The sequence below is a fragment of the Chitinophaga sp. LS1 genome (assembly GCF_034274695.1).
In the GTDB taxonomy this organism is placed as follows: Bacteria; Bacteroidota; Bacteroidia; order Chitinophagales; family Chitinophagaceae; genus Chitinophaga.
On record NZ_CP128362.1, the window covers coordinates 5,560,370 to 5,675,712 of the forward strand.

At 44.2% G+C, this 115,343-nt stretch carries 99 protein-coding genes and 1 pseudogene (2 of these 100 running past the window's edge); 38 read left to right on the forward strand and 62 right to left on the reverse strand.

Annotated elements, in window-relative coordinates:
• A protein-coding gene (locus QQL36_RS22990; protein ID WP_321566898.1) for a DJ-1/PfpI family protein crosses the window boundary here: on the forward strand, positions 1-295 show its 3' end. It extends 539 nt beyond the left edge of the window; 295 of the gene's 834 nt are visible here — the last part of the coding sequence; its start codon lies beyond the left edge, outside the window; the stop codon is at positions 293-295.
• Between the two features lie 210 nt (positions 296-505).
• Here the strand turns inward: QQL36_RS22990 and QQL36_RS22995 are convergent, their stop codons facing one another.
• Positions 506-1,342, reverse strand: a complete 837-nt coding sequence (locus QQL36_RS22995) for an AraC family transcriptional regulator (protein ID WP_083726815.1) — start codon at positions 1,340-1,342, stop codon at positions 506-508.
• Between the two features lie 90 nt (positions 1,343-1,432).
• On the opposite strand from QQL36_RS22995, the gene QQL36_RS23000 reads away from it, so the two are divergent.
• Positions 1,433-2,347, forward strand: coding sequence for an AEC family transporter (locus tag QQL36_RS23000; RefSeq protein WP_083726817.1), 915 nt, complete (start codon positions 1,433-1,435; stop codon positions 2,345-2,347).
• A 312-nt stretch (positions 2,348-2,659) separates the two neighbouring features.
• On the opposite strand, the gene QQL36_RS23005 is transcribed toward QQL36_RS23000, so the two are convergent.
• From QQL36_RS23005 to QQL36_RS23015, 3 genes are all read right to left on the reverse strand, one after another.
• A complete protein-coding gene (locus QQL36_RS23005; protein ID WP_179091247.1) occupies positions 2,660-2,812 on the reverse strand; it encodes a hypothetical protein in 153 nt (50 codons plus the stop codon).
• A 42-nt stretch (positions 2,813-2,854) separates the two neighbouring features.
• Positions 2,855-3,307, reverse strand: a complete 453-nt coding sequence (locus tag QQL36_RS23010; protein ID WP_083726821.1) for a hypothetical protein — start codon at positions 3,305-3,307, stop codon at positions 2,855-2,857.
• Positions 3,308-3,577: 270 nt separating this feature from the next.
• Positions 3,578-4,345 (reverse strand): helix-turn-helix domain-containing protein, encoded by a 768-nt coding sequence (locus QQL36_RS23015; RefSeq protein WP_321566899.1) that lies wholly within the window; start codon positions 4,343-4,345, stop codon positions 3,578-3,580.
• A 357-nt stretch (positions 4,346-4,702) separates the two neighbouring features.
• On the opposite strand from QQL36_RS23015, the gene QQL36_RS23020 reads away from it, so the two are divergent.
• Positions 4,703-11,854 (forward strand): gliding motility-associated C-terminal domain-containing protein, encoded by a 7,152-nt coding sequence (locus QQL36_RS23020; protein WP_321566900.1) that lies wholly within the window; start codon positions 4,703-4,705, stop codon positions 11,852-11,854.
• A gap of 444 nt (positions 11,855-12,298) precedes the next feature.
• Here the strand turns inward: QQL36_RS23020 and QQL36_RS23025 are convergent.
• Together QQL36_RS23025 and QQL36_RS23030 are read right to left on the reverse strand one after the other, a co-directional pair.
• Positions 12,299-12,697, reverse strand: a pseudogene (locus tag QQL36_RS23025) (transposase); the annotation flags it as partial.
• 11 nt (positions 12,698-12,708) lie between these two features.
• On the reverse strand, positions 12,709-13,473 hold the full coding sequence (locus tag QQL36_RS23030; protein WP_321566635.1) for an IS110 family transposase: 765 nt from the start codon (positions 13,471-13,473) through the stop codon (positions 12,709-12,711).
• 154 nt (positions 13,474-13,627) lie between these two features.
• Here QQL36_RS23030 and QQL36_RS23035 point away from each other — a divergent pair, with 154 nt between their 5' ends.
• Complete coding sequence (locus QQL36_RS23035) at positions 13,628-14,251, forward strand: hypothetical protein (protein ID WP_083730596.1); 624 nt, start codon at positions 13,628-13,630, stop codon at positions 14,249-14,251.
• A gap of 105 nt (positions 14,252-14,356) precedes the next feature.
• Here the strand turns inward: QQL36_RS23035 and QQL36_RS23040 are convergent, their stop codons facing one another.
• The 7 genes from QQL36_RS23040 to QQL36_RS23070 all read right to left on the reverse strand — a co-directional run bounded on the left by QQL36_RS23040 (position 14,357) and on the right by QQL36_RS23070 (position 20,362).
• On the reverse strand, positions 14,357-15,073 hold the full coding sequence (locus QQL36_RS23040; RefSeq protein ID WP_083730595.1) for an AAA family ATPase: 717 nt from the start codon (positions 15,071-15,073) through the stop codon (positions 14,357-14,359).
• Entirely contained in the window at positions 15,070-15,783 is a 714-nt protein-coding gene (locus QQL36_RS23045) for a YggS family pyridoxal phosphate-dependent enzyme (protein WP_083730594.1), read from the reverse strand. Before QQL36_RS23045 ends, QQL36_RS23040 begins: the two co-directional genes overlap by 4 nt.
• Positions 15,784-15,941: 158 nt before the next feature.
• Positions 15,942-16,763 (reverse strand): pyridoxal kinase, encoded by an 822-nt coding sequence (locus QQL36_RS23050; protein ID WP_321566901.1) that lies wholly within the window; start codon positions 16,761-16,763, stop codon positions 15,942-15,944.
• Between the two features lie 146 nt (positions 16,764-16,909).
• Entirely contained in the window at positions 16,910-17,470 is a 561-nt protein-coding gene (locus QQL36_RS23055) for a thioredoxin family protein (protein ID WP_321566902.1), read from the reverse strand.
• Between the two features lie 316 nt (positions 17,471-17,786).
• Positions 17,787-18,140 (reverse strand): DUF6515 family protein, encoded by a 354-nt coding sequence (locus QQL36_RS23060; protein WP_083723119.1) that lies wholly within the window; start codon positions 18,138-18,140, stop codon positions 17,787-17,789.
• A 36-nt stretch (positions 18,141-18,176) separates the two neighbouring features.
• Positions 18,177-19,022: a transposase gene (locus QQL36_RS23065; RefSeq protein WP_220388919.1), complete on the reverse strand. Its 846-nt coding sequence runs from the start codon at positions 19,020-19,022 to the stop codon at positions 18,177-18,179.
• 884 nt (positions 19,023-19,906) lie between these two features.
• On the reverse strand, positions 19,907-20,362 hold the full coding sequence (locus QQL36_RS23070) for a hypothetical protein (RefSeq protein WP_321566903.1): 456 nt from the start codon (positions 20,360-20,362) through the stop codon (positions 19,907-19,909).
• A 140-nt stretch (positions 20,363-20,502) separates the two neighbouring features.
• Here QQL36_RS23070 and QQL36_RS23075 point away from each other — a divergent pair, with 140 nt between their 5' ends.
• From QQL36_RS23075 to QQL36_RS23085, 3 genes are all read left to right on the forward strand, one after another.
• A complete protein-coding gene (locus QQL36_RS23075) occupies positions 20,503-21,690 on the forward strand; it encodes an MFS transporter (RefSeq protein ID WP_321566904.1) in 1,188 nt (395 codons plus the stop codon).
• Positions 21,691-21,949: 259 nt separating this feature from the next.
• Positions 21,950-22,732, forward strand: a complete 783-nt coding sequence (locus QQL36_RS23080) for a transposase (protein WP_321570544.1) — start codon at positions 21,950-21,952, stop codon at positions 22,730-22,732.
• Between the two features lie 148 nt (positions 22,733-22,880).
• The gene (locus QQL36_RS23085; protein WP_083723123.1) at positions 22,881-23,744 is read left to right on the forward strand and encodes a DMT family transporter; all 864 of its coding nucleotides are present in this window, start codon (positions 22,881-22,883) and stop codon (positions 23,742-23,744) included.
• 52 nt (positions 23,745-23,796) lie between these two features.
• Here QQL36_RS23085 and QQL36_RS23090 read toward each other — a convergent pair whose 3' ends face one another.
• From QQL36_RS23090 to QQL36_RS23130, 9 genes are all read right to left on the reverse strand, one after another.
• Entirely contained in the window at positions 23,797-25,002 is a 1,206-nt protein-coding gene (locus tag QQL36_RS23090) for an ABC transporter permease (protein ID WP_321566905.1), read from the reverse strand.
• Between the two features lie 293 nt (positions 25,003-25,295).
• Complete coding sequence (locus QQL36_RS23095) at positions 25,296-26,042, reverse strand: ABC transporter ATP-binding protein (protein WP_321566906.1); 747 nt, start codon at positions 26,040-26,042, stop codon at positions 25,296-25,298.
• Positions 26,039-27,121, reverse strand: coding sequence for an efflux RND transporter periplasmic adaptor subunit (locus QQL36_RS23100; protein WP_321566907.1), 1,083 nt, complete (start codon positions 27,119-27,121; stop codon positions 26,039-26,041). Before QQL36_RS23100 ends, QQL36_RS23095 begins: the two co-directional genes overlap by 4 nt.
• Positions 27,122-27,230: 109 nt before the next feature.
• A complete protein-coding gene (locus tag QQL36_RS23105; protein ID WP_321566908.1) occupies positions 27,231-28,472 on the reverse strand; it encodes a TolC family protein in 1,242 nt (413 codons plus the stop codon).
• 93 nt (positions 28,473-28,565) lie between these two features.
• Positions 28,566-29,294, reverse strand: coding sequence for a LytTR family DNA-binding domain-containing protein (locus tag QQL36_RS23110; RefSeq protein WP_321566909.1), 729 nt, complete (start codon positions 29,292-29,294; stop codon positions 28,566-28,568).
• Positions 29,291-30,310 carry a sensor histidine kinase gene (locus QQL36_RS23115; RefSeq protein ID WP_321566910.1) on the reverse strand — a complete coding sequence of 340 codons (1,020 nt, stop codon included), beginning with the start codon at positions 30,308-30,310 and terminating at the stop codon, positions 29,291-29,293. The genes QQL36_RS23110 and QQL36_RS23115 overlap by 4 nt, the downstream gene beginning before the upstream one ends.
• 194 nt (positions 30,311-30,504) lie before the next feature.
• Positions 30,505-31,128, reverse strand: coding sequence for a hypothetical protein (locus QQL36_RS23120; protein WP_321566911.1), 624 nt, complete (start codon positions 31,126-31,128; stop codon positions 30,505-30,507).
• Positions 31,129-31,186: 58 nt separating this feature from the next.
• Entirely contained in the window at positions 31,187-32,059 is an 873-nt protein-coding gene (gene ygiD / locus QQL36_RS23125) for a 4,5-DOPA dioxygenase extradiol (protein WP_321566912.1), read from the reverse strand.
• A 311-nt stretch (positions 32,060-32,370) separates the two neighbouring features.
• Positions 32,371-32,952 carry a Crp/Fnr family transcriptional regulator gene (locus QQL36_RS23130; RefSeq protein WP_321566913.1) on the reverse strand — a complete coding sequence of 194 codons (582 nt, stop codon included), beginning with the start codon at positions 32,950-32,952 and terminating at the stop codon, positions 32,371-32,373.
• 41 nt (positions 32,953-32,993) lie between these two features.
• Between QQL36_RS23130 and QQL36_RS23135 the strand changes: the two genes are divergently transcribed.
• A complete protein-coding gene (locus tag QQL36_RS23135) occupies positions 32,994-34,388 on the forward strand; it encodes a sialate O-acetylesterase (RefSeq protein ID WP_321566914.1) in 1,395 nt (464 codons plus the stop codon).
• Between the two features lie 33 nt (positions 34,389-34,421).
• On the opposite strand, the gene QQL36_RS23140 is transcribed toward QQL36_RS23135, so the two are convergent.
• The gene (locus QQL36_RS23140; protein ID WP_321566915.1) at positions 34,422-35,498 is read right to left on the reverse strand and encodes a metallophosphoesterase family protein; all 1,077 of its coding nucleotides are present in this window, start codon (positions 35,496-35,498) and stop codon (positions 34,422-34,424) included.
• Between the two features lie 78 nt (positions 35,499-35,576).
• On the opposite strand from QQL36_RS23140, the gene QQL36_RS23145 reads away from it, so the two are divergent.
• Genes QQL36_RS23145 through QQL36_RS23160 form a run of 4 tightly spaced genes read left to right on the forward strand, consistent with a single transcriptional unit; the run spans position 35,577 to position 37,564 of the window.
• Entirely contained in the window at positions 35,577-36,119 is a 543-nt protein-coding gene (locus QQL36_RS23145; RefSeq protein WP_321566916.1) for an isochorismatase family cysteine hydrolase, read from the forward strand.
• On the forward strand, positions 36,119-36,514 hold the full coding sequence (locus tag QQL36_RS23150; protein ID WP_083723134.1) for a hypothetical protein: 396 nt from the start codon (positions 36,119-36,121) through the stop codon (positions 36,512-36,514). Before QQL36_RS23145 ends, QQL36_RS23150 begins: the two co-directional genes overlap by 1 nt.
• The gene (locus QQL36_RS23155) at positions 36,511-37,083 is read left to right on the forward strand and encodes a hypothetical protein (protein WP_083723135.1); all 573 of its coding nucleotides are present in this window, start codon (positions 36,511-36,513) and stop codon (positions 37,081-37,083) included. The genes QQL36_RS23150 and QQL36_RS23155 overlap by 4 nt, the downstream gene beginning before the upstream one ends.
• Before the next feature lies 1 nt (position 37,084).
• On the forward strand, positions 37,085-37,564 hold the full coding sequence (locus tag QQL36_RS23160) for a hypothetical protein (protein ID WP_321566917.1): 480 nt from the start codon (positions 37,085-37,087) through the stop codon (positions 37,562-37,564).
• A gap of 133 nt (positions 37,565-37,697) precedes the next feature.
• Here QQL36_RS23160 and QQL36_RS23165 read toward each other — a convergent pair whose 3' ends face one another.
• The 7 genes from QQL36_RS23165 to QQL36_RS23195 are packed head-to-tail and all read right to left on the reverse strand — an operon-like array spanning position 37,698 to position 44,285.
• Complete coding sequence (locus QQL36_RS23165) at positions 37,698-38,816, reverse strand: ABC transporter permease (RefSeq protein WP_321566918.1); 1,119 nt, start codon at positions 38,814-38,816, stop codon at positions 37,698-37,700.
• Positions 38,813-39,904, reverse strand: a complete 1,092-nt coding sequence (locus QQL36_RS23170; protein WP_321566919.1) for an ABC transporter permease — start codon at positions 39,902-39,904, stop codon at positions 38,813-38,815. Before QQL36_RS23170 ends, QQL36_RS23165 begins: the two co-directional genes overlap by 4 nt.
• Before the next feature lies 1 nt (position 39,905).
• Entirely contained in the window at positions 39,906-40,634 is a 729-nt protein-coding gene (locus tag QQL36_RS23175) for an ABC transporter ATP-binding protein (RefSeq protein WP_083723139.1), read from the reverse strand.
• Positions 40,618-41,520 carry an ABC transporter ATP-binding protein gene (locus QQL36_RS23180; protein ID WP_321566920.1) on the reverse strand — a complete coding sequence of 301 codons (903 nt, stop codon included), beginning with the start codon at positions 41,518-41,520 and terminating at the stop codon, positions 40,618-40,620. Before QQL36_RS23180 ends, QQL36_RS23175 begins: the two co-directional genes overlap by 17 nt.
• A 3-nt stretch (positions 41,521-41,523) precedes the next feature.
• The gene (locus QQL36_RS23185) at positions 41,524-42,405 is read right to left on the reverse strand and encodes an HlyD family secretion protein (RefSeq protein WP_321566921.1); all 882 of its coding nucleotides are present in this window, start codon (positions 42,403-42,405) and stop codon (positions 41,524-41,526) included.
• Entirely contained in the window at positions 42,402-43,637 is a 1,236-nt protein-coding gene (locus QQL36_RS23190) for a TolC family protein (RefSeq protein WP_321566922.1), read from the reverse strand. Before QQL36_RS23190 ends, QQL36_RS23185 begins: the two co-directional genes overlap by 4 nt.
• A gap of 54 nt (positions 43,638-43,691) precedes the next feature.
• The gene (locus QQL36_RS23195; RefSeq protein WP_083723143.1) at positions 43,692-44,285 is read right to left on the reverse strand and encodes a TetR/AcrR family transcriptional regulator; all 594 of its coding nucleotides are present in this window, start codon (positions 44,283-44,285) and stop codon (positions 43,692-43,694) included.
• Between the two features lie 178 nt (positions 44,286-44,463).
• On the opposite strand from QQL36_RS23195, the gene QQL36_RS23200 reads away from it, so the two are divergent.
• From QQL36_RS23200 to QQL36_RS23230, 7 genes are all read left to right on the forward strand, one after another.
• Complete coding sequence (locus tag QQL36_RS23200; RefSeq protein ID WP_083723144.1) at positions 44,464-44,868, forward strand: cupin domain-containing protein; 405 nt, start codon at positions 44,464-44,466, stop codon at positions 44,866-44,868.
• A gap of 185 nt (positions 44,869-45,053) precedes the next feature.
• On the forward strand, positions 45,054-46,043 hold the full coding sequence (locus QQL36_RS23205) for a sensor histidine kinase (protein ID WP_179091124.1): 990 nt from the start codon (positions 45,054-45,056) through the stop codon (positions 46,041-46,043).
• Positions 46,024-46,776, forward strand: a complete 753-nt coding sequence (locus QQL36_RS23210) for a LytR/AlgR family response regulator transcription factor (RefSeq protein WP_083723146.1) — start codon at positions 46,024-46,026, stop codon at positions 46,774-46,776. The genes QQL36_RS23205 and QQL36_RS23210 overlap by 20 nt, the downstream gene beginning before the upstream one ends.
• Before the next feature lie 108 nt (positions 46,777-46,884).
• The gene (locus QQL36_RS23215) at positions 46,885-48,225 is read left to right on the forward strand and encodes a TolC family protein (protein ID WP_321566923.1); all 1,341 of its coding nucleotides are present in this window, start codon (positions 46,885-46,887) and stop codon (positions 48,223-48,225) included.
• Between the two features lie 8 nt (positions 48,226-48,233).
• On the forward strand, positions 48,234-49,292 hold the full coding sequence (locus tag QQL36_RS23220; RefSeq protein WP_321566924.1) for an efflux RND transporter periplasmic adaptor subunit: 1,059 nt from the start codon (positions 48,234-48,236) through the stop codon (positions 49,290-49,292).
• Positions 49,293-49,304: 12 nt separating this feature from the next.
• Positions 49,305-52,421 carry an efflux RND transporter permease subunit gene (locus tag QQL36_RS23225; RefSeq protein WP_321566925.1) on the forward strand — a complete coding sequence of 1,039 codons (3,117 nt, stop codon included), beginning with the start codon at positions 49,305-49,307 and terminating at the stop codon, positions 52,419-52,421.
• Positions 52,408-53,562, forward strand: coding sequence for a hypothetical protein (locus QQL36_RS23230; protein WP_321566926.1), 1,155 nt, complete (start codon positions 52,408-52,410; stop codon positions 53,560-53,562). The genes QQL36_RS23225 and QQL36_RS23230 overlap by 14 nt, the downstream gene beginning before the upstream one ends.
• Before the next feature lie 90 nt (positions 53,563-53,652).
• Here QQL36_RS23230 and QQL36_RS23235 read toward each other — a convergent pair whose 3' ends face one another.
• Complete coding sequence (locus tag QQL36_RS23235) at positions 53,653-54,144, reverse strand: hypothetical protein (RefSeq protein ID WP_321566927.1); 492 nt, start codon at positions 54,142-54,144, stop codon at positions 53,653-53,655.
• 39 nt (positions 54,145-54,183) lie between these two features.
• Here QQL36_RS23235 and bioA point away from each other — a divergent pair, with 39 nt between their 5' ends.
• Positions 54,184-55,446 carry an adenosylmethionine--8-amino-7-oxononanoate transaminase gene (gene bioA / locus QQL36_RS23240; protein ID WP_321566928.1) on the forward strand — a complete coding sequence of 421 codons (1,263 nt, stop codon included), beginning with the start codon at positions 54,184-54,186 and terminating at the stop codon, positions 55,444-55,446.
• A gap of 43 nt (positions 55,447-55,489) precedes the next feature.
• Here bioA and QQL36_RS23245 read toward each other — a convergent pair whose 3' ends face one another.
• Positions 55,490-56,029, reverse strand: coding sequence for a porin family protein (locus QQL36_RS23245; protein WP_321566929.1), 540 nt, complete (start codon positions 56,027-56,029; stop codon positions 55,490-55,492).
• Between the two features lie 171 nt (positions 56,030-56,200).
• On the opposite strand from QQL36_RS23245, the gene QQL36_RS23250 reads away from it, so the two are divergent.
• Genes QQL36_RS23250 through QQL36_RS23260 form a run of 3 tightly spaced genes read left to right on the forward strand, consistent with a single transcriptional unit; the run spans position 56,201 to position 58,186 of the window.
• On the forward strand, positions 56,201-57,259 hold the full coding sequence (locus tag QQL36_RS23250) for a sensor histidine kinase (protein WP_321566930.1): 1,059 nt from the start codon (positions 56,201-56,203) through the stop codon (positions 57,257-57,259).
• Positions 57,234-57,983 (forward strand): LytTR family DNA-binding domain-containing protein, encoded by a 750-nt coding sequence (locus tag QQL36_RS23255; RefSeq protein WP_321566931.1) that lies wholly within the window; start codon positions 57,234-57,236, stop codon positions 57,981-57,983. Before QQL36_RS23250 ends, QQL36_RS23255 begins: the two co-directional genes overlap by 26 nt.
• Before the next feature lie 38 nt (positions 57,984-58,021).
• Positions 58,022-58,186 (forward strand): hypothetical protein, encoded by a 165-nt coding sequence (locus QQL36_RS23260; RefSeq protein WP_179091125.1) that lies wholly within the window; start codon positions 58,022-58,024, stop codon positions 58,184-58,186.
• Here the strand turns inward: QQL36_RS23260 and QQL36_RS23265 are convergent, their stop codons facing one another.
• Positions 58,187-58,552: a helix-turn-helix domain-containing protein gene (locus QQL36_RS23265; protein ID WP_321566932.1), complete on the reverse strand. Its 366-nt coding sequence runs from the start codon at positions 58,550-58,552 to the stop codon at positions 58,187-58,189. It abuts the gene before it with no gap.
• Positions 58,553-58,692: 140 nt separating this feature from the next.
• On the opposite strand from QQL36_RS23265, the gene QQL36_RS23270 reads away from it, so the two are divergent.
• From QQL36_RS23270 to QQL36_RS23280, 3 genes are all read left to right on the forward strand, one after another.
• Complete coding sequence (locus QQL36_RS23270; protein ID WP_321566933.1) at positions 58,693-59,553, forward strand: SDR family oxidoreductase; 861 nt, start codon at positions 58,693-58,695, stop codon at positions 59,551-59,553.
• Between the two features lie 209 nt (positions 59,554-59,762).
• Positions 59,763-62,900 (forward strand): SusC/RagA family TonB-linked outer membrane protein, encoded by a 3,138-nt coding sequence (locus QQL36_RS23275; RefSeq protein ID WP_083723156.1) that lies wholly within the window; start codon positions 59,763-59,765, stop codon positions 62,898-62,900.
• 194 nt (positions 62,901-63,094) lie between these two features.
• Entirely contained in the window at positions 63,095-64,645 is a 1,551-nt protein-coding gene (locus QQL36_RS23280; RefSeq protein ID WP_321566934.1) for a RagB/SusD family nutrient uptake outer membrane protein, read from the forward strand.
• A gap of 203 nt (positions 64,646-64,848) precedes the next feature.
• Here QQL36_RS23280 and QQL36_RS23285 read toward each other — a convergent pair whose 3' ends face one another.
• The gene (locus QQL36_RS23285; RefSeq protein WP_083723158.1) at positions 64,849-65,895 is read right to left on the reverse strand and encodes a glycoside hydrolase family 43 protein; all 1,047 of its coding nucleotides are present in this window, start codon (positions 65,893-65,895) and stop codon (positions 64,849-64,851) included.
• An 83-nt stretch (positions 65,896-65,978) separates the two neighbouring features.
• A complete protein-coding gene (locus tag QQL36_RS23290) occupies positions 65,979-68,555 on the reverse strand; it encodes a glycosyl hydrolase 115 family protein (RefSeq protein WP_321566935.1) in 2,577 nt (858 codons plus the stop codon).
• A 242-nt stretch (positions 68,556-68,797) separates the two neighbouring features.
• On the opposite strand from QQL36_RS23290, the gene QQL36_RS23295 reads away from it, so the two are divergent.
• Both QQL36_RS23295 and QQL36_RS23300 read left to right on the forward strand, forming a co-directional pair.
• Positions 68,798-69,910: a DUF3500 domain-containing protein gene (locus QQL36_RS23295; RefSeq protein WP_321566936.1), complete on the forward strand. Its 1,113-nt coding sequence runs from the start codon at positions 68,798-68,800 to the stop codon at positions 69,908-69,910.
• 111 nt (positions 69,911-70,021) lie between these two features.
• Positions 70,022-71,224: a HupE/UreJ family protein gene (locus tag QQL36_RS23300; protein ID WP_321566937.1), complete on the forward strand. Its 1,203-nt coding sequence runs from the start codon at positions 70,022-70,024 to the stop codon at positions 71,222-71,224.
• An 81-nt stretch (positions 71,225-71,305) separates the two neighbouring features.
• On the opposite strand, the gene QQL36_RS23305 is transcribed toward QQL36_RS23300, so the two are convergent.
• Together QQL36_RS23305 and QQL36_RS23310 are read right to left on the reverse strand one after the other, a co-directional pair.
• Entirely contained in the window at positions 71,306-72,172 is an 867-nt protein-coding gene (locus QQL36_RS23305; RefSeq protein ID WP_321566938.1) for a helix-turn-helix domain-containing protein, read from the reverse strand.
• Between the two features lie 187 nt (positions 72,173-72,359).
• Positions 72,360-73,709, reverse strand: coding sequence for a TlpA disulfide reductase family protein (locus QQL36_RS23310; RefSeq protein WP_321566939.1), 1,350 nt, complete (start codon positions 73,707-73,709; stop codon positions 72,360-72,362).
• Positions 73,710-73,820: 111 nt separating this feature from the next.
• Between QQL36_RS23310 and QQL36_RS23315 the strand changes: the two genes are divergently transcribed.
• A complete protein-coding gene (locus QQL36_RS23315) occupies positions 73,821-74,948 on the forward strand; it encodes a tetratricopeptide repeat protein (protein ID WP_083723164.1) in 1,128 nt (375 codons plus the stop codon).
• Between the two features lie 59 nt (positions 74,949-75,007).
• Here QQL36_RS23315 and QQL36_RS23320 read toward each other — a convergent pair whose 3' ends face one another.
• The 6 genes from QQL36_RS23320 to QQL36_RS23345 all read right to left on the reverse strand — a co-directional run bounded on the left by QQL36_RS23320 (position 75,008) and on the right by QQL36_RS23345 (position 83,708).
• On the reverse strand, positions 75,008-76,453 hold the full coding sequence (locus QQL36_RS23320) for a redoxin domain-containing protein (RefSeq protein ID WP_321566940.1): 1,446 nt from the start codon (positions 76,451-76,453) through the stop codon (positions 75,008-75,010).
• A 23-nt stretch (positions 76,454-76,476) separates the two neighbouring features.
• Positions 76,477-77,832 carry a RagB/SusD family nutrient uptake outer membrane protein gene (locus QQL36_RS23325; protein ID WP_321566941.1) on the reverse strand — a complete coding sequence of 452 codons (1,356 nt, stop codon included), beginning with the start codon at positions 77,830-77,832 and terminating at the stop codon, positions 76,477-76,479.
• Between the two features lie 15 nt (positions 77,833-77,847).
• Positions 77,848-81,147, reverse strand: a complete 3,300-nt coding sequence (locus QQL36_RS23330; RefSeq protein ID WP_179091127.1) for a SusC/RagA family TonB-linked outer membrane protein — start codon at positions 81,145-81,147, stop codon at positions 77,848-77,850.
• A 219-nt stretch (positions 81,148-81,366) separates the two neighbouring features.
• A complete protein-coding gene (locus QQL36_RS23335) occupies positions 81,367-82,317 on the reverse strand; it encodes a FecR family protein (protein ID WP_083723168.1) in 951 nt (316 codons plus the stop codon).
• Positions 82,318-82,392: 75 nt separating this feature from the next.
• On the reverse strand, positions 82,393-82,941 hold the full coding sequence (locus QQL36_RS23340) for an RNA polymerase sigma-70 factor (RefSeq protein WP_220388758.1): 549 nt from the start codon (positions 82,939-82,941) through the stop codon (positions 82,393-82,395).
• Positions 82,942-83,144: 203 nt separating this feature from the next.
• The gene (locus QQL36_RS23345; RefSeq protein ID WP_083723170.1) at positions 83,145-83,708 is read right to left on the reverse strand and encodes a lipocalin family protein; all 564 of its coding nucleotides are present in this window, start codon (positions 83,706-83,708) and stop codon (positions 83,145-83,147) included.
• Positions 83,709-83,975: 267 nt separating this feature from the next.
• Between QQL36_RS23345 and QQL36_RS23350 the strand changes: the two genes are divergently transcribed.
• Entirely contained in the window at positions 83,976-85,547 is a 1,572-nt protein-coding gene (locus QQL36_RS23350) for an IS5 family transposase (protein WP_321566779.1), read from the forward strand.
• Between the two features lie 76 nt (positions 85,548-85,623).
• On the opposite strand, the gene QQL36_RS23355 is transcribed toward QQL36_RS23350, so the two are convergent.
• The 3 genes from QQL36_RS23355 to QQL36_RS23365 all read right to left on the reverse strand — a co-directional run bounded on the left by QQL36_RS23355 (position 85,624) and on the right by QQL36_RS23365 (position 91,296).
• The gene (locus tag QQL36_RS23355; RefSeq protein WP_083723171.1) at positions 85,624-87,150 is read right to left on the reverse strand and encodes a RagB/SusD family nutrient uptake outer membrane protein; all 1,527 of its coding nucleotides are present in this window, start codon (positions 87,148-87,150) and stop codon (positions 85,624-85,626) included.
• Positions 87,151-87,173: 23 nt separating this feature from the next.
• Positions 87,174-90,248 (reverse strand): TonB-dependent receptor, encoded by a 3,075-nt coding sequence (locus QQL36_RS23360; protein WP_321566942.1) that lies wholly within the window; start codon positions 90,246-90,248, stop codon positions 87,174-87,176.
• Positions 90,249-90,657: 409 nt separating this feature from the next.
• A complete protein-coding gene (locus QQL36_RS23365) occupies positions 90,658-91,296 on the reverse strand; it encodes a LuxR C-terminal-related transcriptional regulator (RefSeq protein ID WP_321566943.1) in 639 nt (212 codons plus the stop codon).
• Positions 91,297-91,499: 203 nt separating this feature from the next.
• On the opposite strand from QQL36_RS23365, the gene QQL36_RS23370 reads away from it, so the two are divergent.
• Positions 91,500-91,913 (forward strand): EamA family transporter, encoded by a 414-nt coding sequence (locus tag QQL36_RS23370; protein ID WP_083723175.1) that lies wholly within the window; start codon positions 91,500-91,502, stop codon positions 91,911-91,913.
• Here the strand turns inward: QQL36_RS23370 and QQL36_RS23375 are convergent.
• From QQL36_RS23375 to QQL36_RS23385, 3 genes are all read right to left on the reverse strand, one after another.
• Entirely contained in the window at positions 91,882-93,150 is a 1,269-nt protein-coding gene (locus tag QQL36_RS23375) for a sensor histidine kinase (protein WP_083723176.1), read from the reverse strand. The genes QQL36_RS23370 and QQL36_RS23375 overlap by 32 nt on opposite strands.
• A complete protein-coding gene (locus QQL36_RS23380; RefSeq protein ID WP_321566944.1) occupies positions 93,147-93,977 on the reverse strand; it encodes a response regulator transcription factor in 831 nt (276 codons plus the stop codon). Before QQL36_RS23380 ends, QQL36_RS23375 begins: the two co-directional genes overlap by 4 nt.
• Positions 93,978-94,104: 127 nt before the next feature.
• Positions 94,105-94,524, reverse strand: a complete 420-nt coding sequence (locus QQL36_RS23385) for a hypothetical protein (RefSeq protein ID WP_321566945.1) — start codon at positions 94,522-94,524, stop codon at positions 94,105-94,107.
• Between the two features lie 321 nt (positions 94,525-94,845).
• Between QQL36_RS23385 and QQL36_RS23390 the strand changes: the two genes are divergently transcribed.
• The 3 genes from QQL36_RS23390 to QQL36_RS23400 all read left to right on the forward strand — a co-directional run bounded on the left by QQL36_RS23390 (position 94,846) and on the right by QQL36_RS23400 (position 98,130).
• On the forward strand, positions 94,846-96,648 hold the full coding sequence (locus QQL36_RS23390) for a glycoside hydrolase family 2 protein (protein ID WP_321566946.1): 1,803 nt from the start codon (positions 94,846-94,848) through the stop codon (positions 96,646-96,648).
• 56 nt (positions 96,649-96,704) lie between these two features.
• Complete coding sequence (locus QQL36_RS23395) at positions 96,705-96,953, forward strand: hypothetical protein (RefSeq protein ID WP_321566947.1); 249 nt, start codon at positions 96,705-96,707, stop codon at positions 96,951-96,953.
• A gap of 244 nt (positions 96,954-97,197) precedes the next feature.
• Complete coding sequence (locus QQL36_RS23400; protein ID WP_321566948.1) at positions 97,198-98,130, forward strand: VOC family protein; 933 nt, start codon at positions 97,198-97,200, stop codon at positions 98,128-98,130.
• Here the strand turns inward: QQL36_RS23400 and QQL36_RS23405 are convergent.
• The 3 genes from QQL36_RS23405 to QQL36_RS23415 form a co-directional block, all read right to left on the reverse strand.
• Positions 98,116-99,717 (reverse strand): sigma 54-interacting transcriptional regulator, encoded by a 1,602-nt coding sequence (locus QQL36_RS23405; RefSeq protein WP_321566949.1) that lies wholly within the window; start codon positions 99,715-99,717, stop codon positions 98,116-98,118. The genes QQL36_RS23400 and QQL36_RS23405 overlap by 15 nt on opposite strands.
• A gap of 47 nt (positions 99,718-99,764) precedes the next feature.
• Entirely contained in the window at positions 99,765-100,655 is an 891-nt protein-coding gene (locus tag QQL36_RS23410; protein WP_321566950.1) for a helix-turn-helix transcriptional regulator, read from the reverse strand.
• Between the two features lie 270 nt (positions 100,656-100,925).
• Positions 100,926-101,639, reverse strand: coding sequence for an SDR family oxidoreductase (locus QQL36_RS23415; RefSeq protein WP_321566951.1), 714 nt, complete (start codon positions 101,637-101,639; stop codon positions 100,926-100,928).
• A 314-nt stretch (positions 101,640-101,953) separates the two neighbouring features.
• On the opposite strand from QQL36_RS23415, the gene QQL36_RS23420 reads away from it, so the two are divergent.
• Positions 101,954-102,772, forward strand: coding sequence for an SDR family oxidoreductase (locus QQL36_RS23420; protein WP_321566952.1), 819 nt, complete (start codon positions 101,954-101,956; stop codon positions 102,770-102,772).
• Positions 102,773-102,781: 9 nt separating this feature from the next.
• On the forward strand, positions 102,782-103,672 hold the full coding sequence (locus QQL36_RS23425) for an AraC family transcriptional regulator (RefSeq protein WP_321566953.1): 891 nt from the start codon (positions 102,782-102,784) through the stop codon (positions 103,670-103,672).
• Here the strand turns inward: QQL36_RS23425 and QQL36_RS23430 are convergent.
• The 9 genes from QQL36_RS23430 to QQL36_RS23470 form a co-directional block, all read right to left on the reverse strand.
• A complete protein-coding gene (locus QQL36_RS23430; protein ID WP_321566954.1) occupies positions 103,669-104,460 on the reverse strand; it encodes a hypothetical protein in 792 nt (263 codons plus the stop codon). The two genes, QQL36_RS23425 and QQL36_RS23430, sit on opposite strands and share 4 nt — an antisense overlap.
• Positions 104,457-105,155 carry an ABC transporter ATP-binding protein gene (locus tag QQL36_RS23435; RefSeq protein WP_083723187.1) on the reverse strand — a complete coding sequence of 233 codons (699 nt, stop codon included), beginning with the start codon at positions 105,153-105,155 and terminating at the stop codon, positions 104,457-104,459. Before QQL36_RS23435 ends, QQL36_RS23430 begins: the two co-directional genes overlap by 4 nt.
• 149 nt (positions 105,156-105,304) lie before the next feature.
• Complete coding sequence (locus tag QQL36_RS23440) at positions 105,305-106,549, reverse strand: ABC transporter permease (protein WP_321566955.1); 1,245 nt, start codon at positions 106,547-106,549, stop codon at positions 105,305-105,307.
• A 1-nt stretch (position 106,550) separates the two neighbouring features.
• The gene (locus QQL36_RS23445; RefSeq protein ID WP_321566956.1) at positions 106,551-107,651 is read right to left on the reverse strand and encodes an efflux RND transporter periplasmic adaptor subunit; all 1,101 of its coding nucleotides are present in this window, start codon (positions 107,649-107,651) and stop codon (positions 106,551-106,553) included.
• Positions 107,652-107,762: 111 nt separating this feature from the next.
• A complete protein-coding gene (locus QQL36_RS23450; RefSeq protein WP_321566957.1) occupies positions 107,763-109,064 on the reverse strand; it encodes a TolC family protein in 1,302 nt (433 codons plus the stop codon).
• A 10-nt stretch (positions 109,065-109,074) separates the two neighbouring features.
• Entirely contained in the window at positions 109,075-109,395 is a 321-nt protein-coding gene (locus QQL36_RS23455) for a DUF2147 domain-containing protein (protein ID WP_321566958.1), read from the reverse strand.
• 213 nt (positions 109,396-109,608) lie between these two features.
• The gene (locus tag QQL36_RS23460; RefSeq protein WP_321566959.1) at positions 109,609-110,364 is read right to left on the reverse strand and encodes a LytTR family DNA-binding domain-containing protein; all 756 of its coding nucleotides are present in this window, start codon (positions 110,362-110,364) and stop codon (positions 109,609-109,611) included.
• Positions 110,361-111,281 (reverse strand): sensor histidine kinase, encoded by a 921-nt coding sequence (locus QQL36_RS23465; RefSeq protein ID WP_321566960.1) that lies wholly within the window; start codon positions 111,279-111,281, stop codon positions 110,361-110,363. Before QQL36_RS23465 ends, QQL36_RS23460 begins: the two co-directional genes overlap by 4 nt.
• 332 nt (positions 111,282-111,613) lie before the next feature.
• Positions 111,614-111,835 carry an ArsR/SmtB family transcription factor gene (locus QQL36_RS23470; RefSeq protein ID WP_083723194.1) on the reverse strand — a complete coding sequence of 74 codons (222 nt, stop codon included), beginning with the start codon at positions 111,833-111,835 and terminating at the stop codon, positions 111,614-111,616.
• 66 nt (positions 111,836-111,901) lie between these two features.
• On the opposite strand from QQL36_RS23470, the gene QQL36_RS23475 reads away from it, so the two are divergent.
• Positions 111,902-113,074, forward strand: coding sequence for a macrolide family glycosyltransferase (locus QQL36_RS23475; RefSeq protein WP_321566961.1), 1,173 nt, complete (start codon positions 111,902-111,904; stop codon positions 113,072-113,074).
• 138 nt (positions 113,075-113,212) lie between these two features.
• On the opposite strand, the gene QQL36_RS23480 is transcribed toward QQL36_RS23475, so the two are convergent.
• The gene (locus QQL36_RS23480; protein ID WP_321566962.1) at positions 113,213-114,082 is read right to left on the reverse strand and encodes a phosphatase PAP2 family protein; all 870 of its coding nucleotides are present in this window, start codon (positions 114,080-114,082) and stop codon (positions 113,213-113,215) included.
• 106 nt (positions 114,083-114,188) lie between these two features.
• Here QQL36_RS23480 and adhE point away from each other — a divergent pair, with 106 nt between their 5' ends.
• Positions 114,189-115,343 carry the 5' end (the start) of a bifunctional acetaldehyde-CoA/alcohol dehydrogenase gene (gene adhE, locus QQL36_RS23485; protein ID WP_083723196.1) on the forward strand. It continues 1,476 nt past the right edge of the window, so 1,155 of the gene's 2,631 nt are visible here — the first part of the coding sequence; it begins with the start codon at positions 114,189-114,191; the stop codon falls past the right edge of the window.

The window sequence follows — 115,343 nt, forward strand, 5'->3', positions numbered from 1 at the left end:
CGCTGGTGTGACTTCCGGCATAGATGGCGCCCTGCGCCTGGTAGAACGCTATAGCGGAGACCGCATTGCGGCCATGGTGTCAAGGGGCATGCAGTATACCCCGCATAGGGAAGAAGCCTGGCCACAGGCGCCTACAGGTATGAACCTGAAAGGGGATGCGGATGTAATATGCGGGATGATAGCAATTGATAAAAATGTATATGCTGAGTACAAGGGGAAAAGGTATTATTTCTGCTCTGAAACCTGTAAAAAGGCCTTTCTGAAGAACCCTGGGAAGTATGTACCGGGGCCGTAGTCGCTATAGTATAGATTCGTTATTATACCGACACTTTAAGGTCACCAAAAGGGCACCTCATTATCCCTGGGATAATGAGGTGCCCTTTTGGTGACCTTAAAGTACCCTTTTGGCATTAAGGCTACAACGAAGCCAGAGCGTCAAAAGACGTTCAGCCACTACTGTATTTCATAGAAAGTATTCATTTCAGATGCAGTTGAGGGATCCGCATTAAGATGAATGGTCCTTTTTATAGGTGCGAAAGGTGGTGGTAGTTCTTTTCTTGAAATAATTGGAGAGGTGACTTTCGTCGGTAAAGCCAAATTCGTCGGCTATTTGCCGGAGGGTAAGCCCGGCAACTACGCGGCCTTCAATGAGTTTTATCCGGTAGTTGTCAATGTATTCTCTGAAAGAGATGCCATAGTTGTTTTTAAAGTATTTGCCGAAGTAGTTTTGAGAGATGTTGAAGGTTTGGGACAGGTGTTTTACCTGGATCTTTTCAGGTTCATAGATGTGTTGGTGAATGAAGGATATCAAAGCCTGCTTATCATTGTCCCAGGTATAGGGTGTATTCAGGTCTCCCCATTGTTGCTGGAATAGGGCGAAGAGCGAGAGGACCTGGTAGAAGATGAAAGGGGAGGAGAGGACTTCTTTGCTGTCTTTGGAGTCGATGAGGGTTTTGATGGTTCTGAGTAAATTAATTTGGGAAAGGTTATCCATGTTTAAACGCATTTCCTTAAATGCCTTGTTCCGCATCATCATTTCAGGCTGGAATTTTAGCAGTGCATTTGGCATGAGAGAACGTCTTTCACTAAAATAACTATCTGTGAATTTTATGACCCCAAAATGCGTTTTTCGCTTTATTTCCAGGTAATGGGTGTCCTCAGGAGAGATGAGGAACCAGTCATTGGCCCGGTAATCCACGACGTTGTTATTCAGGTGGTGCCTGCCACTGCCAGTGAAGATGTATACAATCTCATAATAGTTCTGAGAATGAGAAGGTTGGTGAAATTGTTCCTTGACAAACTCCTCAATCACTAAAGCGTCGAACTGCCGAAGTTTCTTCATAGCTTAAAATTACAAATTATTGGCGCTTTTTTGCAAGTTAATCCAGTGTAGGGTTTACCAATTTTGCAGGATAACTTTTGTTAAAGTAGAATGGATAATTTTATATTAATCGCTGTCTGCATGCTGGCAGGCATGTTGATGCAAAGGGCTAAATTATTACCTGCAGATGCCCATAAAGGAATCAATACCTGGTTACTGTACCTCGCATTGCCCGCAGTCTCGCTGAAATATATTCCTACCATACAGTGGTCGCTGTCCATGTTGTTTCCATTGGCATCGACGGTGATTGTGTGGGCGGGGAGTCATTTATTTACATCGTTATATTCAAAACATAAGCGATATGGGCAGCGGTCCAGGAGTACGCTGGAGCTGGCCAGTGGGTATAGTAATACGTCTTTTATAGGGTTTCCGCTGATCATCGCTTATTTTGGAGAACAGTACCTGAGTATAGCTATTATCTGCGACCAGGTATTGTTTATACTATTGTCTACAGCTGGGATTATTACGGCTATAAAGGGGGATCGTAAGTCAGGAACAGCGATAGAGGCCAAAATGATCCTGAAGAAACTGTTTACATTTCCACCTTTTATAGGTTGTATTACGGCGCTGACATTACCGCATTTTGTGAACCTGGCGCCGATAGAACCATTGTTTGGAAAACTGGCGGGTACGGTGGCGCCGCTGGCATTGTTCTCTATTGGGATGCAGTTGCGGTTTAATGGTTGGGAAAAACAGCGGGGACAGTTGTCAATGGTGTTATTGTATAAGTTGCTGATAGCACCGTTGCTGGTACTGGCAGCGGCCGTTATTACAGGGGTATGGGGTAATGTGGCGAAGATCAGCATTTTTGAAGCGAGTATGCCTACGTTTATTACGGCCAGTGTGGTAGCGGAGCAGTTTAACCTGAATTTCCGGCTGATCAACCTGATTATTGGTATAGGTATCCTATTGAGTCTGATGTCGACGTTTATGTGGGCGAATATCCTGCAGTATGTATACGGTTGATTTTTAATCGAATTCTAATCTGCTGGTAGGGAGGATTGCGCTAACTTGGACGCATGTTTTCTACCAGCAGATATTTATATCTTTCCTTGCAGACCTTCCCGAAAGGTTTTACTACAGTTATACCCCTGAAATCATTTCAATTTATTGATCACTTATCAGTAGTAGCCCGTGCTGCTATAGATTGATAGTAGAAACACATGGGTCCTTAGTCATAAGGAGTCTAATTGAGTTTATAGGTTTTTAAAGAAAAAACTTAGTTCGCAAAGAAATGGCCTGGCAGTCCTGCCAGGCCTTATAAACAGGTTGAGATCCTTATTCATTATCAACATAATATTTTTCATAATCGGTGATACCCAGCGACGCAAAAAAGTTCTTACTGGTTTCCCTCAGCTTTTTGTCAAATGCTTCCGGATCTGCTTCCATTTCAATAGCATGGCGCAAGCGTATCTGCCTTAACTTTGCCATAAATGGGCTGTTTTTTTCTGTCATGTACTTATATTTCATAATCTATGGATTTAAAATGTCACGGGGTGTCTTTATTTGAATAGACCTGTACCCCATTTCTTTGTTTATTTTATTAAAGAGTTCAATCTTTCCGGTGTTGACCATGTGCCTGAAATTCCAGCTGGCTAAAACATCGGCTCCCTGTAAAGTGGCTGTAGCAACATGAAGCGCATCTCCTTTACTTTTAATCGTTAAAGCCCCTGCTGCGATATACATTTCTGCCAGCATTTTTGCTTTAGGAGAATGCCTTGTAGATATCATGAACTTATAAGGAACCTGCCCGGGTTGCATCATTACTTCTTCCCTTGCTTCCTTTAGCTCTTCGATCACAAGATCAGAAATCATCATTTTTAATCTCCCCCTCTTGAATATGTTCAATAATTTAATACTGAACTCAGAGAATTCTTTGTCGAACATACCTCCAAATACCGAGGTATCTACATATACGACTTCCATTCAAAAATATTTAATTTTTGTTGAGATTTAAAACCCAAAAACTTCGGGAATTGCTTTAAAAAGAAGGGGATTATCTATATGCGGTTAACACGATCAAAAAGGATTTCGTATATCCTTCTACGATCATAAGAATATTAATTTACGAAAAAATACCTGAAAAAAATCTTCCTCCAATCACTCTCCCAAAATTTCTCTCATTTGCTTTCGGAGGAAGCAAAAAGCAGCCATACAAGCACCTTTCCCGGTGTATCTACCCAAAACAAAGAAATCTTATTTCCTCATTGCTCCCGGTGTCTCTCCCATATGCTTTTTAAAGAAAGCCGTAAAATGATTAGCATATTCAAAACCAAGACTATATGCAATATCTCCCACCGGCCAATCAGAATATCGCAACAACGCCACGCTCTCACTTACCATCCGCTCCGCTATCATCTGCCCGGTGGTTTTGCCCGTCGTTTGCTGTATCACAGCATTCAAATGATTTACATGCACCCCTAATTCCGCCGCAAAATCTGCGGGTTTTCTCAACTTTAAAGGCATACCAGGGTCCACCACCGGATATTGTTTTTCAAGCAGATTTATAAACCGGGATTTTAGTCTGTCAGTAGCATTTTGTACTTGCAATAAACTCGTCTCATGCATGAGTAATCCAATCAGTTTACACGCACTGTCAAATCTATGCATATCATCTGAATGATAAGCCTGTACTAATTGATCGAAGTAAAAACGAATTCTCTTTAATGCCTGATCTTCAGGATAAAATATTTGAGTAGTTGTTGGAAACAATCGCCTGGTATGATCATCCATCAACTCCTTTGTAAAGATGCACCAATACCCGTTCCGCTGTCTCCCTGCCGGCACAAAACTACAAGCCGCCAAAGGAGGTAAAAATATCAACGCAGGTTGTTGAACCTTTTTACCACCATTTTCCAGCTGCAACACCCCCTTTTGTAAGATCAGCCATATCCTATAAAAATCCCGGCGCACAGGCGCTTCATTATTCACTTGATAATGAACTGCTTTGAAAGAAGTAGCCATAAACCATTTTTACAAAACTACTAAAATCAAAGAATGTCAAACAGCCAAAACTATTTTCACATCATTAAACTAACATTAGAAAAATACGCCACCCTAATTATGTATAGATGAGGCAGTTACTGGCTTTTAGCTTATGGATGCTTAAAATATAACATATAAAAATTATTAAATACAATGATTTCCTGTTAAATTTGAACGATTATCCAGCATTCCCTGCCTATGATTAAAAAATACACCTTTCCTTGTTTTCTAAGGAACAAGGACTTTTTCATCTTCCCGGATTGTATCATCCCGGACTCCTTATCCCAGAATAAATGATGCGGCTGGCATTGTTGTGTTTCACTTAATTAATTGAAGATGAAAAGGTTTTTGTTTTTATTTGTTTGTCTGTGTGTGTTCTCTGAGATTGTCAGCGCACAAACTATTTACATGAATATTCCTGATACTGTCTGCATGTCTACCAACAATGGGACATCCGATCAGGCTAAGTTTACGAGTATCACTGCTTACCTTGCGACCGGACAAACCGGTAGTACCGTCTGGACCATCCAAACACCCGGCGGCACCGATGTGGACTATTCGATCCTGTACTCGTCGAGCACGTCTGCGATCAAGGCAAATCAACTCACATCGAACGCGCTCACGCTCCAGTTTCTCAACGCAGGTACCTATATCTTTACGGCAAATATGACGTACAGCAATGGTACCGTGTACACAAAAAGAGATACATTGGTTGCTATAGATTGTACCATGTCCACCTGTAATGGTGGCAACGCTACTATGCCAGGTTTCTCTGAAGACTTTGGCACACTGGCCAGTAATGCCAGTAAGAAAGAATATTCTCCATCCACTGCGATTACGTATAACTACGATGGTTCTTCTACAATCGGTATGGCTACAAACGGTTACGCTATTTCCAACACTACGCATTGGGCGGCTGACTGGATCACCACATCCGATCATACGGGTAGTAACAGAGGTGGTATGCTGGTAGCCAATGCCGATGCTGACACACGTACCTTCTTCACCAAGGAAGTGAGTGGTCTTTGCAGAGGTGCTGTATACAATTTCAGTGCATGGCTTATCAACGTAGATAGTTCCATTACCCTTACTAAGAACTGTCCGGATTATAAATATGCCGGTGTCACCTTCCAGATCCTGAATGCGGTCAATACCAACCAGGTATTAGGAGAGTTTAAAACCTATGCCGTATCTATGAACCTGGCTGGCAGACAATGGCAGCGATATGGTGGTACGTTTACTGTACCTACCAGTGTGACCGATGTAATTGTACGTATTAAGAATAGCTATCCCGGTGGTTGTGGCAATAACATCGCCATCGACGATATTGAATTTACCTATTGTAGCCCTGTCATCACCGCATCCATCGAAGGTAATTCCGAGAGCCTGAGAGAAGTATTGTGTGAAGGCGCACCTACTATTCTGACTTCTTCTTATACCCCTGCAACTTATTTTTCAAATGCCGAGTACCAATGGGAAATGTCTGACGATGGTGGTGTCACCTGGTTCGACGTACCATACGGTACCGCTACCAATGATACTCTTGTCATCGCTGAGGGCGAACTCACCGGCACTAAAGATGTTGCCGCTGATTACTACTTCCGTGTACGCATCTTCGAAAATGGTTCTTCTTCCGAAACCTGTGCCGCGCCATCTTCATCTGTGAAACTCACCATCCTGCCTATGCCACAACTGACGCTCACCAAGAGCCAGGTATGTGCCGGTGCTACTGTAGACCTGCAGGCATCAGGTGGCTTTGATGAATTTAAATGGAGCGATACGACTTATGTAGGTCCGACCCGTTCTATTACATTGTTACGAGATACTTCTATCACCGTATATGGTTATGTATATTATGGCGTAGATGGTGGTAAGACCTGTGTGGACTCAAACAGTGCGTCTATCAAAGTGGATGATGAACCAATCGTGGAGATCGGAGCTTCTGCCACTACATTGTGTGTGGGTAGCAGGGTCACATTATCTGTGAATGAGATCCTGGGTACTACCGCAGATTCTATCTTCTGGTACAAAGGTGTACCAGGTACCGGTCAGTTGCTCTCCGACTTTACAGGTCAGACTTCTATGGTCTACAATACAGAGACCATAGCAGATAGCGTGTTCTATGTAAGGGTCGTCCAAAGTAGTTGTGAGGTCACGTCGGCGCCGTTCTACCTGCACCTCACGGAGATCCCTGTACCTGATCCCGGTACAAGTCAATTTGCTTGTGTATCCAACAATTCAACGGGTACCTTCACTATGAACCGCACGCAGTTAACAGGTACTACCGGCGCCTGGCAGATCATCGGTATCGAAGGCCCTGGAATTTCAGGGGCAACCGGCGATATCAATTTTGATGATTACGTGAGCATGAATAAAAAGAACCCGAAAGCGACTGTGACACTGACCAATGTTGGTACCACCGTATACCTGCAATGGAAGGTGACAGCCAGCAACAATGCTGCATGTATCGGTTATGCCTATGATACCCTTACCTGGATGTCAGAAGGAACACGTGCTTATGTAGATAGCGCCATGACACAGTGTGGTACTGCCAATGTGTTTACCATGGCTGCCAATGAGCCGAATGTAGACCTCACGGATGAATTCGAAGAAACGGGCACCTGGACCTTATTGTCCGGTACAGCTACCATTGCAGATACGAATGCCTATAATACGACGGTGACAGTACCCGCAGGTAATTATCAGGACGTGGTATTACAATGGAGCATTTCGAACAAGGCAGCATGTGGTATTACCTATGATACAGTCACCTTACATTATAAAGATATACCAACAGCGACCGTGAGTCCTGTTACTACCTGTGCATCTACAGGTACATTTGATCTGAACCCTTCGGCGATCACCGGTGGTCCGACCTATTATGCAATCACCAGTACGATGAGTGGGTTTACAGCAGTACCGACTACGGCGATCACTGCATGGCCCGTTGCGGTAAGCATCCCGACAACGACGCCGGCAGGTACATATACTTTCCAGCTGACCATCAGCAATGATAGTCTGGGTTGTACAAACACCATTCCTTTCACTGTAAATGTTCAATCTGGTTCTGTAGATCCTACAGGCGTAACCGTAGGTGCTCCAATCATCTGTGAAAGCGGTACCACTACGCTGACAGTAGAAGGCGGTAGTCTGGCGAAGAATGCAGATGGTACAGACGCAGCCAGTTGGGTATGGTATGCAGGCGGTTGTGGTACAGGTACGGCAATAGGTACCGGCAGTACCATCACAGTACCGGTTACAGCAACTACTACTTATTATGTAAGAGCAGAAGGTACAGCTACCTGTGCAGGTTCTAACTGCGCAAGCGGTATCGTCACCGTATATGACAAACCAGCTGATGCCGATGCTGGTGCAGATGCAAGTCACTGTAGTGACTCTGTGTTTGTGATGAGTGCAAATGCACCATCCATCGCAACCGCAACGGGTGCGTGGACAGTCGCCAGCGGTACTGCAAGAATTGCGGATACCACCAGCAACACAACTACGGTATATATTAAACCGGGTAATACCGCCACCCTGACATGGACCATTACCAATGGTGCATGTGTTACTTCAGATAATGTAACCATTGCCAACTACGCATTGCCGGGTACTACTAATAAAGGTGTAGACACCATCAGTCAATGTAATAATACATCGTTCGTCATGTCAGCAACAGGTACCGGTAACTGGAGTTTCCTGCCGGGAACTGCGGCTACAGTGAGCGATGCCACCAGTCCAACCGCGACTATCACACTGCCTGCAGGTGATACGGCGACTGTAATCTGGAATGCTACGAATGGCTTGTGTACAAGCGCTGACAGCACCTTCCTGCGCAACTATGCTATTCCTGAAGATGCCAATGCCGGCGCTGCCCAGACCCATTGTAACGATTCGCTCTTCCACATGGCAGCTGCGACATCTGCTTACCAGGGTACCTGGTCTGTGCTCAGTGGTACGGCTACCATTGCCGCTGCTGACCTGCACAACCCAACTGCCAATGTTATTGTATTAGTAAATACAACCGCTACCTTACAGTGGGTCCTGACCAATGGCTCCTGTACGGGTAATCCTGCAACTGTTACCTTAAGCAATATCGGTGGCGTATTGGGTAATGCCATCTCTGCCAACCAGGTGCTGTGTGCATCAGAAACACCGGCTACCCTGACTGGTACTACCACCGTAAGCGGTGGCGATGGTACCTACGCTTACCAGTGGCAGATGAGTACTACGAATGCAACCACCGGTTTCTACAATGTGACTACCGGTACCGGCGGCACTACGGCTGCTTATACACCAGTGGCACTCACTGCTGATACCATCTGGTTCAGAAGAATCGTGACCTCCGGTTGTAGCGGTAGTTCTATCAGTAATGTCGTGAAACTGCAACGTATCAGTACACCACCGGTAGTGGTATCAGTGCCGGCTTCTACCAATGCCAGCTGTATGCCGGGCAATGACTACACCACGCTCTTTGGCACACCGGTGTTCAGTCATGCACCATATACAAATGAAACACTGACCGTTACCTACACAGATAATACGACTACACCAGATGTCTGTACCACAATCATTATGCGCACCTGGACAGCGGTAGATCGTTGTGGGCTGACTGCTACCGCACAGCAAACCATTATAGTGAAGGATACTACCGGACCGGTGTTCACAACGACCGCTCCTGCAAATGTGACGGTAAGCTGTGATAACATTCCGGCAATAGTTTCCCTGACTGCAAATGATCTCTGCTCCGGTACATTTACAGTAGCGCCAATCGAGCAAAGGGTAGACATGCCTGGTCAGTGTACCAATAATTATTACCTGATCCGTAAATGGGTAGCGGTAGATAATTGTGGTAATCCAAGCGATACCCTGAAACAAACTATCACCGTGAAGGATACCACCGGACCTGTGTTCGATGGTACTGCTCCGGCGAATATTACGGTGGATTGTGACAAGCTGCCTGCTGCAGCAACCATGACCGCTACAGACAATTGTACAGCAGGGACCATTACGGTAACGCCTGTAGATACCAGGCAGAATATTTCTGGTAGCTCCTGTACCAATACTTACCAGATCACCCGTACATGGACGGCGATAGACGCCTGTGGTAATATCTCCGCCCTGAAACAGATCATCACAGTTGTAGATACAACGAAACCTGTCTTCTCTGTAATGCTGAGAGATACCACTGTGAATTGTGACCAGGTACCTGCTGTTGCATCCGTAACAGCAACTGATAATTGTACGGCAAATGTGACGGTATCCGTGAACCAGACCAAAGTATTCCTGAGCACTACCTGCGCCAGCAATTACAGCCTGACACGTACCTGGACAGCGACAGATGGTTGTGGTAACACGGCCACTATGAAACAGGTGATCACTGTACAGGATACCACCAGACCCGTATTCACCGTAGCGCCTCCGGGTGATACAACGGTGAACTGTGATGCTGTACCAGCTACACCATCCAATGTGGTGGCTACTGATAATTGTAGTACCGTGAAGATCAGCTATTCTCAATCCAAAGCAACCATCAGCGGTGCCTGCGCAAACAACTACCAGCTGATCAGAACATGGGTTGCGAAAGATGAATGTGGTAATACTAATACATGGAAACAAACTATCACGGTACAGGATACCACCAGACCCGTGATTGGTACAGCTCCTGCTGATGCCATCGTATCCTGTGGCGGTACCATCCCTGCAGAAGCTACCTTGTATGCAAGTGATAATTGCGATGCCAACTTCCCTAAGCGCGCTACCATGACCACAGATCCTTATACAGTGGATGTATGTAATGGTTATACCATCACAAGAAGATGGAATGTGACAGATGCATGTGGTAATGCAGCGATCGAAAAAGTGCAGGTGATCACCATCACCGCATGTCCGAAACCACAGCTGGATACGACCATGCCTGTGAACTGTTCTGACAATTCGAAATTTGCACTGCTGCTGTTGAATAAGGTCAATAAACCTAAATTCACGCTGCAAAGTGTAACGCCGGCCAGCGCTGTTACTGCGCCGCTCACACAAACCAGCAATGTGTTTGACCTGAATGGTGCTACAAAAGCTACGTTTGTGGTAACAGACGGCGTAACGGGGTGTGTATCTGATCCGGTGACGTACAACCTGCGGTATGTAGAAAAGCCAACAGTGAACCTGGGTAATGATACTGCGATCTGTACAGGTAATACGATTACCCTGGATGCAGGTGTAGACAATGCCAGCAACGGATATGGTATCGTATGGAGTACAGGGGTAACAACACAACAGATCACGGTGGCTGCAGGTGGTACTTACTATGCAACAGTGACCAACAGTGGTTGTGCGGCAACAGATTCTATTAAAGTAACTATCAATAATCCACCTACCGTAGCGATCCGCGATACCACTATCTGTGAAGGCAGCCCCGTAAAACTGAATGCTTATATACAGGGCGCTACCTACGCATGGAGCACCGGTGATACCGGCCCTTCTATCACAGTCAATACGACTGGTACTTATAATGTAGACGTATTCCTGAATGGCTGTACCGTGACAGATGATGCAACTGTAAATGTAGCCACGCCGCCAGCTATAACATTGACTTCAGATACTGCGGTATGTGCTGGTCAGAGCGTAACATTGGAAGTAGAACCGGATGGAGGTACAGCGGTATGGTCAGATGGATCACTCACAAATACCATCAGCGTATCGAGACCTGGTGATTATTGGGTGACTGTAACGAAGAATAGTTGTGTGGTGACAGATACAGTGAGCGTGACCAACAAGGGAGATGTAGGACTGGATCTGGGCGTAGATAAGGATATTTGTTCAGGAGGTTCTGTAATACTGAATGCAACAAATGAAAATGTAATTTCTTATCTATGGAATGATGGTACGACCGATCCGATCAAGGAAGTAAACACACCTGGTAAATATATCGTGACGGTGCTGGACAAATACTGTAACCTGACATCTTCTGATAGTATCAATGTAACGGTAGCGGGTATAGGTACCTTCACACTGGGTAATGATACGACCATTTGTGAAGGTCAGGTACTGACCCTGAAAGTAAGCACGGGTACAGGTAATAGTATTAAGTGGCAGGATGGTGCGACTACTTCCAGGTATGTAGTAACAAAGACTGGTTATTATACTGCGACTATTTATAATGAATGTGGTTCAATGACGGAAGGTATTACAGTCAATTATAAGGCTTGTAATGAGCAAACAGTGATGGTGAATGCATTCACACCAAATGGAGATGGTAATAATGATTACTTCAGACCGGGCGTGAGCGGTACGATGATCGATTATGATCTGAGTGTGTTCAACCGCTGGGGTGTGCTGATCTATAGCTCCAAAGAAGCAGGTACCGGATGGGATGGACGATTTAAAGGAATGCTGGTGGAGGAAGGTACTTATTTATGGATAGTGAATTATAGAAAAGCAAGTGGTGGAGAGAAGTTGACACTGAAAGGAAATGTGACAGTCATTAAATAAAAAAGGAAGAGGGTGTAAATAAATGCACTGAGCATTATCTACCTCTATTAGGTATTCGAATAAGAAAAGGGGGCGTCTCAAAACTTCGGGACGGCCCCTTTTTCTTTGAAATGGTTTTCATTCCCGTTGGTGAATTGCCTCTTTCATGAATGTTTTATTCGGTTACCTGAATTCTCGTACATGCAATTCTCATGGCCTTCCAGTTACTTAGGATACATCCTCTTTTCTTTGAAAATAGTTCGTCCAGGCCATAATTTGATATGACTCTATAGGATTAAAATTTTCTTTTCGTGCTTATAGCAACAATCGTTTGTACTTAGAGTCTTAAATCAGTTTTTTCTACAGGCTGAAAAAGCACCAATAAAAGGTCGATTTTTGTAACTTAGTAATCTTATTGAGATGGGGGTAATGCCTCAAGCTCGCGCAGGCGTCTGAGATAATTATTTATCTGCGCCTGCTTTCTTTTTTTAGCCACTCCTGATTATCAGGTTCCATATATGGCACTCTATTTTTGAGTATAAAATAAGCGGCAATTAGGATTTTGTGTGAAATTGCAATAAGTGCTCGTTTTTTGCCTCTTCGTATACTCAAAGTATAATATTTTCTTTTCAGATAAGTATCTTTCGTATGTGCTGCAGCCCATGCTGCTTCCACGAGTGCGGTTTTAAGGGATCTGTTGCCATGATTGATTCTTTCACTTTTCTTTTTTCCGGCACTTTCATTATTACCAGGACATAAACCACACCAACTAGCCAAATGATGCTGATTAGGGAACGCATGCATATCTGTACCTATTTCGGCTAAGATGGCGGTAGCTGTTTGTTTTTGTACTCCGGGAATAGTCTGAAGTAATTTTACTTCTTCCTCCCATTTTTTAAGTACTGATCTATACGGTTATCCACCTGACCAAGTAGGTCATTTAGCTGTAAAATAACAGTTTTAGACAGGCTGAGCATAAAACGGTGATGCTCATTAAGATGGCCTTCTAATGCAAGAATAAGCTCTTGTTTTTTGATTTTGAGCCTACCTTTTGCCAAATTGGCCAATATCATAGGATCCTGTTCTCCTTCAATAATGGCAGTGATCATTGACCAGCCACTTACACCGAATACATCACTGACTACAGTGCTCAATTTGATATTGGCTGTCTCTAAAATGTTCTGTAACCGGTTATATTCACTGGACCGCTGTCCTATTACTTTACGTTTGTATCGGTACAATTCCCGTAATTCGCGAGTGTATTGCGGTGGAATAAAACTTCCCTTTAGTAGCCCGCTTAGCAATAATTTTGCAATCCAGGCACTGTCATTGCGATCGGTCTTATGCCCCGGCACATATTTAATATGCCGGGCATTGACCAGAATAAGTTCAAAGTGAGGTTCCAGTATATTAAAAACAGGCTTCCAGTAAACCCCCGTGCTCTCCATTGCGACATGTGTAATGCCGGATTCTTCAAGCCAAGCTACCAGGTCCCTAAGTGAACTTGTGAAAGTGCTAAAAGTGCGGGTTTGTTCTTCCAACCCATTTCCTCTGATGGTGGCTACTACATTCTCCTGGTGAACATCGAGGCCACAGCCGCGACTCACAACCTGTTCAAAACTGATATGTGATTGTTCCATGGTAGTACTTTTGTCGAAGGTACCACCATTTTCATAGTCGTTTGTGAACCCGGTTCATGAGGGTTTTTTCTGAAAATGGTTTTCATTCCCCGTTGGTGAATTCCCTCTTTCATGAAGGTTTTAATTCGGAATAATAATTGATGTGGTGATAGGTATGAAAACGAACCTCATTTTAGCCTTGTTAATACTGGCAGCATGCAATTCAAAACCTGGTGCTGTTTCCGAAAAAGATTCCACCATAGCAGCCCCTGCTGCGCCAACTCCTGTAGCAGTGCCCGTACCTTCTACTGATCCGGTTGCACCCAATGAAGCTTACCTCATCGTACCGGGCAAAGCAATAGGGAATACCCATATTAATGATAATATGGACTCAGTAATCAAATTGCTGGGAAAACCTGATGATGGGGATGCGGCTATGCAGAAATCAGTCGTCATTTATTACAAAGGTGCATATGCAACTTCAATATTGTCTGCCCGCAATCCGGATGGAGACAATCCGATTGCCAAAGTAAAACAGATCAGGGTGACATCGCCTGCATTTAAAACGGAAGATGGTTTGCATGTTGGATCTTCGATAGATGAATTAAATGCAATGTACCAGTTGAGGAAAACGACTACTTATACAGGAGCCGGTGGTGAATGCACAGTATGGGATGCTGGTCATGGCATTGCTTTTGAAACAGATCCTGCCAAAAACTGTATTGCTGTGATTGTGTATTCTCCGGAAGGACCCTATCAGGGAGCAGCACTGAATATCCGGCCTAATCGCAAACCCTGAATGATGATATCAGCGATTTGTAAATAAATCGCTTTTTCAGATTGTGGATCCAGTTGTATTTCTAATTTCCAGGGACGTAGCATTGTGGTTTTAACTCTGCGATGATCATTGATTTTCGTGTGCTTCCAGCTCTGCGATGATGCGTTTCTTCATGGAGGTATGAATGTAGTCTTTTACCTCTGCATAAGAGATGCCGTATCTGCGTTCCAGGTCCTGCAGGTGAGCGGGAAATGGCGCCAGCATTTTATCATAGTAACCATCCAGGTCTTCGTCGGAAGGTAATTCATATTTGATCTTTAACTGAAACCTGCGCAGGATGGCGGGATCAATCATTTCGTAGTGATTGGTGGCACAGATCAGCAGACTCTCTGCAGGCAGGTAGTCGATTTCCTGGATGAGGGAGTTCACGAGCCGGCGCATTTCGCCTACGTCGTTGTCTTCATTATTGTCACGGGTTTTACCCATCAGGTCAAACTCATCGAGGAAGAGCACAGACTTTTGTCTGGCAGAAAGATCGAATAATGACTTTAGATTTTTTGAAGTTTCGCCGATACGGGACGATACGAGGTTACTCAGGTTTACGATGGTGATCTTTTTTTTCAGGGCAGTGGCGATCGCTTTGGCAGTCGTGGTTTTGCCGCAGCCGGACTGGCCGTGTAAGAGGATCTTATTGTCGATCTGTAAGCCGTATTTCTTCAGCTCATCGAGGTATTTGTATTCTTTGATCACCTGGGCTAGGGCCACTTTATTTTCAGGTGTAAAGAAGATCTCATCAAAATCAACATTTACCGTTTCCTGTATAGTAAGGTCGTATACGCTCATGATATAATTTCGTTTTCATTCCAGATTTCCTTGCCTAAAAAGCGATTGCCGAAAATGGAGGTACCTACACGTACGATGTTGGATCCTTCGGCAATGGCGGTTTCCAGGTCTTGTGACATGCCCATGGAAAGTTGCAGGTGATTCATACCCATGCGTTCCTTAATTGTTTTTAATAACCTTAAAGGAGGGCGCATTTTTTCAACTTCCACATCCAGCAGACCGATTGTCATTAAGCCTTTGATATGTAGCGTATCCAATTTTTGGATGGCTTTGATGAAGGCATCGACATCTTCAGGTGGCACCCCGAATTTGCTTTCTTCATAAGAGGTATTGACCTGTATGAAGACGTCGAGGCGCCGGCCTTCGCTTTGCAGGCGTTTGTCCAGTTCCTGTGCGATGGATACCCGGTCCAGCGATTGGATGCAACTTACATATTTTAGAACATCTTTGATCTTATTGGTTTGCAAATGTCCGATAAAATGGCGTTCGATGCGCAGGTCTTTCAGGGCTTCGTGCTTGTCGCGGAACTCCTGGACTTTGTTTTCGCCGATCAGGGTTTCGCCGGCTTCGATGGCGATGCGTATTTTTTCCGGGGGGACTGTTTTGGTAGCGAGGAGTAGGCGTACTTCTTTTTCATCACGGCCTGCGGTTTGGCAGGCGTTCCTGATCCGTTGGTGAACGGTTTGAATGTTATTTTTTATTTCCTGCATAGGCTGCAATGAGTTTATTGCAAAAGGTGAAAAACTTGTTGTTCATTTCAGAGAAGTCAGCGTCCGGTTTTTGGGTCTCGTCTTCCTTGCGTTGGCCCAAAGGAGGTATGCACCAGGCGCTAGGCCTCGTGGATGATAAAGTGTATGTGCATAGTCTGTTATTTTAGCAGGTCCAGGTGCTTCATGAGGGCAGCTGCACTCAGTTCTTTTTCATTGACAGACTGAACATAAATGAGTGTGCGATAGATGAAGTCCATGGCAATGCGGATAGCTTGATCGATGCTTTTTCCGAGCGTGAGCTGGGAGGTAATGATGGCGGTGAACAGGTCGCCGGTGCCGGTGGTCTCAAGGGCGATTTTAGGACCGTTGAAGCGGATTGTTTCTCCTTTCTGGATTAATATCACTTCCATGACCTCAGGCGGCGTATCGGTCAGATTTGCACTAGTGAGAACGATTGTTTTATCCCTGAGGATGTCGTGTTGCTGGATGGCGGTTTTTAGTTCGTCGATAGTTTTGAATGGATGTTGAAGAATAAATTCCAGTTCCCAGTGATTGGGAGTGAGGATATGAGCGAGTGGTAATAGTTTATTGACGGAGTAGGTCGCGATTTCTTCTTCGAAATAGAGACCGCCACAGTGGAAGTCGCCGAAGACAGGGTCGTAGACGAATTTCAGGTGTGGGTATTGTAGGGCCGTATTGGCGATGATGTCGATATTTTCGGGGAGGTTACAGAAGCCGCTGATGAGGTAATCTGCGTCAGCAGGGATGCTGATGGCGCCGATGCCTTTTACCAGGTCGGATAGTAAGGCAGGGGAGATAGCTTCGCCAAAGATCACCGGGTGGCCGGTGTGGGCGGATAAGAAAACGGTAGGCAGTAAGGTCAGGTCGATGCCATGGAGCTGGATGGCGAACCCTGCAATGTTATTGCCTACGTAGCCGCTGGCTACCTGGCTTTGGATACTGATAATGTTTTTTGGCATACGCAAATGTAAGGAGATACTGGATTAGGCAGGTAGGCCAAAAGTGATAAAAGTGGGTAGTCCAGGGGTGGTTTTAAGAGGTTGGTATTTTAAAAGATTAACATTTTTAAAGAGCGAATGCTTTAGAATGTTAAAACTTTAATTGGTCATAGCTTTAAAAGTTCCGTCATCTCCTTTTGCAGATCCTGCCCTTTATTCGCATTATACCACTTTTGAATTTCCATCTTAACCGTGTCAAAGTCTGCCTTTTCCGCTGTCAGGCGTGTATACATTTCCTGGCAATCTTTTGGTCTGGGTCCCCAGGTGGCAAGATCATATCCATCCGCATTGCGGATGATAAGTTTTGGAATAGACTTTCCGTTATTCGTAAGGTATTGATTTATTCTGAAAGGCTCGCTGTCTCTTAACTCATAAGTGATTTTAATGAGCGGGTTTAGATGACTTGCCATTTCAAGGAAGGGTACGCTATGTGCTGCATCGCCACACCATGGTTCAGTAATGATGATCCAGTGTTGGTATTCGTTTATATTTTGAATAGCAGTTTTGAATGCATAGGTGAGTTTGCCGGTTTTCAACCACCGGTTCATTCTGGTCCAGTTTAGTTTTGTGTAATCCAGATAGTGAGGATTGTCGTATGGTGCTGGTTGCTCCTCGTCTTTTTTATTGAGTATCGTCTCAAATTGATCACAATAATCTTTGAATGTCATGTTACAAATATAGTAATTAATTCATGCGCCTATAGGCGGTGGGGTATAGCCTACATGTGTTTTGAATAAGCGGGGGAAGTGTTGTGGGTTATTTAAACTTCGGCTCATAGGCGATCCGGGTGATAGATTAGCAGTGATGACTGTGCATATGCAGGTAGAAGGAGAAAGGCATTCGAAGGTGTTTTGGGATTTGTGGGGAAATAAGGTTGGGAAAAGATAATGCTGGTTAAATAAGGTTGTGGAATAATGCTGGGTAATAATAAAATAACCGGCCCCTTTTCAGAGGGCCGGTTATTTTTTACCAAGGTATCGAGTTTTACCAAGGTCTCTCGGTCACAACGTAAGAGTGAGGTCTTACTTCTCTGTAGTACACATTTCCTCTGTGATAATACCTAACGCCTCTGTGTACACGCGTTTTATAACCTCTTGGTATAAAATCTACTGCCATGCCTGCAGGCGGTGCAGCTAATCTTTGATATCCTCCATTTACGGGGCGGTAATACCTGCCACTTGTATAATGATAATTAACTCCCTGATAAGCCACTACTCTTGGATGTCCGGGCACGTTCTTTACCACCACTGCTTTTTCTCTATGACGGTGTTGAGCAGATACCTGCATGGTAACACCGGTAAAAAGAATCATCAGGATTAAAACAATTTTCGCTTTCATAACCTTACTTTTTTGGTGAGTAACTATTGAAGTTGTTTAGTCTTTTAATTTTTTACAAAAGAGGACTAAGATTGCGATCCATTGTAATGCTCTCCAGTTAGCCGCTTTTGTTTCAAATCTAATTATTAATGCTTTGAAGCTATCCATCCAGGCATTTGCTTGTTCGATCTTGTAGCGTCTTTTATATAATTGATCATCAAAGTATTGATATGACTCACTGGTTTGCTTGCTATTACGGGAATTGGTAGCGATATTAGCTTCCAATTCCTTTTCCATACAGTATTCTCTGAATTCTCCTCCATCAAATCCTGCATCTGCATTTAAGAACAATCCTTTCGTATTTATTGTAGCCTCTTCGAGGGTGGTTAGCATTTCTTCAAAAGTTGAAACAATATTATAAAGATCATTGTGATTGCCGGATTGTGGCTCGCTTACACTAAGTATCTGGCCTTGATTGTCACTCAAAAACAAACTATTACTCGTTTTGCATGATTTTCGACCCTGATAGCCTACTGCATAGCCTCCTCGCTTCGATGGTGTATGACTTCCATCTAATTGAATCGAAGACAAATCAAGGATTTGGCGATTTTCCTTTAAAAGATTTATCCAGATAAGTTTCCACGATCCATCGCTGCTCCATTTATTAAAGTAGTAATACACGCCTTGCCACGTAATTTCACCATTGGGGAAATATTCTTTAATACTTAATTCTCGCCACTGACAGCCCGTTTTTAACCGTTTTAATATCAAGCTTACTACTTTCACCAAATCCACTTTTGACTTATATCCTCGCTTTCCTATACTTAAATGCGGCAATATCCATTTTCTTATTATACCTTCGCTTATGATTCCCAGGGTAGTATCTTTTGGTTCGCAAAACAAAGATCAACTATTCCTGGGTTTCGTGTTTGTATAAAGACAATTCAATAAAGACTAAACAACTTCATTGTTATAAGGCCAGTATCGTGCCAGATGGTTTAAAATACATAGTTAAATAGTGTTAATGCATCCTGGATATCCCCGGATTAGTAGATATTCAAATAATGACACATTAGTAGTATTGATATATGATTGGTGGGTGCTACATTTAAAGATCGATCCTGCTGAGAAAGACATTTGTTTGTTCGTAACATGATGTTACAATTGAGAAGATTAATACTCTTGTTAGCATGAATGTATGCTATTGTTGTTGTATTTGTAGGGGTTATCTATTTTTTGGATTCGTATTAATGGGTACATTAATATACAAGGGTATTTCACTGGGAGCTGCAAGAGGTGGCTCCTAAGTGATTACCTGCTGATTTATTTCTAATGAAAAGATTCTTAAAATGGATGCTGGTCTTCCTCTGTTTTCTACTTCTCATAATACTGTTATGCAACAGTAATTTCCCTGTTTAAAGGGACGTACATCTGGAATGTCATTATATGGCCTATGCTTGTGATGTGGCGCAGTATCATGTGGTCCATTCTAAACTAGCTAAAATGAAAGGAAGAGAGATATTTTTGCAATTTAATAATTATGAAGAGAGTGTGAGTTTTCATAGAAGTTTAGAGCAATGTACGATTTGTTATAAAATCATGGTAGATGGGGATTTGAAATTTAATTTGTTGAAGTGGAATCATATACTGAATGTAAAAAATTACATGGTTAAATGGGATAGGTAATGATCCGTTAATAATATTTTTCTTAGGTGATTGTTTAACCATTCAGAAGGTATACAAATGATTGTAGAACAATAATCTATTTTGAAAGAAGGGACGAAAGCCTAAGCCTTCCGTCCCTTCTTCTTTTGTTCAAATTTCTCAATATATTCACTCAACAACACATTCACCTTTCCACCCTTCAAATAAGCCTGTGCAATCTCCAACTCCACCGCATTCGATATCTTCCCTTTCTTCAAAATACTCTCAATTGGATTAACCCTCACCACCTCTTCAGACATCCCATTTTTCTCCACCTGCTCCCAAAAATACTCGACATATTTCCCCGTACCTTCCTGAAACATATTCAGAATATTCCGTTTCGTGATTTTTAAACTCTTTTCATTTCTGAATTCAGCAGCAGGTTGTAAGATATCCTCTTTCATTTCCCGGTTGAATTTTAGTGTCTGGCTAATGTTCTGGGGAGTCCAGCCTTCAGGAGGAAACTTTTCAATAGCATCTATGATAAAGTCAAAAATCGGTGCCAGCTTTTTTGCTTCTGTATCGTAGTTGAAAGACATTAGATTGATTTTTTCAAAGGAATAGTTAGTAAACGAATTCGTATAATCACGCAATATACCTATAAATAAAATATATACCCTCAAGACAAAAAAACTACTAATTTTGTACCCTGATCGTCTTTTATTGCGTCGCCAACCATATGAAAAAGAGTTTATTGCCCTTACTGCTGGGCGGTTTAGGAATAGGAACAACTGAATTTGTAATGATGGGGCTTTTGCAGGATATTGCCAGTGACCTGCACATCACAATCCCTGAAGCTGGCCACCTCATTTCAGCCTATGCATTAGGCGTTGTTGTAGGAGCACCCTTGCTGGTCATGCTAAGTGTAAAGCACCCTCCCAAGAAGATTTTACTTACATTAATGCTGATTTTCACTGTGTTCAATGCTTTGTCTGCATTCTCACCCAGCCCTGTCACACTACTCATGGCAAGGTTTTTTGCGGGCTTACCACATGGGGCTTTCTTTGGTGTAGGTTCAGTAGTAGCCAGCAGACTGGCAGATAAAGGCAAGCAGGCCCAGGCGATTGCGGTGATGTTCTCCGGACTGACGATTGCCAACCTGGTGATGGTGCCGATAGGGACATGGATAGGCCACCACCTGCTGTGGAGGTATACATTTGGACTGGTAGCAGTAATTGGTTTGATCACGCTGGTAGCTATCAAATTGTGGTTACCTGCCTTGCCGGCAAATGAAAACGCCGATCCCAAAAAGGAAATGGAAATAGTGAAGAACCCACAGGCATGGCTGGTGATTGCGATCACTGCTGTAGGCACCGGCGGTATGTTTGCCTGGATCAGTTATATTTCTCCGTTAATGACGGAAGTATCCCGTTTCTCACCTGATAGTGTATCCTGGATTATGGTATTGGCTGGTTTTGGGATGATCGTAGGGAACCTGATCGGCGGTAAACTGGCCGATCGTTTTCAGCCGGTATATACCTGTGCCGGTCTCTTGTTGTGTATGGCCGTGAACTTGCTGGCGATCCATTACTTTTCAGGGTACCAGTTCATATCATTATTCCTGACTTTCATGACGGGGGCATTGTCTATGATGATTGCTGCACCGATACAGATATTGATGATCAATACATCTGGCGACTCAGAGATGTTGGGGGCTGCACTGATACAGGCGGCCTTTAATATTGGGAATTCCCTGGGCGCGTTCCTGGGTGGATTGCCGATTGTGATGGGATATGGATTTACTTATCCGGTGGTAGTAGGCGCTTGTATGGCAGTGATAGGAGTCGGTTTTGCGATCCGGTTGATAAAGATGCAAAACCCGCCCGTGAGGATGGATGCCAGTGGAACAACAGGGATAGCTGTATAAACAGTTCAGGCTATTTTAAGCTGTTTAGGTTGTAAAAGCTATATAAGTCATTCAGGCTATTTAAGCTGTTTAGGCTCTTTAGGCAGTTCAAGCTGTTTACTGTTTTATTGACAACTATTTTGTTTTTAATCTTTTATAATTGAAGTTGTTTACACTTTTTGAAGGAAAAAAGGAAGTCCCAGGAATTAAGGATTTTTGTTTTAGCAAATAAAAACGAATAATTCTGGGACTCATAGACGAAGATAAGGTACGAGATTGGATTTTACCACATTTAAGCAAAGGCAAAAGAGGCTTTAAGGCCAGGATAGATTTAGTAAAAGTGGTTCAGTTGATTTTAAAGCGAATGAAAACAGGCTGCCAGTGGCGAGAGTTGAGTATTTGCGAATATTTTGATAAAGGGGCGACCTCGTGGCAAAATATTCACAGGTATTTTTTAAAATGGAGTAAAGACGGTTCATTCAAGAGGGCTTGGATCAATCTTTTATCTTGTAATAAGAAACTGCTGGATCTGTCAAGCGCCCAGTTAGATGGTAGCCATACACCAGTCAAACGTGGTGGCCAGGCGGTAGGTTATCAAGGCAGAAAAGCTTCAAAGACCAGTAATAGTTTGTTCTTATGTGACAACAGAGGTCAGATGCTGACGGTATCAACAGCGCAAAGTGGAGAGCATAATGACTTATACGATATAGTGAAGCTCTTTAAAGAAATGATCGGGGTTCTGGAACAATCCGATATCAATTGCAATGGAATATTTGTAAATGCCGATCCTGGATTTGACAGCGAAGATTTAAAACAAGTATGCATTGACTACGAGATTGAATTAAATGTAAAACCCAACTTGCGAAATCAAAAGAAGCAAAGTGATGAATACCGATATTTTGATGATCAACTTTACAAAAGACGAACAAAAATTGAACATGCCAATGCCTGGATGGATGCTTTTAAAGCATTGCTTGTCAGATATGAAAAAATTGTTGAAACATGGATGGCATTGCAATGGCTGGCTCTTATAACCCTTTTTTGTAGAAAATTAAAAGTATAAACAACTTCATTATTTTTATCTGAATAAATCAAGCATATGCATTACGTAAGTTATCTGCCACCTCCTGTATTATAGTGTATTCCAATAGGTATTTACATTATTAATATAATAGCTGCTCTACAGAGCAAGCTAAACAGATAACTTATTCATGAAAAAATCATATGTTGTATTACACCTGGCTGTAATACTCGCTGGCTTTACCGGTGTGTTCGGTAAGCTCATCTCTCTCAACGAAGGATTGCTTGTATGGTATAGACTATTTTTCTCCTTCATCTGGTTATTTTTTATACTCAGACTGTTTAAAATTGACAACCGTCTTGCGCACAGGGAAAAGTTTAACCTCGCCAAAGTCGGGTTATTGATTACGTTACACTGGGTGCTCTTTTATGCCAGTATCAAATATTCCAATATTTCCATTGGGGTGGTTTGCTTTTGTCTGACCAGTTTCTTTACCGCGATCTTTTCTCCTTTAATAAATAAAAAGAGGTTTGCCGTGTCGGAGCTCTTAATGAGCATGCTGACATTATTAGGTATCGGACTGATCTTCCATTTTGACCGATCGTATCATGCGGGAATTATCTTAGGGGTGATCTCATCAGCGTTTGGGGCATTGTATACGGTGTACAATGAGCGGTTGGTACACCATTATGATAGCAAGGTGATAAATTATTACCAGATGTTAGGAGGCACGATTGGACTAGGTCTGTTATTGCCGCTGTACCTGCATTTTTATCCTGCGGTTAGTTTAATACCGGGTATGAAGGATACGATATATCTGTTGCTGTTATCGCTGTTCTGTACCGTTGGGTTGTATGTAATGTTTGCGGAGGTATTGAAAAAGATTCCTGCATTTACAGTCAACCTGAGTTTTAACCTGGAGCCGGTTTACGCAATTATTATGGCCTTTTTGTTTTTTGGAGAAGGGAAGGATGTGAATTTTTCTTTTTATGTAGGGCTGATATTAGTAATGGCGTCGGTGGTGTTGCAAAGTATTATTTCGGTGAGGAAATAGATGTCAGAGAATAAATGAAGACGGTGTATCTAACTTGGATACACCCTCTTCTTTATTCATACCGGAGTGCTTCGATAGGATCTAAGCGGGATGCCTTTTGAGCAGGGTAGTAGCCAAAGAAGATGCCTATGAAAGAACAGACCGTAAAGGATAATAAAATGGATGTCTGACTGACAACGGGTGGCCAGCCTAATATATGGACCACTAATAAAGATAGCCCTTCTCCTATTAATATACCGATAATGCCACCTGCGAGACTGATGAGTACCGCCTCCATTAAAAACTGCTGAAGGATGTCAATCCCTCTGGCACCGATGCTCATGCGCAGGCCTATCTCACGGGTGCGCTCGGTGACGGAGACGTACATGATGTTCATAATGCCGATACCGCCTATGAGTAGTGAGATGCCTGCGATAGCTGTCAGTAAAATAGTTAATAACCCGGTGACATTGCCGACAGTTTGAATCAGTTCTGCCTGTGTTTTGATCACGAAGTCATTCTCTGCATTTCTGCCAAGACGGTGTGCGGAGCGGAGAATATTCGATAACTCGGCAGAAGCAGGAAAGGAAAGGGCTTCTGATTTAGCGGAGGCGAAGATGCTCCCGAAATAATTCGTAGCAGTGATCCTTTTTTGTACGGTGGTATAGGGCGCAATGATCATATCATCCTGATCCTGGCCGAAGGTGTTCTGACCTTTTTTAGCAATGATGCCAATCACTTTAAATGGTATTTTATTAAAGCGGATAGTTTTGCCGATGGGGTTCGTGCCTTTGGGGAAGATGTTGTCTACGACCGTCTGACCAAGGAGACACACCTTTGCATAGGTACGCACATCCCTTTCTGAAAAAGGAATACCATCCCTGATATGCATATTTTTGATAGCAAGGAATTGTTCATTCACACCCTCTACAGTTGTGGGCCAGTTGAGAGAGCCATTGATGGCCTGGCCGCGGGACTGTACATCGGGAGAGATACCGGTGATGAGGGTGGCTTCCTGTTGGATGGTTTCGATGTCTTTGATGGTAAGGTTAGCGATGTTAGCGCCCTGCAGACGGGCACCGCCGGCATCGGAGCTGTTGGGAAGTATGATGATAAGATGAGAGCCAAGAGAGGAGAGGGAATGGTGAATGTTAATCTTGGAAGCTTCGCCGAGTGCACCGATGGTGATCACAGCTGCTACGCCGATGATGACGCCGAGCATGGTGAGGAGGGAACGGAGCTTATTGCGCTGCAATGCTTTGAGAGCGAGTTTGAGCATGATGGGAGGATTTAATAGTTTTCGGTTACAGGGTAAAACATATGAGAACTAGAAATGGTAATAGTTTTCAGTTACGGGTAAAACGTATAAGAACTAGAAATGCTAATCATCTTCGGTTACAGGAAAAACGAATGATATCCTGAAATGCTAATAATTTTCAGTTTCAGTTAAAACGTAAAAGCACTTTGAAATGCTGATAGTTTTAAATTACTGGAAAAACGAATGAGTACTTTGAAATGCTGATAGCCTTCCGTCACAGGAAAAATGCGATTGAGGATTTTACCTGAAAGCTCCTAATAGTCTTCGCTTACCGGCAATGCCGCCAACACTTTCCTTGCATTTTGTACCAATAAATTTGCCGTATCCTTCATTACTTTCCCATCTTTTAAAACAATCGTCCTGCTACTAAACCCTGCTATATCCGGCTCATGTGTCACAAATACAATTGTCTTCTTCTGCACCTGATTCAATTCCTGCATCAATGACATGATCTCATAAGAAGTCCTTGAATCCAGGTTCCCCGTCGCTTCATCCGCCAATATCATTACTGGTTCATTCACCAATGCCCTTGCTATTGCTACCCGCTGCTGTTGCCCGCCGGATAGTTCACTGGGCATATGATGTAGCCGGTTGCCTAGTTTTACCGCCTCCAATGCCGCAATTGCCCGTTCTTTTCTTTCCGTAGGCGTGATCTTTTTATTATAAAACAAAGGCAGCTCTACATTCTCCAATGCAGATGTACGTGGCAGCAGGTTATACGCCTGAAAGACAAACCCTATCTTTTCATTTCTGAGTCTGGCCAGTTCATTGCGATTGAGGGAAGCAATATTTACTTCATCCAGCAAATAATCACCTGAACTGGGTTTGTCAAGGCACCCCAATGTATTCAATAACGTTGTTTTGCCAGAACCGCTACTCCCCATGATGGTCAAGAATTCTCCTTCCTGTACGGTAAATGACACGCCTTTCAACGCTCTCACTATTTCTGTGCCCATTTGAAATTCACGTTTTATCTCCTGTAGGTTTAATATTGTTCTCATTTTGTAATAATTGAATCTTTCGGACTGATACCTGCTATCACCTCTACATGTGTATTATCATCCAGCCCCGTCTGAACCATCGTTTCGATCAGTGAATCACCTCGCTTGATCCATACGTAGCGGGACTTGTCTTTATGTACCCGTGGTCTTAATTTGTATTGGGTAGTCGTCAGTGAATCGGGATAATAGTTGAGAGCTTTTGAGCTTATTAATAAAGCACGCGGTACTTCTTTTGTATAAATAGTAATATTTGCTGTCATCCCCGGTTTCAATTTCAACTCATCATTAGGCGCATAAATGATAGTCGTATAAGTCACCACATTCGAACTCACCTTTGGCTGTAACCTCACATCCGAAATGGTTCCTTTAAATACATCATCAACATAAGCATCCACTGTAAACGACACCCGTTCTCCCTTTTGAATATCGCCGATGTCTGCCTCGTCTACATCTGCCTGCACCTGCATTTGCTTAATGTCCTTTGCCAATACAAACAAAGTAGGTGTTGTAAATGAGGAGGCTACAGTCTGACCAATGCTCACATTTCGGCTAAGCACCACGCCGTCAATAGGTGCCAGAATATCTCCATAAGAAAGGTTCTTTTGCGCTGACCGTAATGTGGCTTCTGCATTGGCAACTCCCGCCACTGCTGCATTGTAGTTGTTTAATGCGATGTCGTAATCTGCCTTACTGATAGAACCGGTGTTGTACAGGATCTCCTGTCTATGGAAATTACTTTTATTATAAGCCAGTGTACTCTGCTGTGTGGCCAACGCTGCCATATTCTGATCTACTGTAGCCTGTAGTAATGATTTATCCAGTTGCGCGAGCAACTGACCTTTGTGTACTACAGAGTTAAAATCTGCATTGATCATGCTGATAATACCCGATACCTGTGTGCCTACAGATACTGTATCCAGAGGTGCGATGGTGCCGGTAGCGGTAACTGACTGGGCGATCCTGCCATAAGTTGCCAGCTCTACCGGGAGCACGATACGGGCAGGTTTATGGGTGATGAGCAATGCCGTACAGGCAATTGCTGCAATAAGGATAGATGCTATTGTAAGGTTCTTTTTCATTGTTGATTATAATAGAATTCGTAAATTTTGATTGCCAATGCAGCGTTGTGTTTCCATTGTTGATTATAAAAGAATTCATAAATTTTTATCGTCAGTGTAGCGTTGTATTTCATTGTTGATTATAATAGAATTCGTAAATTTTTATCGTCAGTGCTGCATTGTATTTCGCCTGTATAAACTGTTGCAGGGCCTGTACATACAATTCCTTTTGCTGCAGGTATTCTACCATATTAGATACGCCTAATGCCAGTTCCTGATTAGCAATATTATACACCTCTTCATTGTATTTAAAAGCCTGTTCTGCTGCTGTAAACTGGCTTTGTGCATTGATCGCATTCAGGTAGTATTTTTCAATATTAGCGGCCAGTGTTGTCTTTGTATCATTCAGATTGATCTGTGCCTGACCAATGTTGATCTTTGCATTTTCTATATTGGTCTTGTTTTGTCTTTTAGAAAAGATGGGAACTGATAATGAAATGCCTGCCTGCTTATAAAAACCATTTCCTAACCCGGAAATATCATTGAAATAACTACTCCCAATCGTGCCGCTCACACTCAGTGTAGGATAATAACCCGCCTTTGCTTTAGCAAGCCCCAACTGCGCCACCTGTATTTGTAACTGGTTTTCTTTTACTTCCGGACGGTTATTTAAAGCATACTCCTGTACCGCTGCCAGTGAAGGAACTTCACTTTTTGAAATGATCGTATCTGGTGTAGCAATTTCAAACTGAACTTCTGTGGGTAATTGTAATAATTGTTTTAGTGACAGCAGATCCTGTTTGATGGTATTTTCCGCAGAGATCAGGCTATATTCATCATTGGCTAACTGCGATCTGAGTTGGGTGACATTTTTTCGCGCCACGCTTCCCACAGCAAGCTTTTGCTCTCCCTGTTCCAGTTGTGCTTTTGAGGTATTTACTACATTTTGCTGGTATACTGCGGTTTCCTTATCCAATAATATAGTGAGGTAGTATTGAATAATATTTAGCGTGATATCATTCTCAGTAGCCATTACATTTTGATTCGCTGCTTCGAGGGAAAGTTGTTTCTGCCGTATGTCTTTTTGCAGGTAGCCACCTTCATAAAGGGTGAGTGCCGTATTCAAAGTATATGATCCAATATTGAGGTGCTTCTGGAAATACTGTGTAGCGGAGCCGGACAAACTGGGTAATTGGGCCGATTTGGACAGGTAATAATTCTGCTGTGCTGTTTGCTGATTGTACCGCTGGGTATTGACCTGTATATTGTTCTTTTTGGCAAATGCAATACAGGTAGCCAGATCCCATCTGACCTGTGCTGTTGTAGGTAGCCCAACAAGTAAACAAAATATAAGGATAGCATTTCTGATCATGCCCCAAAGAAAGTAAGGAGCAATGGTCTAAAAAAGCAGGTTCGATACGACAAGGTCGGGAACCGATAGGAAGGGATTAAAAATAGATAGGGGTTATACCCACTTACTCAGAAAATCCTGGAATACGACCTTATATTGTTCTGTAATGGGGATGGTCAGTTGATGGATCTGCACCGAAGTTTTGGTAGTAGCCCGCACTTTATCAAGGTTAATGATATATGACCGGTGAAGGCGCAGGAACCGGGCAGGAGGGAGCTTGTCTTCCAGTGCTTTGAGACTGGTCAGGGTCATGAGTTGTTTGTCTTCATTATCAAGGTAAACTTTTACATAGTCTTTTAATCCTTCAATGTAAAGGATGTCATCCAGTAGTACTTTTACCAGCTGGTATTCCACTTTGAAATAGATATGCTGTTTTTCACTTACAACGACAGGGGCAGCTAATCCCATTCCAAAATACTCCAATGCTTTTGTCACCGCTCTTGAAAAATCGGTATAACTAAATGGCTTTACGAGATAATCCAGTGCGGCTACTTTGTAACTCTCCAATGCATATTTGTCAAAGGCCGTTGTAAAGATCACGCGGGTATTCCGCCGCTGCTCTGATTGTGCAATGATCTTTGCCATGTCCATACCACTAAGGTCTGCCATGCGGATGTCGAGGAAGATCAATTGAATGTCTGGTTGTGAATGCAATACTTTCATAGCTTCCACTGCGCTGTTGCATTTGGCCGCTAGTTGCAATGAAGGTGTCATGGCAATATATTGCGTAATTATATCCAATGCTATTGGTTCATCATCTACCGCGATGCAGTTGAGTATCATGCGATGGCCAGTTTTAAGAGTATGCTGAATTCTTTGTTCGCTTTATTATCGTCTACGACCAGGGTATGCCGACCTGGATATAGCAGGTTGAGGCGGCGACGTGTATTGGTTAGTCCGATACCGTTGCTTTCTTCCAGTTCGCCCCCTCCGGAACCGAACGAGGAATTGCGGACTTCTATTTCTATTAGATTGTCGTTATGGGCGACGCTCATATAGATAAAGCTGGGGTATATACTACTGATCCCATGCTTATAAGCATTTTCTATAAAAGGGAGAATGATCATCGGCGCTATGGGCACGTCCTCAATAAAAGCGGGTTTTTCAAAGATAATCTGTACATCAGGTGGTACCCGCAATCGCATCAGCTTATTATAACTTTCTACAAATTCCAGCTCTTTTTCCAGTGTTGTATTTTCACTATGGTACAAGACATACCGCATCATATGAGAAAGCGTATAGATAGAATCTTTCGCTTTCGCTGTATCCTGGTCTGTTAGTCCGTAAATAGTGTGTAAGACATTAAAGAAGAAGTGCGGGTTAATCTGTGTTTTCAGAAAGGCAAGCTCGCTACTGATCTTTTGGAGCTGGTCCTGCTGGATCTTTTGGGTAATGACGATGATCACGCCAATGCCGCAGACCAAAATTGTCATCAACACGGCCCCCATATCGCCTGTAGGAGAGGTATTGCCGGCGTTGCTGGCGGGAAGGTTCTTTTCTACGACTTCTGTAAAGCGGATGGCATTATCGAACCGGTTATTTAATATAGATGCCCCAAAGAGTACGGCCAATAGTACCAAAGCAAACAAGGCGCCTTTATTCCGGTATAATAATTTCGGTAGCAAGACCTTAATTACCAGAAAATAGGCGCCTGTCCAATAGAGGAACAAAGAGAGCTGTTTGAACCAGACCTCGATGGGAAATGTATGTGAAAGGGTATAAAAAGGCAGGAAGGTGAAGACTACCAACCCTAGCAGCACCATGAAATGGGCGGAGAGGAATATTTTCTGAATGGTCACTTTGAGCGTTCTATCTCTCTAAGTGACAAAAAAAAATCCAGAAATGCAAATAGTCGTTCAAATACCGGGAAACCTGCAGATCCATCCGGGCGGCATTCACTTTCGATAACGCCAGTTATGGAGGCTTATAATTCCCTGTCGACTTATTGCTGTACTGCCAGCCATTTATTCGAATCCTATAATTCCCTGCCAACTTATTGCTGCGCTGCCAGCCACTTATTCAAATCCTCCAACACCTGCTGATTGATCTGGTGCCCCATTCCATACTCATGATAGCTCAGTTGCACATGCATCCCTTCCAAAAACTCCTTGGCCTCTCTTGCATAATGGATCCCCAACGTACCATCGGCCGTACCATGCGATACAAACACCTGCAATTCAGGTGCCTGTTTCACCAAAACGGGCTTTACTTCTTCCAGTATCCTGCTACTTAAAATAATAATCCCCTTTACCAGCTTAGGATCACTCAACCCTACCGTATAACTCATAATACCCCCCTGGCTAAAACCACCTAAATACACTTCATCCAAATGGTACTTTGCCTTCATCTCTCCCACAAACTGCCTGATCAGCTCCCTGCTTTCCTTTTCCTGCTGTATATTATACACTGGCTTACCTGTAGAGAAGTCTACATTATACCATGCATATCTGCCACCACCCATTGCAAAATGTCCTTGCGGACAAATCACATAATAATCCTTTGGTAAATAATCGACCAGACTAAACAGGTCCTTATCATTACTCCCCACACCATGCATGAGAATTAACGCTTTCTTTTTTTCTGTCTTTACTGTTGGCTCATGAATCAAATATTCCATGCTGTTCACTTGTTTTAAAAATGGCAAAAGGGCAATCAGATAGTAATACAAAGGCATATTAACCGAATTTCACGGAAGTCATGGTCAGCGAACCACCTACCGCTTTATCGTTAAAGAATGAGATATTATCCTTATTAGATTGCAGTCCCAGTGTATACATCAATGGGAGATAGTGATCCGGTGTCGGAATTGCCAGCAAAGCGCCTTTACCCAGTTGTGTATAGTTGATCAGCGGCTTGTGTTCACGGCTGCTGATGAGGTGTTTGAACTGGTTATTGATATCCAGTGCCCAGTCATACCCATATTCCTTGTCATCAAGGCGATCCCATGCCACCATTCTCAGGTTGTGCACCAGGTTGCCGCTGCCGATGATCAGTACGCCTTTCCTGCGCAGGGCATACAGTTCTTTCGCCAGGTCGTAATGATATTGCGGACCTTTGGAATAGTCTATACTCAATTGCAGCACCGGGATGTTTGCCTCTGGATACATATGTCTTACCACCGTCCAGGTACCGTGATCCAGCCCCCAGTCGTGATCGAGGGAAGCGTGAATCAGGGACGCCGTTTCTCTGGCGAGGTCCGGACTACCGGGAGCCGGATATTGCACGGCGAAGAGTTCCTTCGGAAACCCGCCAAAATCGTGGATGGTTTTAGGATGCTCCATGGCAGTGATCTTCGTACCCTGGGTATACCAGTGGGCGGAGATCACCAATACGGCTTTGGGAGTTGGAATTTCCTTGCCCATCTGTGTCCATCTTCTGCTAAATTCAGTGTCTTCAATACCGTTCATAGGAGAACCATGTCCGATGAATAAAACGGGCATCAGATGGTCGTCTTCCTGTAATGAATCAGTAAAGTTCCTGAATGCTGATAGCGTTGTCATACCAAATACTCCTGTTAATATCGATTTAATGAATTGATTGCGTTTCATGTTATACAAAAGTACCACATGAAGGAGGTTGGTCCCAATGATTTGGATCAAGAAATTACTTATGCTGGGAAATCGAACTTTTTATGCAGAAAGTGAATAGCCATTAGGGGTGCTAAAAATTACTTATGCTGGGAAATACGGCTTTTGATACAGCAGGTGAATGGCCATCAGGGATGCTAAAAATTACTTATGCTGGGAAATACGGCTTTTTATGCAGAAGGTGAATGTCCATCAGGGATGCTAAAAATTACTTTTGCTAGGAAATACGGCTTTTTATGAAGAAGATGAATGGCCATCAGGGATGCTAAAAATCATTTATGCTGGGAAATACGGCTTTTGATGCGACTGAGGGTTTCGGGGGTCAATCCCAGATAAGAAGCGATCATATGTTGTGGCACCCGTTGTACAATATTGGGGTATACATTTACAAAGGCCTTGTACTGCTCATCCGGCGAAAGACTGATCATATCCCGGGTTCTTTTTTGCAGGGCGATGTATGCCTCTGTCATGAGTATACGGTTATACGTCTCATACTTCGGCATTTTCAGTAGCAGTTCTTCGTGGGCAGGGCGGCTGATAAGGCATAACTCACAATCTTCCAGCGCCTCAATGTTTTGGGTAGCAGGTTCTTCCCTGAGAAAACTACATAGATCTCCCAGTGACCATCCTTCCAGCGCAAAAGCCGTAATATGCTCATGACCTTCCAGATCCGTCACATAAGTCCTGAGTGTACCTTTTTCGACCAGGGCAATATAGCGGCAAATGTCTCCTTCCTGTAGGAAAAACTGGCGTTTCCGCAGGGTTTTAAGGGTTAGATGTGCTACTATTTCTGCTTCTTCCTGCGGGGTGAGGGCCACTTTTTCATTGACTTTGCTGAGAAATACTTCGTACATGATCGCAAATTATATAAATTCCCTGTCTAAATGAATTTACAATGTTTAGGTCTTTAATAATTCCACTGGTGTTTGTAGCCTGTTTTTCAAATGCCTATGCTACCTTAAAACCCGTTAGCCTGTTCACTGATCATATGGTGCTGCAAAAAGGAGTCGCTGTTCCTGTATGGGGTACGGCAGATGAAGGGGCACTGGTTACGGTGCAGTTCAATGGTCAGTCCGTTTCTGCAAAGACGTTACAAGGCAAATGGATGGTGAGTTTGCAGCCATTGCCTTATGTTTCATCAGGTCAGGAAATGACGATTTACAGTGGCATTGATACTGTTCACATCCAGGATGTGCTGGTCGGCGAAGTATGGTTGTGCAGCGGCCAGTCAAATATGGAACGCCAGCTGGGTCCACGCCCGCCACAGCAGCCGATCTATAACTGGGAGCAGGAGCGGGATGCCGCTAATTATCCCCTGATCAGGGAGTATTATGTACCCCTGAAGTATTCGAAAGAAACGATCCCGGATGTCAATAATCACTGGACGGTATGTAGTCCGCAGACGGTGAGTGACTTCACGGCTGTAGGATATTTCTTTGCAAAGAATCTCTATGCAAAAATGCAGGTGCCGGTAGGGATTATTTTCTCTGCCTTTGGCGGTACCCCGGCAGAAGACTGGACCAGTGTGGCCGCGCTGGAAGCCAATCCGAAACTGAAAGAGATGATTGGAAATTATGCAAAGACCATCGCCAGTGCCGGTTGGAAACCACAGGGACAATGCATGGGAGGTTTGTTTAATGGTATGATCTACCCATTGCTGCCTTATGCCATCAAGGGAGTGGCCTGGTACCAGGGGGAGTCAAATAGTGACCGTGCGGAGCAATACTTGGAAATATTAACGACCCTGATCAGGAATTGGAGGATGGAATTTAAACAGCCCGAATTACCTTTTTTAATTGTCCAGATTGCCCCGCACAAGGGTATGAGGCCTGAGATCAGAGAAGCGCAGTTTTTGGTGGTTAAAAATGTCAGGAAAACAGCTTTGATAGTGACCACTGACTGCGGAGACTCCGCCGATATTCATCCCCCTCATAAACAACCTGTAGGAGAACGGCTGGCCATTGCCGCAGGTGGCGTGGTATATGGTGTAAAAGGGGAGTATAGCGGACCTGTGTTTGAGAAATTCAGTCAGGGGAAAGATGAGATAACGGTTAGTTTTTCTCATGCAGGAAAAGGATTGGTGGCAAAGGGAGGAAAGCTGACGGGTTTTGAGATCAGCAATGGAGAGGGCTATTATCCTGCGGAGGCGGTTATTCATGGGAATAAGATAACCTTGTCAAGCGAGCATGTGCTGCATCCTACATGGGTGCGGTATGGATGGAGTAATGTACCGGTGGTAAATTTGTACAATCAGGAGGGGTTACCGGCTTCGCCTTTTAGAAATAAATAGCCTTTCAGCAATAAAAGCTTTGGCCCGTATGGGTCAAAGCTTTATTTCAAACTGATCTTCCATTGTAACAACTCCATCATCCGCAACTGAATAATAATCTCCTTTCATTACCAGCTGCACCCCTGTCTTCTCTATACTAAACCGTAGAAATCCATGCAGCTGATCGCAATAATTTTCCAGGGTAACACCTTCAAAAAGATCCAGCTTATTCGTAAATCTTGTATCAGACAATTCTGCTATCGGATGTAATTCATCATACCCGCCACCACCGGCTACTACAAAGCAAACAGAACGTCCACTATTATATTTTTTCACCAATCGCTGGTAATTATGTACGTGCCCGCTAAACACTATGTCCGGCCGCACACCTGTCTCTTCAAAGATCCCTTCCAGCAAAGTGATCATGGGAATACTGGATCCGTGATTAATATCTGCAGAATAAGGTGCATGGTGAATACAAAGAATAAGGGCTTTGCCCGGCCGCTCTGCATCTGCACTACGTAGTTCGGCTTTCAGCCACTCCTGTTGTTCAGGCGTAACAATACCGAATTTTGGCACATTGCTATGCATGCCGATGATGTTCGCCAAAGGCGTTTTGAGTGTCCAGTAGACATTTGGCTGTATCATGCTTTTCCGCGCTATATCATTGCTGAATGGTACGGTGTTCGGTGCCGTATCACAAAACACTTTCACAAAAGGCTCCAGGCTATGATAAGGTGGCGCCGCCGGATTCACATCACTGTCATGGTTACCTGCTATAGCAAATATCGGTGCCGGATAGTTTTGAAACGGACCAAAGAATTGCCTGTAGTATTGACTGGCTTCACCATGGTTATATACCACATCGCCCAGGTGAAATAAAAATTGTGGAGGATTGTCCTGTTCAAATTGCGCCTGCATGGCTGTAATCACTTTCCGTTGAAAATCAGTGCTTCTGATACTACCTGTATCACCTGCAAGGTGAAAAGTCATCTTCTGTGTATTGATGTCCGGAATCACCTGCGCTATATCAAGTTGGTAAGGGAAAGGCCCTGTTGGGGCAGGCAAAGGCTGAAATTTATACGAATCGTCTGGCTGATCTCTCTTCTGAACCGGTGTGCTATATTTCATGTCACAAAGATAAATAATAATCTACCGGGTAGGTTTAAGGAAATATTATAAATTTAGGTTCGAAAAATCTAAGACATAATGAACGCCCTGTTAGTAATGGACGTGCAAAATGCTGTCATTCGCCAGTTACCCGATTATAACAATGTCATCACTAATGTCAGTAAAGCGATCAGCATCGCGCGCAGTAAAAATATTCCGGTCATCTATGTCGTAGTAGGTTTTCGTCCTGGTATGCCTGAGATCAGTATGAATAATAAAGTATTTGGCGCCAGCAAAACCCGTTCCGGCGGCGCTGGCGGTGGCCAGAGCGAAGCGATGGCGATAGATGCTGCTATTGCGCCTTTGGAAAATGAAATTATTGTTATCAAACGCCGGATCAGCGCTTTTACAGGAAGTGACCTGGAAGTGGTATTGAGAGCGCAGGGGATACAGCACCTGATCCTTACAGGGGTGGCTAGCAGTAGTGTCGTATTATCTACCCTGCGCGAAGCGGCGGATAAGGATTATCGTATCACAGTGCTGGCTGATTGTTGTACTGACCGGGATCCTGCATTGCATGATGTATTGGTTGAAAAAGTATTCCCCTTTCAGGCGGAAGTGATCACTATAAATGAATTCTGATGGCGATATTTCTCGAAGGCAAATCCAAATGTCCGATCTGTGGCAAGGTGATTATTGCTGCAGAGGCATATTTGTTCCCTCCATTTGTGAGCAACAGGAAGGAACCACTGGATTTTTTTAATGATAAAGTATTTCACAAAAGTTGTCTGCTAACCCACCCATTGGCAGAAAAGGCGATTCAATTTACCAAAGTGCCTATGCCCTTTGTTTGTAAGTTAACAGAGGAGCCTATTTGGCCAGGGGAGGAGATCTTTGGATTTGGATTAGTAACCTCCGATGAAAACTCTCCCGCGTATGCATTGAATTTCACTTACATCAAAAAAGAAGCATTTGATAAATGGGAGCAGCGGGATGCTGTACTGGCAGAATTAAAAAGATTTGAAATAAACCTATGAGACTAAGTCGTTTTTATCCTTTATTAATTTTGCTGACAGCCTGCCATTCACAAGGGCCGCAGGTGAAAGAAGATGTAGTAAAAGATACGGTCAATTCCGATTCCGTAACAATGCCCCGGGTCAATCATGATTTTGAGGCTGACAACAGGGTATTTGATAATTTCAGAGATAGTGTGGCAGAACAGATGGAACTGACCAATAGGCAGCGATCCTTTTATCTGAAGGATGATACCACCGGACCTTACAAACCGCTGGTAGGGCATGAGCTGCGGCGATTGGGAAACATGTATTTAATGATCATTAACTTTGAATATGGGTCGTATAAATTGTATACATTAGACAGCGCTTCTTATACCCTGTTAGATCATTCTATTATTGGTTATAATTCTGATGCAGACGGAGGTTATGGTGGTAGCAGCTGTGATTATGAATTCGTCAATGATTCCACCATCGAGATTGTTGAAAAAGATTTTGCTCCGGAGGGAAGTAAGCAACCGGAACAGTTAGTCCGTACTACATTTACCATTTCAAGCACAGGAAAAATCACTGAGACACATAATAACCAATAACATGAAACCTCGTCAATTTTACCCTTTATTATTACTGTTAGCTGCCTGTAAACCATTTGGACCTCACGACACCGGTGCCGCCTTCCGGGATAGTGTCGTTGCAAAGTTACCCTTATCCAATAGCCAGGTACATCATTACCTGAAAGAAGATACAACCGCTCCGGATATGAATTTCACCGGGTTGGAAGTACGTAAATCAGGAAAGTATTGTGCAATGTTTGTTCATCATCAAATTGGTACATACAAAATGTATATTGTTGATACCACTACCAGTACGCTCACCGATAGTCAGATCATTTGCGATAACAGGGGCAGTAATAGGGATAGTAACTATTCCAGAGGCAATTACCAGGTGGTAAATGACACGACCATCCAGGTAGTTCAGTATTATTATGGTGCAGAAAATAAAAAGACGGAAGTACATAAAGCATTCACCATTTCAGACAAAGGAAAAATTACGGTGACAAGTGATAATGGTTAATGGTGGAAATTCGTCACTGCATTTGTAAAGAATGAAAGAAATTTTGCTATATAACGGGGCTGTTATATCTTAATGGCCCCCAACCTTATCACAGATTCTACCTTTATCACAGATCCACGCTTTTCTGATCCTTTTAATTAGTCTTTCTATAATTCAATACCGCCCACGTATTCAATACAAAAGCAAAGATCAATATCACACCCAGTTTAGGCAGCACATCGCGGATACCACTGCCTTTCAATACGATCATACGCATCACTTCTATCAGGTAACTCACCGGGTTGAACTTTGTCACCACCTGTGCCCAGTCTGGCATACTATCAATAGAAGTGAACAAACCACCCATCAAAATAAAGATCATTACAAAGAAGAACATAATGAACATCGCCTGCTGTTGCGTGTCACAATACGTTGATACCAGCAGGCCAAAACCTAATACTGCCAACAGGTATACCCAGATAAAACCATAGAGTAAAAAGATATTTCCCAATGGTACTATTCCATATGCTACCCTTGCTACAATCAAACCCAGTGTGAATACGACATTGCCCAATACCCAGAATGGAATCAGCTTTCCCAGTATAAAATGATGTTTCTTAATAGGTGTTACATTGATCTGCTCTATGGTACCTACTTCTTTTTCCTTTACAATATTCAATGCCGTGAGGAAACCACCGATCATTGTGACCAGTATAGCCAGTATTCCAGGTACCATAAATAAATGATAATCCAGGTGTGGGTTGAACCAGTTAGACGAAACGATTTCCACCATGGGCTGTGATTGAAAACGCGCAGGTTCTACCAGCTGTAGCCGGATGTCATTATTTTCATCCCTGATCACACTATTCAGGTATACGCCGCCCAGACTGGCTTTGGTGCCATTGATGGCGTTGACCGCTACAAACAACTGCTCACGGTTCTCCCTGACCAGATTTTTCTCAAAGTTATGCGGTATCTCCAGCAACAGATCTGCTTTATCTTCTTCAATCAAATGTAGGGCTTCTTTATAAGAAAATACATACCCCGTTAATTTGAAATATCCTGAAGCGGTGATCTTGCTGATCAGTTTCTGCGAATATGAAGAATGGTCATTGTCAATGATCGCCAGGTTAATATTCTTTACCTCATAATTCGCGGCCAGAGGCAGGATAAACAACTGCATCACCGGCATCACCAGCACCATCACAAGGATAGAACGGTTACGAAAGATCTGCCTGAATTCTTTTTGTAATAAAAACCGGATCGTTCTCATGATAACCTGATTTTGAAACTTTTAAAGCTCACGAATAATAAAACCACTGTAATACCTGCCAGTATCAGTGTTTCTTTCCACACGGCAGAGAATCCCAGCCCCTTGATCATAATCGCCTTCACAATATTATAATACCACTTAGAAGGCACGATATTGCTAATCAACTGCAAGGGGAGTGGCATGTTCTCTACGGGGAACATAAACCCGCTAAAGAGGATCGTAGGCAGCATCATACCCATCAGTGAGATCAGCATCGCTACCTGCTGCGAACTTGTTTTTACTGAGATGAAGATCCCCAGCGTCAGACAGGTAATTATAAATAAGGTGCTTTCTGCAAACAATAATGGTATACTGCCATTGATGGGTAATTTTAGCACAAAGGTGCTGAGGAGTAAAATGGTGGTTACGTTGATCAATGACAGCAGGAGGTACGGAATGGCCTTGGATATAATCACCATCAGCGGACTAAAAGGTGATACCAGCAGTACTTCCATCGTACCTGTTTCCTTCTCGCGCACAATCGACACTGCCGTCATCATCACACATACCAGCATCAGTACGAGCGACATGACCCCCGGTACAAAGTTCGGCGCACCTTTCAATTGCGGGTTATACAAATACCTGATCTGAGGACTTATCTGGAAAGGCTCCTGTGCCGCCATATAATCCTGTATGATCGACGTAATATAACTGGTCAGCGTTGTGGCTGTATTCGGGTCAGCCCCATCAGCAATGATCTGGATCTGCGCATGGTGTGTATGCAACAGGTCATTATTAAATCCCTGTGGGAAGATCACAGCCAGTCTGATATCGCCCTTTTTGAAAGCAGCATCAATACCCGAACGATCCATCACCGCATAGGCAATATCGAAATAACGGCTGGCTTCAATTTTACTGATCAGTTGTTGCGAAGCCACATCCTGTGCCTGATCATAGATCACAATCTTCGCATTCCGGACTTCATTCGTCAGGGCAAAGCCAAAGATCAGGATCTGCACGATCGGCAAGCCAAAGAGGATCAGAAGGGTCTTCCTGTCTCTCAGTACATGTGCAAATTCTTTCCTGATAAAAGTATACAACTGTTTCATATCATTCGCTACGTTTTGCACTGCGGGCCAGTGCGTAAAAGACTTCATCCATGCTGGAAGCATGGTATGTATTCTTCAGATTATGGGGTGTGTCCAACGCTTTAATACGACCATCCACCATAATAGAAATACGGTTACAATATTCTGCTTCGTCCATGTAGTGGGTGGTCACGAATACTGTTACGCCGCTGTCTGCCGCATCATAGATCAGGTTCCAGAATTGTCTGCGGGTAATAGGATCTACGCCGCCAGTTGGTTCATCCAGGAATACGATCTTCGGTTCGTGCAATACAGCTATAGAAAATGAGAGTTTTTGTTTCCAGCCGAGTGGGAGGGAACCCACTAGTTTCTTCGCTTCTTTTTCAAGGCCTAAGTCATGGATCAGTTGCTGACTCTTGGTTTTAAGTTGTTGATTGCTCAAACCATAAATACCACCAAAGAACCGGATATTCTCTGTTACCGTCAGGTCTTCATATAAGGAGAACTTCTGGCTCATGTACCCGATGTTCTTTTTGATCTGTTCCGTTTGTTTATAGACATCAAAACCCGCGATGGTCGCACTGCCAGAACTCGGTGTGGACAGTCCGCAGAGCATGCGCATAGCAGTTGTTTTGCCTGCACCATTGGCGCCCAGGAATCCGAAGATCTCGCCTTTGGCTACTTCAAAAGTGATTTCATTTGTTGCAATGAAATCGCCGAAGCGCTTGGTTAGTTTATCTGTTTTGATCATCTTTCAATAGTTTAATAAAACAGTCTTCAATAGTCACGGGTGTAGGTTTTATCTCTATTCCTGTCAAATCCTGTGAAGTTAGCTCCTGTTGCAGATCGCCTTCAAAAATTACATGCGCATATTCTCCAAATGCATAGCTGTCTTTAACAAGCGAAGATGCCTGCAGGGCTTTGAGCAACCGGTGCATCTGGTCCGCTTTCACTGCATACAATTTGTCTGCAAATGCATGCACGATGTCTGATGGTGTATCAATAGACAATATTTTTCCATCCTGTATCAATGCAATTCTATCACATAGATCTGCTTCATCCATATAAGGTGTAGACACAATGATGGTGATCTCCTGTTTTTTCAATTGCCGCAACATCTCCCAGAATTCTTTTCTGGATACGGGATCGACACCCGTTGTCGGCTCATCTAAAAACAGCACCGATGGCCGGTGGATGAGCGCACAACACAATGCCAGCTTTTGTTTCATTCCACCGGAGAGTTTCCCTGCCCGCCTTTTTTTGAAAGGCTCGATCTGTACATAGATGTCTTTTATCAAATCATAATTCTCGGCTATGGTGGTATTAAACACCGTTGCAAAGAAATTCAGGTTCTCTTCCACGGTCAGGTCCTGGTACAGCGAAAACTTCCCGGGCATATATCCCGCCCGTTTGCGGATCGCTTTATAATCGCGGACCACATCAAAACCATCTACGGTAGCACTTCCTCCATCTGGTAGTAACAAGGTGGTTAAAACCCGGAAGATACTCGTCTTGCCCGCGCCATCAGGGCCGATCAGGCCAAATAGCTCCCCTTTCTTTACAGCAAAGGATACATCATCCACGGCTGTTTTATCCTGGTACACCTTACGCAGTTTGTTGACGATTATAGCATCCATAAGTTATAATTTAATCTCTCCGTACATCCCTATTTTCAGAAATCCGTCATTATGTACGCGCACTTTGAGGGCATATACGAGGTTGGCTCTTTCATCTTTTGTCTGAATCGTCTTAGGGGTGAACTCTGCTTTATTACTGATCCATTCGATGGTGCCTGTTTGATCCTTCATGTTATCAACCAATACTTTCACCTGTTGACCAGGTTTTACAAGAGACAGCTGATCCCCCGTCAGGTAGGCTCTTAAAATGATGGTATTCAAAGCAGCGATCTTGTACACGGCCTTGCCGGGACTCGTTACTTCGCCTGCTTCTGCATACTTGGTAAGGACAGTGCCATCAATAGGATTTGTTAGTCTGCATTTATCCAGTTGATCATCGATTTGTTGGATCTGTGCCTGTAAAGGGGCTGCCTGATCTTTTAGGTTGGTAGTCGTAATACCGAGAGAAGACTGTGTCGCGGCGATTTGTTTTTTCACAATAGCTACCTGTGAAACTGCATCATCCAGTTGTTTGCGGGTCGCAGCATCTGCTTTGAGTAAATTCTCCGTACGATCTCTTTCTCTTTCTGCCTGTCTCAGTTGTTCCTGCAAAGCGGCAGTTTGTGCAGAGATATCCGGACGGCCGCTCAGTACTGCACTGATCTGTGCCTGTAATTGTTTCTTTTTCAGTATGAGTTGAATGCTGTCGATATAACCCACTACCTGACCGGCTTTCAGCACTTGTCCTTCTTCAACATCCAGTGATTTGATATTGCCGGAAGCCTCTGCAGATACAATCGTTTCCACTGCTTCGAAAGTTCCGGATGCGTCGTATGCTGCTTCTTTTTTATTACAAGCTGAGAGGGTAGCAGCGACGAGTATGAGTATGATTAGATGCTTTTTCATAGATTACCTGTAGTAGTTTGTTGATTATATTGTGAGAGCAGCCATTGCATTTCGTGGAGGGACTTATTTTGTCTGGCCAGATTTTCATCATTTACTTCTTTCAGAAAGTCATTGCCGGTGATCACGCCATTCTCCAATTGGGCGATAGCCGCAGTTTTGACCTGTGAACGCAATTTGATAATTGCATCGTCAGACGTCATTAATTGCTGGTATTTGTTCACTGCCGCAGATTCCTGTTGTACAGTCATAGCTGTGTTAAACAAGAAGGTTTCTTTTTGTACCGCTATTTCCTGCTGGTTTACGACGATCTGCGCTCTCTTTTTCTTCAGGGTGTAAAAGGCTGAAGGAGACCAGCTGAAGCGAATACCTCCGAGATAGTAAGCCCGAAAACTATTGTCCAGCATATTCAATCCTGGTCGGCCATATCCCCCCTGAATATAGAAACCAACCTTGGGCCGGGTACCTACCGTCAATAGCTGATCCTGTAGCAGTAAAGATCTCTGTTGCGCATCAAAGGATAATAATTCCGGACGATGAATGCTATCGTTGAGCGATAAAGAAGCTGGTTTCTCCAACGAGGTGACCGGAGCACCAATAAATAAAGAGAGCATGTTAGCATAAGCCTCGCGGCTACTGGCAATTTCAATATTATGTTGCTGGGTAGCCAGTATTTCTGCATTGATCAGATCTGCATTACTCCGAAAAGCCGTCCCATTATCCAGCGCGGCCTGTGTTTTCTTCAACCCCAGTTGCAGGTCTGCCAGCATCAGGTCATTTTGTTTCAACTGTTCATCCGCCAGCAGAATCCCAAAATACAGCTGGTTAATTCTGTCTTTGAGCGCATACAGATCTGCCTGCAACTGCTGCCTTGACACGACCTCATTGCTCTTTTGCAGCTCCTGCTGTTTCGCAATTTCACCTCCATCATAAATCACCTGGTCCAGTTGCGCCGTGGCCTTATATTGGTCCTTGTTCAAGGCTGGTATGTTCACCCCCGGTATGCTGATCGGTATCTGCGTCACGGCAGATTGGTAAGTGGCCTGTGCATTCAGGGAAAACTGCGGTAGGTATCCCTTTTTCAGGTTGTCAATCGTGTACGCCGCCGATTTGCTGATCAGGTCATATCTTTTCGTCAGCGGATAATGCTGTTCCGCCAGCCGGTGGCATTCCGGCAAGGTGAGTTGCCCCCTGGCAGACAACGAAAATAATAGTAGCAGGACGTAGTATTTCATATTTAAACATATTGTTTAATCAAATGATTAATGCGTAGGCAAAAAAAATGCAGCTTATTCAAGCATACATTTCAGCCAGATGGGAATCAGCTTCTTACGTTCTTCCATTAGCTGATTATACTGTTCATCGGTTAATGCTGCGGTTCCCTGCAGTATGGGCCGGGCGGCAAATGGAAAGATCAGCATCCCCAAAAACGACATCAGGAAATGTATCGGATTGATATCTTTCTTTTTCTCCTGTAACTGCTGCATAAAGTGGGACCCGATCACATAGGCATCTACATTCAGCGTTTCCCGCAGCCAGACAGGGTTTTGCCTCAATTCACTCAGCACAAATAAAGGCAGGTCCGGATTCAGAAAAAGCATATCTATATAACTTGTGGCGATATAAGCAATCTTCTCATCCAGCGATTTACTTTTATCATTCAGCGTCGGCGCCAGTATGCCAAACAGCTTTTTCAGGTTTTCGGCCATCACAATTGAAAACAACTTCTCCTTACTACGGAAGTAATAATTCAACAGGGCCAGGTTCATTCCAGCCTCTTCTGCAATGTCACGGGTCTTGGTAGCGGCATACCCTTTTCTGGTGAAAATCGTCCTGGCGGCGGCTTTAATCTTTTCTTCCGTTGAAATGCTCTTCTCTTCCATGATTGTACAAAGGTAAAGTTAAAATATTGATTTAAACAAATGATTAAAGTTTTATAGGGGGAGGAATTTTACAAAATAGAGCAGATTATTTGATTTTCTTAAGCTTCTATTTGAATATCGTTAATGCCTCCCAAAAACACGCCATAACTTTGTGGCAAGAAAACTTGTTAGAATAGTCATGGAAATAATCAGAACCGGCACTCAGCCATCAGGAAAAGGCCCCGCCGAGTACTTCACTGGGTCTGTTAGAATTGATCCTTTAAATAATCCTCCCGATCCGGCCCGCGTAGCCATGGCCCTGGTCACTTTTGAACCCGGCGCCCGTACTGCCTGGCATACTCACCCCTTAGGGCAGACCCTGATCGTCACCGCTGGCAGTGGTTGGGTACAAAAGGAAGGCGGTCCCAGGGAGGAAATTCACCCTGGCGATGTCGTGTGGTTTACCCCCGGTGAAAAACACTGGCACGGCGCTACTGCCACCACTGGCATGAGCCACATCGCCATACAGGAAAAACTAAATGGTTCCCCCGTAGATTGGATGGAACAGGTAACGGAAGAACAGTATAACAAAACGCATGAGTAATTGCAGTTGGCCAACCGTCATAATACCTGCCGATCGCCTTCGGCAGGGTTTTTCCATTTCATATCTCCTCCTTGTTCATTTCAAGTCCCATTATGCGCATTTTAACCCCTTAATTTCCCTGTAATTTTAATTTGTATGTACATTTGCAGATGTCACACTCATACCAGTTAAAATGGTGTTTCATCATGATTTTCATCCTCGGCGGCGGAACAGTCCTGATGAGATTAAAGGATTTTAACTTCCACAATATCCGGACGTTCCTGGAGTACTTTTCCATGATTACCATTACTACATTCGCCTGCTGGATGGTACACGGGTTTCTCAGGTTACACGAGCCCAAAGGAGTCAGCAAACAACTCCGTCCCATTGTCCGGATAGCCGCCGCCATGCTGGTGGCATTTTGTCTCAATTACCTTTCAGTAATTATAATTCCGAGCAGGTTTTTATTTCAGGACATGGTATTTCATCATACGTATGCCGATTTTTTACGCATCATCATCGGTGCATTTTTTATCAGTATGTTTTGTCACATCGTATGGAGCTCGCTGGCTGTCAACATCGTGCTGCAAAAAACACAACTTGAAAATGAGCATCTTAAGCAGGCTCACCTCCGTGCACAGCTGCTCTCCTTACAACAACAGATCAGCCCTCATTTCCTGTTCAATTCTCTCAGTACGCTCAAGCACATCGCTCATGATAAAGACACCAAGGACTTTGTGGTGCAGCTATCCCACGTATATCGTTACCTGCTGAACATCAATGAACACCAGATCACGAAGCTCGTTGATGAACTGAACTTTATCGACTCTTATTTATACATTCTCTATCAGCGTTTCGAAGGTGATCTGAAAGTACAGATCAATATTCCTGAGCAGTATCACAATTACCTGATACCACCTTTAGCCATTCAGCTCTTAATAGAAAATGCCATTAAGCACAATGCGCTCTCCCCGGAAACACCTTTGCTGATAGAGATCTTTATTGAAAATGAAACAGTCACAGTCAAAAATATCCGCCAGCCCAAAAAGTACCCCGTAGAGAGTACCAAATTAGGTTTGCAGAATATCAACGAACGCTTCCTGTTATTGTTCGATAAACAAATTACCATCGACAACACCGACGAAAGTTTTACTGTACATCTACCAGTCATTAGCCATGAACGTTATTATCATTGAAGACGAGCGTAAAACAGCCAGAGAATTACAAGACATCCTCACCAATATCGACAGCGAAATCCGCGTTCTGCAGGTATTGCCCTCTGTAGTGGCTGCCATCCGTTGGTTCAGGGAAAACCCTGCACCTGACCTGATATTTTCAGATATCCAGTTGGGCGATGGCCTCTGTTTTGAAATCTATCGCGAAGTATCGGTGAATGCGCCAATCATTTTCTGTACCGCCTTTGACCAGTATGCCATTCAGGCTTTTGAATCCAATAGTATCGACTATCTGCTAAAACCACTGGAAGAAGCCCAGGTAGAAAGGAGTCTGAAGAAATTTCATCGTATCAAAGACCATTACAATACCTACCAGCAAAGTCTGACGAAGGCCATGACCCAAATGGAAAATGCCTACCGCCATACCATCCTCGTACATTACAGGGAGAAAATGGTGCCCGTCAAGGTAACCGATCTTGCCTATATACATGCCGCCAATGGTGTGGTAACCCTCCATACCCGCAACGATCAGGATTACACGATCCAGTACACCATCGACCAACTGGAGAACATGCTGAACCGCAATGACTTCTTCAGGGCCAACCGCCAATTTATATTACACAGGGAAAGTATCACGGATATTGAACATTACTTCAACCGGAGATTGATAATCAAGACGAACTGTAAAACCCCGGAAAAGATTATCGTAAGCCGCCTTAAGGCACAGGACTTTTTACGCTGGATAGAGCAGTGACACTTCATTTCCATTTTTGCTCACTTCATTTCCCTATTTGCGCTTTTCATTCATATTTAAATAAATGGCGCAAATGTAGTCTGTAGTTTTGTCTCATTGCATAGTTATATGATGAAGAAAAAACTACTTATTGCAGGATTATTGCTAATCAATGGTGCCTCTTATGCCCAGAACAACTGGACACTCAAGAGCTGCATTGAATACGGTTTGAAAAACCACCGTAGCAATGTTGTGTATGCCAATGATAAAAAAGCTGCAGATGCCAAAGCCCGCGAAGCACTGGCCGCTTACCTGCCCAGTGTTAGTATCTCAGGCTCTATCGACGACAACCTGAAAGTACAGGAAACCGTGATTCCTGCCGGTATATTCGGCGACCACGATATTCGTGTTGCATTTACCAAGAAATTCAATACTAACCCTGTAGCACAACTGGATCAAACCATTTTCGATCAGTCTTTGCTCACCGGTCTCAAGGCGAATAAATATAACAGGGAATCTGCCGACCTGAATGTGCAGCAGAATAACGAGACCATCATATACAATATCAGCAGTGCTTTTGCACAGATCTTCGTGTACAGGGAACAGCTATCTCTCCTGCATACGAATCTGGACAACTACCACGAACAGATGGACATCACCAGTCAGCAGGTAAACAAAGGCACCGTATTGCAGAAAGAACTGGACAAAGTAACCGTTGACTACAACAATACCGTGTCTAAAATACACGTTGCAGAAAGTAACCTTACTTTATCTTACAATCAGCTCAAATATGAAATGGGATTTCCGCTCACTGATACGATCACTGTAGACAGTGTGGAAGCTGCTAAAGCCTTTAATAACCTGGCTATCGCCGCGCCAGATGCGAATACCTTTTCAGCTGCGAACCGCCTGGATTTCCGTATTTCACAGGTCAATGAGAAAATGCTGGCCATAGATGAGCAGCGCCTCCGCAATGGTATCTATCCACGACTCACCGCATATGCCCGTTATGGTGCAGTTGGTTATGGCGATAACCTGAATGAGTCTTTCAAATCACTGGCTACTTATTCCGCCATAGGTATCAAACTCAGTATTCCCATTCTCGATTTCTATAAGCGTAATGCGCAATCGTCACAGGCAAAATACAAACACCTGAATGCAATCGAACAATTAAAAATAGACGAAGGTAAATACGCAATGGAATACCAGAATGCCCGCACCAAAGTAATACAGGAGCAGGGCAATATGGACAATAACCGGCGCAATATAGAACTGGCGCAATCTGTGTTCACCACTACCAATCTGCAATACCAGAAAGGTACCACGGACATGACCGATTGGCTCAATGCCCAGAACTCACTGAAAGAAGCGCAGAACAATTACCTGAGCTCCGTATATAATTTCTTCCTCGCCCGTATCGATCTCGAAAAAGCGGGTGGATCACTCAAGACCTTTTACCTGGCTCTATAAATAGCAATATGAAAACGAAGTACATCGTAAGTTTAGTCGTTATCCTGATCATCGGATTGATCGTTTACAAACTGGCTGTCAATAAGAAAAAGCTGAACGAAAAAAATAGGCAGGCACCTGTGACCCAGGTACAGATACCGGTAAAGGTAGCCGTTGCAAAGGAACAGTTGCTCGAAATCAACATTGTAAAGACTGGTAACATTGCACCGTTCAAAGAAGCAAAGGTCGTAGCCATGAGCGGCGGTACCCTTACACAGGTGCGCTTTGAACTGGGAGACCAGGTAAAACAGGAACAGGTACTCGCTATTACGGATACACGACAGGCACAGCTGGAACTACAAAAAGCAGAAACAGATGCTGCTAAGCTCCGTAATGACCTCGATACCTACACCGAACTTCTGAAAGGAAAAGCCGCCACACAGGAGAAGGTAAATGAAATAAAAAATAACTACCAGACTGCTCTGAACCAGGTAGACCAGGCCCGGAAGAAACTCGCGGATGCCGCCATCAAAGCACCTACCAGTGGGATCATCAGCGCTAAACCGGTAGAACAGGGGGTATTTGTAAATGCAGGTACGGAGATCGCCACTATCGTAAACCTGAACAAAGCAAAAGTACAGGTGAACCTGACAGAAGCAGAAGTCTACAAAGTAACAAACGGGCAGAAAGTAAAGATCACCGCTGATGTGTATCCCGGTAAGGAATTCTCCGGTACCATCAGTTTTATCAGCCCACAGGCCGATCAGACACACAACTACCTGGTAGAGATCATGACGGACAATGCCACACAGTCCATCCTCCGCTCCGGTACATTCGTATACGCCGATTTCTCGAGGAAGACACAGGAACAATTCCTGGTGATCCCGAGAGAAGCCCTGACAGAGAGCGTGAAGAACGCTTCTGTATATGTAGTGAAGAATAATGTAGTACATCAGCAGATCATCCAGACCGGTACTGAAATGGGAGGTTTGATGCAGGTGATCAGTGGTTTGCAGGCAGGTGACTCCGTCGTTACTTCCGGTCAGATCAACCTGAAAGATGGTACTCCAGTCAGTGTGTCAAAATAAAAAAGCACCCTCATGTCAATAGCAGAAATTGCCGTAAAACGGCCTCTATTAATACTTGTAATATTTACGGTGCTGATACTTTTCGGACTGGAATGTTATCATAGCCTGAATTATAACCTGCTGCCCAAGATGGAAGTGCCTACTGTAACAGTGAGCACAGTCTATGCAGGGGCCTCCGCTTCTGAAGTGGAAACATCCGTGACAAAGAAACTGGAAGATGCCTTTGCTTCTGTAGAAGGTCTGGATAAGATCACCTCCAAATCACAGGAAGGTGTATCACAGGTAGTCATTACCTTCAAGAGTGGTACCAACATCGACAGAGCAGAAGCAGATATCCAGCGTAAAGCAGATCAGGCACAGAATGACCTGCCAAAGGATATCGATAAACCTTTGGTAAATAAAGTAAACCTGGAAGAAGCGCCGGTGGTGAAGGCCGGTGTTACTTCTACACTCGCTCCCCGTGCATTGTATGACCTGGTCGATAAGCAACTGCGCCCCATCTTACAAAACGTATCCGGTGTAGGACAGGTAAACATCATCGGTGGTGATGAACGTGAGATACAGGTAAACGTAGATCAGGGTAAACTCAATGCCTACGGTATCACCATCACGCAGGTGACAGATGCTGTGAACAATGCGAACCAGTCATTCCCTGCAGGTAGTATCGAGACACTGAACCAGCAGGTGACCATCCAGTATGATGCGAACGTTACTTCAGTGTCACAGATCAGTGAGCTGATCGTGGTACAACGTCCGGGTGGCGGCAGCGTATTTTTAAAAGATGTAGCTGAAGTTGTGGATGCTACTGCCAAAGCGACGGCTATCAACCATATCAATGGACTTCCTTCTATTGGTATTCAGATCGTGAAGCAATCAGATGCAAATGCCGTGAATGTAAGCCGTGATGTAAAGAAAGCATTTGCCAATCTTGAACAACAGTATAAAGACAGCAAAGTAAAATTCACGATATCCTCAGACCAGTCTACCTACACCCTTCGCTCTGCGGATGCTGTAATGGAAGACTTAGTGCTGGCGGTAATCATCGTAGGAGTTGTGATGCTGGCTTTCCTGCATAGCTTCCGTAGTTCTATGTTTGTGATGGTGGCATTGCCATCTTCTATGATTCCTACATTTATCGCCATGTATCTGCTGGGCTTCTCGCTGAACCTGATGACGCTGATGGCGCTCTCGCTGGTGGTGGGGATTCTGGTGGATGACTCCATTGTGGTGCTGGAAAACATTTATCGACACCTGGAAGCAGGAACGGATCGGAAACAGGCTGCCCTTGATGGTCGTAATGAAATTGGCTTTACAGCCATGGCGATCACACTGGTGGATGTGGTGGTGTTCCTGCCACTGGCTATGGCCGGTGGGATCATCGGTATGATCTTAAGAGAGTTTTCATTAGTAGTGGTGATATCTACCTTAATGAGCCTGTTCGTATCCTTCACGGTAACGCCTATGTTAGCCAGCCGTTTCGGCAGATTGGAACATCTTACTAAAGATACCTGGTGGGGTAGACTCAACCTGGGATTCGAACATATTATTGATGTGATCAAAGAAAACTATGGTAAATTATTGAAGGTAAGTCTGCATAAAAAACGATACCTGTTATCCGGTGTGATCATTCTGATTATAGGTTCTATTATGCTGGTTGTCAAAGGATTTGTAGGCGCTGCTTTCATCCCTTCAGGAGACCAGGGGGAGCTGATGATCAACCTGGAATTGGCTCCGGATGCGTCTATTTACCAGACAAATATGCTGACACAACAAGTGGAGAAACACATCCTTGCCAGACCGGAAGTAGACAAGGTCTTTTCCAGTATCGGCTTCCTGACAGGTGGTGTGGCCGGTACAGGTAATAACAGTAATAAGGCGGAGCTGACCGTGACGCTTGTAGATGCAAAGAAACGAGACATGACAGCGGAGGAATTCGGTATCATGATGCAGCGTGAGTTGACCGCCAGCGTCCCTGGTGTGAAAGTAACGGCATCACCGACTTCTATCACGGGCAATGCCAGCACAGCACCCATCCAGATTGCCGTGAAAGGTGTGAACCTGAAAGACGTGCGTGGTGTGGCGGAGCAATACATGAAGATTACAGCGGGTGTGCCGGGTACACAGTTCGTACAGCTCTCAGTAAAAGACCCGAAGCCACAGATAGAAGTGAAATTGGATAGAGAGAAAATGACCTTGTTAGGGCTCAATGCCAGCCAGGTAGGGGGGGCTTTGCAGAATGCATTCAGTGGAAACGATAAGAGTAAATTCAAGCAATCAGGCAATGAATACGACATTCTTGTAAGCCTGGATCGTTTTAACAGATCAGATATCAATAATGTAAGAAATCTTTCATTTACGAATAATGATGGGCAAACATTTGTGATGAGTCAGTTCGCCGAAATAAAAGAAGGAATAGGTGAAAGTGTGCTGGAACGCAGCGACCGGCTCAACTCTATCACGGTGAATGCAAACGTGGCAGGCAGGCCGACAGGTACAGTGGCGACAGAGATCAAAGAAAAAGTAGCCAGCGTAAAACTACCCGAAGGCGTGTCCATTGAATACCTCGGTGACGTAAAGAACCAGGGCGATGCTTTTGGAAGTCTGGGACTGGCATTGATCACAGCGATCCTGTTGGTATACCTGATCATGGTGGCGCTGTATGAAAGTGTGATCTATCCATTCGTAGTATTGTTCTCTATTCCGGTGGCATTGGTCGGTGCACTGCTGGCACTGGCACTGAGTATGGAGACGCTGAATATCTTCTCTATTATTGGTGTGATCATGTTGTTAGGTCTCGTGTCAAAGAATGCGATCCTGATCGTGGACTTTACCAATCATTTGAAAGAGAAGGGTGCTAAGGTAGAAGATGCACTGGTAGAAGCAGGAGAGGAGCGTTTACGTCCGATCCTGATGACGACTCTGGCGATGATCTTTGGTATGTTGCCGATTGCGTTGGCCACGGGAGCGGGTTCTGAGGTCAAGAACGGGATGGCGTGGGTGATCATTGGTGGTTTGACGAGTTCTATGATCCTGACGTTGTTTGTAGTACCGGCGATGTACCTGATCATTGATAAACTTAAAATACGTTTACAAAAGAAAAAGCAACCCGCGTACCATGAAGCTCATTAGTAGTACATTGTTCTGTGCACTGGCGTTCCTGATAGCAGCAAGTGCACAGGATTCACTGGCACGCACTGAAAAAGTGGAGGACTCACCTGCGCGCACTGTAAGAGCACAGGATCCACCTCCACGCTTTGCAAGGGCGCAGGACTCACTCACGCGCTTTACAAGTGCTCAGGATTCACTTGCACCCACTGCAAGCGCACACGACTCATCCGCACGCTTTGCAATAGTGCAGGATTCGCTGGCGAAGGTCCAATTGAAAAAGGCCTATATCGTAGATCTCCTGCTTAAAAGTCCTGGCATGCGCCCTGCAATGATCTCTACGACGTTCATCAGCAGGGGGCAACTGGAAGGGAACTTAAAAGGGAAGAACATATTGAGCAGCGATTTTGGACAGCAACGTACAGAAGCACTGCTAAATCTCCCGGTTAAGAATTGGGGGAAGAGTGGCATGGTGACGGCAACTATCCTCTATGCGCGTACGAATTATCAGCTTTCTGATATAAAGGGCCTGGATATTACGGAATCTTCATTATCCAAAAATACTGTAGGCCTGACCACCACCTATCGCAGAGTAGATTCCCTGTTTGGCCGTATGTTTGTCTCATCGGCCAGTGTGGTCCTTTTAACAGGTGATGGTGGCGGTATTAATAAGTATGCGGTGATGGGAAATGGAATGATCTTACTGAAAAAATCAGCGCAGACCACATTGATGGTAGGTATACAGGTGATCATTGATCCTACCAACATCACACCGGTCATTCCATTGCTTGTTTATCAAAAGCAGTTGCCGAATGGGGTTGATCTGAATTTCACGATCCCACAGCAATTGACCTTACGGAAGACCCTGAGCAAAAATTGCTGGGCGAGCTTCGGAACGATCTTATCCTCCTCTGTATCCTTCTTCAACTATAGCTCACCTAATATACCGCGAAATGCGAATTTCAGCACGCTGGATCTGAAGACAGGGCCGGGGGTAGAATACAAACTGGGTAAGTTATTGCTGGCAGGAGTGAGTGCAGGGTTATGGACGCCGGTGATGTACAGACAGTATGGACGGTGGGAGAAGTCGAATCGTTATTTCTTTGATGGCAAAGTGGATACGACACCTTATATTAATTTGAATTTATCATTAATACCTTTTTGATAGTTACAAAATGTGTAACGAAGTTGTAGGTTTAAGCAATGAGCCCGGTATTCATACCGGGCTCTGTTTTTTTATTTGTGTGTGATAGAATTATTCCTTTACAAAATCACTATTCTTATCTCCATACATCCACTCATAGGCACCATCTGCATGCTCTAAGTCTGTAATAGGGCAGAAACATGCACTGGCATAGATATTATCCGGCTCATCAGCTGCACCTGTTTCGTTGAGGTACGCATCATACAAATGGCAATTACCAGAAGCAGCCAGCAAACCAGGTAGCGCACCGCCCGCACTTACACCTGTAGAAATGATATAATCCGCATCGCCAGGTAATACCCCTTTATTATGACGAATGTACCGGACTGCTACCTTCAGGTCAACAATCGCAGCAGGGGCCTTACCATAGTAAGTGCCATCGTTGTTTCTTTCAACATGGTTTAATCCTTTTGTGATATAAATCCAGGATGAATCAATCGAACTACCGGACTGGTTGCGAACAAAAGGAAGAACAACGCGGTAAAGCATTAAATTTGCGCGACATTCCGGAATGACTGGCTTTGATGCCCGGATACATTTCATGCATATTCCGGATACTTTTAAAACATTAAATTTGTGCCCATGAAATTATGGTATCCCTACAGGCAGATGAAGGATCTTGGGCAGGTGCCCGTAATGGTGGCCGGACAAGGCACGGAGATGATACTGGATGATGGACGCAGATTGACAGATGGAATTTCTTCGTGGTGGGCGGTGATCCATGGGTATAATCATCCAGACATTAATAATGCATTGATAGAACAGATCAATAGTTTTTCGCATGTCATGCTGGGTGGGTTGTCGCATCCGCCTGCATTGGCATTGGCAGATAAGTTGGTGGAGATTGCACCTCCTGGATTGAATCATGTGTTTTATTCTGATAGCGGTTCTGTTGGGGTGGAAGTGGCCTTGAAAATGGCATTGCAGTATTGGAGAAATACGGGCCATATAGGAAAACATAAAATCATCTCACTGAAGAATGGCTACCATGGCGATACATTTAAGGCCATGGAAGTGGGGGATGATTCTGATTTCTCTAATGCATTTGTGGATGTATTGCATAGGGGATATTTTTTAGATACACCTGCAGGTGGGTTTGATGCAGATGCTGCAACTATTCAAAAAGAAGCTTCGAAGCTGGAAGATCTGTTGAAAATACATGCGCCTGAAATTGCCTGCTTTATACTCGAACCTATTGTACAATGTGCCGGTGGGTTTAGAATTTACTCTCCTTTATATTTGAAAGCGGCGAGAGCGTTATGCGATAAATATAATATACTCTTAGTGCTGGATGAAGTAGCTACCGGTTTTGGCCGCACAGGCAAACTATTCGCAGCAGATCATGCTGGTATTACCCCTGATATTATGATCGTTGGAAAAGCATTGACAGCAGGGTATATGGGGCATGCAGCTACACTGGCCACTACCCGTGTTTTTAATAGTTTTTTAGGTGAGTCTTATGATAAGGCACTGATGCATGGGCCTACATTTATGGGGAACCCGCTGGCGACTACCGTTGCTTTAAAAAGCATAGAGATTATAGAAAAGAACCATTATTTAGAACGTATTGCAGCGATAAATGCAGTTATACGAAATGAATTTGATAAGATTGAATCTCCTGCAATTGCAGATAAAAGAATAGTAGGAGCCATTGGTGCGATTGAACTAAAAGAAGACAGCATGATGGCTGGCTTTCGCGACTATGCTATGGCAAATGGGGCATGGCTGAGACCTATTGGTAAAGTCATGTATGTGATGCCTGCTTATATTATTACTGATGATGAATTGCGGAAACTGATCCGGATCATGCGCGACTGGATCAGTCATGTTTATGCAAACGGCTAAGAGATGATAAGTGGAGGTCACTAAGACCTCCACCTTTCAAACATTAAAAAATGTAGAATACGCTACCCTGCGCCACTCCGCTTCTGAAATCACCCACGTTACCAGCGGAAGAAACACCCGCTACATACCTTACCCCAAACCCTAATCCCATTTTACTCTGATACCCTACGCCAGCCGCCGCTCCATAATCCAATTGCTTTGAAAAATTCTCAACATCCTCATGCATACGCATACCGGCTTGCGCACCTGCCTCTACATACAATCCCAGTGGTGTACGATACTTTAATAATACAGGCACTGCGAGGTAATATACCTTCTGGTCTACATCCTGAATCTTAGCTCCCTGTGAAGAGAACAAAAATTCTTCCTGTATAGAAAATTTTGGGGTTAACCTGAAATTGACAATTCCTCCTGCATGAAAACCGATTAATGGATCAGTTGTAAAATTTGCATTCATATAATCGCTGTAGTTGACCCCCGCTTTGACCCCGAAACTCAATCTGCTAAATACCCCTTGTGCGAATGATTGTCCAAATGAATGTGATGATGCTAAGACGAACGAAATGGCGAGTAGTTTTTTCATTATTTTTGATTTTTAGCAAAGTTGTCGCTTATACCAGGGGAGCAATAGTACATTCGCTACGAACCGGACAAATTACAACATTAGCCGCCGCCTGTCACTTCGTACCTCGTTTTGTCCGTTTCGCTTGCTGGGAATGTTCGGTGTTACTCCTCATTATAGTACCTTTATTATATGGCAAACCATCTGTTAAGAAATAAGCTGTTCCGGTATACCTTGCTGATTTCTTTATGCATCACTGCATTTGTTTACATCTTTGTATTCATATTCAGTGCGCGGCAACATGTATTGATCTACCCCTTGTTTGTGGGATGCCGGTTCCTGTTTCAGGGTATAGTCAATATCTATCTGTATGAATGGACCTTTCATGGAACGTCTATCGCGAATAGTAGGCAAAAGAACCTACTGCGGTACTTAATTGGATATCTCATTTGTTTTATCTTCTTTTTTTGCACCGCACCTTTGGAACAGATCGTTTCACCATTACCGCCGTTGCCGGATCACCATTGGTCAATAATTGATAATATCCCGTCTACATTGTGGCAGGCCGCTATGAACCATGGTCTGGTAATCATCTTTCAGAACCTGCTCATTCTGGAATATGAACGGGCTAATACAGCGTTGGAAAATTCAAAACTAAAAACAGCGAACCTCGAGTCTGCAAATTTGTTATTAAAGCAACAGATCCATCCGCATTTCCTTTTCAATGCATTGAGTATGATGAAAAGTTTGTACCGGGAAGATGTAGAAGCTGGAGAAGCGTACCTTTCTCATCTCGTGAATTTCATGCGGGCATCACTGGCCGATCACCAACAAAAAATAGCGCGATTGTCTGACGAGATTAAATTGTGCAATGATTACATCGAAATGCAGCGGATCCGTTTTGAAGATGCATTGGTCATTACCATTGATATTCCTGAACAAGTGTTGCAGAATGGATATGTACCTTCTTTTTCTTTGCAATCTTTGATAGAAAATGCTATCAAACATAATGAAGTAACCGAGGCATCTCCATTGATAATCAGGGTTTACCTGGAAGAGGGGCGGATCATTACACAAAACAATTTACAATTGCGAAGACTGATAGATGGATCTAATGGCAAGGGACTCATTAACCTGATTGAAAGATATCGGATCTTTTCGGCAGATGAAGTGATCATCCACCAGGATAATAATAACTTTACAGTTAGTATAAAAGTATTGTACAATGAAGCTGGTAATAATAGAAGATGAGAAGGTAACAGCGAGAGATCTTGCAAGGACGATCACACAAGCCTTTCCTGAAGCGGAAATTGTAGATATCATCGGAACCGTGCGCGAGGGAGTGGAGTACTTTGCTGATGTGCCTCAGGTAGATTTGATATTCTCTGATATTCAATTAGGTGACGGCCTGAGTTTTGAAATCTTCTCGAAGGTAGAGATCGACATTCCTGTCATCTTTTGTACAGCCTTTGATGAATATGCATTGGATGCGTTTCGTGCAAATGGAATTGATTACATCCTCAAACCTTTTGATAAACAGGCGGTAGCTGCTGCTATCAATAAGTATATCTCTTTTACGGGTAAACGAACTTCTTACAAAGCATTGGAAGAAATCTTTGTAACCCGTAAATCGGCAGAACCAGGATCGGTATTGGTCTATCAAAAGGATAAGATCTTTCCTGTAGCGATAGATACCATTGCATTCTTTTACCTGAAAAATGGAATTGTCTATCTGACAACTTTTGACAAGAAAACGTATCCTTTAAGTAAGAACATGGAGGAGTTGTCTAAACTAACAGAGCCTTTATTCTATCGTGCCAACAGGCAATACCTTATTCATAAAAAATCGGTGCTGGATGCATCAAGTTATTTATCAAGGAAGTTGTCAGTGACATTGTCGATACCTGTGCCCGAAACAATTACGATAAGCCGGGAAAAGGTCTCGCAGTTTTTAGAATGGCTGACACAGGCATAAAGTTTTATGAACGTCGCTTTTTTTTCTATTTTTACAAAATGAGATCCTTTATCACCACCTTCATTTTTTGCATCATCGTCGGTATCATTTACAGATGGATCGCCGATCCTCCGCTTACCTGGGCTAAGATCCCTCCTGTCATCACCGTGGCACTCGTTCTCTCATTAGTCTTCACCCTGGCTTTCAGACCAAGGAAGAAATAACTACTTTTCAAACAGCTGTTTCCTGTAATTGATCCCCCATTTCGCCATGGCTTCAATTACAATTTTCAGACTCTTCCCTTGTTCTGTCAGCTCATACTCCACCGTGATCGGCATTGTATCCAGCACTGTTCTGCTGATCAGGTGGTTCATTTCCAGATCTTTCAACTCTTTCGACAATACCTTCGGCGCTATTCCTGACAACTGTCGTTTCAAATCCATAAACCGCTTTTTCCCCCCATAATACAACGCTCCGATAATCTCCGTCTTCCATTTTCCACTTAACAACTCCTGCGTATCCCTAATCCCAACGATCATCATCTGACATTCCGGTGTCAGCGTAGGCGTCGCAACCTGTGAAAGATCCATTTTCAATCTTTATTATTTTCAGACAAAAATAGGAACATTACCAATCAGTTACAAATAAGTAACCAGTTACCATAAAGTAATGGGTTACAATTTGTAATTGACTTCTGCTAATTTTGATAAATAAATTTAAAAACTGGAATATGATTCTAATAACCGGAGCAGCTGGAAATCTTGGATCGGCTATCATCGATAGCATGTTAAAGAGAGTACCTGCCAATCAAATCGCCGCATTTGTAAGAAGCGAACAGAAAGCTGAACAGCTGAAAAAACTCGGTCTCAATATCCGTATTGGGGATTATAATGATATCGCTTCCCTGGATAATGCGATGAAAGGGATTGATAAAGTACTCCTCATTTCCGGCTTGTCCCTTGAACGACTGAAAGAGCATACCAATGTTGTAGACGCTGCAAAAAAAGCAGGTGTAAAACAAATTGTTTACACAGGTGTAACCATGAAAGATGCAGCTGCCAGTCCGCTGAAAGTACTGATGGAATCTCACTTCCAGACGGAAGATTATATCAGGGCAAGTGGTATTACTTATACATTCCTGCGTAATACCCTGTATGCAGAGGTGATTCCTTTCTACATCGGTGACCAGGCGTTGAATACGGGTATTCACTACCCGGCAGGAGCTGGTAAAGTACCTTATGTATACCGGCCAGACCTGGCAGATGCTGCGGCTGTGGTGATTACAAACAAAGGTCATGAGAACAGGACATATCAACTCACTGGCGATCAGTTGTATTCATTTACAGATGTTGCAGCCATGCTGTCAGAAGTGTCTGGTAAACACATTGGTTATACCGATGTGGATCCGGTTGCTTTTGAAAAGCATATGAAGGAGATTGGTGTGCCGGAAGTGGGCATTATGATTAGTACTGGTTTTGCTGCGGCGATTAAGCAAGGTGATTTTGAAGTGGTGACAGGGGATCTGGAGAAGTTACTGGGTAGAAAGCCTACGCCGGTGAAGCAGTATCTGAAAGCACATTATGTGAAGTAATAACCTGAAAAATCCCGGTCGGCTATGCCAGTCGGGATTTTTTAAATTACATAGTGTCCAATCGACATTTAACCCAAAAAAAACCTAAATTACATCACGTCGTATCTGATGTGACAATTCCCGTTAGAAAAACTGTAGCCGGAAGTAAAACCCTGGTTGGCCCGATCCGTTGTCGCATCCTCATTTTATTTTATTAAACTCCAAACGTTATGAAGCAACACCCATTGCCACTGGCATTGAAGAGGATCCTGTGTGTTCCCCTCTTCCTCCTTTTCCTGTTACCGCTCACCACCCGAGCCCAGCAAGCCATCAAAGGAAAAGTCTCAGATGATGCTAAAAACCCTCTAGCCGGTGTTTCTATCGCCATCAAAAACACTCACCGGGGTACCGTCACCGCGCCCGACGGCTCTTACAGCATCACCGCCGCCAATGGCGAAACCCTGGTATTCACCTTCATCGGTTATAATACCCTGGAAATCACCGTCAATCCTGGTACCCAATACAACATTAACCTCGCCCCAAACGTCCAGAATCTGGATCAGATGGTCGTGATCGGTTATGGTACGCAAAAGAAAAGCTCCCTCACGGGTTCTGTCGCTTCCGTCAATGGCAAGACCCTCAATGAGTTGCCCGTAGCAAGTGTACAGCAGGCCTTGCAGGGGCGTGTACCGGGTGTGACTGTCACTAATAATGGCGCTCCTGGTACAGACCCCATCGTTCGGATCAGGGGGATCAGCTCCATCAGCTATGCCTCGGATCCCTTATACGTGATCGATGGATTTCCAACTTCCAACCTCACCAGCTTTGACAGCAAAGATGTCCTCTCCGTCGAAGTCCTGAAAGACGCCAGTGCTGCAGCTATCTATGGTTCCCGCGCTACCAATGGAGTCGTTATTATTACTACTAAAAAAGGTACCCGCAGCAACAAAGCAGAAGTAAGACTCGATACATACACAGGTGTACAAACTGCCTGGAAAAAGATCGACCTGCTCAATACCCAGCAATATCTGCAATACGAACGTGCCCTGAACGGTGCCGCTGGCATTTCCAAACCGCCACGTCTTGAAGATGCGAACTGGAATTCACCTATTTACGATGGTACTTCCCAGACGTATGCGCAGACCAATACTGACTGGCAGGATGCCTATTTCAAAAGTGGCTTAATCACCCAGTCCAACCTTTCAGTAAGCGGCGGAAATGACAGATCTACTTATTACATGTCCAGCGGTTACTTCAAGCAGGACGGGATTGCACAGGGCGTCAACTATGAGCGTGGCAACTTCCGTATCAATTCAGAACACAACATCAGTCGTGTCTTTAAGGTAGGAGAGAACCTGCTTGTCGCTTATTCCAATCAACGGTATGACAACACCTCCGGCAACCGGACCCGCCTTGCAAACGTAATTCGCGCATTGCCTTATCTGCCTGTGTACGATCCCACCACGCAGGGTGGTTTCCGGAATGCAGAAAACAGCGTTGATGGGGCTGACCCCACCAACCCTGTAGAAGATGCGCTATTACTAGGCGATGCGCACCGTAAACTCTTCAAACTCTTAGGTACAGTCTATGCTCAGGTTAACTTTACTCCATGGCTCAGTTTCCGCTCTGTATTTGGTGCAGACTACGCCGGCCAGTTCCAGCATCAATTTACTCCCATCTATAATGACAAAGGCCGGAATTCCACTGTTGCGTCCATCAATGATCAACGGGCCAACAGAACAACTTTACTCTACACAGAACAATTGACTTTAGATAAACACTTTGGCAGGCACCATGTCAATGCCATCGCTGTATTTGAAAGACAGCCTGCCAGTAACTATGGGGAATCCCAGACAGGGAACCAGAGTACAAATGACATCGAGACACTGGTTGGTGCAACGAACGTATCCGCTTATTCTACTACCACAGCCACACTCATCCAATCCTACATCGGCCGTCTGAACTACGAGTTCGGTGAAAAGTATTTACTGAGTGCTGCTATTCGTCGGGATGGTTTATCTGTATGGGCGCCTGGAAAGAAATTTCAGAGCTTCCCTTCAGTCTCCGCCGGTTGGCGTATTGACCAGGAAAGTTTTATGAAACCTGTTACCGCAGTTTCCGAATTGAAACTACGGGGTGGCTGGGGCGTGACTGGGCTGAATGCTATCGGTATTTTTCCGGCTTTACAAAACTCTATATTGGCTAATGAATATCCCTGGCAGGCTATTGTGCAGGCTAATGGTGCTACCTATCCCTTTGGCAATACCATTTCTGTCGGCAATGCTTCCTATTATAACCAGTTGGCGAGTGCTGACCTGGAATGGGAAAAAACCAAGCAGGTCAATGTGGGGTTGGACCTTGGGCTCTTTGATAATACCATCACCTTCACTGCAGAATGGTATCGCCGTTTGACTGACAACCTGATCCTCACGATTCCCACGCCTCCCAGCTTTGGTTATGGTGGTGCAGGGTCGCAACTCAATGCCGCCAGTATGAAAAATACAGGGGTAGACCTTGCGCTGGGCTATAACAAAACGAAAGGTGCTTTCAGGTGGAATGTAAATGCTAATATCGGTTTTATCAGGAATAAGATTCTTAGTCTGAACACGCCGAATGCTACCATAGATGCTGGCTCAGACGCCGATTTCGGGAATGGCAACATGACCCGTACGGTGGCTGGACAGCCGATTCAGTCCTTCTATGGTTATGTTACCGATGGCATTTTCCAGAGCCAGGCTGAAGTAGATAAAGGGCCTGTGCAGCTTTCTGGTACTGACCCTGCCAAGAGCACAGCGCCTGGTGATATCCGGTTCAAAGATTTGAATGGGGATGGGTCTATTACATCTGCAGATCGTACATTCCTGGGATCTTATGTTCCTAATTATTCTTACTCCCTGAACTATAATGCGAACTGGCACCAGTTCGACCTTTCTGTTTTCTTCCAGGGGGTGCAGGGCAATAAAATCTACAATGGCACCCGGGTGCTGCTTGAAGGCATGGCTCGTTTATTTGGTGCGGGTACAGAGGTGTTGAATGCCTGGACGCCGGAGCATACGAATACTGATATTCCCCGTGCTATCAGTGGGGATCCGAATTCGAATCTGCGGGTATCTAACCGCTGGATTGAAGATGGTTCTTACCTGAGGCTGAAGAATCTGATGATTGGGTATACACTGCGTAATGGTGCGATTCGGTATATCAGCAGTTTTAGGGTGTATGTGTCTTCTCAGAACCTGCTCACTTTTACAAAATATAAAGGATGGGATCCTGAAATCGGGTCTAAAAATACTACGCTTACCAATGGTATTGATTATGGGCAGTATCCTGCAGCGCGTTCATTCCAGTTGGGTTTGCAGGTAGGGTTTTAACAGCACCTTCCTTACCGCTGGCTCCGACTACGGGCAGTATCCTGCTTGTTATTGCTGTCAGTTGATTTTATAAGTAGGATTTTAATCAGGAGCCACAACTGAAAGATCTGGGAAAGGAATTATTCCTCGTTTGCCCAGCCTCCTTCCGGTTGATTTTACAAGTAGGATTTTAATCACATACAAAAACTGAAAACATGTATAAGTACATATTCATCGTCTGTCTGCTTCTTGGTGGACTAGGCTGTACCAAAGACCTTGACAAAACAAATCCAGGGTATGCCACCCTTGATAACTATTTCAAAAACAGCACAGAACTATTAAGCGGCACCAACGCTATTTACTCTACCTTCCACGCCAGCACCCTCATTGCCCGTGAATGGTTTTTCGTCCATGACCTTCGCAGCGACGACGTCTCGTCCGGTGGTGGTCAGCTGGAAGTACCCCGTGGTCAGATCCTGAATGGCGCCACTACCGCAGATAATTCCGTGATAAGTTCCGTATGGCAGGGATTATATATCATCATCCATCGTTCCAATACAGTTATTGGCAGTGCCCCCCTTGTCACCGATAATGACGCCGTTCGCGACCAGTGTGTAGCCCAGGCGAAGTTCTTCCGGGCATGGGCCTATTTTGAATTAATGACCCTGTGGGGACCAGTCCCAATGTACACACAGGTCGTAACTGAATCCAACCAGTTCCAACCCCGCGCAGCAGAAACTGCTATCTATGACCAGATCATCCAGGACCTGACAGATGCCGCCGGAACACTAAGCGCAACTTATGCCGCCGCTGATCTGGGGCGGGTGTCATCTGGCGCAGCCAATGCTATGCTGGGCAGAGTATACATGCAGAAAGGCGATTACACATCTGCCAAGGTAGCATTGTCAAAGATTGTTAGTTCCGATCTTTATCGCCTTGTAGACAACTTTAATGATAATTTCCTGGAAGAGACAGAGTTCAATGCAGAATCTATCTGGGAAGCTGTCTTTGTTGACAAAGGTGATAATTCCTTTGACTGGGGCGGTACTGGTGATGGCGCAGGTAACGCACAATCTACCATCCGCAACCAGGAATATTGTCCGCTGGCATGGCGTAATTTAATTCCATCTAATAAATTTCTGAACGAATTTGAAAACACTGCTTCTGGTGCCGCTAAAACAGACCCACGCTATAAATGGACGGTATATGAAACGGGTGATCTCTTTAACAGTGATGCAGATGTACTGACCGATGCGATGCAAAATGGAAACTCTTCTATTGTAAATGGAGTCACTAAGAAAATCAGCTGGCGCAAGTTTATGCTCATTTACAAGCAAAGTCTGTCCACTGCTTCTTATCACCCTGGTGGCAATAACCAGCGTATCATCCGCTATGCAGATGTGTTGCTCATGCTGGCAGAGTGTGCGAACGAAACTGGCGATATAGCAGGAGCCGTAAGCTACCTGAACATGGTCAGAGATCGTCCTTCTGTAGCAATGCCACATTATCCTACTGCCCAATTTCCAACAGGATCGAAGGAGCAGGTGACGAAAGCAATTATGCATGAAAGAACTGTTGAATTGGGAGATGAGGAGGTGCGTAACCGCGACATCTTAAGGTGGCGGAAAATGGGGTACTTCACGACTGATCCTATTAGTTATTTCAGAAAGAATCGGGATGAATTATTACCTATTCCTCAATCAGAAATAGATAATAACCCTGCACTGGCAGATGGGGGTATTTCCGCACAAAATTCAGGTTATTAATAAGAAAGGTTCTTTGGTTGATAATGATGACCTTTCTTACTTTTATCAGCAAAGATCAGTCTTTGCTGATAAAAGTAAGAAAGGTAGATAATTTGGAACAATTGATCCCTTTACTGTACAAATACCCAATGGAAGGGAGCCTGCCTATACGTATTCCTTCACATAATTGGGAAATCCAGTAGGTAAGTTTTTATGAGTATTGATCAATGATGTGCCTGTGGGGAGATCGCTTCGGGATGTATCGTCACAATACTTCCATCCTCCTTATAATGCAGCTCTGTCACTTTTACATTTCTCAAATAAGTCTTGCCAGATAGCTCTACATCATGATAAAACAAATACCATTTCCCATCTTTCTCAACAATAGAATGATGCGTAGTCCACCCTGTTACAGGGGTCATGATGATGCCTTTGTAAATAAATGGTCCATAAGGAGAATCGCCAATCGCATAACACAAATTGTGTGTATCACCTGTAGAATAAGAAAAGTAATACTTCCCTTTATATTTATGTACCCAGGAAGCTTCAAAGAATCGTTTGTCATTATCCTTTTCGTGAAATGGCTGTCCATGTTCATCTAAAATGACTACATCTTTTACCGGGCCATCAAAACTTGTCATATCCTTTTTCAGTTTTGCAATTCTCGGTAGAGCCGCTACATCATCTACATTGCGATTTCCGGCAGCGCCATTATATTTGTTATGATCCCACTTTTGCAATTGTCCACCCCATATTCCTCCGAAATACATATAGAAACTTCCATTCTCATCTTTAAACACACAAGGGTCTATACTATAACTCCCCACAATTGGCTTTGGCAAAGCTTTAAATGGGCCTTCGGGTTTACTGCTGGTGGCTACTCCGATATGGAAGATGCCTGCACTATCCTTTGCCGGAAAGTATAAATAATAAGTGTGGTTCGCATACGCTGCATCCGGTGCCCATAATTGTTTCTTTGCCCAGGGTACGTCTTTTAAACTCAAGGCGACTCCATGATCCGTTACTTTACCACCTACATGATCTAATGATAGCACATGGAAATCTTTCATATCAAAATGACTGCCTAAGTCGTCCTCTGGTACACCTGTTGCTGTATCATGCGAAGGGTAAATGTAAATTCGGCCATTAAATACGTGGGCAGAAGGGTCTGCTGTATAAATATGCTTTACCAGTGGTTGTGCTATTCCTTGCAGGGATGCGTAACAACAAAACAACCATGAACATAAACAAACAATTAATATCCGGGTCATAAGTTAGTGTTTTTTAAATTCAATTTTTGTAAAAGAATACCCGTTAATACTGGCTATTCACCAGTTTATATCCGGGTTGTAATTCAATGGTTTTCAAATTCAATACTTTGTAAAACAATCCCGGGTGAATACTGGGAATACACAATTTCATGCTTTCCTGGTTTAAATGTATAGGAGAGTTTTACTTTAATAATATTATCAGATACCCACTTACTCCATAGCTCCTTATTATCATCATGGGCATTAATAGTCGTTGCCAATTCCTTTGCACCATCAATGGAAACCCCAAACCATAGTCCATCCCCATGTGTGAAATTCAAAGTAGGAGAGAAGTTAAGATAAATATTAGTATTCCCCGAAGCTTCAAACTCATATCTTGCTACCGTACCTGCACTATGATAAATGATGCTATCACTAAATGTACCACTATTAGCAAAACTGGTAATCCCATCTCCAAATTTTCCAATACCCTTTATATGCACCCAATCTCCATGTTTCGTCACATAACCTGTTGCTGAAATCTGTTTATAGATCTTAGGCACTACCGGACGCTTATATGGCCCCGCCAAATCCGGCATCTTATTTACCGGCGGCTGTTGCCAGCCTGTGTATCCAATATGCGTCTGGTCCATCATATGATTCCATTTTCCACCGGCTACCTGATGATACGCCACTGTCAATAATGAATCCCGCATATAATAACTCCGCGTACTATCCGCCCATGCCTTATTCTGCACCCGGTTGCTCTTATACAAAGCCACCGCATAATACAATTTGTGTAAATTGTACATCGCCTCTACAGGAAACTGTACCAGTTCAAAATAAGCATCTGAATAAGGCTGTAAACGCACTTTTTTAACCAGCTCTTCCCATTCGGCTACAACCTCTTTATACTGCTTTAATGTATAACTAGACTCATCCAGCAATTCCGGCTTCCGCCTTGCGGCCATTTCACTATACTGCCGCAGGTAATCACCTATATCTCTGGCTGAATTCATGAATGAAAATCCAGACTGTTTGGACGAATCTGCACCTGTTTTGGTTCCCTCTTCCATTCCTCCTCTGGAATTCCCTTTTGCGATCCTTCGAGAATAATCTTCCTCTTCCATTCCTCCTCTGACATTCCCTTCTGCCATCCGCTCTTCCAATCCTTGCCCAAAATTTTCTTCCGCAAACTGTTTATAATAATCTGGTAAAGTATCCTCTGGCTCCGCCCTCCATGCATAATCCATAAAAAAACCTATCGGCAACTCTATCGGCTTCAAATCCCCCACATTCACAATCCATATCTTATCCACCCCATACATCTTCGCCAAATGCAACTGTTCCCACACCCTTGCCAGATTATTTGTATTCACCCATTTGTAATTTCTCGGATCCCCCACATAGTCAAAATGATAATATACCCCATATCCTCCCTTCCGCTTCGGCATCACAGGATCAGGAAACCTCCTGATATTCCCCCAATTATCATCACACAACAACAACGTCACATCATCTGGTACCCGCATTCCGCTATCATAATAATCCTGCACTTCCTTATACAACGCCCACAACTGTGGTGTCTCCGCTGCCGGCTTGCCCGTCACCTCACTAATAATGGATCGCTGATCCCGCACAATCCTTTCTAATAAATCTGTTGCCGTTTCCCTACTCATGGGCAAATCCCCATCTCCCCGCATCCCTATCGTCACTATACTTTCATGCTTTGCCATTGCGACAATCCCTTCCCTCCAAAACGCCCTCAACACACTGTCATTCGCCACATAATCCCATGCACCCTGCCCATACCGCTTCCATTCCGTCTGCGCACGCAACATTGGCTCATGATGGCTTGTGCCCATCACAATTCCCCATTTATCTGCCAATACGGGATTCAACCGATCATCATCATTAAACGCGTTTCCCCACATCGCCGGCCACAAATAATTCCCCCTTAGTCGTAATAGTAACTCAAATATCTTTTCATATACATGATGATTAAACCCGCCAAATTTCTCATGCGTCCATCCGGAAAATGCCGGCGCCTCATCATTTATAAATATCCCTCTGTATTGCACCGAAGGAGGCCCGAAATCATAACGTCCTTCCTGCACAAATACTTTTTCCTTCTTTTTTATAGGTACATCCGCCCACCAATACCATGGCGACACTCCCAGTTGTTTAGATAGTTCAAGTGCACCATAGGCAGCGCCCCTCTTATCACTACCCAATATTACTACCTTCCCTGGAGAGACTGTAATTCGAAATGCTTCCCATTTCCCCCCCAATCCCGCAGTATCCAAACCTGCAATCCCATCTCTCCGAAGCGCTTCCCATTTCCCACTCACCCTCACTGTATCCAAACCAGAACCTCCATCTCCCCACCCCACACTATCCTTCCCAAATCCTCCCCGAACTGTCCCTATCAATATATACGGCCGCCCATCCAACCGATGCACAATCTCCGGCGCCCTCCCCGTCACTGCAAGCATATCCGCCCGCAGCAACTCCGCAGCCTTATTCACCAGCCAGTCATCCTGCTGATCAACATAAATTACTTCCGGTAATGAAAACGTATGTTGCGACGCATGTGTGGTTATTATCTGCCGCGCATGAACCTGCGCATGCATATAGGTTACATGGCACAGGAGGATTAACAGTGGAATACAGTTTTTCATAGCAATGAACTAAATAACAAAAACCAATATACCAAAATTTTCCAACGCTCCATAGATATGGGGCGTATTATTTTCCTTTTTAGGTATGTGATTAATTGCTCAAAGGTTGTTAAAACACCTTTCCCCCAGCGTATATTTTCCCCACTATTTCGGATACAAACCAAACATTCTATCCCTTTTATTAAACTTTCATATTTACACGGGGTCGTTATTACAAATCGTCTGATACAAACTATCGCCATATGAAAGTAACAATCAAACACCTTTGTCTTGCTTTTGCCATCGCCTCGATCATGATATCGTGCGGCAAGGATTCCGGTTCCGATGGCTCCTCCTCCTCGGACTCTACTACTACCAGCACAGACGACACCAATCCTGACCCTATTGATGTCACCAGCTGCGACGCCGAAACAGGCATCAACAAAATCATCTGTCTCGCCGACGCCTTCAAGGCCACACTGACCTCCGCTCAGTTAGCCACCGTTCAATTGAGCTACAGCAAGTCAAACGCCATTAAGTGGTCGAACTTCCCACAGGCGCTGGTTTCCAGCTCTTACAAAAGAGTCGGTCTCAACTTCGGCTCCATGACCACCGAACAAATTCAGTATGCAAAAGCGCTGATCAAAGCAGTCGCCGGTACCACTTCAAACGAAGGCTGGGATGAACTGCAACAACTGCTCAATGCCGATGAATACCTGAACGAAAATGGTGGTGGCTCTACCTACGGCGCCGCTAATTTTTACATTGCATTCTTAGGTACGCCCGCTACTTCCGGCACTTTCGAAATTCAATATGGTGGTCACCATACTGCCTTCGCCAATACGTATACTGATGGTGCACTCGTTGGCGCCACACCTTCTTTCAGAGGGGTAGAGCCTTTCGCCACCTTCACCTGGAATGGTACCAGCAATCAGCCTATCCAACAGGAACAGGCCGCCCTCACTAGTATGCTCACCGGTCTTTCTACGGCTGAATTATCTACTGCCAAATTGAGCGCTACTTATAGTGATCTTGTTTGTGGGCCGCAGAATGACGATGCTTTCCCTTCTACACAATCAGGTATTGCCTGCAGCAACCTGACTACTGCTCAGAAGAACCTTGTATTGGCTGCTATCAGAACTTATGTAGCCGATGTGGCAGATACCAGCACGATCATGACCAAATACACCAATGAACTGGATCAGACCTACATCTCTTATTCAGGTAGTACTGAAATGACTACACGTAATGACTATGCACGCATTGACGGTCCTTCTGTATGGATTGAATACTCCTGTCAGAACGGTGTGGTGCTATCCGGTACACATCCACACTCTGTATGGAGAGATAAATCTAATGACTACGGTGGTAACTGATTTTAATTAAAATAAAAACAGGTTGTGTCACCAATACGATACAGCCTGTTTTTATCCGGGTACCCCGATGAAAGCTGATAGCGATTCTCTGATCCAACCTCTCTATATAGCATGAGACTTTTAGTATGTGTATTCTTATTATTATGCGGGCAACACCTCTTCGCGCACCCCATGCCCAATTCAATCGTGAGTTTGTCAATACTGGACCACAGCATCAAAGGCGAAGCCAAAATGCCGATGCTGGAACTAGCCAGTGCCCTTCAACAAACCCGGATCGATACCATCGACCCAGCCTATTTTCAACAACATATACGCGCATTGTCTGGCGACCGTCAGTGGACTACTACCATTGACCGTCAGTGGACTACTACCATTGACAGTATCCGGATGACCACAGATACCGATCCCAATGTAGGCCGGTATCAGGAGGTCCTGGTCTACTTTGAAATGACACCTCCTGACCCTGCACTGCTACGGGATTTTAATTTCCGCTACAATGCTATTATTCATGAAGTAGTCACGCATAAAATTTTAGTCTTCGTAAAGCAGGACTGGAAAAACGGGATTCAAAACGGGGAACAGATCGGCATCATTAAAATGGATACCCGCTCAGGGAAAGTATTTCCCATGTACATCAACCTGGAACATGGTACTTACTGGAGGGGTTTCAAAAACATGGTCATGCTGGGTATTGAACATATCCGCGAAGGTACCGACCATCTTTTATTTCTATTAGCCTTAATGCTGCCAGCTGCAGATAGAATAAAACGATTGATACAAATCGTGACCGCCTTTACCATAGGTCACTCCATCAGCCTGCTATGTGGCACTTTAGGCTGGATTGTGATCCCTTCTCAATGGGTGGAAATCGCTATTACATTTACTATTTTAATCAGCGCTATTCACATCATCCGTCCGATATTCAAAGGGAAAGAAGCCTGGATTGCAATTACCTTCGGATTTATACACGGTCTGGCCTTTGCCTCCGCGTTAAATAATTTAGACCTTGTACCCACCGAAATGGCGTTAAGTATTTTAGGCTTTAATATCGGTATTGAAACCATGCAGTTATTCGTACTGCTTTGTACGGTGCCCTGGTTATTATTGATCAACAATGTCTGGATAAAATACTTGGGGGGAGTAATCGCTATCATCGCCAGCCTGGGCTGGATGATAGAAAGAATTTCAAATGAACCGAACATTATCTCTGCACAAATAGAACAAATTCAGGGCAAGTGGTTTATCCTTGTTCTTGCAATCATCGCCATTATAGCCTACGTTACCCGCTGGGTGAGAACCCGGTCACTTTCTTAAATAAACAATCATGGCCATTATAGCCTACGTTACCCGCTGGGTGAGAACCCGGTCACTTTCTTAAATAAGCAATCATGGCCATTATATCTTCCGGTACTCGCTGGGTGAGAGCCCGGTCACTTTCTTAAAGAAGCGTGCAAAGTAATTGGGATATTCAAAATTCAATAAATACGCAATTTCAGAAACGGTGTAAGAAGTATAACGCAAATGCTTCTTCGCCTCATCCACCAGGTGATCCTGCAACAGCTGATGCGCCGATTTCCCGGCCACACTGTTGCAAACCCTGTTCAGGTGCACAGGCGTGATGCCCAGTTCTCTTGCATACTGATCGATGCTATATTTAGAACCCGCTTCACTGATCCGCTTCTGTAACTTACGAAAGTAGGAGAGAGAGATACTATCCGATTCCTGCATTACGACACTATTCTGTCTCCACAAGCGATACAAAACAAGAAAGAGCTGCTGCAACATCGCCGTTAGCATCTGCTGCTTTTCATACCGGGTATCGAATAGTTCTTCATGTAATTCTTCCACCAGTTTTACCACATATCTGAAAGTATAAGGCGGTGCATAATGGGTTAGTATCTGCAAACTTTCCAGCATTGGTGCAATGCTGCTTACCATGGGAAAGATACTACTGACCAGTTTGTCGGAAATAGTCAGAATACGCCCTTTAGTAGTGGCATGGTAGTTAAACCCATGGATAGCCAGAGGGGGGATTAATAAAATAGATGGGCCTGTCAGCCATGTCGCTTCATTGTTCCCTAAAAACTCAGTCTTACGTGTCTCTATCAGAAAGATCTGGTAGAGATTTGTATGAATGTGAGGCTTGATTTTCCAGTCAAAATTTTCACTGCGTGTTTCCAGTAATTCAGAAAACAGGTACTCTCCATCTGGTCTGGGGCCCGATTCTCCATACAACCCTTCAAAATGTGTGATTCGCTTCAATCGACAGAATTTAGAAATATCCTTTGATCTGTTTTATCGCCCAAAGTTTGATTTGTGTCAGGAAATTACGGAAAATTTTAGTGTTAAAAAATATGACCATTTCCAACCACCTGAATTAGGTGCAAACGCTAACTCAGGGTTTTGTAGTAGCTTGAACGGATGTATTTACTGGCAATTGGTCATTCCCTCATTTTAACATCGTCACCATCGCTGATACCTCTTCTGTAGTTGTATAATCACTACCACTATATCCTGTAAAACGGAAACGGATATTTCCCGTTTTGTCAATCACAAATTTTGCAGGAATACCCTTTACATCAAAAGCACCTGCTGCTTTATATGCTTTTATATCCAATGGCACATCAAATGGATAGTGGTTGTCTGTGAGGAATTTCTTTACTTTCTCTGAAGGATCCGCTTCTCTCTCCCATGTATCCACAAAAAGGAATTTTACATCCTCATCTTTTTCAAACCGTAGCATGGCTTCTTTCATAGCAGGGAAGGAGCTTATACAGGGGCCGCACCAGGTAGCCCAGAAGTCGATCACCACTACTTTCCCTTTTAGTTCACTCAGGGTGATTTGTTTGCCTTCCAGGTTCTTCAATGTAAAATCAGGCGCAGGTTCATTGATCTGAGTTGTTTGCAGATGTGCAGTCAGCTGCAACAGGAATGCTTTATTCAATTCAGCGGCATAGGCATCATATCCTTCCCTGCCTTTTAGTTTTTCATACAGTTCTTTGAGTTCTGCTTTCATTTTCTTATCTGCCAGCCCCGTCTTTGTTGCTTCAGCAGCTATATCCATGGCTTGCTGATCTTTACCAAGGTGTTTTAGCGTACTAAAGTAGATCGTATAGGTGATTGGCTGTGTATGATTGTCTTTATAGGCGATCTCTATGCATCTGAGTGCCTTTGTATATTCCATGTTTTCATGGAAGATCATGGCAGCCATCTGGTATTCTCTGGTGCTATCTACTGATTTGTCCATGAGGACAGCCGCCTCTTTACAATGGTCTTTAGAAAATAGCTCCCTGGCCATCCATCGCTGTACATTCAATGTTTTTATACTGTCGGTATACAAGAAGGCTTTAGCGACGTAACCAGATTTTAGATAGCCAACAGCCAGTTGTCCCCTCATATCATCGTAAGTAGCTATTGCATCTTTTGAAGGGGGTGGAAAGCGTTTAAGAAAGATGTGATACATCGCATCCTTCTTAAAAGGATCTTTTTCATCATTGACAAAGTTAAATTGCTCCTGTTTCGCCAGCTGTCCATCGGGCCATTTCTGTTTGCCTGCCTGTAAGATAGAATCTGCCTTCGCAGTATTTCTCATCTGGAAATATACAAACCAGGCGATCATCCAGTTCGTCTCATTTTCACTCTTTATATCATTCTCCAGTCGCATCTTTAGTTCGGCCTTGTCATTTTCCTGTGAGGAGGAAACCAGTTTTGCATACACCTGGTATATGCTATCCATGTTCTGTGCCCTGGCACCAAAAAACAGGAAGGTTAAAACGCACAATGAGGGTAGTTTTTTCATATTATAGTGAATATAGGGTTTAATCCTGGTGGCTGACCCCGGCACCTTCAAAAATAACATTTCTTTATGTAAAACTAAATACATAGTTTTGAAACTAATAAATTAGTTCATATGATCAGAGCCCTTCTGCTACTGTTATTATTACCAACCAGCAGGCTGCTGGCCCAACAAGCCGATTCTGTAATGGAATACCTGCAGGAGCAGGATTATCCCCGTGCCATCACTTATCTGCAAGCCCACCTGGACACAAATAATATTAAACAACAATCGCTACTGGCGTACACGTACTATCAGGCAGGAAGTTATAGTGAAGCTGTGAGCACCTATGAAAAAGTATTGGACCTGGATAGTACAAACGTATCTGCGCATCAGTACATTGCCAATATCTGCCTCAATCAGCACGCCACCGTCCTGGCAATCCCACACCTTCGCCGTATTGCCGCTTTACGGCCCAATAATCCGGTGGCTATCCGGCAACTGAGCTTTGCCCTCTTAAACAACGACGAGGCCGAAGAAGGCTTTGATTTGCTGTTAAAAGCCTATAAGCTCAATCCCGCTGATCCTAAAACCGTCAACCGCCTCGCCGATGAACGCATCGGACAGGAAATGTATACCTCCGCAGATTCCATTCTCAATGTCTACCTGCAAAAAGATTCTACCCAGTCTTTTATCACAGGTACTGCTGTCAGGTGCAACTACTATTTAAAAAATTACAGGAACTGCATCACCCTTGGCAAATACCTGATGCAGCATGAGGTGGTCATGCAGGGTGCTATGAGCTATGTTACAGCAGCCAGTTTTATACTGAAAGATTACCAGTTCTGCATAGACATCAACACCTACATGGAAAACCGCAAAAGTCCTTCTGAACAGGTCATGTACTATGCAGCCCTCGCCTGTAGCCAACTGAAAATGTATGAACAGAGTAACCAGCTGTTAAGTACCTGCATAGACCTGGCCCGCTCTAAAAGTTTGCCAGACTATTATGCTGCAATGGCATCAAATAATGAAGGGTTAAAATTGTATAAACCGGCCATCGCCAATATGGATACCGCCTACTACCTGAGCCGTGCGCCCATGCACTTATATAGTATAGGAAGAATGTATGACGTGAATATGAAGAATCAGGCAATTGCGAAAAAATACTATAAACGCTACTTACAGGAAGGTGACAGTACAGATAAACAGGAAGCGATGATCTATAAATATTTAAAAGAGACTTACTTCACAACTAAGTAAAAAACAAAGCCCACTTTCTGTTTAAACAGAAAATGGGCTTTGTATCATAAGACAATGCTTTAACCGCGTATCATAGATATCATCGCAGATATTTCCTCCAGCGCTGCATCAGCGCCACCTGAGAATCCTGAGAACTTAAAGCGGATATTCCCTGCCTTATCAATCACAAACTTAGCAGGTATGCTATTCACCTTGTAGGCTGTGGCAGCCTTGTGCTCATTTAAATCCATCAGCACTTCAAAAGGATAATTATTATCGGCTATAAACTTCTTTGTATCAGCTACCGCCTTATCATCCCTTTCCCATGTATGAATAAAGAGAAACTTTACATCGTTTTCTTTTTCATACCTCAGCACTGCCTGTTTCATCACAGGGAAAGACGCTTTACACGGTCCGCACCACGTAGCCCAGAAATCAAGTACCACAATCTTCCCCTTCAGCTCACTCAATGTCACATTCTTCCCATCCAGATCCGTCAAAGTAAAGTCAGGAGCAGGGGTATTGATCATCTGCTTGTTCAGCTCTTTCGTGATCTTTGCAACCAGCTGTCGGTTCACTTCCTGCAGGTATGCATCGTAGCCTTCCGTTCCTTTTACTTTTGTATAAAGGGATTTCAGCTCCGTTTTCATATCATTGGTCGCCTGACCAGCTTTCACTGCTTCATCGATCTTTTCAAAAGCTTCTTTATCACGACCCAGTGCAATCAGTGTTTTGGAATATGTGTCTAACACCCCTCCATTTAACTCACCATCTTCCTGATACACCTTGTACGCATTCTCTGCATACTTCAGCGCTTCTTCATAGTTTTTATCATTATACAGCATCTTTGACAAGATGGCGTTATAAGACCGATACCCAACACCAGCAAATTTCGCTGCATTGTCCTGTACCTTTGCAATCTTAAATGAATAGGAAGTGTCCACCGCTTTTTTTAGCAGCATTTCCGCTTCTTTAAAATGCCCTTTTCTAGCCAGTATATTACCAATACCAGCCCAGCCCTCACCTTTCCAGGCAGAAGTCTCGACCATGTTGGCAAATTTAACGGCTTTGGCTACACTATCGATATTAGCATATGCACCGCCGATAGCATTCCTCACATAATCATACGCAATCCTGTCCGGCCCAAACTTAGCAGGAGGGAAGCGCTTGATCAGCTGGTAATACATTGCCTCTTTCTTCGCCGGGTCTTTCTCATCATAGATGAGTGCAATCTGATCCTGTCTTACCACCAGACCCGCAGGAAACTTTTTCTTTTCAGCAATCTTAATGGAATCCACTACGTCCTTTTTATTAAGACGGTAGAATGTATTTGCTGCCAGCTGCCAATCCTCTTCCTTTTTACTTTGCAGATGTTTGTACAACTCCGTAGCCAGGTACGCTTTGTCTTTTTCATCTGTGGAAGTGGCCAGCTTATCATAAACCTTATACAGGCTATCTATGCGCTGTGCCTTTAAGGAGGCACAGCACATAGCAGCAATAACACACAATGAGGTAATCTTTTTCATGTGAATACTTTATAGCAAATGGATCATTCGTAACCCGGGTTCTGGGTCAGTTTTTGATTATTCAGAATTTCCTGATAAGGAATTGGCATCAGGGTATCCCTGGATAACCAGGTAGATTTCTCCTGACTCAATACCGCATCTGCCTGACCGGTACGTACCAGGTCAAACCAGCGGTGTCCAAATTCACCAAACAATTCTATTTTTCGCTCTTGTGCAATGGCAGTGAGCAGTTCATCTTTTGTAGCAGCAGTGGTATTCGCCAGGCCGGCACGGGTACGGACCTTATCCAGGTCGGCCTGTGCCGTAGCAATGTCATTCAATTGCGCACTGGCTTCTGCGCGGATCAGGTATTGCTCTGCCAGGCGCAGCACCACATTGTATTCATCACCTGCAGTGGCGGTACCCAGTTTGTATTTATTGACACGACGATAGGTAACCCCTCCGCTTACAAGACTATCTGTCCATGTTGTTTTCCTGTTATCTCCTGTTTCAAATTCACTTAGAAATGAATCATACAGGTAATAGTTAGGAATCGTCGTAGCAGAAGAAGCCCTGTAGCCAAAGCTGCTATAACCATAGTAAGTAGCAAACTGTAAAATGGTTTCTGCACTGCTGGTTTTGAAAGTTGTACTCAGGTCAGAAAGGGTATATGTTACATCCGTAGCGCCGATCACTTTTGTTGCATAAGCCACAGCGTTAGTGTAATCTTTCTGATAAAGGTATACTCTTGCCAGCAAAGCTTCTACTGCATACTTGTTCGCCCTTGCATGCAGGGTACCGGTATAAGTACCAGGCAGTAACTCTTCGGCAGTTTTCAGATCACTGATGATCTGTGTATACACTTCTGCTTTGGTCGATCTTGGCAGATTGGCATTGTTCAGTGCAACCGGATCGAGTGACAATGGCACGCCACCAAAGAAATTGTTCAGGTAAAAGAAATGAAATGCACGCATGAAGTAACTTTCACCTAATAACTGGTTCTTTACCGAAGTAGTCAGTGTCGTAGATTTAGTCAGCCCTTCAATCGCATTGTTTGCTTCCGCAATTACATAGTAAGGATAATACCACTGGTAGTTACGGACATTGCTGTTGGTCGTTGTTACATTCCCATTCTGGAATTCAGCCATAGCAGGAGTAGAACTGTAATAGCGATATTGAATATCATCACCCAGTAACTCTGCAGTCCAGGTATAGTACTGTAGACAATAAGTGGTAGCCCAGTAAGAGTACAATGCTACTACGGCACTGGTAGCTGTTCCGTCAGACGCATATGTGTCTGAAGCAGACAGTGAATTCGGTGCATTGTCGATTGTTACAAACTTCTTGCATGAAGTGGCGGTAAGCCCCAATGCGAGTAATATATATGATAGTTTCTTCATTATCTCTCTGCTTTTTTATAATGATAAATTCAAGCCTACAGTCATGGTACGCAGCTGTGGTACGGCAATGTACTGACCAGTACCCAGTCCGGCGCCAGTACCCGGCAGGGTAGTTTCAGGATCCAGTGTATACTTTTGTTTTGCCCATGTATACAGGTTCTGACCTCTTGCATAGATAGATGCATTGGCAATCCTGGCCTTGTTTAACCATGTTCTTGGCAGATTGTAAGTCAGGCTCAAAGTTTTGAACTTGATATAAGAGGCGTCGCCCCAGTTTGCATCGGAGGTCGCATAATAGTAATAGTTGGAAGAATAGCTCTTGCTGGCACCAGGGAAATTGCTTACATCACCGGCACTATGCCAGCGGTTTAACACTGCCGTACTTTGGTTGGTCATATCATATCCAAATGGATAGTAGTAATTATTCAGCGTATTGTTCAGGTAGTAGAACCTGTGATTGAACTGGAAGGTAAAGTCCAGTGTAAATCCTTTGTAAGAGATAGAGTTGGTCAGACCACCATAGTAAGGTACGCCTACATTACCTACATGCCTGTCCGCCGAACCAATAGAACCATCTTTGTTTACATCTTCCAGTACCGGAGCACCTGTAGTTGCGTTTACACCTGTATAGTGGTACAGGAACGGCGCATCAATAGATTTACCAACCGTGTAAGTAGTGGCATAGCTGGAGTTTTCGATATTGTCAAATTTCAGCAGTTTATTCTGATTGATGGTCAGGTTCAGCGTAGTGGTCCATGAAAAGTCCTTCGTAGCTATATTGGTTGTGTTCACCTCGAATTCCCAGCCTTTGTTCTGAATGGTGGCAGGCAGGTTACCCGCATAAGAGTTAACACCAATCTGCATAGGGGTGGTAATATAGGCGAGCATGTCAGAAGTCCTGTTTTGGTAGTAATCCGCTTTCAGCAGGATACGGTCTTTCAGGAAGCCCAGTTCCAGTGCGATATCCAGCTTTTTGCTGGTTTCCCATTTCAGGTTAGGATTAGCTACACCATTGGCGACCAGGGCTGTGGTACCCATATAGGAATAGGTAGTAGACGCAGTAGAATACAGCGGTGTATACATATAGTTCGCGATCTGGTCGTTACCGGTTATACCATAGCTGGCACGCAGTTTACCAAAGCTGATCGGTTTTATATCTTTCATGAAATCTTCCTGTGAGAAGATCCAGGCTGCACCCAATGCACCAAAGGAACCAAACTGGTTATTGGAACCAAAGCGGGAAGAACCATCTCTTCTGAAGGTACCATCCAGGTAGTATTTCTCTTTATAATTGAAATTGAAACGACCAAAACCAGCTGCATATTTATACAGGGAGTAATTGCTGCTATACACAATCACAGTGCTGGCTGCGCTGATAGCATGCAGCAATGCTTCGCTGCTGTAACCGGAACCTCTCAGTGTAGTACTGGTTGCTTTTGTCTGCTGGAAGGTCGTACCTCCAATCAGTTGCAGGTGTGCATCTCCGAAAGATTTATTGTATTCCAGGAATGGTTCCACCACCCAGTTATCATTTTTGCCTTTGGAATCCATCAGCTGGTTGTCAGTGAGGGCAGTGGAGTTCACCGAACGGTTAGGCTGTATATTCTGCTGTTCCAGGTTGGTCTGGGAGAAACCAAGATTAGCTTTGATGGCCAGGTCTTTTATGATATTGTAACGCAGGTTCAGGTCCGTGATCATGTTATACGTCTGACCGGAATACTTTTGTAACAACAGGGCAGCAGGGTTCTTACCTACACCAAGGTCCCAGTTGAAAGTACCATCTGCATTATAAGGATTGTAGTTCGGAGCCAGGTTGTACATGCTTGACAGGTCTACTTTAGGCAGGTCGCTCTTCATGTAGGTATAATTGGCGGAAAGAGAGATATTGAACCTGTTATCTTTACTGCTATGGCTGGCATTAACCCTGTTGGAGAAGGTAATGGTATTGTTCTCGCCCGGGAATACGGTGCCTTCTTTACGATAAGAAGTAGAGTAAAGGAAAGTATTCTGTGCGTTACCACCTGATATAGATGCCATGGCGCTGGTAGTTTTTGCTTTACCACCCATCGCCCATTTCTGCCAGTTTGTATAAGCTGTCTGGTCCCATTTAGTAAGGTCGTAGTCAGAAGTACCTGGTGTTGTACCTGCATTGGTAAAGGCTTCTTTACGCATGTCCAGGTATTCTTCCGTATTCATCATAGGAATAAAGCGGCTTACTTCACCATATCCATGGCTCACGTTTGCACTGACTTTAGTATTACCATGACTACCTTTTTTGGTAGTGATCAGCACCACGCCGTTGGCGCCTTTTGAACCATAAATAGCTGTTGCATCTGCATCTTTCAGTACGTCGATCCGCTCAATATCTTCAGGAGCGATCATGCTGAAAGGGCTGAGGCTACCGCTTGCGCCACTGATACCGAAGCTGTTCAACGCATCGGAAGCAGGGGTACTACCATTGAATAAGGTAAACGGAACACCATCTATTACATATAACGGGAGGTAGCCACTCAGGATGCTGGCATTACCACGGATGCGTACACGTACGCCACCACCTGGCAATCCATTGTCCTGTGTGATTTCCATACCCGCTACGTGGCCCTGCAGGGCAGTGAGTGGATTGGAAACAGTCTGTACCGCAATTTCGTTCGCTTTTACAGAACTTACCGCACCGGTGTTATTTCTTTTGGTCGTGGAGCTATAACCCAGTACCTGTATTTCATTCAGGGCGCTGAAGCTGCGTACCATGGTGATCGCAGGGATACGACTGCCTTTGGCAGTCACTTCCTTTGTGGTATAACCTACGATACTTAAGATCAGAATAGGATTTTCATCCTCTACCTCAATAGAGAAATGACCGTTCTGATCAGCAGCAGTATATTTTTTTCCGTTCTTTATACGGATGGTTACACCTGGAATAGGTTCACCCATTTCATCCTGTACCATACCGTAAATCCTTGGTACAGCAGTATCTCCCGCAGGTGATATTACGGATTTCCTTTCCTGCAGAATGATCTTTGTACCCTTGTCAACATAGACGAGGTTGGTGCCTTTCAGGATCAGGTCCAGTACCTGTGCTACAGAACGGGTACCGCTATTGACCGTTACTTTTTTATCCTTATTCAGTAACGTTGAAGAGTAGAAAATGCTGAAGCCTGATTGCTCCTGCAATTTCTCCAGGGAGGCTTTCAGGTCCGCGTCATGAACCTCATAATTAACCATTGCTTCCCTGATACTTTGACCTGATGCATGAATAGCTGCAAACAGGTTAAGGCACATGACAAATGACAAGCATACACACACAGTGACTCTCATGATAAACAATAAAATTGGTTGCGTTTTTTCTTTTGGCAATGGGTGCACGATTCCCCCTTGCAAAAGCTGAACTTTTGGCATAAATTTGAAGACGTTTAAATGAATCAATAGTTTTTACGTAAAACTCCTCATCGCTTTCTCAGGGCCGGAGGAGTTTTTTTTGTGTGTTTACGTTTTTGTTAATTCTGGTTGGCTTTTGACATTTGTTAATTTTTGATTTTAGTTGATCTGATTAAAACATGCGGCCCCGTCCAGTTCTACCGTACGGCCGTTTATTGAATAAGTAGTACCCATTGTTTGTGAGAGGATATCCAATACCTCGCTCAATGATTCTGTCCCTGAGAACCGACCTGTAATTGGACAATGTTGTAGTGCCGGATTTTTGAATACAATATTTACATCATACCTTCTGTCCAGTCTTTCTGCCAGCTGTTCGTACGGCATATCCTGGAATTGCATATCAGATTTAGCCCAGGCTATGACAGTGGCCGGAATGATTTTAACCTGCTGAATGTTGTTGGTGTGCTGATTATAAACCACCTGTTGGTTGGGAGTCAGGATGGTTTTCTGCTGGTAAGCGTCGGTGACCTGTACTTTTCCTGTGAGTACAGAAACGGTCACACTATCACTGCTCCATGTTTTTATATTCAGAGAGGTACCTAACACGGTGGTAGATACCCGGCCGGTATGAATGATGAAAGGTTGTGCAGGGCGGGAGGCGATATCAAAGTAGGCCTCGCCTTCCAGTGTTACTTCACGGTTATGACCATTGTACTGGTAATCCATTTTGCTGCCCGGGTGCAACAATACCTTACTGCTGTCTGGCAGATAGATGAACCGGTTTTCGCTGGCTGCAGCGGGAATATTAGCTACGAGATTATTGTTTTCAGGCGTTTTAGGCCAGTTGAAATAGAATATAGCGCCCAACAGGCATGCTGCGGCCATCGAGGCATATAGGGCTACAGAAGGCCGTTTTTTTCGTTGTATACGGGCCGTGAGGTAGGAGCGCATCTCCTGCCCGGCAGTAGTTTCCTGCGCATCCGTCATGGGAAATGGATCTTCTTCTGCTGTAAAATCCCTGTACCAGTTATTGAGCTCCGCCTGTTCGGCAGGCGTAGCTGTACGATCTATGTATTTCTGAATCAGGAGGTCCAGGCGATTTCTGTCCATACTATTTCAAGGCGTTATAATACTAAGTACCATAACCTACCCCCTTACCCTTAGTCAGGTCAAAAAAATATTTTTTTAGAGGAAAAACAGCATGTTGATATGCCGCAGATTGAGGCGGATAGTACGCAGGGCTTTGGTGAGGTGTGCCTCTGCGGTCTTTTCGGAGATATTCATGACACTGGCGATCTGCTGGTTGGTTTTCCCTTCCAGCCGGCTCAGTTTGTACACCTGCCTGCATTTTTCCGGCAGTTTTTCTACAATCCCATTGATATAGTCGTCCAGCAGACGGGCATAGATCTTTTCATCGTCCGCACTGTGCGTAGTACGGAAAATGCTTTGAAGTATGTTTTTCCTGCGCTGTTGCTGGTGGTAATGCTTAAATACGGAAAATTTGATAGCTGTAGCCAGGTAGTGGGAGAGCTGGCTGATTTCCAGAGAAGCCCTTCTGTCCCATAGGTTGATCAGGACTTCCTGTACGATCTCCTTGGCAGAAGATTCGTCATGGGTATGCTTCCAGGCAATAGCAAGGAGTCGCTGCCAGTAGCGGTGGTAGATTTCAGTAAAAGCAGCTTCATCCCCTGTTACCATGGAGGTGAGCAGCTCATTGTCACTGAAATTTTGCATAGCCATGAGTTGAAAATAATAAAAATATTGGCAAAAGTAATACAATCTACTAAAATGGTAGGGTAATAATTGTTTTATTGGTCAACTATAGTGAAGATAGTATGCAACTATAGCACTATAACATCACTATAAGGGCACCAAAAGGACACCTCTATATCGATGGGATATTGAGGTGCCCTTATAGTGACGATATGGTAATACTATTATGCTATAGCTTCACTATGGTCTGTCCATATCAACTTACTGGTATCAAAGCCGATTTGACGGGCTATCTCCAAATAATTTTCTTTAATATGATCCGGAATTGTCGTCTCTCTTGACAGGATCCACATGTAATTGAGATTGTCGCCAGCAACCAGTGCATACTGGTAGTCAGCATCCAGGGCGATCACATTATAGCCCGCATAGAATGGACCAAAGAAAGAGACTTTCAGCCGGCCTTCTTCCGGACTATTTACAAATCTGGCCTTCCCCACACTTTCCTTCCATTCCTGGCTTTGATAATTAAAACCCTTATTATCTACCCGGATGCTGCCATTCTCATTCTTACTGTAAGTGGCGGTCACATTGTTCAGGTTTTTTTCGAATTTATAGTCCAGCCGGGCTATTTCGTACCATTTGCCCAGGTACTTTTCGGCATCAAAAGGGCTGACTGCTTTAGCACCACGGGGAATAGATACACTGGTCACTGATTTATAAAAGATCAGACCGGCGGCGATACCTGCACCTGCCAGCAGCGCGATGGGGAATTTTTGAGGTTTTGACATATCATATTGAATTGAGTATAGAAGGTAAATCAAAATCGGTGCCTGCTTTAGGGCATAAAAAAAGGGCCCGTCTCAAAACTTCGAGACGGCCCCTTTTTATTCGGGTACCAGAAGGAGAGAATTTCGTTCATGCCATTCTCATGGCCTTCCTGTTACTTAGGGTCTGCTGAATAAGTATTAAGATATTGTTAATCAATATTATATGGCTTATTATTTGCTACAGAAGTGCTTATATATTGAGTGATTCATCTCCAAAACCATGCAGCAATGATACGTTACACTCCTTCAAAACAGTTAACATTAGACGGATTTTCTACACCCTTCTCGCAGCAATTATCAACTAGCAATCGATGGGTTATACTGGCTGCAAAGATTCCGTGGGATAAACTGGCGGAGGTGTATTATAAAAAGATGCGGGCAGATTTTGGAGCTCCAACATTGAGTGCCAGGATGGTGATTGGTGCGGTGATCATCAAACATATACTGAACATAGATGATCGGGAGGTAGTAGAGCAAATCACGGAAAATATATATCTGCAATATTTTGTAGGCTTAAGCAGTTTTCAACAGGAGGCTCCCTTTGATGCATCGTTGATGGTAAGTATTAGAAAACGGTTAGGCATAGAAGTTATGTCCAGATTGAATGAGATTATTTTGCAGGAAGCGGGATTAACTAAAGTGAATGAAGAGAAGGTAGCGAATACCGAAGGAAATAGTGATCAGGATGAGAATGGAGGGGATAGAAATAACGATTGCTCGCAGGATCATATGAACAGTGTAAAAGAAAAGCCACCTGAAGCGCTATCAGGAACAGTGATGTTAGATGCGACTGTGTCAGAGCAACAGATCGAATATCCAACAGATATCAAATTACTGAATGAAGGACGCCGTCAATTGGAAGGGATGATAGAGCGGGGATGTCAGGCGGCGGAACTGGTAATGCCGCGGATGTATAGGAAGATAGCCAGGAAGCAATATCTGAATATTGCCAAAAAGAAAAACAAGAGCAAAAGAGATATACGCAGAGGTATCCGGCAGCAACTACAATATGTTAAGCGTGATTTAAAGTATATCAATTGGCTGATAGAATCAGATGCTACTTTTAAGGAGACGTTGAAAATGAAGGACTGGACCTTAATACAAGTGATTCAGGAAATGTATCGTCAGCAGGCAGAGATGTATAAGAAAAGAGAACAAAAAATGTCGGATAGGATTGTAAGTATCTATCAACCGCATGTACGTCCAATGCCTAGAGGTAAAGACCGTGTATCAACAGAGTTTGGGAGCAAGCAACTGGTGATGTTGAAAGATGGTTACACACATATAGAAAAGCTGAGTTGGGACAATTACAATGAAGGTGGATTGCTGATAGCCAGCCTGGAAACATATAAACGCTTGTTTGGTTGCTATCCTGAGCGTGTATTGGCAGATCAGTTGTTCGGCACACGTGAAAACAGACGATTCATGAAGGAAAAAGGGATCCGTTATGTTGGCAAGCCATTGGGTCGACCATCACCGGAGAGTAAGCAGCAAAAGCGATTATTACAAAAGGAGATGCCAGAACGAAATGCGATTGAAGGGAAGTTTGGACAAGGAAAAAATGCATATGGCCTGGGTAAGATCAAGGCCCGTCTAAAGGATACGGCTGAGAGTTGGGTGATGTCTATATACTTTGTCATGAATCTGCTTAAACTGGCAGCTGGTTCTTTGTTGTCAGCACTCCAAATCTATTACTGGCTGGTAACAGAGGGCTATTTGACCATAATGGTAAATAGCCCCGATGCACAATTTATACCCCGATATATGAGACGTCAGAAAGGGGAAATAGCCAGGTGTTAAAATGAAATATAATTGATCGGATAACTTATTCAGCAGACCCTACTTAGGAATATCCCCTTTTAAGAAAATGAAAAATTTACCAATTGCTATTCTGTACCATCTCCGGATTTGAGTTCACCTCATCCTGTGGTATCGGGAAGAAATCATGCTTGGGTGTTACGAAGTAGATCTTACCCACCTTATCACTATTCGCTATCTCATCTTTCAATAACCCCCAGCGTTGTAAATCATAAAACCGCTGTCCCTCTCTTGCAAATTCCAGGAATCGCTGATGCCTTATTTCTTTCATCATGGCCGTTTGATCCATGCCAGTGGTCAGTGCCGGCAAACTTGCACGGCTGCGTACTTGTGTGATATAAGCATACGCATCTTCCGGTCTGCCCTGCATGGTCACACTCTCTGATAACAGGAGTAATACATCTGCATAGCGCAGCGCCTTTTCATTGATATCCGATGTATAATCCGATGCACCACTGCTACCTGACAGTTCATTTGTCTGGTTATAGTTCTGGTATTTCTTATAATAAGATTTGAAGCCAAATGGCAATGTATAAGCAGAAAATGGCTTCTGATAAAATGTAGCCCCCGGATAATTCCAGAATAAGGTAGCATACATTCTTGGATCAAAATCCCCTGCTGTGGTCTTTTCATTCTGAAACTCATTGAAGAGTTTATCGGTAGGCGCCACTTCAAACCAGCCACTCGCCTCTGAAGGAGCAAACTCCTGTGCAGTGGTTACACCCAGGCTCTCATTGGAATTTTCTCCGGCCCAAGGATTGGTACCACCCACATCTGCCAGCTGGATTTCAAATAATGATTCTACATTATTATCATGGGCAGCAATAAAGTTGTCGCCATAGTCCGGCATCAGCTGATACGTATAAGGCGCTGTGGTCAGTTGTTTCAATGTGCTTTCTGCATTGGCCCAGTCTTTTGTATACACATATGATTTGCCCAGGAAACCCAGTGCAGCGCCTTTGGTAGCACGGCCTGTATTGCTGGCGTCGTAGGATAAAGGCAGGTCTGCTGCGGCTTCAGTAAAATCTTTGATCACCTGTGCCCATACATCTGCAGCTGGAGATTTCGCTACGAAATACTCTGCTGTAGATGCAGGTATCGTAGTACGGAGCGGCACATCGCCATAGTTGATGACTAAGATATATTCATTCAACCCTCTTAGAAACTTTGCTTCTGCAATGTAGGCCTTCTTTGCATCGTCTGTGAGGCCACTTACATTATCGATATTTGCGAGGATCTGGTTAGCACGGAAGATGGCACGATAGGCAACATTCCATACATTGGTCGATGCCGAGTTGTCAGGGGTATTGGTGAAAGTAGACAACTGGTACAGGTAACTTACATCATTCCTGATAAAGAAGTCGTCGCCCCTGCCATTGGAGAGTTCAACGCCTCTTACCCCCCAGAAACCGCCGTCTACATTTCTGAACAGGGCATAAGTAGCGGCCAGTGCGCTTTTTACATCGTCCTCTGTTTTCCAGTAAGTTTCGGTGGTAGTTTGATTTGGATTCGTTAGTTCCAGTGAGCTCTTCGAACAGCTGGCCAGTAGCACGGCTGCAAGAAGGATATATAATAGCTTTTTCATAATGGTGTCGTTGTTTAGATGAATTAGAAGGATAATTGGATACCGGCAGAGAATACGCGGGCCAGCGGATACGCCACGTGACCATAATCTACGCCTCTGTCAAGGATGCTGCCGGAACGACCAATGTCTGCATTGAAACCACTATAGCGTGTGAGGGTAAATAGATTGTCTGCACTGAGATACGCCCTTACCGAAGTCGTGTGTAGTCTGGCATTCAGACTCTCAGGGATGGTATATCCCAGTTGCAGGGTCTTCATCCTGAAATAGGTGCCGCTCTCTAAGAAGCGGGAAGAAGTTTGCGCGTTCAGGTTAGGATCGTCTATCACCGCTCTTGGCATATTGGTATGGTGTTCTGGTGTCCATGCCTGCAGCGTTGTTTTTGCATAGTTGTATTCCAGGTTCATACCTTCCATATCCTGTCTTACACCGTTGTAAATCTTATTGCCTGATACACCCTGCATGTAGATGTTCAGGTCAAAGTGAAATGCGGAGAGGTTCAGACCTACACCGTATTCAAAATCAGGGAACGGACTGCCCATGTGTACACGGTCGGCACTGCTGATAATACCGTCGCCATTGGCATCCAGGAATTTGATGTCACCGGGTGCAGCATAAGGTTGTATCAGGTTACCATTTTTATCCTTGTAGGCATTGATCTCGTCCTGCGACTGGAAGATGCCCAGTGTTTTGATCAGGTAAAAGCCTGTCACTTCGCCACCAGCTTCTGTCAGTGTAGAGGAAGCGCCATGATGGGTGGGCTGGCCGCCAAAGATCTGTTGGGTACCGGTACCCAGTTCGATCACTTTGTTCTTCACAGAAGAGATCGTACCAAACACGGTATAATTGAACTCCCCGATATGATTGGAATAGTTCAACCCGAGTTCAATCCCCTTGTTCTGGATAGTACCTGCATTCACCACAGGGTTGGTGGAAGAACCAGCAGATCCCGGGATCGGTACATTCAGCAATACGTCAGTTGTTTTCTTAAAGAAGTAATCGACGCTGGCATTCAGGGAGCCTTTCAGGAAACTCACATCCACACCTACGTTGGTAGTAGCGGTGTTTTCCCATTTGATATTAGGAGAGGAGTAGGCTGTCTGAATAGCGCCAAACCATTTCTGTTGTGCATCGCCGATCACGTAGTTGATATTCGATGCAATGGCAGCGCTATATTGATAATCACCTATTTCCTGGTTACCCAGTATACCATAGCTGGCTCTCAGTTTGAGGGAGGAGACAATGCTTGGATCTACATGCCAGAAGTGTTCATTATTGATGTTCCAGCCTACAGCCACAGAAGGGAAGTTACCAAAGCGGTTGGAGGCACCGAAGCGGGAAGAACCATCGCGGCGGAAACTCGCGGTCAGCAGGTAGCGGTTATCGTACGCATAAATAACACGGCCTAACGTAGAGAGCAGTATGCTTTCTACACTGTTACCTCCCACAGAAGCGGTACCGGAAGCAGCATCCAGTTCTTTGATACCATCAGGCAGGTTCGTTTTAGCCATCAGGTTATAATTGTAATTGGTCTTTTGATAGCTGTAACCTACCAATGCCTGAATGGAGTGCTTGCCGAAATCCTTGTTGAAATTCAACGTGTTTTCCAGCAGTACCATCTGGTTTCTTTCCTTTTCACGGCTCATGTCGTTTGTCTGCTGGATGAAGAGGTTCCCTACTTCATGACGGCGCACGTAGTCGTCGGTTTGGCCAAAGGAAGTGGTATAACCCATGTTGAATTTATACTTCAGATAAGGGCGTAAAGCCACTTCGGCATAGGCATTAGCGAGGAAGGAGACGAGTTCGTAGCTCACATCTTCGAGGTGCAGCAGGGCGACCGGGTTAGGAATATTTACCACGGAACCGGAAGCACCGCTATAACCACCGATGGCGGAGGTGTCGTAGATCTTATAAGTGGGGATCATCTTCATGGCAGAACCTACGGCGTTACCACCCTGTCCTCCCCAGCCATCGCTCATGCGGATCCATTTTTCGCGGGTGGCGAGGAAGGTCTGGCCAAATTTGAGGATACCTTTGGTCGATTCAGTTTTGGCGCGGATGCCGTACCGTTTGTAACCGGTTACGTCTACGATACCTGCCTGGTCGGTGTACTCGCCGGATACACTGTAGCGGGAGTAATCACTGCCACCGGATACGCCAAGGTAATATTGCTGAATAGGGGCTGTTCTGTAGATAGCATCCTGCCAGTCAGTACCAGCGCCCAGTGTCGATGGGTTAGCGGCTATATCGAGCCGGGGAAGTCCTGCGCCGCCATTGCCGGCGTCGTGTGCTGCATTGCTCACGGTCGCCCATTCTTCAGCGTTCAGCACCTCGTATTTTTTAGCCAGCTTCTGAGAGCCGACGTTGGTTCTGAAATTAAAGACGGGTTTACCGGCTTTCCCGCTTTTGGTGGTCACCAGCACAACGCCGTTGGCAGCCCGGGAACCGTAGATTGCAGCGGCCGAGGCATCTTTGAGCACGTCCATACTTTCAATATCACCGGGGGCAATGTTGTTGATATTAGCCACCTGCACACCGTCTACGAGGTAGAGGGGATCCGCATTGTTGAGCGTACCGACACCTCTGATGAGGATGCGGGTGCCGGAACCGGGATCACCACCAGCAGATTCCACCGTCACACCGGGGAGCCTGCCCTGTAGGGAGCGACCTACATTGCTCACACCTTCGGTTTTAAGATCCGCTGCTTTGAGGGAGGCGATGGCGCCGGTAAGGTCTTTCCTTTTTACGGTACCATAACCAATGACTACGACTTCATTGAGCCCCGAGACTTTGGGTTTGAGGGCTATATTGATGGTATTGTCGGCACCGACAGTCACTTCTGTATTGTCGTATTCCATAGAAGTAAAGAGTAGGGTGCTGCCTGCAGGTGCGTCGATGGAATATTGGCCTTTTTCGTCGCTATAAGTACCTTTTTGAGTGCCTTTGATCATAATGGCCGCCTTAAAAACCGGGCTTTTTGTTTCGGCGTCTGTGATCTGGCCGGTGATCTTTTTCTGGGCACTGGCCAGAAACGGGAAGAGCAACAGCAGAAATAGAATAGGAGTTTTGCGCCTGGTCAGGCGCAGCTGGCTGTTTGTCATAAGGGAATTTAATTTAATTGATGAATTGGTTACAGTTGAATATCCTCCATCCCACTGAGGGTTAGTCAGGGTTTATTGATTGCGCGTTGTTACATGGAATAATAGATGTACGATTGACACTTCTACAATGTAGATATATTTTTTTAAAATCAAAAACCCCACCTTTTTTTGGGAGGAGGTGGGGGTGGATGAGCGACCAGTTGGGGAGGCCCAGGGTCCTGCATAGGTATCTTAAGTATACAGGCAACCCCAGGCACCGGCCAGTTGTCTGAAAACACGATTTTAGTAGCATTATCAAAATGATAATCTACCGTTATTGTAGGATAATGTTTTTAAAAACAATGATCCATAGGTAATTTGGAATTACCCATAGAAGAATATTTGAGAATCATTTAGACAAGAAAATCAGTTATTGGTAGAACATTTTGAAGAGTTCTGATTTGGTTTTGATACCTAGTTTGTAGAATATGTTTTTCATGTGGTATTGTATAGTATTCAAACTTAAGTTCAGTTTTGCTGCGATCGATTTATAAGGCAACCCTTCCAGTACAAGATCCGTGATTTCCTTTTCTTTCTTAGTCAGGTTTGTTTGTGGTATGGGCTTTTCTCCTTTATTGCGATAGAGCAAATACCGAAACAGCTGCTGACTCACCACAGGCTGATCATATTCCAGCATATGCACCAGTTTGCGGGTGATATTGTGGAAGAGGTCCGTCTTTAAGATGTATCCATCAGCTCCTTTATCAAAAGCCTGCTGTATCACCTGTGGATCTTCATCAGCCGTCATCACCACAATCAGCATAGCTGGTTGCAAAGACTTCAGCACCTTGATATCGTCTATTTGTTGTTGTGTGCCCGGGGGCATACCCAATAATAACAGGTGTGGTTGTTGCTGTAAAAAGCTTTGTGCTGCTGTTGTGGTAGCGGTGTGTAAACATACAGAAAGGTCTGTATGACGTGAAATGTTCAGGACCAGTTCATGGCGGTAATTCGTATCTTCTTCGATTACCCCTATTTTGAACCTTGGGGACATTGACTGTTGAATCATTCGTGTAATAATTGAGGGTTTTCTTTTTAGGGCCTGGTTATGGCGGCAAATATCAGATTTTCTCCAGAATTGACCTATACTTTTATTTTATGAATAGTACCTGTATTCGTTATATTATATTTGCGCTAATCATATTTGCCATCGTTTGCAGCATCGGCATATATCACCTGATCACGCATACAGCCATTCCTAACTACTAGTTTATGTGGAGATATTATGCATTGCTATCTGCACTTTTTGCAGGATTGACGGCCGTACTGGCCAAGTTTGGATTACAGGGCATCAGCAGCAACGTAGCTACGGCTATCCGTACTGTAGTGATCCTGATCATTGCATGGGGGATTGTGTTTGCTGGAGGCGAAGCGAAGGACCTGCAGGCCCTGACCCGGAAGCACCTCTTGTTTTTAACCCTGAGTGGCATGGCCACTGGTCTCTCCTGGATTTTTTATTTTAAGGCCCTCTCGACCGGCCCTGTTTCCAAAGTGGCCCCTATAGACAAGTTAAGTGTCGCAATTGCCATTGCTCTCTCTGCTATTTTTCTCAAAGAAAGTCTGGATTATAAAACTATTGCCGGCGCCTTACTGATTATGGCAGGTACGTTTGTGTTGATTCGTTAATAAAGATAATAGTGAATATATGTAAGTCGTCCTTATAATCATAATCTACTTTGAACCCGTTGGCTGTACAGATCTGGTGAATCACCGCCAGTCCAAGCCCATTACTGGTACTATTGTTGGAAGGATTGTAAAATCGCTGGAACAGGTGCTTATGGTTCAATGGTGCAGGATGACCGGTATTTTTAATACAAAGCCGCTGCTGGCTTAAAGTGATTAGAATATTCCCGTTTTCATAGTTATGTCGGGTCGCGTTGCTGAACAGGTTATTGAGCAGCAATTCAATCAGCTCCTTATTAGCATGTAACTGAACGGCCTTTACGTCCAGTGAGATATTCAGGGATTTATCCTGCCAGATCTCTACAAACTGTGCGGCCTTTTGTTGTACGATCTGTGTCAGGTCTACAATAGATTTATTGTCAAATTGCTCGTTTTCTATTTTGGTGAGCAACAGGAGGGACTGGTTCATGCGGGCCAGTCTGTCGAGCGCCTCAGAGGCACTTTGCAGGGCGTTAAACTGGTATTCAGTCAGGTTCTCACCCTGCATCATCATTTCCAGTTTGGACCGGATTATAGCGAGGGGCGTTTGCAATTCATGGGAGGCATTTTCAGTAAATTCCTTTAATCTTTCATAATCCTGTATGGCTTTGGTCGTAGTACGATCCAGGATACTGTTCATAAACGTGAATTCGTCGATGGTACTGGCAGGCAATATCAATGGTTCCCGGTCATTTACTTTGAATCGTTGTAACAGATCCAGGGAGGTATAGAATGGCTGCCAAAGTTTTCTGAGGATGGTAGCATTAATAACGACCGTCAATAACAGGACGAGTAAGATGGTACAAAAAGTAATCGCGAAAACCGTTCTGGTAATGTGCTCTGTCGCTTCCAGTGACTTCCTCACTTTTACATTATACCATTCGCCGCCAGCCTGGATAGAAAAAGATAACTGCCGGTAGTCCTCATTATGATCTACTTCGACGGTTTTGAATTTTTCTTTCTCATAAGGCTTTTTCGTCTTTTCTATGATGGTCTCCTGGTCTTTCACTTCCACGGGAGTGAAGAGCATATTATGGAGTGCCACATAATTAGTGATTTCCCGCTGTTCGATCCGCAGGTCCTCATCCATCTGCTTTAATAAGGTCAGGTGGAGGGCGAAGAAAAATGCGATACCGGAAAGCAGGAAGATCACAATGGTGGATACCAGGTTAATACGGTTATACCGGGTCAGTAATTTCATGACAGGGATAATTTATAGCCCATACCATATACAGACCTGATGTAATCGGGACAACCGGACTGCACCAGCTTTTTGCGGAGGTTCTTGATGTGACTATAGAGGAAGTCATAACTGCCGGAGAGGTCCATTTCGTCTCCGCAGATATGTTCTGCTATGGCGCTCTTGCTGATCACTTTATTTTTGTTACTGATAAAGTATAACAGCAAATCGTATTCTTTGCGCCCCCCCCCCCCCCCCCCCCCCCCCCCCCCCCCCCCCCCCCCCCCCCCCCCCCCCCCCCCCCCCCCCCCCCCCCCCCCCCCCCCCCCCCCCCCCCCCCCCCCCCCCCCCCCCCCCCCCCCCCCCCCCCCCCCCCCCCCCCCCCCCCCCCCCCCCGTAAGGTCAATGATTTGTTCATTGACAATGGCTGTTTTCTCTCCAAGGTTTAGTTGCAGCTCTTCGAATGTAATAATATTATTCCCGTTGAAAGATTTGCGCCGGATGATGGCTGCTACACGGGCTGATAACTCAGGGAGGTGAAATGGCTTAGACAGGTAATCGTCGGCCCCGGCCTTAAGACCAAACACTTTATCATCCAGGGAATTCCGGGCGGAGATAATCAGCACGCCGTCATTCTTATTATTCCTTTTTAATTCCTTCAATAACTCGAGCCCGCTACCCCCGGGTAAGTTAATGTCAAGTATGATGCACATATAATCATACAGTGATATCTTTTCCAGGGCGGTATCGAAAGTATCTGCGACCTCACATAAAAAATTCTCATCAGCCAGGTACTGGCAGATGCTGTCTGATAGATTCTTCTCATCTTCAATAATCAACACTTTCATATGTGGTGGTTTAGACCTGGGAATAAAAGTATTGTAGAAAACTGTAGAGATTCTGTAGAGACGTGCGTTTATGCATTGTCGTGTTCGCCGGCGCCGGAAGGGAAATATCTAACAATCTGGTCGGTCGCTATTCAATGTTCCAGGTGTATTTTGTGCCAAAACCAGCGGAGTTGTCCGTCAGTTTCAAAGCAGTAAAGGTAATCATCCACAGTGTTTCCTGGTGATGTTTCGCCATCGGAAACTGTTGCATATATACATCCAGCGCTTCCGGTGCGTGCACGATGGTCGCGACAGCCGTATATTGTAGCCCTTTTAACTTTGCTACGTCAACGGTCTGATCACAGATAGTACCCACTACATGACTGTTTGCCAACATCAATGCACCATGTTTTGTATTGATCTCAGAAGTCATAAACAGTAACCTTTTCTGCTCATAATCGCATGCGTAGAATAGATTGGCCGCCCAGACATCTCCATTATGAAAGCTGGTAATACTGAGTACATGGTTGGAACGAATGTAGTTCCAAATGATTGATTCGTGATTCATAGTTTGTTATTTATACCATTCAGTTAGGTAAGGTATCGCATCTATTTCTTTAGACTGTACCCTTTGCATTTCTTTTTTCAGGTGCCAGGGTACTGTACAATCAAAGATGTCTACGTCTTCGTCTACCATTTTCCATGATCCAAAGGTCGGAACAAGCCAGCAGACTGTTAAGGACTAAAGTGCGAAAAAATAGGATTTTTCGAACATGTACACTTTTGGGTAATATTTTATATCTTTTGACCTCATTTATTTCATGCACGTTATACTCAGATCACGATTTTTATGAAAAAGTTCACTTACTCTTTACTCATGTTAGGTTGCATGAGTTACGCTGTACACGCACAGCAAAACAACTGGCATTTAATCAGGGACAGGATCGTTACGCCATGGGCGGAAAAAGTAGATCCAAATGCCCCTTTGCCGGAATATCCACGTCCACAGCTGGTGCGCGATAATAACTGGAAAAACCTGAACGGCTTATGGAGCTATGCTATCACACCTGCTGGGCAGGATAAACCCGCAAAATACGAAGGTAGTATCCTCGTTCCATTCGCCGTAGAATCGGCATTGTCCGGTGTAGGCCGCACTGTCGGAAAGGACAGTCTTTTATGGTACAATACAAACATCAGTATACCTGCTACCATGAAAGGTAAAGATATCCTGTTGCATTTCGGCGCGGTTGACTGGCAGACTGAAGTCTTCGTAAACGGCAAAAGCGCCGGCAAACACGAAGGGGGCTTCGATCCGTTCTCTATCAACATCACCCCATTCCTGAAGAGTGGTGCGAAACAGGAGATCACTGTTCGTGTATGGGATCCGACAGATGACGGTCCTCAGCCACGTGGTAAACAGGTAAAGCACCCCGAAGGTATCTGGTATACCCCTGTGACCGGCATCTGGCAGACGGTTTGGCTGGAAGCGGTGCCTAAAACCTATATCACGTCTACAAAGAACACGCCTGATATCGATCATCATACCATCAGCGTAAGCACGAATGTAGCAGGTGCGCAGGCTGGCGACCAGGTAAAAGTAGAAGTACTGGATGGCGGCAATGTGATCGCTACACAGGAAGTAGCGCCATCTGCGACAGCCGTGCTGACTTTGCAGCATGAAAAACTATGGTCTGCCACCCATCCTTTCCTGTATGATCTAAAAGTAACGCTTATACGTAAAAGCAAACCTGTGGATGCGGTGAAGAGTTATTTTGCCATGCGCAAAATATCTATGGCACCGGATCAGAACGGGATTCAGCGTATGATGCTGAACAATGAGTTTGTATTTCAATACGGTCCGCTGGACCAGGGATGGTGGCCTGACGGTTTGTACACCGCGCCTACACACGAAGCGATGGTGTATGATATTGATCAGCTACAAAAGATGGGCTTTAACATGATCAGAAAGCACATCAAACTGGAACCTGCTACTTACTACGCATATTGTGATCAGAAAGGCATGCTGCTCTGGCAGGATATGCCTAGCGGTGACCTGGGTAATGGCTGGGAGAACAGACCGGGTATTTTAGACCGTGGTACAGACAAAAATCGTACGCCTGAATCAGAAGGCTACTATCGCAAAGAATGGAATGCTATTATGGATGCAGCATACAACTTCCCTTGTATTGTAGTCTGGACACCATTCAACGAAGCATGGGGGCAGTTCAAAACGGTAGAGATCACAGCATGGACCATGCAAAAAGATCCATCCAGACTTGTAAATAGTGCAAGTGGTGGTAACTTCTACGAAACGGGGCATATCATTGACCTGCACAACTATCCAAATCCTGCTATGCCAAGACCGGATGTATTTGGTAAAAAACAGATCCTGGTATTAGGTGAGTTTGGTGGATTGGGTTTACCATTGGAAGGCCATAACTGGCAGGGAAATAAGAACTGGGGGTATCAGTCTTTCAAAAACAGCGAAGAGATGTTTAAGAAATATAAAACCTTTACTGATAGATTGGCAGAGCTGATTCCACTGGGTCTGTCCGCTGCGGTGTATACACAAACTACGGATGTAGAGGGTGAAGTAAACGGTTTCATGACGTATGACAGAAAGGTAGATAAATTCCCTGTGCAGCAGCTGGCGGAGGAGAATCGTAAGTTGTACCAGGTAAAGGTAAAATAGGTTATTCATAAACGGTATCACCTGAAATAGTTTTATCTTTAGGTAAAATAAATACCGTGGAACCAGGCAAATTAATCTTACCAGGAGAATCATTCTACCCGCTCATTATGGAGCTCTTTGAGAAAAAAGAAAAGGCATCCATATTGTACGACGATAACGGACCTACAAGAGCAGGTGGTATCATCGAAAGTGTGTATGAAAAGGATGGTAAACACTGGCTTAGGTTGGAGAACCAGACTGAGATCCGGGTAGATCAGTTGCAGGCGGTGAATGGTAATTTTTCCTCAGATTTCTCAACGTGTTAATATGGGAATATACCTAAGAATGGCATAAATGGTCATCAGGTATCCGAATAAAAAGGGTGGCGTCTCAAAACTTCGGGACGCCACCCTTTTTATTCGGGTACCTGATAGCGGAAATTTTAGTACATGCAATTCTCATGGCCTTCCTGTTACTTATGATAGATCCCCCTTTTATTTTTTATTGGTTTTGTTGTATAATTTATCGATTTAATTATTATTGCGTTTTGTGAGATTTAAATTACACCCCATGAATAATCTTGTAACAGGCATTCACCACGTAACCGCTATCGCCGGCAGTTCGCAGAAGAACCTCGAATTTTATGCAGGTATACTGGGCTTAAGGCTGGTAAAGAAGACCGTGAATTTTGACGCAAACAGTGTATATCACTTATATTATGGAGATGAAGCCGGCGCTCCCGGTAGTATCATGACTTTCTTCCCGTACGAAGGATTGAAGCATGGGCGTCAGGGCAAAGGGATGCTGAATACCACAGCTTTCTCCGTCCCCCTGGCGAGTCTGAATTACTGGCTGGAAAGGCTGAAACGCTTTGGTATAGCACACAAGCCACCGGTAGAACGTTTTGAGGGCGAACTGGCTGTATATCTCGAAGATACAGATGGTTTGGGGCTGGAACTGATCTTTAATGATAAGGATGATAGAAAGGGGGATGCGCATTCCATCCGCGGTTTTTACAGTGTAGAAATATGGGAAGAAGGGTATGAGCGCACGGCAGGTCTTTTGACCACCCAGCTAGATCACATACTGATCGCAGAAAAGGGCAATCGTTTCCGTTTTGCGGCGAATGATAAACCGGGTAATTATGTAGATCTGGTATGCATGCCTGACAGTCTGAAAGGCTTATCCGGCAGTGGTACCGTGCATCACATTGCCTTTACGACACCTGATAGCGGGGCGCAAACCAGTATCCGCCAAAAGATCACGGGTATAGGTATGAATGCTACCCCCATATTGGATCGTAAGTATTTTCAGTCAATATATTTCAGAGAACCGGGTGGGGTATTGTTTGAAGTAGCGACGGCATTGCCTGGCTTTAGTGTAGATGAGGCGCCTGCGCACCTGGGTGAGCACCTGATGTTGCCTGAGTGGCTGGAACCGCAGCGGACTACGCTGGAGTCCCAGTTGGCACCGATCAGTATTGATTTGTCAGCTTACAAGTAGTAGCTCTTTTTTAATATTTAATTTCTGCATTTTTGATATCAGGGTGGTGGGGGGTAAACCCAGCATGATCGCAGCACCATTGGGACCGGAGACCTTGCCTTTGCAGATCTTTAAGACCTTGAGGATGTACTCCCGTTCCATGGCTGCCAGCGGAATGATTTCAAAGTTATCTTCCCGGATGGCAGGTTGATTTACCGGCAGGTTAATCTGGCTGATGGTCGTGCCGGTGCAGAGCAATACCGCTCTTTCAATGAGGTGTTCCAGTTCCCTGATATTCCCAGGCCAGGTATAATTCAGCAGGCTATTGAGTGCCTTCTGGCTGATGTTAGTGACCTTCTTACGGGTTTCCTGTGCGTACCGATCGATGAAGTGTGTTACCAGCATGGGAATGTCTTCCTTCCGCTGCCGCAAAGGCGGTAAAGATACCGGAAACACATTCAGCCGGTAATATAAATCACTTCTGAAACGGCCGGCCTGTACTTCTTTTTCCAGGTTTCTGTTAGTGGCGGCAATGATGCGCACATTCACACGAATGCTGCCTTTGCCCCCAATCCGCTCTATTTCTCTCTCCTGTAATACCCTAAGCAGCTTTGACTGTAGTTCCAGCGAAAGTTCGCCTATTTCGTCTAAAAAGATGGTACTGTTATCTGCCTGTTCAAACTTCCCGATCCGCTTATCCATTGCCCCGGTAAAGCTCCCTTTTTCATGACCAAATAGTTCACTTTCGATGAGGGTAGCGGGAATAGCGGCGCAGTTCACCCGGATCATTTCCTGATGGGCACGGGGGGATGCCTGATGAATGGCAGTGGCTACCAGTTCCTTTCCTGTACCCGTTTCGCCGGTAATGATAACCGTACTGTCAGCCGTAGCGACAAGGGAAATCAATTTATATATCTTTTGAATTTCCGGTGAAGAACCGATTAGTTGAGCAGTGTAGTTGCCCTGGTTTAAGTAGTGTCTGCCGCCTTTTAGTTGATCAATTTCTATTTGCTGACGGGCAATTTTTTCATTCGCCAGGATATTACTGATCCCCATTCCCAGCATATCTGCAATACCAGTGAGCAGGTCAAACTGGTTGGGAGAAAAAGCGCCGTATTCGTCCGCGTACAGGTACAGCAAGCCTTTCGGTTGATTGGCATTACTTATTTTTGTGACCATCATTTCGCGGATACCTGAATTGTGCCAGTGAATGATGTAAGGCGGCACATTCTTATTGCGGATTAGTTTTTTGACATCATATATGATAGGTTCATCAGCATCCAGTGCGATATTGAAGATGCCATCTTCGATATCGTGTGCTTTGTGCATAATGGGACTTTCATCCACTCTTTTTTTAATGGTGCCTTCATTTGTATGTAGGAAAGGTGAGTGTGTCTTACCATCTTCATTGATCAGACACAGTGTATAGTATTTTCCGCCAAATAGAGAAAGCAATTGATCAGTGATCAAGGTCCACAGTTCATCCCGTTTTTGAGCAGCAGCAATCCTGTTACTGAGGTAAAGTAGAGTTGACTTCTCTTTTTCCCTTTGGGAAATTTGCTCCAGCAGTTGATTATGCGAGACGATGATAGGTTGTTTCCAATCCATAATCGAAAGTTGTGTTGTACAACGAAAGTAGTAAATCAATCGCAGATTTAATAGCCTGATTTTCGATAGGCCAGTGGAGAAGTATTTGTTTTTTGTCTGAATAATTTGTTAAAGGATTGCGGATGTTCGAAGCCTAATTGATAGGCAATTTCGGCAATAGTGGCGTTTGTGGAGGTGAGAATCTCTTTGGCTTTTTCAATGAGCTGGTGATGGATGTGTTGTTGAGTACTCATACCAGTTAGGGATTTGAGCATATCACTTAAGTAGCGGGGGGAGACTTGCAGGTGATCTGCAACTTCCTGCACGGTGGGGAGGTGGGACGACGTATTAAAAGAGGTGGAAATATAGATGTTCATTTGATAAATGAGGTCGTTATAGAGGGTTTTGCGGGTAAGGAACTGTCGGTTATAAAAACGATTACTATAATTTAACAATAATTCTAATTGGGAAATCATCACGTCGTGACTGAAATGGTCGATATTATTTTCTAATTCCAGTAGCATGGCGTCGAAGATGACGGAGATGAGTTTCTTTTCTTTGTCGGACAGATAGAGGGCCTCAGCAACAGCGTAAGAAAAGAAGCCATACTGTTGTATGGATTTCGCTAAAGGGTAGTTAAGTAAGAAATCAGGGTGGAAGAATAGAGTGTATCCTTCATAATCGGCGATGTCGCGGGTAGGTGCGGACATTTGATTGGGGGAGGTGAATGATAATCCGCCTTCTTCAAAGTCGTAATAGCCATGGCCATAGGGGATCTTTCCTTTGAAGTCAATTTTGAAAGAGATCTTATATAGGTTAGTGACCACCCTTTTGCCAACATCGTCGGGGTGTACTTTGATATTGCCTGTTGGGACCAGTACGATCAGGGGATGCTGCGGCGCTGGAAGGTCCAGGCGGCGCAGCAAGGCTGAAATACTGGTGAATTGGAGTGATTCCATGTATTGAAGCTACGAATTTTACTGGGCAAGAGTGCCTGCATTTGCAGACCTGTCGATGTTATCGGGCAGATCAGGATATTGTTTATTTCTACATCTGCAGGCTGGTCAAAAGCAAACGTGATGTTATTGGGCAGTAGGCCTGGTCACAATATCATTCACAATCCACATCTGCAGGCTGGTCTATAGCAAACGCGATGTTACTGGGCAGTAGGCCTGATCACAATATCATTCACATCTACATCTGCAGGCTGGTCAAAAGCAAACGCGATGTTACTGGGCAGTAGGCCTGATCACAATATCATTCACATCCACATCTGCAGGCTGGTCTATAGCAAACGCGATAGCTCGTGCAATAGCGTCCGGAGAGATGGCAATCTGTTCCGCCCGGGCCCTCGTTGCCTCCTTGATGTCCGTATTGGTCATGGAATCTGAAAAGTTTGTTTTAATATACCCCGGAGATACATTGGTCACCCTTATGGTAGGGCCGGCTTCCTGCCTGAGGGCATCAGCAACAGTACGCACCGCATTTTTAGTAGCGGCATAAACTGCCATGGTAGGCACAATTTGCAAACCAGCGGTAGAGATAGTATTGATGAACTGCCCGGAATTTTGTTTTCTAAATACCGGCAGAGCGGCGGCAATGCCATAAAGTACCCCTCTGAAGTTGACGTCGATCATATCATCCCAATCTTCCACCCGAAGCTCGTCTAAGGGCGAAATAGGCCCGATTCCGGCGTTATTGATCAGCACATCTAATTTACCGTAGTGATCGAGGGCAAATTGCACGAAATCAGCCAGATCTTCTCTTTTTCTAACATCCATTGACATGTAAATACCCCCAGTTTTAGCTGCTACTTCGGCTAATCTGTCAATTCTGCGGGCGCCAAGTACAACTTTAGCCCCCTGGGCCGCCAGCAGCAGGGCAGTGGCTTCGCCTATGCCGCTGCTGGCGCCGGTGATGGCGATTACTTTATCTTTTATCATGGTACAAAGATCAGGGAGAAAGCGCTGAGAATAGTAGCCAAAAGTGTAAAAGGTGTAGCCAAAATGTTATTTCGGCGTACCATTGGGACTAACGATCTTTCCAAGGTCGGCAAGGTATAGTTTAGCGCGGTTCAGTCCGGGTTTGAGGCTATCTGGCTGCGCAAAAAGTGGTAATTGACATAACAGTAATAATAAGGGTCCAAATGGTTTTATTCATAGCGCTGTTTGATTTATACAAGTATTGGTTTCATGGAGACAATTCCGGCCCTGAATTCCGGGCTAATTTTGTCTTGTTATCAAAAAATAAACAAATCATGAACAAGACAATATTGATCACCGGGGCATCTGCCGGTATTGGAAAAGCTGCTGCACAATATTTCGCTGCTAAGAGTTGGAATGTCATTGCTACTATGCGTTCGCCAGAAAAGGAAACAGAATTAACGACATTAAATAATGTATTTGTCACCAGGCTGGATGTACAGGAAAAAGAAAGCATGCAGCCCGTGATTGCTGAAGGTATTAAAAGATTTGGAAAGATCGATGTGCTACTTAATAATGCGGGGTATGGTTTATTCGGTCCGTTCGAACTGGCGACAGATGCACAAATCAAACAGCAGTTCGATGTCAATGTGTTTGGTGTCATGAATCTGACCAAGGCGATCCTGCCACACTTCAGGGCGAATAAAGCCGGCACTGTTATTAATGTATCCAGTATAGGCGGTCGTATTACCTATCCGATTGTAAGCATGTATCATGCAACTAAATTCGCCGTAGAGGGTTTCTCTGAGTCACTGGCGTATGAACTGGCTGCACTCAATATCAAAGTAAAACTGGTAGAACCGGGAGCCATCGCTACCGGGTTTGATACAGCGGCTAATTTTACCGGGAATCCGGAAATAACTGATTATGATGCTTTTGTACAGGGTTTCCTGAACCTGTGGGGGAGCAAAACTATGGAGAGAACAACCGCTACACAGGTGGCTGAAGTGATTTATGAGGCTGCTACCGACGGTACTTCCCGTTTAAGGTATCTGGCAGGTGAAGATGCCAAAGCGTTCATGCAGGTGAGGATGTCAGGAGAGGAGGGGTATCATGATTATATGCAGGAACATTGGGTGCCAAAGAATGTGTAAATTTGAGGTATGAAAAAGCCTGAATCGATAGAAGATTTCTATATCAACAGAGCTATCAATAGCCAGCCTTTAGTATTTAACCTGCTCCGGTATGACGATTGTCTCCGTATGGATCCTCAGCCATACCGGCGCAGGGACTTTTACAAAGTGAGTTTTATGCGGGGGCGTACCTTGTTGCACTATGGTGATCAATCGCTGGAAGTGAATGGGGATGCGCTGGCTATATTCAGTCCGGATGTACCTTACACAGTAGATATGCCCGATGGCCCGGCCATTGGGCAATATTTCATTTTTAAAGGAGCATATCTGGCGGAGTATTTCAGAAGGAATATCAGGGAGTTACCTTTGTTTGCGCCGGGAGCGCATCCGGTATATGAGTTGGATGCTACGCAGGCAACAGCGATAGCGCAGCTGTTTGAAAGAATGGCGCAGGAGTTTAAATCAGATTATGCTTATAAGGATGATCTGATCCGGAATTGTATTATTGATATTCTTCATTATGCAATGCGGATGGAGCCAGTAGCAAAGCGTCATTTGCAAACGGATGCCAGCGTTCGCATTACGGGGGTGTTTAATGAATTGCTGGACAGGCAGTTTCCGATTGAGAACCTGAGTCAGCAGTTTGAGTTGAAGTCGCCGGCGGACTTTGCTGCGCAGTTAGGGGTGCATGTGAATTCGTTGAATCGGGCGTTGAGGACGACTACAGGGAAGTCTACGTCTGGTTTGATTGCAGAAAGATTGGTGACTGAGGCGACTATTTTATTGAAGCATTCAGAGTGGAATGTGGCGGAAATTGGGTTTAGTCTGGGTTTTGAAGATCCTGCCCACTTTAGTCATTTTATTAAAAAACATACGGGGCAGGCGCCTTCGGGTTTTAGGTCGGTTGGGGTACCTGCTTAGGGAGAATCCCTGTTCACACGTAAAGAAATACCAAGAGTTGCACTAATACCTTTGGATGACCGCTCGTAAATAGGTTGAGCTTTTTCACCTAGTGGAATAGTGATAATCGTCCAGCCAGTTTTTAGATCATTGGCATAAAACTGATATCTGTTGATGAAGTTCTTGCCAAGACCTGCACTCAGCAACAGATTTTTAGTAAAGAACCACTCAAACCTGCACAGCCCCGTCCACTGGTTATTCCGTAAATAGGTAGTTGACATTCGGTAGCTACTGGCTTCGCCATTGATCTCAAAACCAGCGCTGACAGTATTGTTAAAGTGGTACATTATTTTCGGTTTGATAGGGAATAACCCTGATATAGTCCATTTAGCCGATGGCTCATATTTTACATCCCAAAAAGGAATGAGCTGATTGCCGAAGAACTGCTTATTATACATCATCCCAATCCCTGTCTTCACTTTTTCAGAATGCTTGTACAGGTAACGAAACCCTGCACCATATCGCCATCCCTCATTGTATAGACCTCCTGTGCCAATCAACACCAGCGATTTTTTCTCAGAGAACCTGATGCTGTAAAAGAGCTGCGCAGCTATTGACTGTAGCGTATAATCCTCCAACGTCAGGTGGCGATACATGACATTTCCAAACATGCTTTTAGACAATGGGAAACGCGCATTGGCATTAAATGTTTGTGCGCTGTAATCCCCACTATCATAGGTATAACTAATACCCTGTGCGTACAAATTACTACCTGACAGTAATACAAATGCAATCATGACATACCTCATAGCTCTTCTGGTTTACGGTCATGACTGATGATAATTCCGTCTTTCATTTCGATAATCCGGTCACTTTTGGCAGCAAAGTCATTATCGTGGGTCACGGTAATAATTGTCTTGTTATGCTCTGCTGCCAGTTGTTTGAAGATGTCGAACACCACCGCAGTATTCCGGCTATCCAGGTTACCGGTTGGCTCATCTCCCATAATGATAGCTGGTTCATTGATCAGGGCACGGGCGATTGCCACACGCTGCTGCTGACCACCTGATATGCGGGAAGCGGTTTTCAGTGCCTGATCTGCAAGTCCCAGCGTTTTCAGCTTTTCATATGCATTGTGTTCAATTTCTGCTGTGGAGAGTTTCTTTAGCCGCAAAGCAGGGATCATTACATTTTGAAGACAGGTAAAATCTGGTAACAGGTAGTGGAACTGGAATACAAAGCCCAGATGCTCATTCCTGAAAGCCGCCAGCATGTTGACCGAACTACCTGTGATCTGTTGATCATTCAAAACCAGGTTGCCGGTATAGTCGGTATCCATGGTGGATAGGATGTAGAGCATAGTAGATTTGCCAGAGCCAGACTTGCCGATCACAGATACAAACTCGCCCTTTTGTACTTCAAAACTTACATCGGACAAGACTTTGAATTTCTCTGGTGTATAAAAGTATTTGCTGATTTTGTCAGCTTTCAATGCGATACTCATCTCAATAATTTTAACTTCTGATAATGGATACAGGGTCTACTTTTGATGCCTTGCGTGCTGGGATGTAGCCTGCAAAGAAGGGCAGTAGAAATAGGCTCCCTGTATTAAGTGAATGATCAGACTTCAACCCATTATTCATCTCAATAAATTTAGCTTCTGATAATGGATACAGGATCTACTTTTGATGCCTTGCGTGCTGGGATGTAGCCTGCAAAGAAGGAAGTCAGCAACCCGAAAATCGCCCCCTGTATATAATGTTTAGGCAGGAAGGTCATGGGCAGATATGTCACATTCCCCAACCCTAAATACAATTTGGATAACATGTATGATATAACCCACCCTACGATCAATCCCATCACAGAACCTACCAATCCAATCAACAATGCCTGTTGTATAAAGATGCTAACCACATCACTCCCCTGAAAACCCGTAGCTTTGAGTATAGCAATCTCCTTGATTTTCTCATAGATCACCATGTTCAGAATATTGTAGATCCCAAAGCCCGCCACCAGTAGAATGGTAAAGATGACAGCGTTGGCAATGATATCCCTGATCTTCTTACCTGCTAATGATTGCTCGTTATTTTGCTGCCAGGATTCGGAAGTGTATCCTGTTTGTTGCGCCATACTGTTGCCTATTTCAGTAGCCAGGGAATAGTTTTTTACATTCACATAAATATCAGTAATATAAGCTCTGTCTTTTTGCAGTAGTTGTTGTACTACCGGCAGACTCACATACGTTTTTGTTTCGTCCACGTTTTTGATAGTGGTTTTGAAAATGCCGGAAACCTGTAGCGTTTTAGCCAGGCCCGTACTGGTTGTGATCCTGACATAGTCCCCCATTTTCAGATTAAGCTTTTGAGACAGCCCTATCCCGATGATGATATTGTTGGGATTATCAGCAATAGATTGTGTTTTACCCGCGATCATATTGGACGTGATGTCGAACATTTTATCCTGCTCTGCGATGTTGACGCCAAAGATGGTCCCGTTTTCCTGTACATTTCCTTTGCTATAGATGATATTGGCAGTAACCTGTTTACTAAGAGCAATGACTTCTTTTCGCTTATTGAGTTCCGCCGCAACAACGTCCGGATTGATGATCCGATTATCCTGCGGTACCAGCTGAGGATTGGAAATCAGATTGATGGTATTATTGCCAAGGTAGCGGTTGAGCATATTGGTATTACTGATTTTGTTATCATTATACAACCTGATATGTGGCGTTGCACTCAGCATTGTTTTTTCTGAATAGTCATTAGTGCCTGTGATCAGAGAGTTCATAAAGATGAACATGCCAATTCCGAAAGTGACTCCTAAAGCAGCTACAAGCGTTGATTTTACTTTGCTTACCATATAAGTGTAAGCAATCCTGGTGTTGATGCCTGCATTCATGTTAATATGCTTTAATGAGTTTATCGTCTGCATTGATACCACCGAGAACTTCTACATAATCGGTAGACACGATGCCTGTTTTTAACTGGATAGTATCTGTTTGCTTACGATGTTTGATAAGCGCCCTGCCATCCGGGCTTACGCAGTTAGCAGGCACCAGCAGGGCTTTGTCTTTGTGAGCAACAATGATATTTGACTGTAATAAGGTACCATTCATCAAACCAGCTGGCAAGGTGTCAAAAGTTGCTTCTATGGTATAGGCTTGTGACTGCTCATCAAAGCTGGGATAGATCTTACTTACATGACCGGTGTAGGTTTTGCCTTTTTCAGTATTGAGTTCGGTCAGTACAGTTTGGCCCGGTTTGATTTTGGCAATGCTGCCTTCATCTATAGAAAGAGAGATGAGCATACCACCTGCATTGCCTAAAATAGCCAGTGCGTCACCTTTACGTACCAGGTCGCCTTTTCTTTTGAGGAGGGTATATACAGTATAGTTGCCGGGAGATTTGATGTTGTAATAGGAGGTGTTTGCCATGGCAGTTTCCTGGTCTTTGCGGGAATTGATAAGGGTTTGTTGCAAAGAGAGCTTAGTCGCAGCGATGTTTTGTTTGAGCTGTTCTACACTATGCATGGAGGATTGATAAGCCAGTTCAGCATTGTCATAATCTACCTTGGCAACGCTGCGGGTAGCGTATAATCTGGCATTACGGTCTCTTTGTGTGAGGTCATTTGCCAGTTTTTCAGTGGCTGTGTTTAGTTGTTGTTGCAGTTGTGCTAATACGGCAGAGTTGTCGGATGCGTTCTGGCGCGCAATAGCGAGGTTCTCTGTGGCGGATCTTTGAGCAATGGCAGCAGTTGTATTATCCTGTTTGAAGATGGTTTGTCCATTGGTGACGGTGTCACCTTCAATTACAGGTACGTCTGTAATATACCCATCATTGAGTGCGGTAAGGGTAAATTGGCCACCGGCTTCAATGTGACCGGGTGCAAATATGGCTTCGGTAATAGGAGCGTAGATAGGGGCGGCGGTGCCGCTGTTTTTTGATTTGCAGGAAGAAAGTAGTGTGATGCCTGCGAATGATATGATGAATATATGTTTCATGATGTAAATGTTTAAAGTCCTGAAAGGCGATAAGATTGAATAAAGTGATCGCTCAGCTAATATTATCATCCTGATCAGAAGGCGATAAGATTGAATAAAGTGATCATTCACCTAATAGATATTGACCGTCCTGATCTGAAGGCGATAAGATTGAATAAAATAATCGCTCAAACTTTGCAGGTATTCCTGCTGATTGGTAATCATATCTGAGTAATACCTCAGGCGATCATCAATAGAAATAGTACCCTCGTCCAGTAGCTGTGTAGCATGTGTATCATTATTACGGTACATAGCCAGGATCCCTTTTGCCTTTTCCAGATCTTTAAATGCGGTATTGTAAGAAATCAGAATGTTCTGATTGGTCAATTGTGACTGCAGTCCTGCAGATTGGTATTGCTGTTGTTTCAGCTCCATATCAATCTTTGCTTTTTGTACGTTGTAATGGCGGCTATTTCCGGAAAAGATCGGTACAGACAAGCGCAATCCCCAGTATTGACTCGGCAGGTCATTGCTATTACTGAACTGCATGAAGTGGTCAGTGGAGATCAACCTGTTGTACTGATATACTGCCGAAAGCGTGGGTACGTAAGCTGCTTTTGAAGATTGCCATTGTGCCTGGGATTTCAATAATTCCTCGTAGGCAATGGTGACATCCGGATCAGTACCAAATGGCTGCGGAATATAAGGAGTTGCATTTTGTTCAGATATATCGATGCTATCACCTGTATTCAGCAGTTGCTGGAGATTATTGAGTTGAAGCAGTTTGTTTTGAGTAGCAGTGAGGAGGTTTTTTGCCGCCTTTTCTTTGTTGATAGCTGCATTGTTCATAGTAACTTCACTCACAAATCCATCATTGTACTTTCGCAGTACGGAAGAAAATACGGTATCCATGGTGGCAGCGTTAGATAAGGATAATTTCTCAGCTTCATTTGCCAGCATGTAGGAGTAGTAGATATTGGCCAGCTGTTCATACAGATCGCGTTTGGTTTTTTGTATGTTGAGGTTGGCTATTTCCTTATCCAGTTTCGCGGTTTTGATGGCAAACCAGTTTTTGGTATTGATCAGGTCCAGCTGTACATTGGCGGCTGCATTGTAGTTGTAGCGCTTACCAAAGGTGGCTTCGTAAAAGGTGCCATCTGGTGCGGTCTGGTCAAATAAATGCGCTGGTATCAAAGTTGATTGTAATTTGATATTATCTGTATAATTGCCGTTGGCGCTGACTGTTGGAAGCAGGGCACCCTTTGCTTGTCTGACATTCAGGGTAGCTTCTTTGTCGCTGGCGTTGGCCGATGTAATCTGGATATTGTGTGCATCGGCATATTTCCAGATGTCCTGTACGGATGAGAAGCTGAGCTGTGCAGACACCGGTAGTGCACAAAAGCAGCAGAGTATACCGGTGAGAATCATTTTCATATGCGAGTTGTTATTTTATGCGTGTCCAAATTTTGGTCTGGCTCATAAAGCCTGCTTTGACCGTGATTTGCATGGTGTCATTTCCTTGTAAGGTGATGGTGCAGGGAAAGGTTTGGTTCCGTTTGGGAAGGAATACTTTACCGGTGTAGGTGCCATTGGAGTAGACGAGGTTTTGAAGGATTTCTTTTCCTTCAGAAGTGCCTGTGTATGCATTGCCATTTTTTACCAAAGTCAGTTCTTTGGATTTGTCGGCATTGGTCCATTTACCAAGGATGGTATCTGGGGTAAAGGATGTGGTGATTAGTAAAAGGAAAAAAGCCAGTGTTTTCATTTTGCTTTGTTTGATTTGATAAAGCAAAGCTGGCAAAATTAGATGGGGGAGGAGGGGGCTAACTTGGTAAAGCGGGCAGATAAGGGGGTAAAGCGGGCGGGCCTGATTATTCAGTGGATATGGGGAGATGCAACGGAAATTAAATTTCCGGGAAATGATGGTAAATGCAACTAACCCTCTCTTCTCAGTCAATATATTTATCCAGCAAAGGAACTAACCTTCCAGCCATTGCAAAAAATCCCCTGCTTTCGCCTTACTAATCACAATCTGTTCCTCTGTAGGCACTAATAACTTCACCACCAATTTCCTTGCAAAAAACCGCTCTGCATTCGCAATAGCCGCCTTATTAATAAGATACTGCCTATTCGCCCGATAAAAAATCGACGGATCTAATAACCGCTCCGTTTCATCCATAGTCGCTGTAATGAAGTATTTTTTATTTTGCAGGGTAATGATCTGTAAAATCGTATTATCCAAATAAATACAAGCAATATCCTTTACCTGTACAGGTATAATCTTTTCCTTTTCATTCACCAGCAGCGCTGTCTTATGTGCGGGTTTTATCATCTGCAACAATGATTGCAAATTATTCGGCAATGGCTCAGCAAACGACGCCTTCATACTCTCATATTTCTCCAATGCCTTTTCCAACTTCTCAATCGTAATAGGTTTGAGCAAATAACTCACTGCATTCGTCTCAAATGCATGCATAAGGTATTCATCAAATGCTGTACAAAAGATGACCGCACTGGTAATCTGCACCTGACTGTAAATCTCAAAACTCAACCCATCTGCCAGCTGGATATCAGAAAGGATCAGGTCAGGCTGGGCATTATGTGCAAACCATTCCTTCGCCTGCTCTACCGATTCTAATATCCCTACCACCTGAATCGTATCATCTATCTGCTGAATCATATTTTTCAGCTCTTTAGCCGCTCTTGGCTCATCTTCTATTATCAGTACATTCATGCTGCTAATGGTAATTTTACGGTGAAGTGACTGGCGGTCTTTTCTATGACAATCTCTTTATTAAACAATAACTGGTAGCGTAGACGGATATTATGTAATCCTGTCCCTGTTGAATAGCTTACGCTGTTCTTAGGTTGCAGGTTATTGCTCACCACCAGGTAATCGCCCTCTCTGAATAATTTTATGTTAAGTGGTTTATAACTGGTAGCCATATTATGCTTCACCGCATTCTCAATGAGCAGTTGCAGGCTTAGTGCCGGGATGCGCAATCCCTGATCAGCTTCTGCAATGTCAATATCAATATTGATCGCATCCTCAAACCTGCTTTTTAATATGTACACATAGGAGTGAATGAAATTCAGTTCCTGTGTCAGTGTAACAGTGTCCTTTTGCTTATGCTGCAATACATGCCTGTAAATATTAGACAATTCATTCACGAAGTCCTTGACATGCTTTTCAGAGGTAAGGGTGCTTAAGGTGTTAAGGGTATTAAATAGAAAATGAGGGCTTAACTGTTCTTTCAGGGAATTCAAACTTACTTCTAACTGCGCCTGTTTCAGTTTTTCTATTTCAAGCTGACTTTCCTGTTTCTGAAATACCACCATCTTATGATGTTGGATAAAATAGAATAGTCCACTTGTCACCACCCCTCTCAGAAGCATCATGTATTGTTTCCTTGCCAGTGGAATTTCCAATATGCCTTCGGACACGTCGTATAGGAAAGACATCAGGTAATTGTAAGGATAGATCAATAATGCTACCATTACAACGAATGTAAGCGCCACTATGATTTTATCTTCCTTTTTCCGGTGCAGGGTTTTACTGATAAACCAGTTATGCAGGAACCAGCAAATCAATCCAAATAAAAAGGAATGAAGGAAAATATGGACTACGGCCCACCATGAAAACTGCTCCATCCGGAGCATTTTTGGAAATGTTGCTAATATAGCGATGCATGCAGAGATAAGCATGCCAAAGTATCCGTCATGTTTTTTCACGTGTTAAAGATACAATAGTATCACAGGTTCAGGGCAATTATCAGGTTCAAAAGGGCAATTTGACGCCCGAAACGGGCAGACATTCAGCTGCCAGCATTCAGCTACTGGCCTTCAGCTGCCTGCACTCCCAAGCCAGCGTTCAAATGCAACTATTCAGCTGCCAGCAATTAAATCCCGGCGTTCCGTTGTAAGGGTTCAGATACCGGCGTTCATTTTCAGACATTCGTATGCCAGCCTTCGGATTGGGGCCTTCAGATGCCCGCACTCAACTCACAATACCGCTCCCGTCCCTGCTCCGTAATCATAATCAAACCCGCCTCATACAATATCTTCACATGCTTAGACACAGCCGGTCTACTAATATCAAAATTCTCCGCCAGCGCATTCATAGATAGCTTTTCTTTTGATAATAAAAACAGAATTTCCCTCCTGCCAGGGTCGGCAATTGCCTGAAATGGATCAGGTTGTCGCATTTATTTTCTCATTTTTTAAAATATATTTTCAACCACCCCGTCTACATTCTTACAAAACAACACTACATGTCAAAAGTATTATTCCTGAGTGTTCCTTCTCACGGCCACGTGAACCCTACTATTGGCCTCGTCAGCGAGCTGATTAAAAACGGAAATGATGTTATCTACTTCGCCACCGAAACATTCAGGCAGAAAATTGAAGCCACCGGTGCTATATATCAACCATACCTGGTAGACCTGGATTTATTTAAACCGGAAGTTGAAGGGGAAGAAGATCCGATGTTTCAGATCATGAGAGCGGCAACAAACATTATTGATGATATATTACAGAAAACAAACAATATAAATTTCGATTACATCATTCATTCCACCCCATTTCCATTCACAGAAGTATTCAAACAATTGCTGAATATACCTACGATTTCTTCATTAGGTATTTTTTTAGGATTGAACGATTTTCTGGAAAATGCTGAAGCGTTTCCTACACCACCGGAATACGCTGTAATGCGTGAGGAAATAAAGACAAAATACAATGTAAACTTACCAGAGAAATTTGTTGCTACATTGATTAATCTGGGTGGTTTAAATCTTGTTTATTCTTCCCGTTACTTTGTACCCGAAGATCAATTGTCTGGCGACAACTACCGTTTTGTAGGCCCACCCGTTTTTGACCGGAAAGAGCAAACCGACTTTCCTTTTAAACTATTAAAAGACAAGAAAGTCATTTACATTTCTCTCGGCACCGTATTCAGTAATTTCAACCACGACCTTTACCAGATCTTTTTTGATGCATTCGCAGGCAAAGATGTTATGGTAGTCATGGCTGCTTATAATGTAGATTTATCCAGATTTAAAATTCCGGACAATTTTATTGTTCGTCATTATATCCCACAGCTGGCCATTCTGCAACATACCGACGTAGCCATTACCCACGCCGGCATGAATAGTATTAGTGATCTGCTGTTCAACAATGTTCCTTTTGTAGCCATTCCTCTCGGCGCAGATCAACCCGATCTCGCCGGGAGAACTGCTGCATTGGGCGCTACCATTTCCCTGGATCATACCAAACTCACACCTGCTATACTGCAGGATGCTGTCGAAAAGGTGCTCCGCGATCCTTCATACGCAGTCAATATGCAAAAGATCAGTGACTCCTTTAAAGCAGCAGGTGGTTATCCAAAGGCAGTAGCCTACATCACTGAATACATAAAAACTGAGTCCTTTATATTCAGTGAATAATATACATTAAAGCCTAAGTCCTGCTCGTGCTATGAGCAATAGCTTACCTCACTGATACATAAAAACTGGGTCCTTTATATTCAGTGAATAATATACATTAAAGCCTAAGTCCTGCTCGTGCTATGAGCGTAGCTTACCTCAATGTATATACACAAGACTGATCGCCGCTGATTTAGTACCAGCATCATACGTAGGCATCACCATGGTGCTGGTATTTGCTTTTCCTGACAACCCCTTCTCTATCTTCGGATACAACCAGTAAGCCGCCTGCGTACTCAATATCCCCACACCAGCGCCCGCCACTACATCACTCAGCCAGTGCCGGTTATTATACATCCTCAACACCCCCGTTGCTGTTGCCGCCATATAGCCCCCCACCACTATCCACGGGCTCACATCCTTATACTCCATCCGCATAAACTCCGCACTCATAAACGCCGTCGCCGTATGCCCGGAAGGAAAGGAGTTCGCCGCACTGCCATCAGGCCTTTCCCTGTGGGTCAATGTTTTTAACCCCGTCACCGTACCACATACCAGCAAAGATGACATTCCCAGTATAATCGTCCTCTCCTTAAAGTTATGCGCCCCATGAATCCCCATGGCATTCAGGGCATACACCCCAAATATGGGCGAATACTGTAAATAGTTGTCAATAGTAGTATGAAACCGGGAATTGTCCTCGCGGATCTCATGTTTGGTTGACAGGTCCAGTTCATGTAAAGGTCGTACATGGAAGGTGGCGGCACCATAGCCGATCATGATTGCAGCTGCCAGAATAGGTCCGGGATTCACCTTATACTGCCCATTTGGATGCGCCAAAGACAGTACAGGTTGAATAGTATCTTCTTTAGCAGGAGTTATGGTCTGTCCATACGAGCTCTCCGCTGCTACTAGTAGCATTAACAGTTGTAGGCCGTAAAATCTCATCAGGTATATAAGTCTGACTACAAAATAGTAAAATAATTCTGTAGAAAAACTGTTTTTTCTGATCAGGGTCATCCTGCTCATCGTCACTGATTTGTATCAACGACTTATGCCAACCCCGTCATCGGTTATAATTCCCCTTCTACCCACCTTTGTAGTGGAATTATTTATCAATATCAACTCCTCTAACATGGAACCTAATTCAAAAAATTTAATCGACAAGATTGAAAGGATACGGAAGGCTCAAACCCAGTTTTCCACTTTCACCCAGGAACAGGTTGATGAGATCTTTCGCCAGTCGGCCATAGCGGCTAATAATGCCCGTATCTCCCTCGCTAAAATGGCGGTGGAAGAGACCGGCATGGGCCTGGTGGAAGATAAAGTGATAAAGAACCATTTTGCATCTGAGTATATCTATAATCAGTACAAAGACGAAAAGACATGCGGCGTCATCGAAACTGATGAAGCCTTTGGCATCACCAAAATCGCTGAGCCAATCGGTGTAATCGCGGCTGTAGTTCCTACTACAAACCCAACTTCCACCGCTATCTTTAAAGCACTGATTGCACTCAAGACCCGCAATGGCATTATTTTCTCACCACACCCAAGAGCTAAAAATTCCACAATAGCAGCGGCAAGGATCATACTGGATGCAGCCGTTAAAGCCGGAGCGCCAAAAGATATCATCGGTTGGATCGAAGAACCATCCGTTGAATCATCCCAGATGTTGATGGCTGAAGCTGATCTTATCCTGGCTACCGGAGGTCCCGGTATGGTCAAAGCCGCTTATTCTTCCGGTAAACCTGCCATCGGTGTAGGCGCCGGTAATACGCCTGCTATCATCGACGAAACTGCACACCTTAAGATGGCCGTGAATTCCATCCTGCTCTCCAAAACTTTTGACAACGGTATGATCTGCGCATCCGAACAGAGCGTGATCGTAGTTGAAAAAGTGTACGAAGAAGTAAAAAGAGAATTCATCGACCGCGGTGCTTACATCCTCAGCAAAGCTGAAACAAGCAAAGTAGGTGCACTGCTCCTGATCAATGGCGTGCTGAATGCCAATATCGTAGGTCAGGCTGCTGTAAAGATCGCTGCACTGGCTGGTATCACCGTTCCTGAAGACACCAAGATCCTGATCGGTGAAGTGACTTCTGTTGAACTGGACGAACCATTCAGCCATGAAAAGCTGTCTACCGTGCTGGCCATGTACAAAGCGAAAGACTTCGATGAAGCCCTGAACAAAGCTACCCGCCTCGTTAAACTGGGTGGTTTCGGTCACACCTCCGTGCTGTATACCGATCCTACCATTTCTCAGGACAGGGTAAACAGATTCGGCGCTGCC

Bases quoted from the DNA above. Each gene is read 5' to 3' on its own strand.
- QQL36_RS22995 (WP_083726815.1), bottom strand. From the start codon at position 1,342: ATGAAGAAACTTCGGCAGTTCGACGCTTTAGTGATTGAGGAGTTTGTC.
- QQL36_RS23000 (WP_083726817.1), top strand. From the start codon at position 1,433: ATGGATAATTTTATATTAATCGCTGTCTGCATGCTGGCAGGCATGTTG.
- QQL36_RS23005 (WP_179091247.1), bottom strand. From the start codon at position 2,812: ATGGCAAAGTTAAGGCAGATACGCTTGCGCCATGCTATTGAAATGGAA.
- QQL36_RS23010 (WP_083726821.1), bottom strand. From the start codon at position 3,307: ATGGAAGTCGTATATGTAGATACCTCGGTATTTGGAGGTATGTTCGAC.
- QQL36_RS23015 (WP_321566899.1), bottom strand. From the start codon at position 4,345: ATGGCTACTTCTTTCAAAGCAGTTCATTATCAAGTGAATAATGAAGCG.
- QQL36_RS23020 (WP_321566900.1), top strand. From the start codon at position 4,703: ATGAAAAGGTTTTTGTTTTTATTTGTTTGTCTGTGTGTGTTCTCTGAG.
- QQL36_RS23030 (WP_321566635.1), bottom strand. From the start codon at position 13,473: ATGGAACAATCACATATCAGTTTTGAACAGGTTGTGAGTCGCGGCTGT.
- QQL36_RS23035 (WP_083730596.1), top strand. From the start codon at position 13,628: ATGAAAACGAACCTCATTTTAGCCTTGTTAATACTGGCAGCATGCAAT.
- QQL36_RS23040 (WP_083730595.1), bottom strand. From the start codon at position 15,073: ATGAGCGTATACGACCTTACTATACAGGAAACGGTAAATGTTGATTTT.
- QQL36_RS23045 (WP_083730594.1), bottom strand. From the start codon at position 15,783: ATGCAGGAAATAAAAAATAACATTCAAACCGTTCACCAACGGATCAGG.
- QQL36_RS23050 (WP_321566901.1), bottom strand. From the start codon at position 16,763: ATGCCAAAAAACATTATCAGTATCCAAAGCCAGGTAGCCAGCGGCTAC.
- QQL36_RS23055 (WP_321566902.1), bottom strand. From the start codon at position 17,470: ATGACATTCAAAGATTATTGTGATCAATTTGAGACGATACTCAATAAA.
- QQL36_RS23060 (WP_083723119.1), bottom strand. From the start codon at position 18,140: ATGAAAGCGAAAATTGTTTTAATCCTGATGATTCTTTTTACCGGTGTT.
- QQL36_RS23070 (WP_321566903.1), bottom strand. From the start codon at position 20,362: ATGTCTTTCAACTACGATACAGAAGCAAAAAAGCTGGCACCGATTTTT.
- QQL36_RS23075 (WP_321566904.1), top strand. From the start codon at position 20,503: ATGAAAAAGAGTTTATTGCCCTTACTGCTGGGCGGTTTAGGAATAGGA.
- QQL36_RS23085 (WP_083723123.1), top strand. From the start codon at position 22,881: ATGAAAAAATCATATGTTGTATTACACCTGGCTGTAATACTCGCTGGC.
- QQL36_RS23090 (WP_321566905.1), bottom strand. From the start codon at position 25,002: ATGCTCAAACTCGCTCTCAAAGCATTGCAGCGCAATAAGCTCCGTTCC.
- QQL36_RS23095 (WP_321566906.1), bottom strand. From the start codon at position 26,042: ATGAGAACAATATTAAACCTACAGGAGATAAAACGTGAATTTCAAATG.
- QQL36_RS23100 (WP_321566907.1), bottom strand. From the start codon at position 27,121: ATGAAAAAGAACCTTACAATAGCATCTATCCTTATTGCAGCAATTGCC.
- QQL36_RS23105 (WP_321566908.1), bottom strand. From the start codon at position 28,472: ATGATCAGAAATGCTATCCTTATATTTTGTTTACTTGTTGGGCTACCT.
- QQL36_RS23110 (WP_321566909.1), bottom strand. From the start codon at position 29,294: ATGATACTCAACTGCATCGCGGTAGATGATGAACCAATAGCATTGGAT.
- QQL36_RS23120 (WP_321566911.1), bottom strand. From the start codon at position 31,128: ATGGAATATTTGATTCATGAGCCAACAGTAAAGACAGAAAAAAAGAAA.
- ygiD (WP_321566912.1), bottom strand. From the start codon at position 32,059: ATGAAACGCAATCAATTCATTAAATCGATATTAACAGGAGTATTTGGT.
- QQL36_RS23130 (WP_321566913.1), bottom strand. From the start codon at position 32,952: ATGTACGAAGTATTTCTCAGCAAAGTCAATGAAAAAGTGGCCCTCACC.
- QQL36_RS23135 (WP_321566914.1), top strand. From the start codon at position 32,994: ATGTTTAGGTCTTTAATAATTCCACTGGTGTTTGTAGCCTGTTTTTCA.
- QQL36_RS23140 (WP_321566915.1), bottom strand. From the start codon at position 35,498: ATGAAATATAGCACACCGGTTCAGAAGAGAGATCAGCCAGACGATTCG.
- QQL36_RS23145 (WP_321566916.1), top strand. From the start codon at position 35,577: ATGAACGCCCTGTTAGTAATGGACGTGCAAAATGCTGTCATTCGCCAG.
- QQL36_RS23150 (WP_083723134.1), top strand. From the start codon at position 36,119: ATGGCGATATTTCTCGAAGGCAAATCCAAATGTCCGATCTGTGGCAAG.
- QQL36_RS23155 (WP_083723135.1), top strand. From the start codon at position 36,511: ATGAGACTAAGTCGTTTTTATCCTTTATTAATTTTGCTGACAGCCTGC.
- QQL36_RS23160 (WP_321566917.1), top strand. From the start codon at position 37,085: ATGAAACCTCGTCAATTTTACCCTTTATTATTACTGTTAGCTGCCTGT.
- QQL36_RS23165 (WP_321566918.1), bottom strand. From the start codon at position 38,816: ATGAGAACGATCCGGTTTTTATTACAAAAAGAATTCAGGCAGATCTTT.
- QQL36_RS23170 (WP_321566919.1), bottom strand. From the start codon at position 39,904: ATGAAACAGTTGTATACTTTTATCAGGAAAGAATTTGCACATGTACTG.
- QQL36_RS23175 (WP_083723139.1), bottom strand. From the start codon at position 40,634: ATGATCAAAACAGATAAACTAACCAAGCGCTTCGGCGATTTCATTGCA.
- QQL36_RS23180 (WP_321566920.1), bottom strand. From the start codon at position 41,520: ATGGATGCTATAATCGTCAACAAACTGCGTAAGGTGTACCAGGATAAA.
- QQL36_RS23185 (WP_321566921.1), bottom strand. From the start codon at position 42,405: ATGAAAAAGCATCTAATCATACTCATACTCGTCGCTGCTACCCTCTCA.
- QQL36_RS23190 (WP_321566922.1), bottom strand. From the start codon at position 43,637: ATGAAATACTACGTCCTGCTACTATTATTTTCGTTGTCTGCCAGGGGG.
- QQL36_RS23195 (WP_083723143.1), bottom strand. From the start codon at position 44,285: ATGGAAGAGAAGAGCATTTCAACGGAAGAAAAGATTAAAGCCGCCGCC.
- QQL36_RS23200 (WP_083723144.1), top strand. From the start codon at position 44,464: ATGGAAATAATCAGAACCGGCACTCAGCCATCAGGAAAAGGCCCCGCC.
- QQL36_RS23205 (WP_179091124.1), top strand. From the start codon at position 45,054: ATGATTTTCATCCTCGGCGGCGGAACAGTCCTGATGAGATTAAAGGAT.
- QQL36_RS23210 (WP_083723146.1), top strand. From the start codon at position 46,024: ATGAACGTTATTATCATTGAAGACGAGCGTAAAACAGCCAGAGAATTA.
- QQL36_RS23215 (WP_321566923.1), top strand. From the start codon at position 46,885: ATGATGAAGAAAAAACTACTTATTGCAGGATTATTGCTAATCAATGGT.
- QQL36_RS23220 (WP_321566924.1), top strand. From the start codon at position 48,234: ATGAAAACGAAGTACATCGTAAGTTTAGTCGTTATCCTGATCATCGGA.
- QQL36_RS23225 (WP_321566925.1), top strand. From the start codon at position 49,305: ATGTCAATAGCAGAAATTGCCGTAAAACGGCCTCTATTAATACTTGTA.
- QQL36_RS23230 (WP_321566926.1), top strand. From the start codon at position 52,408: ATGAAGCTCATTAGTAGTACATTGTTCTGTGCACTGGCGTTCCTGATA.
- QQL36_RS23235 (WP_321566927.1), bottom strand. From the start codon at position 54,144: ATGAAATGTATCCGGGCATCAAAGCCAGTCATTCCGGAATGTCGCGCA.
- bioA (WP_321566928.1), top strand. From the start codon at position 54,184: ATGAAATTATGGTATCCCTACAGGCAGATGAAGGATCTTGGGCAGGTG.
- QQL36_RS23245 (WP_321566929.1), bottom strand. From the start codon at position 56,029: ATGAAAAAACTACTCGCCATTTCGTTCGTCTTAGCATCATCACATTCA.
- QQL36_RS23250 (WP_321566930.1), top strand. From the start codon at position 56,201: ATGGCAAACCATCTGTTAAGAAATAAGCTGTTCCGGTATACCTTGCTG.
- QQL36_RS23255 (WP_321566931.1), top strand. From the start codon at position 57,234: ATGAAGCTGGTAATAATAGAAGATGAGAAGGTAACAGCGAGAGATCTT.
- QQL36_RS23260 (WP_179091125.1), top strand. From the start codon at position 58,022: ATGAGATCCTTTATCACCACCTTCATTTTTTGCATCATCGTCGGTATC.
- QQL36_RS23265 (WP_321566932.1), bottom strand. From the start codon at position 58,552: ATGGATCTTTCACAGGTTGCGACGCCTACGCTGACACCGGAATGTCAG.
- QQL36_RS23270 (WP_321566933.1), top strand. From the start codon at position 58,693: ATGATTCTAATAACCGGAGCAGCTGGAAATCTTGGATCGGCTATCATC.
- QQL36_RS23275 (WP_083723156.1), top strand. From the start codon at position 59,763: ATGAAGCAACACCCATTGCCACTGGCATTGAAGAGGATCCTGTGTGTT.
- QQL36_RS23280 (WP_321566934.1), top strand. From the start codon at position 63,095: ATGTATAAGTACATATTCATCGTCTGTCTGCTTCTTGGTGGACTAGGC.
- QQL36_RS23285 (WP_083723158.1), bottom strand. From the start codon at position 65,895: ATGACCCGGATATTAATTGTTTGTTTATGTTCATGGTTGTTTTGTTGT.
- QQL36_RS23290 (WP_321566935.1), bottom strand. From the start codon at position 68,555: ATGAAAAACTGTATTCCACTGTTAATCCTCCTGTGCCATGTAACCTAT.
- QQL36_RS23295 (WP_321566936.1), top strand. From the start codon at position 68,798: ATGAAAGTAACAATCAAACACCTTTGTCTTGCTTTTGCCATCGCCTCG.
- QQL36_RS23300 (WP_321566937.1), top strand. From the start codon at position 70,022: ATGAGACTTTTAGTATGTGTATTCTTATTATTATGCGGGCAACACCTC.
- QQL36_RS23310 (WP_321566939.1), bottom strand. From the start codon at position 73,709: ATGAAAAAACTACCCTCATTGTGCGTTTTAACCTTCCTGTTTTTTGGT.
- QQL36_RS23315 (WP_083723164.1), top strand. From the start codon at position 73,821: ATGATCAGAGCCCTTCTGCTACTGTTATTATTACCAACCAGCAGGCTG.
- QQL36_RS23320 (WP_321566940.1), bottom strand. From the start codon at position 76,453: ATGAAAAAGATTACCTCATTGTGTGTTATTGCTGCTATGTGCTGTGCC.
- QQL36_RS23325 (WP_321566941.1), bottom strand. From the start codon at position 77,832: ATGAAGAAACTATCATATATATTACTCGCATTGGGGCTTACCGCCACT.
- QQL36_RS23330 (WP_179091127.1), bottom strand. From the start codon at position 81,147: ATGAGAGTCACTGTGTGTGTATGCTTGTCATTTGTCATGTGCCTTAAC.
- QQL36_RS23335 (WP_083723168.1), bottom strand. From the start codon at position 82,317: ATGGACAGAAATCGCCTGGACCTCCTGATTCAGAAATACATAGATCGT.
- QQL36_RS23340 (WP_220388758.1), bottom strand. From the start codon at position 82,941: ATGCAAAATTTCAGTGACAATGAGCTGCTCACCTCCATGGTAACAGGG.
- QQL36_RS23345 (WP_083723170.1), bottom strand. From the start codon at position 83,708: ATGTCAAAACCTCAAAAATTCCCCATCGCGCTGCTGGCAGGTGCAGGT.
- QQL36_RS23350 (WP_321566779.1), top strand. From the start codon at position 83,976: ATGATACGTTACACTCCTTCAAAACAGTTAACATTAGACGGATTTTCT.
- QQL36_RS23355 (WP_083723171.1), bottom strand. From the start codon at position 87,150: ATGAAAAAGCTATTATATATCCTTCTTGCAGCCGTGCTACTGGCCAGC.
- QQL36_RS23360 (WP_321566942.1), bottom strand. From the start codon at position 90,248: ATGACAAACAGCCAGCTGCGCCTGACCAGGCGCAAAACTCCTATTCTA.
- QQL36_RS23365 (WP_321566943.1), bottom strand. From the start codon at position 91,296: ATGATTCAACAGTCAATGTCCCCAAGGTTCAAAATAGGGGTAATCGAA.
- QQL36_RS23370 (WP_083723175.1), top strand. From the start codon at position 91,500: ATGTGGAGATATTATGCATTGCTATCTGCACTTTTTGCAGGATTGACG.
- QQL36_RS23375 (WP_083723176.1), bottom strand. From the start codon at position 93,150: ATGAAATTACTGACCCGGTATAACCGTATTAACCTGGTATCCACCATT.
- QQL36_RS23380 (WP_321566944.1), bottom strand. From the start codon at position 93,977: ATGAAAGTGTTGATTATTGAAGATGAGAAGAATCTATCAGACAGCATC.
- QQL36_RS23385 (WP_321566945.1), bottom strand. From the start codon at position 94,524: ATGAATCACGAATCAATCATTTGGAACTACATTCGTTCCAACCATGTA.
- QQL36_RS23390 (WP_321566946.1), top strand. From the start codon at position 94,846: ATGAGTTACGCTGTACACGCACAGCAAAACAACTGGCATTTAATCAGG.
- QQL36_RS23400 (WP_321566948.1), top strand. From the start codon at position 97,198: ATGAATAATCTTGTAACAGGCATTCACCACGTAACCGCTATCGCCGGC.
- QQL36_RS23405 (WP_321566949.1), bottom strand. From the start codon at position 99,717: ATGGATTGGAAACAACCTATCATCGTCTCGCATAATCAACTGCTGGAG.
- QQL36_RS23410 (WP_321566950.1), bottom strand. From the start codon at position 100,655: ATGGAATCACTCCAATTCACCAGTATTTCAGCCTTGCTGCGCCGCCTG.
- QQL36_RS23415 (WP_321566951.1), bottom strand. From the start codon at position 101,639: ATGATAAAAGATAAAGTAATCGCCATCACCGGCGCCAGCAGCGGCATA.
- QQL36_RS23420 (WP_321566952.1), top strand. From the start codon at position 101,954: ATGAACAAGACAATATTGATCACCGGGGCATCTGCCGGTATTGGAAAA.
- QQL36_RS23425 (WP_321566953.1), top strand. From the start codon at position 102,782: ATGAAAAAGCCTGAATCGATAGAAGATTTCTATATCAACAGAGCTATC.
- QQL36_RS23430 (WP_321566954.1), bottom strand. From the start codon at position 104,460: ATGAGGTATGTCATGATTGCATTTGTATTACTGTCAGGTAGTAATTTG.
- QQL36_RS23435 (WP_083723187.1), bottom strand. From the start codon at position 105,155: ATGAGTATCGCATTGAAAGCTGACAAAATCAGCAAATACTTTTATACA.
- QQL36_RS23440 (WP_321566955.1), bottom strand. From the start codon at position 106,549: ATGAATGCAGGCATCAACACCAGGATTGCTTACACTTATATGGTAAGC.
- QQL36_RS23445 (WP_321566956.1), bottom strand. From the start codon at position 107,651: ATGAAACATATATTCATCATATCATTCGCAGGCATCACACTACTTTCT.
- QQL36_RS23450 (WP_321566957.1), bottom strand. From the start codon at position 109,064: ATGAAAATGATTCTCACCGGTATACTCTGCTGCTTTTGTGCACTACCG.
- QQL36_RS23455 (WP_321566958.1), bottom strand. From the start codon at position 109,395: ATGAAAACACTGGCTTTTTTCCTTTTACTAATCACCACATCCTTTACC.
- QQL36_RS23460 (WP_321566959.1), bottom strand. From the start codon at position 110,364: ATGAATGTACTGATAATAGAAGATGAGCCAAGAGCGGCTAAAGAGCTG.
- QQL36_RS23465 (WP_321566960.1), bottom strand. From the start codon at position 111,281: ATGGAGCAGTTTTCATGGTGGGCCGTAGTCCATATTTTCCTTCATTCC.
- QQL36_RS23470 (WP_083723194.1), bottom strand. From the start codon at position 111,835: ATGCGACAACCTGATCCATTTCAGGCAATTGCCGACCCTGGCAGGAGG.
- QQL36_RS23475 (WP_321566961.1), top strand. From the start codon at position 111,902: ATGTCAAAAGTATTATTCCTGAGTGTTCCTTCTCACGGCCACGTGAAC.
- QQL36_RS23480 (WP_321566962.1), bottom strand. From the start codon at position 114,082: ATGAGCAGGATGACCCTGATCAGAAAAAACAGTTTTTCTACAGAATTA.